Below are 113,415 nucleotides of genomic sequence, written 5' to 3' on the forward strand. Positions count from 1 at the left end.
ACCGCTTCCCGAACGGCGGCGTGCGCGCCCACGGCTCGCTCCACTGGGACGTGCTCGGCATCCACCGGGAGGTGCTCGCCGGCGTCCGCGAGGTCGCCCGCAGCGGCCCGCTCGACGGCATCGGCATCGACTCCTGGGCGATCGACTACGGCCTGCTCGACCGCGACGGACGGCTGCTGGGCAACCCCTACAGCCACCGTGACTCCCGCACCGACGGGGTCGCCGAGCGCGTGCTGGGCACGGTCGACGCCGCCGAGATGTACGCCACCACCGGCCTCCAGCAGCTGCCGTTCACCACCGTCTACCAGCTCGTCGCCTCCCTCGGGACGGCGGCGCTGGAGTCGGCGGAGACGATGCTGCTGCTGCCCGACCTGCTGTCCTACTGGCTCACCGGGCACGGCGGTGCCGAGCGCACCAACGCCTCCACGACCGGGCTCTACGACGTCCGCTCGGGGGAGTGGGCCACCGACCTGGCCCGCCAGTGCGGCCTGCCCTGGAGCATCCTGCCGCCGCTGCGCGACGCCGGCGACGTCGTCGGGCCGCTGCTGCCGGAGGTGGCCGAGCACCTCGGCGTCGGCGCCGACGTGCCGGTGGTGGGCGTGGGCTCGCACGACACGGCGTCGGCGGTGGTCGGCGTCCCGGCGGGCGAGGAGTCGTTCGCCTACATCTCCTCGGGCACCTGGTCGCTGGTCGGCCTCGAGCTCGAGAAGCCGGTGCTCACCGAGGAGGCGCGCCTGGCCGACTTCACCAACGAGGGCGGCGTCGACGGCACCGTGCGCTTCCTCAAGAACGTGATGGGGCTCTGGGTGCTCTCGGAGTCGCTGCGCACCTGGGCCGACCGCCGGATCGCCGGCGCCGACCTGACCACGCTGCTGCGGGCGGCGGCCGACGCGCCGCCGCTGCGCACCGTGGTCGACGTCAACCACCCCAGCCTGCTCCCGCCCGGCGACCAGCCGGCCCGGATCCAGCGGCTGGCCGAGGACGCCGGCGAGCCGGTGCCGCGGACCCCGCAGGCGATCACCCGCACCATCCTCGACAGCCTGGCCCTGGCCTACCGCCGTCACCTCCGCACCGCCGCGACGCTCGCCGGGCGCGACGTCTCCGTCGTCCACGTGGTCGGCGGGGGCTCGCAGAACGCGCTGCTGTGCCAGCTCACCGCCGACGCGACCGGGCTCCCGGTGCTGGCCGGCCCGGCCGAGGCGGCGGCGCTGGGCAACGTGCTCGTGCAGGCCCGCACCCTCGGGGCCGACCTGCCCGACCTGGCGGCGATGCGCTCGCTCGTGCGCCGCACCCACGAGGTGCGCCGCTTCGAGCCGCGCACCGGCACGAGCACCGACTGGGACGCCGCCGAGCGGCGCCTCGGTAGTCCGACCTGATCCACCCGCGAACCCGAACAGACGAGAGAGTGGCTCCATGAAGCGGCAGATGCCCAAGCGGCGCGACCTCGCCCCGCTGATGAAGTTCAAGAAGCCCGAGGTGTCGCCGAAGAAGCGCCGGCTCGAGAAGGCCCTGACCATCGACGACCTGCGCACCGTCGCCAAGCGGCGCACGCCCAAGCCGGCCTTCGACTACACCGACGGCGCCGCCGACGGCGAGGTCTCCCTCGCCCGTGCCCGCGAGGCCTTCGCCGACGTCGAGTTCCACCCGGCGATCCTGCGCGACGTCTCCACCGTCGACACCTCGCGCGAGGTGCTCGGCCAGCGGGTCGCGCTGCCCTTCGGCATCGCGCCGACCGGGTTCACCCGGATGATGCAGGCCGAGGGCGAGATCGCCGGTGCCACCGCGGCCGCCGCGGCCGGCATCCCGTTCTCCCTCTCCACGATGGGCACCACCTCGATCGAGGACGTCGCCGCGGCGGCGCCGGCGTCGGAGGGGGCCCGCAACTGGTTCCAGCTCTACATGTGGAAGGACCGCGACCGGTCGATGGCGCTGGTCGACCGGGCCGCCAAGGCCGGCTACGACACGCTGCTGGTCACCGTCGACGTGCCGGTGGCCGGGGCGCGGCTGCGCGACGTCCGCAACGGCATGACGATCCCGCCGACCCTGACGCCGGGCACCGTGCTGAACGCGATCCCGCGGCCGGCCTGGTGGATCAACTTCCTCACCACCGAGCCGCTGGCCTTCGCCTCGCTCGACGCCTGGTCGGGCACCGTCGCGGACCTGCTGGACACGATGTTCGACCCGACCGTCACCTACGACGACCTGGCCTGGATCCGCTCGCAGTGGCCGGGCAAGGTCGTGGTCAAGGGCGTGCAGTCGGTCTCGGACGCCGCCCGGCTGGCCGAGGCGGGCGTCGACGCCGTGCTGCTCTCCAACCACGGCGGTCGCCAGCTCGACCGCGCGCCCGTCCCGTTCCACCTGCTCCCGCAGGTCGTCAAGGAGGTCGGGCGCGCCGTCGACGGCGGCGGGGTCGAGGTGCACCTCGACACCGGGATCATGTCCGGCCAGGACATCGTCGCCGCGCTCGCCCACGGCGCCCACTTCACCCTGATCGGGCGGGCCTACCTCTACGGCCTGATGGCCGGCGGCCGCGAGGGCGTCGACCGCACGATCGAGATCCTCCAGGGCCAGGTCGAGCGCACCATGCGCCTGCTCGGCGTCCGGACCCTCGACGAGCTGGGCCCCGAGCACGTCACCGCGCTGCAGCGACTCGCGCCCCGCCCCTGAGACGACGTCGACCCGTCAGTGATCACTGACGGGTCGACGTGGGTGGGGGTGGGTCAGCGGGCCAGGTCGGGCTCCGGTGCCCTGGCGTCGGCCAGGTGCGGCCGCTCGAGCTTCTCGCCCTCGACGTCGACGTCGGGGAGGATCTTGTCGAGCCACGCCGGCAGGTACCAGGCCTTCTCGCCCAGCAGGTACATCAGCGCCGGGATGAGCGTCATGCGGACGACGAAGGCGTCGAAGAGCACCGCCACCGCGAGCGCGAAGCCCATCGACTTGATGATCGCGTCGTCCTCGAGGATGAACCCGGAGAACACGGCAGTCATGATGATCGCGGCGGCGGCCACGACGCGCGCCGAGCTGCGGAACCCGTCGACGACGGCGTCGCGCGGCGAGGCGCCGTGCACGTGGGCCTCGCGCATCCGGGTCACCAGGAAGACCTGGTAGTCCATCGCGAGCCCGAACACCACGCCGATCAGGAAGATCGGCATGAAGCTGACGATCGGCTGGCCCTCCATGATGCCGAAGGTGCCCTCCTGGAAGATCACCACCGTCGTGCCGAGCGTCGCGAGCACCGACAGCAGGAACCCGAACGTCGCGGTGAGCGGCACCAGCAGCGAGCGGAAGACGATCATCAGCAGGATGAACGCCAGGCCGACCACGACCGCGAGGTAGGGCACCAGGGCGCCGTTGAGGCGGTCGGAGACGTCGGTGGTGATGGCGGTCAGGCCGGTGATGCCGATGTCGGTGCCGGTGTCGGCCTCGATCCCGTCCTCGCCGTCACGCAGGGCGGTGAGCAGGTCCTGGGTGCGCGGGTCGTCCGGCCCGAACTCGGGGACGAGCAGCAGCGTGGTGCCGCCGGCCTCGGCCGCGGCCTCGGCCTGCTCGGGGTCCAGGGCCGTCGCGTCGAGGACGCCGGCGACGCCGTCCTGCTTCGCGGCCCAGTCGATGACCTCCTGGGTCGCCGCCGGGCGGTCGGCCTCGGCGACGTCGCGCAGGTCGGCGACGATCTGGAACGGCGCCTCGCGGCCCGGGCCGAACCCCTCGGTCAGCAGGTCGCTGGCCTTGCGCTGGGTGGTCGACGGCGACGCGGTGCTGTCGGTCGGGAAGGCCAGGAACAGGTCCTTGAGCGGGATCGCCAGCGCGCCGAGCCCGACGACGACGAGCAGCACGACGACCAGCGGCTTGCGGCCGACGAAGCGCGCCCAGCGGACGCCGTTGTTGACGATCCGGCCGTCGTCCTCGCGGGCCGGGCGGTACTTGCGCACCTGGCCGCCGAAGGCCTTCGACTTGAGCATGCCGAGGATCGCGGGGAGCAGGGTGAGCGCCACCAGGACGGCCAGGAACACCGTGGCAGCGGCCGCGAGGCCCATGGTGGTGAGGAAGGGGATGCGCACGACGGTGAGGGCGGCCAGCGCGATGAGCACCGTGAGGCCGGCGAAGACCACCGCCGAGCCGGCCGTGCCGACCGCGATGCCGACCGCCTCCCTGCGGTCCTCGGTGTGCTCGAGCTCGCTGCGGTAGCGGGCCAGGATGAACAGGGAGTAGTCGATGCCGACCGCGAGGCCGATCATCGTGGCGAGGATGGGGGCGCTCGAGCCGATGTCCATGAACGCCGTCGCGGCGGTGATGCCGGTCATGCCGAGCCCCACGCCGATGATCGCGGCGATGACCGGCAGACCGGCGGCGACGAGGGAGCCGAAGGTGAGCACCAGGACGACGAGCGCGAGCCCGATGCCGATGAGCTCGGCCGCGCCGCCGGGCGGGGCGAACTCGCCCATGCCCTGGCCGTTGGCCTCGACGGTCAGGCCGGAGGCACGCGCGTCGGCCATGACCTCCTTGACCTCCTCCTGCGTCGCCGGCTCCACGTCGGTGACGGTGTCGACGTCGAAGGCGAAGGAGATGGCGCCGATCCGGCCGTCGGCCGAGATCGGGGCCAGGGCGGCCAGCGCCCCCGCGGACGCGTCGTCCTCGGCGGGCTGCTCGGCGGGCTTCCCCCCGGACGAGCCGCCCTGCTCCTCGGCCTCCGCGGCCGCGGCGACCGGGTCGACGACCGTCTCGGGCGCCGGCATCTGGTCGACCCCGCGCAGCGCCTCGGTGAGCGCGGCCACCTCGGGGGCGTAGTCGGCGAGCTTCTCGCCCTCCGGGGCCGCGACCACGACGTTGACCGAGGCCTCGTCGAAGGCGTCGACGCTGTCGGGGAAGAGCTCGGCCTGGAGGTCGGCGGCCTCCTCCGAGGGGATGCCGGGGATGGTGAAGGCGTCGGTGGTCGGCTTCGAGAAGGCGCCGGCGACGCCACCGACGACCACGAAGACGGCGATCCAGGCGGCGATGAACACCGGCCAACGGCGGTAGGCCGTCTTGCCGAGCCGGTAGAGGTAGGTGGCCATGGGGGTCTCCTGGTGGTGGGTGGCCGAACGGGTGGGTCGGGCGTCAGTCACCGAGCAGGGTGCGCGCGGTGCGGAGGGCGTGGTCGAAGTGGTGCACGAAGTCGTGCTGCCCCTCGTCGTGCAGGTAGCCGTCGAGGGCGGCGTCGAACAGCGCGGCGAGGAGCGCGATGGCGACCTTGGCGCCCGCGGCGCCGAACGTCGCACCCTCACGGACCAGGATGTGCTCGACGACCTCGGCGCTCAGCGCCTCGTAGCGCTCGTGCGCGACCGTGAGCAGCCGGGGGCTGGCCAGCAGCACCCGCTTGGAGCAGTCGAGCCACGCCCGGTCGGCGATCTTGGCGTCGAGCAGCGGCATCACCAGGGTGCGCAGGTCGAGCACGAGGTCGTGGTGCGGACCGCCGGAACGGAACTCGGCGAGCATCTCGTCCTCGAACCCCGGCCAGTCGCCGAGGACGGCGTCCAGCTTGCCGGGGAAGTAGTTGAACAGGGTGCGGCGCGAGACCTCGGCCGCCTCGGCCAGGTCGTCCATCGTCCAGCCGTCGAGGCCGTGCTCGTCGGCCAGCCGCATGGCGCACCGGGTGATCCGCCAGGACGTGGCGGCCCGGTCCTTCGTTGCACTCCTGGTCACAAGAGTGCAGTCTTGCACTTCAGCCGGACCTAGTGCAAAGCACGGCGGTGTGACCTGCGCGACGCAGGAGCCGCGACCGCGTCAGCGGCGCGTGATGTACGGCGTCGCGTTCACGGCCAGGGTCTGGCCGGTGACCGGGAGGCTGCCCAGGGCCTCGTCGCAGGCCGCGACGACGTCGTCGTCGAGGGAGATGCCCGCGGCGGCGGCGTTGGCGTGCACCTGCTCGGGGCGGCTGGCGCCGGTGATCGCCGAGGCCAGCTCCGGTCCGCGCAGGGTCCAGGCCAGGGCGAGCTCGGGGAGCGTGTGGCCGATGCCCTCGGCGATCGGCACCAGGCGCTGGACGGCCTCGACGGCCTCCTCGCTGTAGACGATGTCCTGGGCGGCGTTCATCGAGGACTGCGCGAAGCGGGAGTCGGCCGGGAACTCCTCGCCCGGCCTGTACTTGCCGGTCAGCAGTCCCTGCGCGAGCGGCGACCAGACGACCTGGGAGATGCCGTGCTCCATGCAGAGCGGGAAGATCTGGTCCTCGGGGGCGCGCCAGAGCATCGAGTACTGCGGCTGCGAGGAGACGAACAGGTCCTCGCCGCCGATCTCGATCGCGGCCTTGACCTGCTCCGGCGTCCACTCGCTGAACCCGAGGTAGCGGGCCTTGCCGTCGGTGACCACCTTCTGCAGGGCCTCCACGGTGTCCTCGAGCGGGACGTCGGCGTCGAAGCGGTGCGCCTGGTAGAGGTCGACGTGGTCGACACGGAGCCGGCGCAGCGACGCGTCGATCTGCCGGGCGACCTGGTCGGGGGCCAGTCCCTTGTCGGCGGGGTCGTCGGACATCTGGCCGAACACCTTGGTGGCCAGCACGTAGGAGTCGCGGGGGTGGTCGGCGAGGATCTCGCCCCACGCCTCCTCGGCGGCCCCGCGGCCGTAGACGTTGGCGGTGTCGAAGAAGTTGATCCCGGCGTCGAACGCGGCCTCGGTGCAGGCCCGCGTGCGGTCGGCCTCGATCCCGCCGGAGTAGGTGAGCCAGCTGCCGAGGGAGATCACGGAGACCTCGAGGTCGGAGCTGCCGAGCTGGCGGAACTTCATGTCGGACATGGCTCGACGCTAGGCCGGGGCGGCGCCGGCCGGGACCACCCGGAGGGCTGGCTGCGCGGTCAGCAGCCGGCAGGTCTGCTCGAGGTGGGCGCGCATCGCGCCCTCGGCGGCGCCGGCGTCGCCGGCGCGCACCGCGGTGACGATCGGCGCGTGCTCGGCGTGGATCTCGCGCAGCGTCCGCCCGGTGGCGGTGGTCGGGGGGCCGAGCAGGGCGGTGGTCGAGCGCAGCTGCTCCACGATCGCGGCCGCGCGGGTGTTGCCGGCGCGGGTGAGCAGGGCGCGGTGCAGGGCGTGGTCGGCGGCCCAGAACGCCGGCGCGTCGTCGTCGGCGGCGGCCGTGGCCATCGCGGCGAGGCAGTCGGTGGCCTCCGGGCAGCCGAGGGTGGCCGCCCGCCCGGCGGCGGCCGGCTCGAGGGCGAGGCGGATCTCGAAGATCTCCTCGACGTCGCGGGCGCGGGGCAGGACGACCCGGAAGCCGCGGTTGCGGACGATCTCGACCAGCCCGGCCTCGGCCAGCCGCAGCATCGCCTCGCGCACCGGGCTGCGCGAGACGCCAAGGAGCCCGGCCAGCTGGTAGACCGAGTACGTCGCCCCCGGCACCAGCTCGCCGTCGCGGACGCCGTCGCGCACCGCGGCGATCACGGCGTCGGTCAGCGATGGCGCCGCCGCCGGCAGGGTGAGGGACGGCATGAGTAACATGTTACCCATGACCACCGGTGAGCTGCTCGACCCGGCCCTCGACCCGGCGCCCGGCGCCGACGTCGCCGCCGACGTCGCCGGGCGGCTGCGCCGCGCCGGCCTGGAGGTGCGTGACGACGCCGGCACCCGGGCGATGTACTCCTCCGACGCCTCGCTGTACCGGATCCCACCGCTGGCGGTCGTGCGCCCGCGCGACGCCGACGAGGTCGCGGCCGCGCTCGCCGTGGCCCGCGCGACCGGGACCCCGATCACCTCGCGCGGCGCCGGCACCTCGGTCGCCGGCAACGCGGTGGGGCGCGGCATCGTCCTCGACTTCTCCCGCCACCTCGGCCGCGTGCTCTCGGTCGACCCCGACGCCCGCACCGCCGTCGTCGAGCCGGGCACCGTGCACGCCGTCCTGCAGCGGGCGGTCGCGCCGCACGGCGTCCGGTTCGGTCCGGACCCGTCGACCCACCCGCGCTGCACGATCGGCGGGATGATCGGCAACAACGCGTGCGGCTCGCGGTCGCTGGCCTACGGCCGCACCTCCGACAACGTCGCCGGGCTCCGGCTGCTCACCGCCGCCGGCGACGTGGTCGAGACCGGCTACGACGCGTCCGGGACCCCGTTCGCCCGCGGCGCGGACGACGTGCTGGCCGGCGTCCGGTCCGTGATGGGGGCGCACCTCGCGACCGCCCGCACCGAGCTGGACCGCTTCGGCCGCCAGGTCTCCGGGTACGCCGCCCAGCACCTGCTGCCCGAGCGGTTCGACCTCACCCAGGCCCTCGTCGGGTCCGAGGGCACGCTGGGCGTGATCACCGAGGCCACCGTGCGGCTGGTCGTCGACGCCCCGGTCCGGGTGGTCGTCGTGCTCGGCTTCGACGACATCGTCGCCGCGGGCGAGGCGGCGCCGTCGGTCGTCGAGCACGGCCCGACGTCGTGCGAGGGCCTCGACTCGCGGCTGCTGTCGGTGCTCCGCGCCCGCCGCGGCGAGGGCGCCGTCCCGCCGCTGCCGCGGGGGACCGCCTGGCTCTTCGTCGAGCTGGCCGGCGACGAGCGGGCCGACGTCGTCGACCGGGCCGAGCGGCTGGCCGCCGCCGGTCTCGGCGTCGACAGCCTGGTCGTCACCGACCCCCTCACCCAGGCCCGGCTCTGGCGGATCCGCGAGGACGGCGCCGGCATGGCCGGCCGCTCGCCGGCCGACCGCCCGGCCTGGCCCGGCTGGGAGGACGCCGCCGTCCCGCCGCACATGCTCGGCTCCTACCTGGCCCGCTTCGACGAGCTCGTCACCTCCTACGGCATGACGTCGGCGCCGTTCGGCCACTTCGGCGACGGCTGCATGCACGTGCGCCTCGACTACCCGCTCGACCGGCCCGACGGCACCGCGGTGCTGCGCGCGTTCCTCACCGACGCCGCCCGGCTGGTGGGGGAGTACGGCGGGTCGCTCTCGGGGGAGCACGGCGACGGCCGGGCGCGCAGCGAGCTGCTGCCGCACATGTACTCCGCCGACGCGATCGCGATGTTCGGCGGGATCAAGCACGCCTTCGACCCCACCAACCTCCTCAACCCCGGGGTGCTGGTCGACCCCGACCCGGTCGACGCCGACGTGCGCGTGGCCGGCTCCTTCCCCCTCGCGCGCGGCGGCCGGACGGGGCTGGCGATGGCCTACCCCCACGACGACGGCGACCTCGCCCAGGCCGTGCACCGCTGCACCGGCGTCGGCAAGTGCCGCGCCGACAACTCCGCCGCCGGGGGCGTCATGTGCCCGTCGTACCTCGCGACGCGGGAGGAGAAGGACTCCACCCGCGGCCGCGCGCGCGTGCTCCAGGAGGTGGTCCGCGGCGAGCTGGCGTGGAGCGCGCCCGAGGTGCACGACGCGATGGACCTGTGCCTGTCGTGCAAGGGCTGCGCCTCCGACTGCCCCACCGGCATCGACATGGCCACCTACAAGTCGGAGGTGCTCCACCAGACCTACCGGCGCCGGCTGCGTCCACGCTCGCACTACACGCTCGGGCGGCTGCCGTTCTGGGCCCGCATCGCCGGGCTCACCCCGCGGCTGGCCAACCTCGCGGTGCGGCTCCCGCTGGTCGGCGCGGTCGCGCTGTGGCTGGCCGGGGTCGACCGACGACGCTCGGTGCCGGCGTTCGCCCGGCGTCCGTTCCGGCGCTCCTACGTCGGCCCGTCGGCCGCCGCACGGGGCGGGACGCCGGTCGTCCTCTGGGTCGACTCGTTCAGCGACTCCTTCGACCCCGAGGTCGCCGCCGCGACCGTGCGCGTGCTCGAGGCGGCCGGCTACGCGCCCCGGCTGCCCGACGACCGGCTCTGCTGCGGGCTGACCTGGATCACCACCGGCCAGCTCGACGCGGCCCGGAAGATCCTGGGGCGCACCGTCGCCTCGCTCGCGGACGCCGCCCGCGCCGGCGTCCCGATCGTGGGGCTGGAGCCGTCGTGCACCGGCGTCCTGCGCAGCGACGCCCTCGAGCTGGTGCCCGGCCCGGACGCCGAGGCCGTCGCCGCGTCGGTGCGGACGCTCGCCGAGCTGCTCACCGCGACGCCCGGCTGGACCGCGCCCGACCTGAGCGGCACGACCCTGGTCGCCCAGCCGCACTGCCACCACCACGCGGTGATGGGGTGGCAGGCCGACGCCGACCTGCTCGCCGCGACCGGCGCCACCGTCGACCGGCTCTCGGGGTGCTGCGGCCTCGCCGGCAACTTCGGCGTCGAGATCGGGCACTACGACGTCTCGGTCGCGGTCGCCGGGCAGCAGCTCCTCCCGGCCCTGGACGCCGCCCCCGACGCCCTCGTGCTGGCCGACGGGTTCTCCTGCCGCACCCAGGTCGCCGACCTGCGCGACCGGCCCGCCGTCCACCTGGCCCAGCTGCTCGACCCCGCGGGCCCGCACGCCGGGGACGGGGCCTGAGGTAACTCCGCCGGGAGGCCGCGCTCCTCAGTCCTGCGACGCCTCGCGGGGTCGTGGCAGGGGGTCGCCGGCCAGGGCGGACAGGGCGGCCGCGACGACCTCGTCCGGCTCGACGGCCACGTCGACCAGGGCGCCGTCCTCGTCCTCCTCGAGGGGCTCCAGGGTCTCGAACTGCGACTGCAGCAGGGCCGGGGGCATGAAGTGGCCCTCCCGCTCCCGCATCCGCTGCGCGAGCAGGTTGAAGGTGCTGTGGAGGTGCACGAAGAAGGTGTCGGCCGCCGCGGTGCGCAGGACGTCGCGGTAGGACCGCTTGAGTGCTGAGCAGGTCACCACGGTCGACCGGCCGGTGGCGCCGATCTCACGGGTCCGCTCGGCGATCGTCTCCAGCCACGGCCACCGGTCCTCGTCGTCCAGCGGCGTGCCGGCGGCCATCTTGTCGATGTTGCTCTGCGGGTGCAGCTCGTCGCCCTCCACGAACTCCGCCCCCAGGGCCTGCGCCAGGCGGCGCCCGACCAGGGTCTTGCCGGTCGAGGAGACCCCCATGACGACGACGTGCACCGGCCCGGCGTCCGGGCCGGTGGCGCTCGTCCTCACCCGATCACCCAGATCGCGGTGGCGCAGGCGAACATCATCGAACCCAGCGTCGTCTCCATCACCGTCCACGTCTTCAGCGTGGTCCGCTCGTCCATCCCGAAGAAGCGGCTGACCAGCCAGAAGCCGGAGTCGTTGACGTGCGACAGGACCGTCGAGCCGCCGGCGATCGCGAAGACGAGGGCCGCGAGCTGGAGCGAGCCCAGGTCGGCGGTCTGGGAGGCGATCAGACCTGCGGTCGTGGTCAGCGCCACGGTGGCCGAGCCCTGCGCGACCCGCAGGGCGGTGGCGATCAGGAAGGCCTGCAGCAGCAGGGGGATGCCGACGTCGCCGAGCGAGCTGGTGAGCACCTCGCCGATGCCGCTGGTGCGCAGCACGCCGCCGAACATGCCGCCGGCCCCGGTGATGAGGATGATCGAGCAGATCGGGCCGAGGGCGTCGTCGATGGTGCTCCGGAGCTCGTCGCGGGTGCCCACCCGGGAGCCGAGCAGCGCGATGGCCGCCAGCAGCGTGATGAGGAGCGCGACCGGGGTGTTGCCCACCAGCATCAGCGCGTCGACCAGCGTCGACTGCTCGATGGTCTCCGCCTCCAGCAGCGTGCTCAGCACGGTGTTGAGCGAGATGAGCAGCATCGGGAGCAGGAGCAGCCCGAGCACCGTGCCGAAGGAGGGAGCGGTCCTGGTCCTGGTGCCGGTCGCCGACCCGCTGCTGTCGCCACCGTCGCCGCCCGGCGCACGGCCCTCGGCGTCGCGGGTCTCCCCGAAGAGCAGGTCGGAGGCCGAGACGTCGATCCGGGCACCCATGAGGCGCGAGAGCAGGTAGACGCCGACGTACCAGGAGAGCAGCGCGACCGGGATGCCGAGCAGCAGCAGCAGCCCGAGGTCCGCGCCGATGTCGGTGCCCGCGGCCACGGGACCCGGGTGCGGCGGGACGATCGCGTGCATCGCGGCGAACGCTCCCGCCGCCGGGAGGGCGTAGTACAGCAGCGAGCCACCGAAGCGGCGGGCCACGGTGAGGATGATCGGCAGGAAGACCACGAGGCCGGCGTCGAAGAAGATCGGGAAGCCGAAGATCAGCGCTGCCACACCGAGCGCGAACGGGGCCCGCTTCTCGCCGAAGCGGCCGACGAGGGTGTCGGCGAGCACCTGGGCGCCGCCGGTGGTCTCCAGGATGCGCCCCAGCATCACCCCCAGCGCCACCAGCAGCGCCACGGAACCGAGGGTGCTGCCGAAGAACTGGAGCATCACCGTGGGCACGTCGGCCACCGGGATCCCCGCAGCCAGCCCGGTCAGCAGGCTGACCAGGACCAGAGCGAGGAAGGCGTGCAGCCGCACGACGATGATGAGGGTGAGCAGCACCGCGACCGCTGCCAGTGCGATCAGCAGCATCACCGTGGTGCCGTAGGCCGGTTCGAGGGGATCCATGCGCCCACAGTGCCCGATTCGCACCGGGCCCACCACCGCGGCTCAGGGGGAGGGACGCCCGCCCCCGGTCAGGCGCCGGCCTCCACCGCCACGGTCGCGCGCTCACCCGTGCCGGCCGTCGCCCGGGTGTGCAGGTGCGGGACGAGTGCGGTGATGGCCACGCCGACGAAGGCGGCGATCGCGCCGATGAGGAAGCAGAGCTCGTAGGCCCCGCGGCTGGGGACACCCGCGGCGCCGACCGAGCCGGACAGCACCGTGGCCATCACGGCGGCCGCCGTGGTGGTGCCGACCGAGCGCATCAGCCCGTTGACGCCGACCGCCGAGCCGGCCTCGTTGCGGGGGACCGAGACCATGATCAGGGTCGGCATGGCGGCGTACCCGATGCCGACGCCGGCGCAGGCCACCATCGAGGCGATCAGCAGCTGCCACGGGGCGTTCATCAGGAAGAAGGCGACCAGGTAGCCCACGCCGAGGACGGCGGCGCCGACCATGAGGGTGCGCTTGGCGCCGAAGGCGGTCATCAGCCGGCTCGAGACCGGCGCGAAGGCCATCATGACCAGGCCGCCGGGCGCCATCCACAGCCCGGCCTGCAGCATCGTCTGGCCCAGCCCGTGGCCGGTGGACTCGGGCAGCTGGAGCAGCTGCGGGACCACGATCGACTGCGCCATCATGCCGAACCCGATCGCCACGGCGGCCAGGTTGGTGAGCAGCACCGGACGCCGCGCGCTGACGCGCAGGTCGACGAGGGGCGCGGCCTGGCGCAGCTCGAAGGCACCCCACAGGAGCAGGACGACGACGCCGCCGACCAGGGCGCCGACGGTGCGGGTGTCGGTCCAGCCCCACTCGTTGCCCTTCGAGACGCCCACCAGGACGGCGACCAGGCCGACCGCGAGGCCGAGCGCGCCGCCCAGGTCGAGCCGGCCGCCGGCGGCGCCCTGGACCTTCGGGACCAGCGTCAGCACCAGGACGAGCAGGAGGGCGGCCAGGATCGCCGACATCCAGAAGAGCGCGTGCCAGTCGAAGGTCTGCGCGACCCAGGCCGACAGCGGCAGGCCGATCGCGCCGCCGACCCCGAGGGTGGCGCTGATGGCGGCGATCGCGGTGTTGGCCATCTCGGCCGGCACGACCTCGCGCACCAGCGCGATGCTCACCGGGATGAAGCCCATCGCCAGGCCCTGGAGGGCCCGGCCGGCGAGCATCGGCGCCAGCGAGTCGGACATCGCGCAGACGACGGACCCGACGACCAGGACGCCGGCGCTGGTGATGATCACCCTCGGCTTCCCGAACATGTCGCCCAGGCGCCCGCTGATCGGCATCACGACCGCGGCGGCGAGCAGGGTGATCGTCACGACCCACCCGGCGTTGGCCACGGAGGTGCCGAGCAGCGAGGGCAGCTCTCCCTGGATCGGGATGACGAGGGTCTGGGTGAGGGAGACGCTCATGCCGCCGAAGCACAGGACGACGACGGTGAGGAGCGCGCGCGAAGACTTGGTTTCCACAATGTGTACCGTACACATCAAGGGGCGTTCTGCCACCATTCGTGACCATGACCCCCGAGCCGGACGCCGGCCCACCCCTGCGGAACGCCGACCTGGCCGCCCTCGGCGACGAGCTGGTCCGCCTCCAGCACCGCCGCACGGCGGTCTACGCGGGCGTCGTCCTCGAGGCGTCGGCCTGGCGCATCCTGCGGGTGCTCGCCGACGGCGAGCCCGCGCAGCCTGCGGATGCTCGCCGCCGACCTCGACCTCGAGCAGTCCACCGTCAACCGGCAGGTCAACGCCGCGATCGGCGCCGGCTACCTCGAGCGCTTCGAGGTGCCCGGCAGCGTGAGCCGGCTGGTGCGGCCCTCGGCGCGGGGCCGGGAGGCCTACGAGCACGACGGCCGGATCCGCGCGAGCCTCATCCAGACCGCGCTCGACGAGATGGGTCCCGAGCGGTCGGCCGGGCTGATCGCCGACCTGCGCGCCTTCAACGACGCGTGGGACCGCGCGATCGCCGCGCGTGCTGAAGGGTGAGTGCGGGCGGGTCCCCGCCCCGGACGGGCCGCCCCGCGGGATAACGTCGCCGAACCGCTCCCCCCGACCGAAACCGAGACCACGTGACCACGCCGGCCGCTGCCGCGCACACCCCGGCCTACGACGTCGCCACCCTCACGACGTGCGACGCCGAGCCGATCCACGTGCCGGGGGCCATCCAGCCGCACGGCGTCCTGCTGGCCCTGGACGCGTCCCACGTCGCGGTGATGGTGTCCGCGAACACCGCCGAGCTGCTCGGGGTGCCGGCCGAGGCCGCCGTCGGCCGGTCCCTGGTCGAGCTGGTCGGCGTCGACCTGGCCGCGCACGTCGAGCTGCGGGTCGCCGACGGCTACCCGACCGAGCCCCTGGTCGTGGTCCACGACGGCCGGGAGGTCGACGTCCGGGTGCACGCCTCGGGCGAGCGGACCGTCGTCGAGCTCGAGCCGCTGGTCCGCGACGAGGGTGGCGCGGGCAGCTACCGCTCGGCGCGCAGCGCGATGACCCGGCTGGCGCAGACCTCGTCGCTCGAGCAGCTCACCGACCTGCTGGCCCGCGAGGTCCGCAACCTGTCGGGCTTCGACCGGGTGATGGTCTACCGCTTCGACGAGGAGTGGAACGGCGAGGTCATCGCCGAGACCAGGCGCGAGGACCTCAACCCCTTCCTCGGGCTGCACTACCCCGCGACCGACATCCCGGCCCAGGCCCGCCGGCTCTACACGCTCAACCCGATCCGGCTGATCGCCGACATCGGGTACGTCCCGGTGCCGCTGCACCCGGTCTTCGACCCCGCCACCGACCGGCCGCTGGACCTGTCGTTCGCGTCGCTGCGCAGCGTCTCGCCGATCCACGTGGAGTACCTGACCCACATGGGCGTCACCGCCTCGATGTCGATCTCGATCGTCGTCGACGACGAGCTCTGGGGGCTGATCGCCTGCCACCACTACTCCGGTGCCCACCGGCCGAGCCAGGACGCCCGCGCCGCCGCCGAGTTCGTCACCGAGGTGGCCTCCCACCTGGTCGCGCACCGGGAGCGGGCCGACGCCCGCGAGGCGGCGGTCGCGACCCAGACGCTGGTCGCCGGGCTGACGTCGCGGATGTCGGCCAGCGAGCAGCCGCCGCTGGACGCGATGATCTCCGACCCGTCGCTGCTGGCCCTGGTCGACGCGACCGGGCTCGCGCTCAACTTCGACGGCACGATCCGCACGGTCGGCGCGGTGCCACCGACCGAGCTGCTGGAGCGGATCGCCGACCTCACCGACGACCCGGACCACTACGTCAGCTCGACCCACCACCTCGCCGGCCTCGACCCCGAGCTGGCCGACCTCGCCGCGACCTGCTCCGGCGTCCTGCGCATCGGCAGCCAGCCCGACCGGTGGCTGATGTGGTTCCGGCCCGAGCAGCCCCAGGTCGTCGACTGGGGCGGCGACCCGTCCAACAAGCGGCTGGCGGAGCAGGAGGGGGCCCACGTGCGGCTCAGCCCGCGCCGCTCGTTCGAGAAGTGGCGCGAGGTCACCCACGGTCGCAGCGAGCCGTTCCGGCCCTGGCACCTGGACGCCGCCGACGAGCTCGGCCGGCACACCAACTCCCTGCTGCTGCTCCGGTCGCGCGAGCAGATCACGATGGCCGAGTCGATGCAGCGCTCGGTCGTGCTCGACCGGGCGCCGACCTTCGAGGGTGTCGAGCTGGTCGCGCGCTACCGGCCGGCGTCGTCGTACCAGCTGGGCGGTGACTGGTGGGACGCCTTCGAGCTGCCCGGACGCCGCCTGGTCCTCGTCGTCGGCGACGTCGCCGGCCACGGGGTGGCCGCCGCCACCGCGATGACCCAGCTCCGCACCGCCCTGCGCGCCTACCTCTACGAGGGCCACTCGCCGGCGCAGTGCCTGGACCGGCTCGACCGGCTGATGGACGGCCTGCTCGGGCTGGGCATCGCCACCGCGCTGGTCGCGGTGCTCGACCTCGGGAGCGGGGAGGTCGAGATCGCCAGCGCGGGGCACCCGGCGCCGCTCCTGGTCGGCACCGACTCCGCCCGCGAGCTCGACGTCGAGCGCCGCCCGCTCCTCGGCGTCGGCTCCGGCACGGCGCCGACGACCCGCGTGGTCCTCGAGGCCGACGTGATGCTCGCGATGTTCACCGACGGCCTCGTCGAGCGCCGCGGTGCCGACCTGGGCGAGCGGACCGAGCGGCTGCTCGAGCTGGCCGCCCGTCGTCCCCCGGGCGAGGGCATGGACGGCTGGGCCGACCGCGTCCTCGGCGCGCTCGACGGCACCGACGACGACACGACGCTGCTGGTGCTGCGGCGCTCGCCACCGACCTGATCAGTCGCACCCCTCAGCGGTGCGCCCCGGCCGCCGGCATGGTCGCGACCAGGGCGGTGACGCCGCGCTCGTCGTCGGTGACGGTCTGCGGCACCAGGCCGGCGGCGACGAGCAGCCCGGTGGCCGTGGCGACCTGCGCGGGCGCCACCTCGACCAGCAGCACCCCGGCCGGTGCCAGCCAGGCGGGCGCCCCCGCGGCCACGCGCCGGTGGACGTCGAGGCCGTCGCGTCCCCCGTCGAGGGCCAGCCGGTGCTCGTGGTCGCGCGCCTCGGGCGGCATCCGCGCGATCTCGGCGGTCGGCACGTAGGGCGCGTTCACGACGAGGACGTCGACCCGGCCGCGCAACGCCGGCGGGAGGGCGTCGTAGAGGTCGCCCTCGTGCACCCGCCCCGGGCCGGGACCCGCCAGGTTGGTCCGCGCGCAGGCGACGGCCGCCGGGTCGAGGTCGGCGGCGTGGCCGTCGAGGTCGGGACGGCGCGCGAGCACGGCCACGAGCAGCGCGCCGGTGCCGCAGCACAGGTCGACCACCGTCCCGCCCCGGGGAGCGCGCCCGGCGGCCAGGTCGACCAGGAGCAGGGTGCGCTGGCGCGGCACGAAGACGCCGTCGGCGACCGCGACGCGCCGTCCGTCGAGCTCGGCCCAGCCGAGCAGGTGCTCGAGCGGTCGGCCGGCGACGCGGTCGCGGACCATCCGCTCGAGGGCGTCCTGGTCGTCGGCGGCCTCCAGGAGGAGCGCGGCCTCCTCCTCGGCGAAGACGCAGCCGGCGGCGCGGAGCCGGGCGACGAGGGGGTCGGGGTCGGACACGCCGTCATCGTCGCGCACCGCACCGCGTAGGTTCCGGCGGGTGGCCCACGACCCCGGAACCCCCACCGCGCACGCCGTCTCCCCGGACTCTGGGGAGCACTGGACGGCGGAGGGGGCGTGGCCGGTGGCGCCGGGCATCCACCGGATCCCGCTGCCGCTGCCGATGGACGGGTTGCGGGCGATCAACGTCTACGTCATCGAGACCCCGGACGACGGCAGCCCGGGTGGCGGCGGCCTGACCCTCGTCGACGGCGGCTGGCACATCGACGTCGCGCGCGACCTCCTCGACCGGAGCCTGCGCTCGATGGGCGCCGGCTTCGGCGACATCCGGCGGTTCCTGGTCACCCACGCCCACCGCGACCACTACACGATGGCGCGGGTGCTCGCCGGGGAGCTCGGGGTCGACGTCGCCCTCGGCCGCGAGGAGCAGCCGGCGCTCGAGCTCATCACCAGCGGGACCTTCGACGAGAGCCCGTTCCGCGCGATCCTGCGCACCGCCGGCGCGCTCGAGGTCGCCGAGCACTGGACGAGCATGGGTGACGGCGAGCTCGCCGGCTGGCAGCTGCCGACGACGTGGATCGACGGCGACCAGGAGATCGCGGTCGGCGACCGCACCCTCGACGCGGTGCACACCCCCGGCCACACGCCCGGTCACTACGTCTTCGCCGACCGGGCGGCCGGCCTGCTCTTCGCCGGCGACCACGTGCTGCCGACGATCACCCCCTCGATCGGCTTCACGGTGCCCGCCGCCGCCCTCCCGCTCGGCGACTTCATGGCCTCCCTCACCAAGGTCCGCGGCCTGCCGGACCTCACCGTGCTGCCCGCCCACGGGCCGGTGGCGCCGTCGTCCCACGCCCGGGTCGGCGAGCTGCTCGCGCACCACGAGGAGCGGCTGGGCGACAGCCTGGCCGCGGTGCCGTCGTCCGCGGACGACGGCGCGGTCGCGGGCGCGACGGCCCTCGACGTCGCCCGCACCCTGGGCTGGACCCGGCACCTGCGCAGCTACGAGAGCCTCGACTGGTTCAACCGCGGGATGGCGGTGATGGAGACCAAGGCCCACCTCGACCTGCTCGTCGCCCGCGGTGACGCGACGGCGACCGACGACCCCGACGGCGTCCGCTACCTGCGCACGGTCTGAGCCCCGGCCGGTCCCGGGTCGCGACCGGTCAGGCCGGGCGGCGCGCCGGCCGCCGCATCGGCAGGTGCGGGATGCCGTCCTCGAGGAACTCCGGCCCGTCGACCTCGAACCCGAACCCGGCGTACCAGCCGGCGAGCGGCGACTGGGCGTCGAGCACGACGTCGCGCCCGGTGCAGAGCGTCAGCGCGGTGCGCACGAGGTCGTCGGCCAGGCCCCGGCCGCGCGCGTCCCGGGCCAGGACGACGCGCCCGACCCGCCAGACGTCGCCGTCGTCAAGGACCCGGGCGACGCCGAGGAGCGCGGGGGAGTCGGCCCGGTCGTCCTGCAGCAGCACGTGGTGGGTGCCGGCCTCGAGGTCGCGGCCGTCGAGGTCGGGGTAGGGGCAGGCCTGCTCGACGACGAAGACGTCCTGCCGCAGCCGGGCGACGGCGTAGAGCGTGCGCGCGTCGAGCCCCGCGAACGGGACGGCGACGCAGCGGGTGGTGGGAACCGTCACCGGAGGAACTCCTGCGTGCGGCGCCAGGCGCGGGCGGCCTCCGGCAGGCCCGGCAGGAGGGGGAAGACGTGGATGAGGTCGGGCGCCTCGAGGTAGGTCAGGGGCCAGTCGTCGTGCGCCGCCCGGTCGGCAAGCAACCGGCAGCCGGCGACGAGGAGGTCGCGGGTGCCGGCGAAGACGATCGTCGGCGGCAGCCCGCGGAGGTCGCCGAGCGCGGGGGAGACCTCGGGCCGCCCGAGGTCGGCCGGGTCGCCGGCCCACCACCCGGCGTAGGCGTCGAGCGTGCGGATCGACAGCCACGGGTCGGTCGCGTCGAGGGCGTAGGTGGTGGGCGTGCTGGAGGTGAGGTCGACCCACGGCGCGTGCAGCACCAGGTGGCTCGGCAGGTGCCCGCGCAGGTCGCGCAGCGAAGCCGTCAGCGCCAGGGCCAGGCCGCCGCCGGCCGAGTCGCCGGCCACGACCACCCGCTCCTGCCGGGCGGTGCGGACCGCGAGGTCGTCGACCAGGGCCCGGTGGCTGTCGCGCCAGGTGTGGGTCGGTGCCAGCGGGTAGTCGGGCAGCACGACCTCGGCGTCGAGGTGGCCGGCCAGCCGCAGGGCGTACCGGACGTGCGCGGCGTCGATCGGCGCGACGTACCCGCCGCCGTGCAGGTAGTAGACCGTCGTCCGCGGCCGCGATCCGCGGCGCCGGATCGTGTGGACGGGGAACGGCGTCGGGCCCGACGTCGTGCGCGTCTCGACCTCGAAGCGACGCGCGAAGCCCGGCACCGCCCGCGTCGGCAACCCGGGGACGCGCGCGGCGTCGCGCCGGGCGAGCCGGGCGCGCTCGGCGTCGAGGTCGAGCTCGTCCCCGGGGGCGGTGGCCCCCCGCAGCCGCGGGACCGTGTGGGCGAGGAGCTCGTGACGCAGGCTGGGCACGGGGGCAGCCTGCCAGGTGCGACCGGGCCGCGGCTCGGCCCGGCCCGTCGTGGGGCTACGGTGGGGGTTCAGACAGGGGAGCACGAGCGCGTGCTGAGAGTGCGGACTTCTCCGCAGACCCTTAGGAACCTGCCCCGGTTAGGACCGGCGAAGGGAGTCACGATGAGGTGTGCCATCAAGCGTGTCCGCACGACGGCGGTGCTGGCGACAGCGGTGCTGGCGACGGCGTCCTGCAGCCTGGTCGGGGGTGACGACGACGGCGGCGGCACCGACGCGGACGGCAACCCGACGGAGGTCGTGCTGCTGACCCACGGCTCGTTCAGCCTGCCCGACGACCTGGTCGCGGCGTTCGAGGAGGAGTCCGGACTCGAGCTGGTCATCCGCACCGGCGGCGACGCCGGGGAGGTGACCAACCGGCTGGTACTCACCAAGGACGACCCGGCCGGCGACGTCGTCTTCGGCATCGACAACGCGTTCGGGAGCCGCGCCCTCGACGAGGGTGTGCTCGCGCCGGCCGACGTCGCCTGGCCCGCCGGGGCCGAGCAGTTCGCGCTGCCCGGCGACGACGACCGCCTGCTCACCCCGGTCGACAACGGCAACGTGTGCGTCAACATCGACACCACCTACTTCGCCGAGAAGGGGCTCGCCGAGCCCGAGACGCTCGAGGACCTCACCGAGCCGGCCTACCGCGACCTCTTCGTGACGCCGTCGGCCGCGACCAGCAGCCCCGGCCTGGCCTTCCTGCTCGCCACGATCGCCGAGTACGGCGAGGAGTGGCCGGCCTACTGGGAGCGGCTGATGGGCAACGGTGCCGAGATCGCCAGCGGCTGGACCGACGCCTACCAGGTCGCCTTCACCCAGGGCGGCGGCGACGGCGACCGGCCGATCGTCACGTCCTACGACTCGAGCCCGGCCTTCACCGTCCCGGAGGACGGCACCGCGAGCACCACCCGCGCGCTGCTCGACACCTGCTTCCTCCAGGTCGAGTACGCCGGCGTGCTGGCCGGCGCGGCCAACCCCGACGGCGCGGCCCAGGTCGTCGAGTGGCTGGTCACCCCCGAGGTGCAGGCCGCGCTGCCCGACAACATGTACGTGTTCCCGGTCGCCGACGGCGTCGCGCTGCCCGAGGCCTGGGCGACGCTCGCCGAGCGCCCGGCCGACCCCGCCGAGGTCGACCCGGCCGAGGTGGCCGCGGAGCGCGACGCCTGGCTCGAGGAGTGGACCGAGATCACCACCCGCTGACGGGCCCCGCTGATGACCCGCACGTCGACCGGCCGCACCGCCGCCCTGCTGGGGCTGGCGGCGCTGCCGGTCGGCGTCCTGACGGTCTTCTTCGTGCTGCCGGTCGCCGGCATGCTCGAGCGCGGCTTCTGGCCCGACGGCGGCTTCGACCCCGGGGCGGTGCTCGACGTGCTGGCCCGGCCGCGGGTGCACCGGGTGCTGTGGTTCACCCTGTGGTCCTCGACGGTCGCGACGGTGCTCGCCGTCGTGCTGGGGCTGCCGGCGGCCTACGCGCTGTACCGGCCGAGGTTCCCGCTGCGGGGACTGGTGCGGGGGCTGCTGCTGGTGCCGTTCGTGCTGCCGACGGTCGTCGTCGGCGTCGCGTTCCGCCAGCTGCTGCGCGACGGCGGCCCGCTCGGCGTCCTGGGCCTCGACGGGACGCCTGCCGGCATCGTGACCGCCCTGGTCTTCTTCAACGTCGCCGTCGTGATCCGCACGGTCGGGTCGGCGTGGGAGGGCCTCGACCGACGTCCGGCCGAGGCGGCGGCCGCGCTGGGCGCGAGCCCGGTGACGGTGTTCCGCACCGTCACGCTGCCGGCGCTGCGCCCGGCGGTGGTGTCGGCGGCGAGCGTGGTGTTCCTGTTCTGCGCGACGGCGTTCGGCGTCGTCCTCACCCTGGGCGGCACCCGCTACTCCTCGGTGGAGACCGAGATCTACCTGCTCACGACCGACCTGCTCGACCTGCCGGCCGCGGCGGCGCTGTCGATCGTGCAGCTCGTCGTGGTGGTCGGCCTGCTGCTCGTCGCCGGCCGCGCGCGGCGGGTGCCCGACCCGACGGTGGCCCGCCACGCCTCCGCCGCCCGGCCGCGCGGGGTCCGTCGTGGCGACGTCCCGGCCCTCGTGGCGACGGGGCTGCTCCTGGTGGCCGTCGCGACGCCGATCGTCACCCTCGTGCTCGGCAGCCTGCGCGACGACCGCGGCTGGACGCTGCGCTTCTACCGCGCGCTCGCCGGCGACGGCGCCACGGACCCCGCGGGCGGCGGCGCGACCCTGGTCGCGCCGGTCACCGAGGCCCTGGGCAACTCCCTGCGGGTCGCGGTGGACGCGACCTGGATGTCGCTGCTGCTCGGGACGCTCGTCGCCGTGGTCGTCACCCGCCGCTCGCGGAGCCGGGCCGAGCGCCGGCTGCGCGGCGTCCTCGACGGTTTCTTCATGCTCCCGCTCGGGGTCTCGGCGGTCACCCTCGGCTTCGGGTTCCTCATCACCCTCGACGAGCCGCCGCTCGACCTGCGCGACTCGGCCCTGCTGGTGCCGATCGCCCAGGCCCTGGTCGCGCTGCCGCTCGTCGTCCGCACGCTGGTGCCGGTGCTCAACGGCATCGACGACCGGCAGCGGCAGGCCGCCGCCTCCCTCGGCGCCGGCGCGCTGCGGAGCCTGGCCACCGTCGACCTGCCGGTGGTGTGGAAGCCGCTGCTGGCGGCGGCGGGGTTCGCGTTCGCGGTCTCGCTGGGCGAGTTCGGCGCGACGTCGTTCCTCGCCCGCGAGGACCACCCCACGCTGCCGATCGTCATCTTCCGGCTGATCGGCCGGCCCGGCGAGCTCAGCTACGGCACGGCGCTGGCCGCCAGCGTCGTGCTGGCGGCCACCACGGCGCTGGTGCTGCTCGCCGTCGAGCGGCTCCGCGTCCCCGCCCTCGGATCCTGGTAGGAGAGCCCGTGCTCACCCTCGACCACCTCACCGTCGCCTACGACGGCACCGACGCCGTCCGCGACGCCAGCCTCGTCGTCCCCGACGGGAGCGTCGTGGCCGTGCTCGGTCCGTCCGGGTGCGGCAAGTCGACGCTGCTGCGCGCCGTCGCCGGGCTCGAGCCGCCGACGTCCGGCACGATCGCGTGGGACGGCGTCGACCTCGCCGGCGTCCCGACGCACAGGCGGCGCTTCGCGATGATGTTCCAGGACGGCCAGCTCTTCGGCCACCTCACCGTGGCGCGCAACGTGGGCTACGCCCTGCGGTTGCGCCGCAGCCCGGACACCGCCGCGCGGGTCGCCGAGCTCCTCGGCCTCGTCGGGCTCGAGGGGTACGCCGACCGGTTGCCCGGCACCCTCTCCGGCGGGGAGCGGCAGCGGGTCGCGCTGGCCCGCTCGCTCGCCGCCGACCCCCGGCTGCTGCTGCTCGACGAGCCGCTCTCGGCCCTCGACGCCGGGCTGCGCGAGCGGCTCGCCGGCGACCTCGACCGGATCCTGCGCGCCGCCGGCACCACGACCCTCGTGGTCACCCACGACCAGGAGGAGGCCTTCGCGCTGGCCGACCGCCTCGTGGTGATGCGCGACGGGGTGATCGTGCAGCAGGGCGACATCGCCGACGTCTGGGCCGCCCCGGCCGACGCCGGGACGGCGCTGTTCCTCGGCTACGCCCGGGTGCTCGACGGCGCCGCCGCGGCGACGGTGCTGCGGGCCGCCGGGCTGCCGGCGTCGCCGTCCGTCGCGGTGCGTCGCTCGGCGCTGACGGTGGCCGGCCCGGGCGGGGGGCTCGTGGGCGTCGTCCGCTCCACGCGGGCCACGCCCGACCAGGTGCGCCTCGTCGTCGACGTCGACGGGGTCGGCGAGGTCGACGCGGTCGCGACGCCGGGTGCCCCGACGGCGCCGGGGGACCGGGTGGCCCTGGCGGTCGAGCCGGCCCGGCTGGCGCCGATCGGCGGATGAGGACCGACTTTCCCTAGGATGCTGGGGTGTATCGCGCCTACGTCGTCCTGGTCGGCATCGCCGCGACCATGGGCACGCTGGCGCTGGTCGTCTCGCTGCGCTACGACCAGCCGCTGCTCGACCCCGAGGGGTCCTTCCTCGGGCCCTCGTGGATCCGGCTCCCGCTGCTGCTCAGCATCACCGTCGTGCTCGACCTCGTGCCGCGGATGCTGTGGCACTCCCGGCTGCGGCGCTCGGCGATGCTGCCCGTCGTCCGCGAGCGCTGGCGCACGCACTGGACGCGCGAGCGGGGACTGCTGGTCTTCCTCGGCGTCGTCTGCTTCTACGTGACCTACGTCAGCTACCGCAACCTGAAGTCGGCGCTGCCGTTCGTCCGCTCCTTCGACAACCCCGACGACATGTTCGACCGCGAGCTGAACGCCGTCGACCGGGCGCTGTTCTTCGGCCACCAGCCCGGGCCGGTGCTGCACGACCTGCTCGGCACCACCGTCACCGCCCACGTGCTGTCGACGATCTACCTGCTCTTCGTGGCCATGGTGCCGCTGGCGGTGATGGCGTGGATCGTGTGGTCGCGCAACCTGGCCTTCGGCTACTGGTTCGTGACCTCGCAGTGCCTGGCCTGGTCGATCGGCACCGCGACGTACTACGCGCTGCCCACCCTCGGCCCGGTCTTCCACTACGTGCCGGGCTACACCGACCTGGCCCACACCGGCACCACCGACCTGATCCGCTCGCTCGACCGGTCCCGCGACCTCTTCCTCTACGGCGGCTACGACGGGCAGGGCGTGGAGGGCATCGTGAACTCGGTCGCCGGGTTCGCCAGCCTGCACTGCGGCATCACCCTGCTGTGGGCGCTGATGGTCCAGTACACGGTGCGCAGCGTCGTCATCAAGCGGATCTTCTGGGTCAACTTCGGTCTCACCGTGATCGCCACCGTCTACTTCGGCTGGCACTACCTCGCCGACGACGTCGCCGGCATCACGCTCGCGATGGTCTCGTTCTACCTCGGCGGCCTCGCGACCGGCCAGCGCTTCGACCGCCACCTCCGCCGTCGCGACGACGACGCCACCCCCGCCACCCCCGCCGCCGTCGTCCCCTCCGAGGACGCCGCCCGCTGACCCGGGCCTCGGGTCCGGGGCCGAGGTTTCCCCGGTCGACCGGGGATCCCTGAACTTGTCGGCCGGGATATCGCCCGACAAGTTCAGACTTCCCCGGCCGGCCGGGGAAATCCCGGCGCCCCGGCGCGCCCGGACGAATTACAAGGGTGTAGTTTGTCAAGCCGACACGCCGTAACTCTTGTGACTTTCGGAGACTTCTGTTGAAGTTGTGACTCGTGAGACTCGAGTTGCTCCCCCGAGCCCGTTCCGTTGCTGCCTGTGCCGTCATCGGCGTCCTCGTCTGCGGGGGCCTGGCCGGGACGTCGGCCGCCGCCGACGACGTGCCGGTCCCGACCCGGCAGCAGGTGCAGGAGGCGCAGGACGCCGCCGCAGCGGGAGCACGCGACGTCGCCGCGGTGCAGGCCGACCTGGCCGCCGCGAACGCCGAGGTCGAGCGCGCGTCGGTGCGGGCCGCGCAGGCCGCCGAGGCCTTTAACGGGGCGCGCTACGAGGCCGGTCTGGCCCGCGACGCCGCGGACGCCGCCCGCACCGCCCAGGTCGCCGCGGACGCCGAGGTCGAGCGGCTGCGGGTGGTCTACGGCCGCGCCGTCGTCTCGCGCTACACGAACGGCTCCGACCTCGCCGCCCTGTCGGCCGTCACCGAGGCCGAGGGGGTCGAGAGCCTGCTCGATCGGCTCAGCACCGCCCGGCTCGGCGCGCAGGCCCTGCAGGCCCAGCAGGACGGCCTGCTGGCGGCCCAGGACGACGCCGCGCTCGCCGCCGACGACGCCGAGCAGGCCGAGCAGGACGCCGAGGCCGCGCTGACCAGGTCGCGCGAGGCCCAGGCCGAGGCGCAGGCGGCCCAGGACGACGCCGCCGCGCAGGCCCAGGCGGTCGCCGTGCGCAAGGCCGCCCTGCTCGACGAGCTCGCCCGCCTGCAGGGCGTCAGCGTCGCCATCGCCGAACGCCGCCAGGCCGGCCTCGAGCAGCGGGCCGCCGAGGCGGCTGCCGCAGAGGCCGAGCGGGAGCGTCGCGAGGAGCGTCGCGCCCAGCAGGCCGCGGCGGCTGCGGCCGCGGCGGCCGAGCCCGAGGAGGCTGCACCGCCGGCGTCCCCGGACCCCGAGCCCGCCGCCGACCCCGAGCCCGCCGCCGACCCCGAGCCCGCCCCCGCGCCCGACCCGGCGCCCGACCCGGAGCCCGCGCCCGACCCGGCGCCCGCCCCTGCACCCGCTCCCGCTCCCGCCCCGAACGGCGGCGCCCAGGCGGCCATCGCCTTCGCCCGCGCCCAGCTCGGCGAGCCCTACGTGTGGGCCGCCGCCGGGCCCGGCGCCTGGGACTGCTCCGGGCTGACCATGCAGGCCTGGGCCGCCGGTGGCGTCTCGCTGCCGCACTACTCCGTCGCGCAGTACGAGCAGGCGACCCCGGTGGCGTCGTCCGACCTGCGGCCCGGTGACCTGCTGTTCTGGGGCTCCTCCAGCAGCCCCTCCTCGATCTACCACGTCGCGCTGTACGTCGGCGACGGGATGATGATCCACGCCCCTCGCGCCGGGCGCCCGGTCGTGGAGGAGTCGATGTACTACTGGATCACCCCGAACTTCCGCGCCCGACCGTGAGTCGCCAGGCCGGCCCGTCGACCCGTTGGTGAGCAGGGCCCGACCGCCCGTCAGGAGGCTGACGGCTTCCCCTACTGGTCGGTAGCCTGGCGCCATGGCGACGACCGATGCTGCTGCTCCTCCCGCGAACGACGACCGGCCCGGCTATCGGCAGCCGCACGTCGACGTCCCCGCGCTCACCGCGCTCCTGGACGGTCGCCACGCCGGGGTCCGGGCGCTGGTGCGCTCCCAGCTCGTCGAGCACGCCCAGGTGCTCGTCGACGCCGAGGAGATGACGACCGAGGCCTTCCGTGAGCGGGTCCGCGACGTCGTCGTCGAGATGGCCGCGACCGGCCAGACCGCGATGGGCTTCCCGACCGAGTACGGCGGCGGCGGCGACATCGGCGCGTCGCTGGCGGCGTTCGAGACGCTGGCGCTCGGCGACCTGTCGGTGCTGGTCAAGGTGGGGGTGCAGTTCGGCCTCTTCGGGGGCGCGGTGCTGCAGCTCGGCACCGCCCGGCACCACGAGCGCTACCTCGCCGACATCGTCTCGGGTCGCCTGATGGGCTGCTTCGCGATGACCGAGACCGGGCACGGCTCGAACGTCCAGGCGCTCGGCACCGTGGCCACCTACGACGCCGGCACCGAGGAGTTCGTGATCACCACGACCCGCGACGACGCCAGCAAGGACTACATCGGCAACGCCGCCGTCCACGGCGAGCTGGCCGTGGTCTTCGCCCAGCTCGTGGTCGGGGGCGAGTCGCGCGGGGTGCACGCGTTCGTCGTCCCCATCCGGGTCGACGGCCGCCCGGCGCCCGGGGTGCGGATCGAGGACGACGGGCTCAAGATGGGCCTCAACGGCGTCGACAACGGCAGGCTCTGGTTCTCCGAGGTGCGGGTGCCGCGCGAGGCGCTGCTCAACCGGTTCGCCGACGTCACCGCGGACGGCGACTACGTGAGCGAGATCGAGAACCCCAACAAGCGCTTCTTCACCATGCTCGGCACCCTCGTGCAGGGGCGGGTCTGCGTCGGCGGCGCCGGGATCAACGCCTCGAAGGTGGCGATCGCGATCGCGGTCAGGTACGCCCTGCGACGTCGTCAGTTCGAGGCCGGCAGCGAGGCCGAGGAGGAGCTGCTCCTCGACTACGGCCTGCACCAGCGCCGGCTCCTCCCGCTGCTCGCGCGCACCTACGCGCTGCACTTCGCCCAGGAGGTCGTGGCCGGCCAGGTGCACGACGTCTTCTCCGGCGTCCTGGACGCCGACGCCGGTCCGGGCGAGGTCGACCTGGCGCGACGCCGCCTCGAGTCGCGCGCCGCCGGTACCAAGGCGCTCGGCACCTGGCACGCCACCCGCACCATCCAGGAGTGCCGGGAGGCGTGCGGCGGCGCCGGCTACCTGGCGGTCAACCGGTTCGCGGCCCTCAAGGCCGACACCGACGTGTTCACCACGTTCGAGGGCGACAACCACGTCCTGCTGCAGCTGGTCGCCAAGGGGCTGCTGACCGACTACGCCAGCGAGTTCGAGGAGATGGACCAGTTCGGGATGGTCCGGTTCGTCGCGGCGCTGTCGGTCGGGACCGTGATCGAGCGGACCGGGGTCCACGCCTGGCTGGAGCGCATCAGGGACGTCCTGCCCGGCGACGAGTGGGACCAGGACGCCGGCCTGCTCGACCCCGACTACCAGCTCGCCATGTACCGCTACCGCGAGGAGCACACCCTGGCCGCCGTCGCGCGCCGGCTCAAGCGCGGCATCGACCGCGGGATGAACCCGGGCGCGGTCTTCTCCCGGGTCCAGGACCACGTCATCGCCGCCGCCCGCGCCCACATGGAGCGGCTGGTGCTCGAGGCCTACGTCGAGAAGATGCGCGCCCTGCCCGAGGGGGACCTCAAGGTCGCCCTCAACCTGCTCTGCGACCTGCACGCGCTCACCGGCATCGAGGCCGACCGCGCCTGGTTCCTCGAGCACGGCCGCCTCTCCGCCCAGCGCAGCAAGGCGATCACCCGCGAGATCTCGTCGCTGTGCCGCAAGCTCCGTCCGCTCGCCGGCGACCTGGTCGACGGGCTGGGGGTGCCGCCCGAGATGCTGCGGGCGCCGGCGCTGGTCGGCGAGGCCTGATGTCGGCCGTCGTCCTGCCCGGGCGCGCGTACCCCGCGACGATGCCGCTGCTCGCGCTCGCCACCACCGTGCTCGAGCGCCACGGGCACGACGTCCGCGCCGTCTCGTGGTCGCTGCCCGACGGCGTCCCCGACGACGCCGACGCGTGGGTCGAGGCCCGGCTCGTGGAGGCGCTGGACGGCGAGGTGCCGCACGTGCCCGACGTCGTCGTCGCCAAGTCGCTCGGGACCCGCTCCGCCCCGTACGTCGCCCGGCGCGGCTGGCCCGCCGTCTGGTTCACCCCGCTCCTGCGCGACGCGGCGTGTGCCGCGGGGATCCGCGCGAACCCGGCGCCGCAGCTCGTCGTCGCGGGTCTGGCCGACGGCCTCCACGACACCGAGGTCGCCGCCGGGCTAGGTGACGCGGTGACCGTCCTCGAGGTCGAGGGTGCCGACCACGGGCTGAGCCGCGGCGACGGCGCCCCCGACGACGACGTCCTGGCCGACGTCGAGCGGGCGCTCGACGCCTTCGTCGGCGCCCTGCCGCGCACCCGGGGGAGGGCCTCGTGAGGCTGCCCGGTCTGCGTCCGTGGAGCGACGACCCGCTGTGGGCGAGCGTCTACGACTGGTCGGTCGAGCACCCGATCGCCGGGGGCGCGCTGTGGCGGGTCGGCATCCACAGCGACCTGCGCCGGCTGCACGACGCCGCCGGCGAGCTCAGCCTGCTGCCGGCCGGGACCCGCGTGCTCGACGTCCCGTGCGGGGGCGGGGTCGCGCTGCGCGGCGTCACCGTCGGCCAGGGCCTCGACTACGTCGCCGCCGACATCGCCCCGGCGATGCTCGAGCGCACCATGGACTCCGCCCGGCGCCGCGGCCTGGAGGACCAGGTGGAGCCCCGGCTCGCCGACGTCGGCAACCTGCCCTTCGACGACGCGTCCTTCGACCGGGTCGTCTCCTTCATCGGCCTGCACTGCTTCCCCGACCCGGCCCGCGCCGTCGTCGAGATGGTCCGCGTGCTGCGGCCCGGCGGCGTCCTCACCGGCAGCGCCGTGCTCAACGACACCGGGATCGTGCACGAGCCGCTGCGACGGGTCGGCCGGCTGGCCGGCCTGATCGGCCCGTCCTGCACCGGCCCCGAGCTGCTCGGCTGGCTCCGCGCCGAGGGCGTCCGCGACCCGGTGCTCGAGCTGTCCGGTGCGATCGGGTACTTCCGCGGCGTCAAGGGGTGAGGCCCGCGAGGAGTTTCACCGCTGAGGCGGTGAAACTCCCGCTCCTGTCATGAAGTTTTGTGCAGTGAGCGTGAGTTCCGTCCGTTCGTGAGGCCCGTCAGGCGGTCAGCGCCAGGGCGAAGGCCCGGCGGATGCGACGAGCAAGCTCGATCGGGCGGGAGAGGTCGGACCACGTGATGCGGATGACGGTCCACCCGGTCAGCTCGCGGACCAGGTCCTCGCGGTTCTTCTCCCGGATCACCATCTGTTCGATGCTCTCGCCCGGCCGGCGGTAGCGGTGGTACTTCTCCGCGCCGTCGAACTCCACGACGACCCTGTGCTCCGGCCAGGCGAAGTCGACCCGCGCCGCAAGGGTGCCGTTCGGCCGGAAGATCTCGTACTGGGGCGTCGGCCTCGGCAAGCCCTGCTGCCAGAAGGCGTAGTGCGCCCGGGTCTCCCCGACAGACTCGATCCGGCCGTCGGCCAGGAGCGCGACGGGGTGGTGCAGCAGCGAGCCCGGCCACCGGGTCTGCGCCTCGTACGCCGCGGCGATCTCGTCCGGGGTGGTCAGGCCCGCGTTGAGGAAGTGGTTGGCCTGCACCAGGGCCGCCTCGACCCCGTCGGTGCAGGCCGTCTCGAACACGGCGCGTGCGGGAACGGTGAGCCAGTGACCGTCCTGCCGGCGTAGGTCGCCGACGAGGCACGAGCCGGCGTGGTGCACCACACGGCTCTGACGGCGGCCACCACCGGCGAGGTGGGTCAGGTGGACGTTCGCGAGGTCGAGGCCCCACGCAGGCCCGCCTTGGACGATGCACGAGCTCGCGTGCGACAGCGCGACGTGGTCGGCGTACAGGCGCATGACGGCCCGGCACAGGAGGCGGTGCCGTTCACGGGCGTCCGCCTCGCGCCAGACATCGCGACTGCAGTAGGCGCCGTGCCTGATCCGCACGAGCACACCGCCCCGGACGAGTCGTGCCAACGCGTTGTCGTCGATCCCGGAGACCACGGCGTCGCGGCGCAGGAGGAGGCCGTCGTTGTCCCAGAGATGGGCAGCCGGGCTCGGCGGGCGGATCATGCGACCGACTGTGCGCCGAACGGGACGTCGCCGAAAGCCGTCGCGCAGCCCCTGTGGACAACCGCGCTGGCGACGTCACGAACCGGGCAGCGACGCGCTGATGAAACCCACGCTCCCGGTGTGAAGCTTCACGACAGGAGCGTGAGTTTCACCGCTGAGGCGGTGAAACTCCCGCGGGCGGGACCGCCGGAGGTCAGTGGGGGAGCGGGTTGGCCTTGAGCCGCTCGAAGGAGGCGAGGACCTCGGCCTCGGCCTCGGTGCGACCGACCCAGTCGGCGCCCTCGACGGACTTGCCGGGCTCGAGGTCCTTGTAGACCTCGAAGAAGTGCTGGATCTCGAGCCGGTCGAACTTCGGCACGTGGTTGATGTCGCGGATGTGCTCCTGGCGCGGGTCGGACGCCGGCACGCACAGCACCTTGTCGTCGCCGCCGGCCTCGTCGGTCATGCGGAACATGCCGATCGCGCGGCACTTGATCAGGCAGCCCGGGAACGTCGGCGCCTGGAGCAGCACCATCGCGTCGAGTGGGTCGCCGTCGAGGCCGAGGGTGTGCTCGATGTACCCGTAGTCGGTCGGGTACTGCGTCGAGGTGAAGAGCATCCGGTCGAGCCGCATGCGGCCGGACTCGTGGTCCACCTCGTACTTGTTGCGCTCACCCTTGGGGATCTCCACCAGTACGTCGAACTCCAGCACGTGCATCCTCCGGTCCAGTCGTGATCGGCCCGTCGATGGCCGCCGCCGGGTCAGTCTCGCGCACAATGGCCCGGTTCGCGCAGCGGAGGGGGCCTCGATGGTCGGGAGTGACGTACGACACGGTCGGCCGGCGACCCCTCTACGGGGCCGCGGAGCCGACCGGGGCGCCGTCCGCGGGACCCTCGCGCTCGTGCTGGTCCTGGCCCTGGTGGCCGGCGGTCTCGCCGCCTGGCACTACGACGTCCTCGACCGCTTCCGCGGCACCGACGACGCGGTCGCCGGTCCGGCCGACCCTGCGACCGTCGCCCCGCCGACGGGCGTCGAGGTGCCCGAGGTCGGCGCGCCCGCCCCGGTCGCCGCGAGGTCCCCGCGCGGCGGGGTCGACGCCGCCGCCGTCGAGGCAGCGCTCGCGCCCTACCTCCGCGACCGCGACCTCGGTCGCCACCTGCTGGTCGAGGTGGCACCCCTGACCGGCGCTCGCGCGGCCTTCACCTCCGGCCGCGGGACGGCGATGCCGGCGTCCACCACGAAGGTCGTCACCACGACGGCGGCGCTGCTCGCGCTGGGCCCGGACCACGTGTTCACCACCGAGGTCCGCGCCTCCGGCAACCGGGTCGCGCTGGTCGGCGGCGGCGACCCCTACCTGGAGCGCGGCCCCGCCGAGCTCGACGGCAGCCCCTGGCCCTACCCGGTGCGCGCCGACCTCGAGACCCTCGCGCAGGCGACCGCCGAGGCGCTGAGGGCCGAGGGACGCCGGCGGGTGCGGCTGGTCGTCGACGACTCGGCGTTCACCGGTCCCGCCGAGAACCCGACCTGGGAGGACGGCTACGTCTCCTCCGGCGAGGCCGCCCCGACGTCGGCGCTCTGGGTCGACCAGGGCCGCGTGCGCAGCGGCCTGGGCCGGGTCGCCGACCCGGCGCTCGAGGCCGGGACGTCGTTCGCCCAGGCCCTGGCCGCGGCCGGCGTCACCGTCGTCGGGGCACCGACGCGCGGCGTCCTCGCCGGTGCCCCCGTGGTCGCGTCGATCGACAGCCCGCCGCTGCGCCAGATCGTCGAGCGGGCCCTCGAGGTCAGCGACAACGACGCCAGCGAGGTGCTGCTGCGCCACGTCGGGGTCGCCGTCGGCGGGGAGGGGTCGATCGAGGCCGGGCGGGCCGGCGTCCGCACGGTCCTGCGCCGCGCCGGCGTCGACCTGGGCGCCTCCGAGCTGTACGACGGCAGCGGCCTGTCCCGGCAGAACCGGCTCGACCCCTCGGTGCTCGTCGACGTGCTGCGGCTTGCCGCCTCCGACGACCACCCCGGCCTGAGGCCGGTCGTCACCGGGCTCCCGGTCGCCGGCTTCACCGGGTCGCTCACCGACCGGATGACCGAGGGGCCCTCCGCCGGCCTCGGCCGGGTCCGGGCCAAGACCGGCACCCTGAGCTCGGTGAGCTCGCTGGCCGGCCTGGCGACCGACGTGGACGGCACGGTGCTCGTCTTCGCGCTGATGGCCGACCGGGTGTCGCTGGAGAAGGGGCTCGACGCCCGGGTGGTCATGGACGCCGCGGCCGCCGCCCTCGGCGCGTGCGCCTGCGCCTCCTGACCCTCCCTCTGACCCACCCTCCGACCCCGTCCCCGACCCTGCCCCACGGCGTCGGGACCGGCGTCGGGACCGGCGTCGGGACCGGTGCCCGTCGGGGCCCGAGGAGGGGCTCCGAGACCCCGGTCCAGACCACCTCGTGGCCGCCTAGCGGCAAGTCCCGGCAACTGTCCAGGCAAATCTGACTCTGTTACTGAACGTTGGAGAACTTGTGGACTCAGTGGGAACGAGTCGAGAGGTCCACTTCGTAGGGTCGTGAGCGGTGGTGGCGCCGCGCACCTGGGGGGATCGCGGCACACGCCAGGTACGTGAAGGACCCGCTCGGCTGTCTCTGGGGGGAGATCAGGCCGCCAGCGGGTCCTTCCGATTTTTCGGGCCCCGCAGGTCCGCGCCGCCGGCCGGCCGTCTCCTGGCCGCTCGGGTGCCCGGGTAGGTTCGGCGCATGACGAAGCCCGGCGGCCCGGACCCGCGCGCCATGGTCGACTGGGACCTCGCCGTCCGCGTCGCGAGCCGGATCGCCGGCGACGGCCCCGAGGTCAGCCGCACCGAGGCCGAGGACGCCGTGGTCGAGCTCCGCGACGGCGCGAACGCCTCGACGGCCTACGTCCGCGACTTCACCGGCCTCGAGACGCCGGTCCACGACGACCCCGAGCGGGGCGCCCCGGTCCTCGTGGTCGACCGGCCCGGCTGGATCCAGGCCAACGCCGACGCCTTCGGTCACCTCCTGGGCCCGCTCGTCGACCGGCTCACCGAGCGCAAGGCGCCGTCGGGGCTCGCGGTCGCCGTCGGCTCCCGCGTCACCGGCGTCGAGGTCGGCGGCCTGCTCGGCTTCCTGGCCGGCAAGGTGCTGGGCCAGTTCGACCCGTTCCACGCCCCCGACGGGCGGCTGCTGCTCGTCGCGCCCAACATCGTCCACGTCGAGCGCGAGCTCGACGTCGACCCGCACGACTTCCGGCTGTGGGTCTGCCTGCACGAGGAGACCCACCGGGTGCAGTTCACCGCCGTCCCGTGGATGCGCGAGCACCTCTTCTCCGAGGTGCAGGCGCTGGCCGCGACGGTGAGCCCCAGCGGCGTCGACGAGACGTTCAAGCGGGTCACCGAGACCATCCGGGGCGGTCCGCAGCGGCTCGGCAGCGCGAGCATCGTCGACCTGATGAGCACCCCCGAGCAGCGCGACATCCTCGACCGCGTCACCGGGATGATGTCGCTGCTCGAGGGCCACGCCGACGTCGTCATGGACGGCGTCGGCCCCACCGTCATCCCCTCGGTCGGCACCATCCGGCGCCGCTTCAACCAGCGCCGCAAGGGCGCGGGCAGCCTCGACCGGCTGCTGCGCCGGCTGCTCGGCCTGGACGCCAAGATGGCGCAGTACCGCGACGGCGCCGAGTTCGTCCGGGCGATCGTCGACAAGGTCGGCATGGCCGAGTTCAACGCCGTGTGGGACCGCGCCGAGAACCTCCCGTCCAAGGCCGAGCTCTCCGACCCGGAGGCCTGGGTGAGCCGCGTCCTGTGAGCCACCCCGAGGGCGGTGCGGTGTGAGCCTCGACCCGGCCGTCGCGGCGGTCCGCCTGGCCGTGCGACGCAGCCTCGGGCAGGCCGACGGCGACGTCGTCGTGGTCGCCTGCTCCGGCGGCGCCGACAGCCTCGCCCTGCTGGCCGCGGCCGCCTTCGAGTGCCCCCGGCTCGGACGCCGGGTGGTCGGCGCCGTCGTCGACCACGGGCTCCAGGACGGGTCCGCGGAGCACGCCGACCGGGTGGTCGCGCAGATGGCCGCGCTCGGCGCGGACGAGACGTTGAGCGCCCGCGTACGGGTCGAGGGCACCGGCCGCGGCATCGAGGCGGCCGCGCGGGAGGCGCGCTACGCCGTCCTCGAGCAGGTCGCCGAGCGCGTCGGCAGCACCACGGTGCTGCTCGGCCACACCCTGGACGACCAGGCCGAGACCGTGCTGCTCGGGCTCGCCCGTGGCAGCGGGGGACGCTCGATGGCCGGCATGCGCCCCGCCTTCGACGTCTTCCGGCGTCCGCTGCTCGGGATCACCCGCGCCCGGACCGAGCAGGCCTGCGCCGCCGAGGGCATCGAGTTCTGGCGCGACCCGCACAACGACGACCCGCGCTTCACCCGGTCCCGGGTGCGTCACACGGTGCTGCCCATGTTGGAGCGCGAGCTGGGTCCCGGCGTCGCCGAGACGCTCGCCCGCACCGCGGAGCAGCTGCGCCCCGACATGGAGGCCCTCGACGACCTCGCCGACCTCGCCTTCCTCGAGGCCCGCGTCGACGACGGCCTCGACGTGCCGACCCTCGCCGAGCAGCCGCTGGCGATCCGCTCGCGGGTGGTCCGGCTGGCCGCGCTGGCGGCCGGCAGCCCGGCGTCGGAGCTGTTCCACGTGCACGTGACCGCGCTGCTCGCGCTGGTCGCGGGCGACGTGCGCGGGCAGGTCCAGCTGCCCGGGCACGTCACGGCGTTCCGCGACCGCACCCGGCTCGGCTTCCGACCCACCTGACCCCTAGGGTCGGAGCATGGACGCAGCCCACGTCGACGACGAACTCGTCAACGTCCTCTTCACCGAGGCCCAGATCCACGAGAAGGTGGGCGAGCTGGCCGCCGCCATCGAGCGCGACTACGAGGGCGAGGAGCTCCTCATCGTCGGCATCCTCCGGGGTGCGGTGATGGTGATGGCCGACATGGCGCGGGCCTTCACCCGGCACGTCGAGATGGACTGGATGGCGGTGTCGTCCTACGGGTCGGGCACCAAGTCCAGCGGCGTCGTCCGGATCCTCAAGGACCTCGACACCGACATCTCTGGACGCCACGTCGTCATCGTCGACGAGATCATCGACACCGGCCTGACGCTGAGCTGGCTGACCTCCAACCTCACCTCGCGCAACCCCGCGAGCGTCGAGATCTGCACCCTGCTGCGCAAGCCCGAGGCGCTCCAGATGCCCGTCGACGTGAAGTACGTCGGCTGGGACATCCCCAACGAGTTCGTCGTCGGCTACGGCCTCGACTACCAGGAGCGCTACCGCAACCTGCGCGACATCGGCACCCTGGCGCCGCACGTCTACTCCTGAGCGGCCGCCCCGCTGCGCACCCACCGGCGCGGCCCGCGACCAGGTACCTGAGAGGATGAACCTGACTCGGCGGCCCCTGTACCGTCGACGGTTCGGTCGTGTGTTCGGCGTGCTAGCTGCGAAAGAGTTGTCGTGAAGCGGATTTTCAAGGGCCCGTGGGTCTGGATCGCGGTCGCCGTCCTCGGCGTCATCCTCGCCCTGCAGTTCCTGGCGCCCGGGGGCGGGTACGACGAGGTCCCGACCTCCCAGATGCAGAAGTACCTCGCCGAGGACCAGGTGAAGGAGATCTCCTTCATCGACGGTGAGCAGAAGATCCAGGCCACCCTGCAGAGCGGGGTGCGCGACTCCGGCGCCAAGGTCGAGTCCCACTACGTCCTGGGCCAGCAGCAAGGCATCATCGCGCTGGCCGACTCCAAGCTCGAGAGCGCCGGTGGCAAGCTGGAGAAGTCCTCCTCGGAGAACCCGCAGCCGAGCCTGCTCACCAGCATCTTCGCCACGCTGATCCCGTTCGTCCTCATCATCATCTTGTTCCTGTGGCTGATGAACAGCGTGCAGGGCGGCGGCGGCCGCGGCGTCATGCAGTTCGGCAAGTCCAAGGCCAAGCTCATCTCCAAGGACATGCCGAAGACGACCTTCGCCGACGTCGCGGGCTGCGACGAGGCGATCGAGGAGCTCGGCGAGATCAAGGAGTTCCTCCAGGAGCCGGCCAAGTTCCAGGCCGTCGGCGCCAAGATCCCCAAGGGCGTCCTGCTCTACGGACAGCCCGGCACCGGCAAGACGCTGCTGGCCCGCGCCGTCGCCGGTGAGGCCGGCGTGCCGTTCTACTCCATCTCCGGCTCCGACTTCGTCGAGATGTTCGTGGGTGTCGGCGCCAGCCGCGTCCGCGACCTGTTCGAGCAGGCCAAGGAGAACGCCCCGGCGATCGTCTTCATCGACGAGATCGACGCCGTCGGCCGGCACCGCGGCACCGGCATGGGCGGCGGCCACGACGAGCGCGAGCAGACCCTCAACCAGCTCCTGGTCGAGATGGACGGCTTCGACGTCCGCGGCGGCGTCATCCTGATCGCGGCCACCAACCGCCCCGACGTGCTCGACCCCGCGCTGCTGCGCCCGGGCCGCTTCGACCGGCAGATCCAGGTCGACGCCCCCGACCTCGCCGGCCGCACCAAGATCCTCCAGGTCCACTCCCGCGGCAAGCCGCTCGCGCCCGACATCGACCTCCAGAACGTCGCGCGCCGCACTCCCGGCTTCAGCGGTGCCGACCTGGCCAACGTGCTCAACGAGGCCGCGCTGCTGACGGCCCGCAACTCGGCCAAGATGATCGACGCCGCCGCGCTCGACGAGGCGATCGACCGCGTCATCGCCGGCCCGCAGCGCCGCACCCGCCTGATGAGCGAGAAGGAGAAGCTCGTCACGGCCTACCACGAGGGCGGCCACGCCCTCGTCGCCGCGGCGATGCCCGGCACCGACCCGGTGCACAAGATCACGATCCTGCCGCGCGGGCGCGCCCTCGGCTACACGATGGTGCTGCCCGACGAGGACAAGTACTCCCAGACCCGCTCCGAGCTGCTCGACAAGCTGGCCTACATGCTCGGCGGGCGCGCGGCGGAGGAGATGATCTTCCACGACCCCACCACCGGCGCCGGCAACGACATCGAGAAGGCCACCGGCCTGGCCCGCGCGATGGTCACCCAGTACGGCATGACCGAGCGGCTCGGCGCGATCAAGCTCGGTAGCGACAACAGCCAGCCGTTCCTGGGCCGCGACCTCGGCCACTCCCGCGACTACAGCGAGGACGTCGCCGCGATCGTCGACGACGAGGTCACCAAGCTGCTGACCACCGCCCACCAGGAGGCCTTCGACGCGCTCGAGGAGAACCGCGACGTGCTCGACGCCCTGGTGCTCGCGCTGCTCGACAAGGAGACCCTCGACAAGGCGCAGGTCGCGGAGATCTTCACCGCGCTGCGGCGCCGTCCCGAGCGGCCGGCCTGGACCGGCTCCCCGACGCGCAACCCGTCGGCCCTGCCCCCGGTCGAGATCCCGCAGGCCATCCGTGACCGCGTCGCGGCCAACGGGCTGCTCGCCAAGCCGGAGAGCGGCGGCGTCGTCGTGACGCCCCCGGGCCCCGGCGGTGACGTCCACGACCCGACGCTCGGCGGCGGGCAGCCGCCCACCCCGCCGGTCTGAGGCCGGACGACGCCGGGGCGGTCGCCAGCCGGCGACCGCCCCGGCGTCGCGCTCAGAGCAGGCGGGCGCTCGGCCACAGGTCGTGCAGGTCGACCTCCGGGCAGGCTCGTGCGACGGCGTCGTACGTCGCGGAGTAGTGCCGCGCCACCCGCCGCACGGTGCTCTCCGCGAGGGGGGCCGACCGGGGCGAGACATTCGCCGGGACGTCGAAGGCCCCCGCGGTCGCCTCGATGCCGCACAGCGCGCCGATCGAGGCCATCGACCGCTGCGTGAACAGCGACTCGTAGAAGCCGACGTGCCGCTCGCTGGCGGGGAACGCCGCCGCCAGCTCGGCGAGCGTGCGCTCGTAGCGGGTGCGGCCCTCGTAGGTGGGGTGGTCGAAGAGCTCGAGGAGGTGCTGCTCGCTGGAGCGCGGGTAGCTCTCGGGCGCGCGCCCCTGCACCATCCGCACGTGGGACCAGATGCGGTCGACCGGGTCCCGCATGAGGAACGCCGCCACGGCCCGCACGCCGAGCCCGGCGAACGACGAGCGCACCCAGGCGAGCCGGGTGCGGTCGAGCAGGGCGTAGGACGGGGTGATGTCGAGGGTGAGCGCGGCCCCGCCGGCGAGCAGCCCGGCGAAGTAGCCCGGGTACAGCGACACGTCGGCCACCATCGCGGCCTGGTGCAGCGCGGCCGCGTCGGCCCGGCCGGTCTCGGCCAGGGAGCGACCGGCGCGCTGGGCGCGCTGCACGATCCGGGCACGCATCCAGGCCTCGGAGGGCAGGTCGACCACGTCGAGGACGTGGAGCTCCTTGCGGTGGCCCGTCACGACCTGGTCGGAGGCGGCGAGCTGGTCGTGCAGCCAGGTGGTGCCCGCCTTCATCGCGCCGAGGCCGAGCAGGAAGGTCGGGCGTGCGGTCACGAGGCCCGACCCTAGCGGGGGCCGCTGGTAGGTTCGCGGCCGTGACCGACCCGATCGACCGCGCCGTGCGCGACCCCGCGGACATCCCCGACTTCGACCACGTCCGTGCCGAGGCCGCCGTCCGCGAGCTCCTGATCGCGATCGGCGAGGACCCCGACCGGGAGGGCCTGCACGAGACCCCGGCGCGGGTGGCCCGGGCCTACGCCGAGCTCACCGCCGGGCTGCGGCAGAGCGCCGAGGACGTCCTCAGCACGACCTTCGACCTCGGGCACGACGAGATGGTGCTGGTGCGCGACATCGAGCTCTGGTCGATGTGCGAGCACCACCTGGTGCCGTTCACCGGGGTCGCCCACGTCGGCTACATCCCGGCCGCGTCCGGCAAGATCACCGGCCTGTCGAAGCTGGCCCGCCTCGTCGACGTCTACGCGAAGCGTCCCCAGGTGCAGGAGCGGCTGACCACCCAGATCTCCGACGCGCTGATGGACATCCTCGACGCGCGCGGGGTCATCGTGGTGATCGAGGCCGAGCACCTCTGCATGACGATGCGGGGTGTCCGCAAGGCCGGTGCCCGCACGATCACCTCGGCGGTCCGCGGCGCGATGCGCACCGACCCGGCCACCCGGGCCGAGGCGATGGCCCTGATCCAGCGGGGCTGAGTCGTGCAGCAGGACTGAGGCCGACCGATGCTGGTGGTCGTGACGACGGCGAAGGACACCCTCGCCAACCTGGAGCGCTTCGTGCGCCGCAACCTGCTCGCCGGCGTCGACCACCTCGTCGTCTTCCTCGACGCCGAGCAGCCCGAGGTCGTCGAGCGGTTCGCCGCCGACCCGCACGTGACGTGCGTCGAGGCGTGGGACGACGGCTGGTGGGGTCCCGAGGAGCGGCCCGGGCTCAACGGGCGGCAGAACCGCAACGCCGGCGTCGTGAACGTCGTCCTCACCCTGTTCCCGTGGGCGACGTGGCTGTTCCACGTGGACGCCGACGAGGTCGTGCACGCCAACCGGCGCCGGCTCGAACGGCTCGACCCCTCCCACGAGGTCGTGCTGCTGCGCGTGCTCGAGTCGGTCAGCCACGAGGACGCCGAGGCCGAGGGCGGCTGGTTCAAGCGTCGGCTCGGGCCGTCCGAGCGGGCCCTGCTCGTCGAGCGCGGGCACGCACGGGCCCGGACCAACGCGCTCTACTTCCGCGGTCACCTCACCGGCAAGTCCGGCTGGCGGCCCTCCCTCGACCTCCGGGCCGCCGTCCACAAGCCGCTCGGGCCGGACGGCGTGGCCATCGACGGGCTGGAGGCCGGGTGGCTGCGGGTGCTGCACCTCGAGTCGCCCTCGCCGCAGGAGTTCGCGCGCAAGTGGGTCAACCTGGTCGAGGCCGGGCTCGACACGATGGCGATCCGGCCCGGGCGTCGCCACGTCGCCACCGAGGTGCGCGCGCTGCTCGACCGCGGCGCCCCGCCCGACGTCGTCGAGGAGACGCTCGCCCGGGTCTACGACGAGACCGTCCGCGACCCCTTCCCCGAGCTGCGCGACCTGGGCCTGCTGGTCCGGGTCGACCTCGACGCGCCGCGGTACCGGCCGCGGGAGGTTCCCGCCGCCGACCTCGACCGGTTCCGCGCCCTGGTGCGGGGCGCGGGCGGCCTCGACAAGTCCGGTCTGCTCCGTGCCGGCCGCGCCGACGTCCTGGCCCGGATCGTCGGGGCGGTCGACGGCTGACGACGGCTGACGACGGCTGACGACGGCTGACGACGGCGCGGGCGGGTGCGTCGGTATCGTCGCCGCATGCGTCCGGTGGTGATGGGAGTCGTGAACGTCACCCCCGACTCGTTCTCCGACGGCGGCCGGTACGCCGACGGGCCGGCCGCGGTCGCCCACGGGCGCCGGCTGCTGGCCGACGGCGCCGACGTCCTCGACATCGGCGGGGAGTCCACCCGCCCCGGCGCGACCCGCCCGCTGGTGTCCGAGGAGCTCGACCGGGTGGTCCCGGTGATCGAGGCCCTCGCCGGCGACGGGGCGACGGTGTCGGTCGACACGATGCGCTCCGAGGTCGCCGAGGCGGCGCTCGCGGCGGGCGCGCGGATCGTCAACGACGTCTCGGGCGGCCTCGCCGACCCGCGGATCCTCGACGTCGTGGCGGCCTCGACCGCGACGTACGTCGCGATGCACTGGCGTGCCCACAGCGACCGGATGCAGGACCTGGCGGTCTACGACGAGCCCGGCGGCGTCGTGGTCGCCGTGGCCCGCGAGCTCGCCGAGCGGGTGGCCGGGATCCGCGCCGCCGGCATCCCGGCCGACCGGATCGTGCTCGACCCCGGCCTGGGCTTCGCCAAGCGCGGCGACCACAACTGGGAGCTCGTCGACGGCCTCGACCGGCCCGACGGGCCGGCCGGCCTCGGCCTCCCGCTGCTGGTCGGCGCCAGCCGCAAGTCGTTCCTCGGCACCCTGCTCGCCGCACCCGACGGGACGCCGCGACCGGTCGACGAGCGCGACGTCGCGAGCCACGCGCTCACCCTCGTGCTGGCCCGCAAGGGGGTCTGGGGGATCCGGGTGCACGACGTCCGGGGCACCCGTGATGTGCTGAGCGTGTGGGAACGGACCGGATGAGCAACCCGACGCGACCGCTCGACGAGATCGCCGTCCTCGGGCTCGAGTGCTGGGGGCACCACGGTGTCTTCGAGTTCGAGCGACGCGACGGACAGTCCTTCGTGATCGACCTCGTGCTCGGCGTCGACACCCGGGCCGCGGCGGCCTCGGACGACTTGCGTGACACCGTCGACTACGGAAGTCTCGGGGCCTCGGTGCAAGCCGCCGTGGAGAAAGATCCGGTCGACCTGATCGAGACCCTCGCCCAGCGGATAGCGGACGTCTGCCTCTTGGACGACCGTGTTCAATGGGCGCGAGTGACCGTACACAAGCCGGATGCCCCCCTCGACGCGACGTTCCGCGACGTCACGTTGACGATCACCCGAGAGCGCGAGGTCCACCGTGACTGAGACCCCCAACCCGCACATCATCGACGCCGACACCCTCACCGGGGAGATGCGTCCGATCCGGCGGGTCGTCATCGCGCTGGGGTCCAACCTGGGTGAGTCGCTGGCCAGCCTCCAGGGCGCCGTCGACGCGATCGCCGACACCCCCGACGTCTGGGTCACCGGCGTCTCGCCGGTCTACGAGACCGAGCCGGTCGACTCCCCGCCCGAGGCCCAGAACTACCTCAACGCCGTCCTCCTGGCCGACACCACCCTGGCCGCGAACCGTCTGATGGACCGGGCGCTCGCCGTCGAGGACGCCTACGACCGCGAGCGCAGCGACGTCCACAACGCCCCGCGGACCCTCGACGTCGACCTCATCGTCGTCGGCGACCGGCGCAGCGACACCGACGCCCTGCGCCTGCCGCACCCGCGCGCCCACGAGCGGGCCTTCGTCCTCAAGCCGTGGTACGACCTCGAGCCCGACGCCGAGCTGCCCGGTCACGGGCCGATCGCCGAGCTGCTCGCCAAGACCGGGGTCGAGGGACTCACGCTGCGCGAGGACCTCACGCTCGACGTCGAGTAGCGCCGCGTTGTACGACGGCCCCGACGAGCCCGACCGCGACACCGGTCGCGCGGGCGACGACCCCGGTGCGGACCGCGGCCTGGGCCCGACCCCGCCGTACGTGCCCGCGACCTGGGCGGTCGTCGGGTTCGCCCTGGGGTGGCTGGTCCACTCCGTCACCGAGCGCTGGGGCACCCCGCCCCTCGTCTCGTGGGCCCAGCCGCTCGCACTGCTGCTGGTCGCCGCGATCCTCGCCGGGACCGCGTGGTCGACCCACCGCGCCGTGCACGTGCGCCGGGAGCGGCTCGCCCCGCACCGCGCCGTGAACCGGCTCGTGCTGGCGCGCGCCTGCGCCCTGGTCGGCGGTCTCGTCGGCGGCGGTTACCTCGGCTACGCCGCCAGCTGGGTCGGCGACCCCTCCGAGCTCGCCGACGAGCGGATCCTCCGGTCGGGCCTGGCGGGCCTGGCCGGCGTCCTGGTCGTCGTCACGTCGCTGCTGCTCGAGCGTGCGTGTCGCGTCCGATCCGGGGCCGACGACAACTAGCCTGCGAACCATGACTTCCCCGGCTGCCCGTCCCGGACCGACCCCGACGGCTGGTGCGACGGCTGGTGCGACGACCGGTCCCGCCGCGCCGTCGCGGCGCCGGCAGCGCTCCACCCGGCTCGTGGTGGCCGCCGTCCTGGTCGCCGTCGCCCTGGCCTGTGCCGTCGCGGCGATCGCGAGCGGCACGTGGGCCGTCGCCGCCATGGGCGCCGGCGTCGCCGCCGTCCTCGGTGCCGTCGCCACCCGCATCACCCACACCGAGGTCGCCGACACCCGCCGGGCGTGGGCCCGCGACCGTGCCGAGCAGGCCCGCGGCTACGCCGCGCTCACCGAGACCCGCACCGCCGAGCAGGCCCTGTACGTCGCCGACACCCGCGGCCGGATCACCCGCCACGAGGCCACCATCGCCCGCCTCGAGACCCGCCTGGCCGACGCCGCCGCCGAGGCCACCGCCACCCGCGACGAGCTCGCCGCCGAGCAGGCCAAGGTGCTGGCCGTCGAGAAGGCCTCCGCCGACCAGGTCGCCCGGCTCTCCTCGCGCCTCGCCGAGGCCGAGGAGCGCGCCGCCATGGCGATCGTCCGCGTCGCCGAGCTCGAGCAGGAGCTCGACGTCGTCCGCTCCGAGCTCGTCGCCTGGGAGACCACCGGGCACGGCGAGGACCGCAAGCACGCCTGACGCCCGACGTCTGAGGTCTGGCGCCCGCGAGCAGTGGGGCGCCGTACGCGGACGGGCAGTGCGTGGTCGTCCAGGCCGGCCACTCCGGACTGGACGGCCGATCCCTGAACTTGTCGCCCGGGATCCCGGCCCCCCAGTTCAGACTTCCCCGGCCGACCGGGGAAATCCCGCCCCGGCTCGACCTCCACCGTCGGGGCCGGCGGCGCGCTCCGGCACAATGGCTTGTCGTGATCCCCGAGGACTCCCGGTTCGAGACCGACCCCGACGCCCTGGTCGGTGAGCTCGTCGACGAGCTGCCGGCGCTGCCCGCGGGGTGGGAGGTCGGGCAGCCCGACCCGGCGGACCGCTTCGACCTCGCGCGCCTGACCCAGCTGCTGCGCGCCCACGAGCGCGACGGGCGGGGGTGGGCCGGCGCGAGCGTCGACGACGTCCTGGTCGAGGTGTCCGAGGCCGGGCTGCGCACGCGGGAGAACGTCGTGGTCCGCGACGACGCCGGCGTGATCCGGGCCTGGGGGAGCGTGCACGACCGCGCCGGGGGACGGATGCTGCTCCTGCACGTCGTCGAGCGCGGCCTCGCCGACGGCGTCGCCCGGGCCTGCTCGGACCTGCTCGTCGAGTGGGCCGTGGGCCAGGCCCGCGCGGTCGGCGCGGCCCGCGGGCTCGAGGTGCAGCAGATCGACACGGGCACCTACTCCGGCGACGAGCGGCAGACGGCGTGGCTCGCGGCGTCCGGCTTCACCAAGGTGCGCACCTGGTGGCAGATGAGCCGGCCGGTGACCCCCGACGAGCGCGACCTGGTGCCGTCGGCCGACGACTGGGAGGGCCGCGGCGTCCGGTTCCGGCTGGTGCGCCGCGCCGGCGACGGCATGCCCGACGAGGGCGACCTGCGCGAGGTCCACGACGTGCTCGAGGAGGCCTTCCGCGACCACTTCAACTCGTGGGAGGAGACCTTCGAGGAGTTCCTGCACCGCCTGCGCGAGGACCCCGGGCACCGCTGGGACCACTGGTGGCTCGCCGAGCTCGTCGACGACGGCGACCGGCCCGACGGCATGGGGGCCGAGCCGGTCGGCGCGCTGGTCGGCACCGTCTCGGAGAGCGCCTCCGGCCCGGACGGCTCCTACGTGTCCTACATCGGCGTCCGCGAGGCCGCCCGCGGCCGGGGTGTCGCCAAGGGACTGCTCCGCACGATCATCGCCGACGCCGCCGGCCGCGGCCGCGACCGCGTCGGCCTCGAGGTCGACGCCGACTCCTCCACCGGCGCCGACGGGCTCTACACCTCGATGGGTTGGACGACGTCCTACGTCACCGAGTCCTGGCACCGCGACGTCACCGTCGCCGACTGACGCAGTCGAGCGGGCCCGGACGCACACCGGGGGCCCCACGTCGTGCGACGCAGGACCCCCGGGTGGCAGCTCGGCCGGCCGTCGATCAGCCGGACCGTGGAGCCGGGCTCAGAGCAGGCCCTTCTCCTCCAGCCAGTCGGTGGCCGCGGTGGCGGCCGAGGCGGCCTCGTCGCCCTCGACCCGCTCGCGCAGCGCGATCAGGTCCTCGGTGGTGAGCTGGGCCGAGATCTCGTTGAGCGTGTCGGCGATCTCCTCGGAGAAGGCGTCGTCGGAGATCAGCGGGATGATGTTCTGCGAGGAGATCATGTTCTCCGGGTCCTCGAGCACGACGAGGTCCTCGGCGACCAAGGCCGGCGACGTGGTGTAGATGTCGGCCACCTGCACCGAGTCGTCGACCAGCGCCTTCACGGTGTCGGGGCCGCCGTAGTCCTCGATCGGGACGAACTCGGCGCCGGTGACGCCGTAGACGTCCTCGAGGCCGGGGATGCCGTAGCCCAGCTCGCCGAACTGCGGGTTGGCGCCGAGCTTGAACGGGGCGAGGGCGCCCAGGTCGCCGATGCTGGTGAGGTCGTTGGCCTCGGCGGTCTCGCGGGTGACGACGTAGGCGTCCTTGTCCTCGGCCGCGGCCGAGTCCAGGACCTGCAGCTCGTCGGCGGCGACGGCGTCGACCAGGGCGCCGTCGACCTCCTCGGTCGTCCGCTCGGTGTACTCGGGGTCGTAGGCGGCGAGCAGGTTGCCGTTGTACTCGGGGATCAGGTCGATCGAGCCGTCCTTCAGGGCCGGGAGCGTCTGCTGGCGCGGGCCGATGTTGAACTGCTTCTCCACCTCGACCCCGTCGGCGTCGAGCGCCTGGTAGTAGATCTCCGCGAGGATCTCGCTCTCGGGGAAGTTGAAGGAGCCGACGACGACCTTGCTGCTGTCGTCGTCACCTCCGCAGGCGGTCAGGCCCGTCATCAGGCACGCCGCGGCGGCGATGGCTCCGGTCAGGCGGAGGCGGGAGTTGCTGGTCATCAAGGGTGTCCCTTCGTGTGACGCGTTCTCAGGCGCGCGCGGCCGTGTCGGCCGACTTGGTGGTGCGGCGTCGTGCTGGGCGGTGCTCGGCGAGGCCGCGGGTCGCGGTGGCTCGCTGGAGGAGGGCGAAGAGGGCGTCGACGGACAGGGCCAGTGCGGTCACGAGCAGGGCGCCGCCGAGGATCCGATCGTAGTCGTAGAGACCGATGCCGCTGGTGATGATGCGGCCGAGGCCGCCGAGGCCGACGTAGGAGGCGATGGTCGCCGTGGCGATCACCTGCAGCACCGCCGAGCGGATCCCGCCGACGATCAGCGGCAGGGCCAGGGGGATCTCGACCAGGCGCAGGACCTGCCACTCGGTCATCCCGTTGGCGCGGGCGGCGTCGATCGTGGTGCGGTCGACCGCCTCGAGGCCGGCGTAGCACCCGGCCAGCATCGAGGGGATGGCCAGGATGACCAGGGCGATCACCGAGCCGATCAGGGGCGCGCGGTCGAAGCTCACGTGGTCGTCGAGCACCATCAGCAGGAAGAACAGCAGCCCGAGCGTCGGCAGGGCCCGCATCGCCCCGGTGAAGGAGATCACCAGCTGGCGACCCCGGCCGGTGTGACCGATGTAGAAGCCGAGCGGCAGCGCGATCAGCGCCGCGAGCAGCACCGCGATGCCGGTGTAGGTCAGGTGCTCGACCAGCCGGTCCTGGATGGGCAGCGGGCTGCGGCTCCCGGACTGGTAGTTCTCGGAGTCGAAGAGCCAGCGCAGGGCGCTCTCGAAGAGGTCCATCAGTCGGCCCCGCCCCTCGTGACGACGACCGGGTCCTGGCCACCGGCAGCGGGACCGTCGGGACTCGTGAGTCCTCCACGGCTGGGCACGCCCTGGTCACCCGGGCCGCCGGGCTCGACCAGCGCGACCCTGGCGGAACGACGACCGACCCGGTCGGGGCTGTTCCACGGCATCAGGACCCGCCCGAGGGCGAGGATGACGACGTCGAAGACGAGCGCGATCAGCAGGCTCATCACGATGCCGACGGCGACCTCCTCGAGGATGTCGCGCTGCTTGCCGTTGTTGAACAGGTAGCCGAGGTTGCGCGAGCCGATGATCACGCCGACCGAGGTGAGCGCGATCGTGCTCACCGAGACCACCCGGATGCCGGCCAGCAGCACCGGGCCGGACAGCGGCAGCTCGACGCGGAAGAAACGGGCCGCCGCGCCGTACCCGACCGCGCTCGAGGCGTCGAGCACGGTGCGGTCGACCGAGGCGAGCGCGTCGGCGGCGGAGCGGGCCATGATCGCGACGCCGTAGATCGACAGGGCCACGACCAGGTTGGTGGAGTCGAGGACCTGGGTACCGATCAGCGGCGGCAGGATCACGAACAGGGGCAGCGAGGGGATCGTGTAGAGCAGGCTGCCGGCGGTGATCACGACCGTGCGCAGGGCGCGGTTGCGGTTGGCCAGCCAGCCCAGCGGGATCGACAGCACGAAGCTCAGCACGATCGGCACGATCGCGAGCTGCACGTGCGCGAGCGTCAGCTCCCAGACGAGGGGCAGGTTGTCGCGGGTCCAGGTCACGACCGCGGCGCCTGCTTCTCGAGAGCCCCGTCCGGGCGCAGGACGCCGATCGGCCGCCCGTCGCCGTCGACGACGAGCGTGAGCCCCTCGTCGTCGGGACGCTGCTGGAGGTGCAGGGTCCGCTTGCCCTTGTCGGCCCCGACGAAGCTCGCCACGAAGTCGTCGGCCGGCGCGGCCAGGATCTCCGCGGGCGTGCCGGCCTGGGCGATCACCCCGCCCTTGCGGAAGATCACCACCTGGTCGGCGAGCAGGAACGCCTCGTCGATGTCGTGGGTGACGAACACGATGGTCTTGCCGAGCTCGCGCTGGAGGCGGTTGAGCTCGGCCTGGAGGTCGGCTCGCACGATCGGGTCGACGGCACCGAACGGCTCGTCCATCAGCAGCACGTTGGGGTCGCTGGCCAGGGCACGGGCCACGCCGACCCGCTGCTGCTGGCCGCCCGAGAGCTGGCGCGGGTAGCGGCGGGCCAGGCCCCGGTCGAGACCGACCTTGTCGAGCAGGTCCAGGGCCTCGGCCCGCGCCTGCGACTTCTTCACGCCGTGCAGGAGCGGCACGGTCGCGACGTTGTCGACGACCCTGCGGTGCGGCAGGAGGCCGGAGGACTGGAGCACGTAGCCGATGCTGCGGCGCAGCTCGACCTTGTTGCGCCCGGCGATGTCGACGCCGTCGATCGTGATCCGGCCGGAGGTCGGCTCGATCATCCGGTTGATCATCCGCAGCAGCGTCGTCTTGCCGCAGCCGGAGGAGCCGACGAAGACGGTCGTCTTGCGCGAGGGGAGCGTGAAGCTGAAGTCCTCCACCGCGACGGTCCCGTCCGGGAACTGCTTGGTCACCGACTCGAACTCGATCATGGAATCGCTCTATCCGCTGGAGGAGACTGTCGAGGCGGGACAACAGTGCCACAGTCGTAGTTGATCGATCGGATCCCACCACTTCGCGGCGAGGCGGGGACCACCCCTCCGGTGACTGTGCGGCCGGCTCAGGTCTCGTGGTCGTGCAGCCGCAGGGCCGCGACGTCGACGGTCGCGGCGTCCAGCCCGGGGACGTCGATCCGCCAGCCGCGGGGGTCGTCGACCCGCGGCACGCGCTCACCCGGCGCGAGCCCGGCCAGGTAGGTCATCACGTGCGCGGCGTCCGCGCGCCGGCCCTGCTCGACCAGCCACCCCGTCAGGCGGTGCACCGGCGGGAGGCCGCTGTGCACCAGCGACCGCCCGGCGAAGAGCTCCTGGACCCCGGCCTCGAGCAGGGCGTACCAGGCGTCGTCGGCGGTCGGGATCTGCACGAAGTAGCGGTGGAGGTCGCCGGGCAGGACCTTGTCGCGGAACACCTTCGACACCTTCGGCGAACCGTGGTCGGCGACGCTGCTCGCGGTGAGGCGCTTGGTGAGCCAGCGGTCCTCGAGGTCGGCGAGCGAGCCGCGCTGCTGGGTGATGGAGGTGCCGTCGGACCGGATCCGCCAGTGGTAGACGACGTCCGGCACGATCCCGAACCGCCGGGCGCGCAGGAACGCCCGGGTGGTGGTCGGCTGGTCCTCGTAGCGGTGGCCCTCGAGCCACGAGAGGCCGGCGCCGTCCCAGAACGCGCGGGTGAAGAGCTTGTTCCACGCGAACACGTCGCCGAGGATCTCGGGCTCCTGCTCGAGGACCAGCGCGGCGCGGGTCCGGTGCAGGCGCCGCATCCACGGCGGCTGCACGAGCACCTGCCGCGGGTCCTCGGCGTCGGGGCGCCACCAGGCGATCGAGCCGGTCACGAAGTCGCAGCCCGAGCCGGTCAGCTGGCGCTGCAGGACGGCGTGGGCCGTGGGCGGGACGACGTCGTCGGAGTCGGCGAAGGTCACCAGCTCGCCGGTCGTGTGCCGCAGCCCCTCGTTGCGGGCCGCGCCGAGCCCGCGGTTGGTGGTGTGGACGACGCGCACCCGGGCGTCGCGGGCGGCGCGCTCGTCGGCGATCGCGCCGGAGCCGTCGGTCGAGCCGTCGTCGACCACCACGACCTCGACGTCGGGGTAGGTGCTGGCGAGCAGGCTGTCGAGGCACTCGTCGAGGTAGGCCTCGACGTCGAAGACCGGGACGACGACGCTGATCCGCCGCGGGGGTCGGCGGCCGATCCTCATGGCGCAACGGTAGTGCCCGTTAGGCTCTCGCCTCGTGAGTGACCCCAGCAGCGTCGACCCGGCCGACTACCCGCGCAAGGTCCTCCTCGTCGCCGGAGCCGGGCGGAGCGGGACCAGCACGATGGCCGGGCTGATGAAGATCCTCGGCCTGCACGTGCCCCAGCCGGAGGTCGCCGCCGACGAGAGCAACCCGAAGGGCTTCGGGGAGCCGCAGTGGGTCGTCGACCACCACGACCGGCTGCTGAAGGAGGCGCTGGTCCAGGTCTCCGACTCCCGGCCCGAGGCGTGGTTCGAGACCGGCCGGGTGAGCACCCGCGAGCCCGAGCGGATCGCCACCGCCGAGTGGCTCGAGGGGCACTTCACCGCCGATGAGGGGCACAGCGAGCTCGTCGTCAAGGACCCCCGGCTCGCCTGGTTCCTCGGGCTGTGGCGCGTCGCGGCGATCCGCACCGGCGCCGAGCCGGTCTTCGCGACCATGCTGCGCCCGCCCGCCGAGGTGGTCGGCAGCAAGCAGACCTACTACGCCAACAAGCTCGGCTCGGCGCACCTCGCGGCGTCCTGGCTGAACATGCTGCTCCACACCGAGCGCGGCACGCGTGTCGGGACCGGCGCGGACGCCGGCGCCCGCGTCTTCGTCCGCTACGGCGACCTCCTCGACGACTGGACCCGCACCACGATGCACGTGGGGGAGACCCTCGGCCTGCAGCACGTCCTGCACGCCAACAGCGAGCAGATCCGCGACGGCCACCGCTTCGTCGACCCGTCGCTGCGCCGGATGCAGCAGACCCTCGCCGACCTCGGCCTCCCGCCCCGCCTGCACGAGCTCGTCGGCCAGACCTGGGAGGAGCTCAACCGGCTCGCCGAGCCCGGCGGCGACACCCCCGAGGTGCACGCGACCCTCGACGAGCTCCGCGAGGCCTACACCGACCTCTACGCCGAGGCCGAGGCCATCTCGCGCTCCTCGGTGGTCCACGCCGAGCAGCGCACCCGCCGGCAGGGTCCGCCGCCGCGCCCGGACACAGCCCCGGCCCGCCCGGCCCGCCCGGCCGGCACCCCGGTCGGCGCCGACCGGCTCCCGCACGGCCTGCGCGCCGCCGTCCCCGCCCCGGTGCGGCGCGGCCTGCGCAGGCTGGCCGGGCGCGAGCGCTCCTGATGGCGCTCCCCGGTGCGGCCGGACTCACGAACCTCGAGGGCCACGCCGACTTCGACATCACCTGGCCGTGGGCCCGCGCCGAGGGCCTGCGCAGCGGCAGCACCGCCGTGCTGCGCATCAAGGACGAGGCGCCGTCGCTGCCGTTCGTGCTGCCGCCGCTGCTGCGCGCGATGGACCACGTCCTGGTCGTCGACAACGGCTCAACCGACGGCAGCCCCGACGTCGTCGCCGAGACCGCCGCGCGGGCCGGCCTCGCGCACCGGCTGACCCAGGCGTCCTACCCGTTCGCGGTGGCCCGCGCCGGCGCCGAGCACCGCGCCGTCCCCGAGCGGTCGGTGCACTCGCTGGCCTACTTCTACAACTGGTGCTTCGCCCAGGTCGGGACCCGCTACTCCTTCAAGTGGGACGGCGACATGGTGCTCACCGCGGAGGGCGAGGCGTCGCTGGCCGACCTCGCCTGGCAGGTGGGTGACGTCCAGTCGATCATCCGGGTGCCGCGGCACGGGCTCTACCTCGACGGTCCCTCGCACGCCTACCTCGACCTCGGCCTGCGCAACGCCGAGGAGTGGGGCTTCCCGGTCGGGCCCGACTTCGTGTTCGCCAAGGCCTTCGAGTGGGAGGTGCGCACCACCCCGAAGCCGGTCCGGTCGATCGGGCTGCCGCACGGGCTGTGCGTGGAGCTGAAGTACCTCGACGGCGACGAGTTCGCGCACTGGACCGACCCGGCGTCCTTCGCCACCAGCCACCGCAACAAGCGCAAGCGCCGCGAGTGGGCGGTCTTCAACGCCCTCAACGCCGGTGAGGTGCCCGAGGGCGTGCACGAGATCCACGCCCCGGACGGCGTCCACGTCGTCGACCACGTGACCCGCACCTGGCTCCCGCACGCGCCGCGGCCCCTCGAGGTCGGCACCGTCGTGACCTCCGACGACGCCGAGCGAGCTCGACGGTCCGGCTGAGCGTCGCGCCGGTCGATCGGCCATCTCGACGCAATTGCCGAGGTGTGGCCAGTTCTCGGCGGCAGGATCGAGCCAGCGTGGGCAATTGCGCGCTGCTGGCAGGGTCGCGGGAGGTGGCGTGCGTCACGCCGCCGCCCGTTCCCAGCGCGGAAGCAACCCGCGTACATTCGGCGTTGCACTGCTGACAGCACACGAGCACTACGTCCGGTACCCACCCCGGCCCGCGCGAGCGGGTGGTCGGAGGGACTGGAACGAGAGGTTCCCCCATGTCACACGAGTCGTCCCTGCCCCTCCCGCGGCTGCGCATCGGTGTCGTCGGCGCCGGCCGGGTCGGCGCCGTCCTCGCCGCCGCCCTGCGGGCCGCCGGCCACGACGTCGTCGCCGCCGCCGGTGAGTCCGACGCCTCCCGCGGCCGCATCGACGCGCTGCTGCCGGGTGTCGCCGTCGACAAGCCCAGCGCCGTCGCCCGGGCGTGCGACCTGCTGCTGCTCACCGTGCCCGACGACATGCTCGGCAACGTGGTCTCCGTGCTCGCCCACAGCGGTGCCCTGCGCGAGGGCCAGGTGGTCGTGCACACGTCCGGGCGGCACGGGCTCGACGTGCTGGCGCCGGCGGTCGCGCTCGGCGCGCGGGCGATCGCGCTGCACCCGGCGATGACGTTCACCGGCACCGAGGTCGACCTCGACCGGCTCGCCGGCTGCGTCTTCGGCCTCACCGCCGCCGACGCCGAGCGGGAGCTCGCCGCGTCGCTGGTCGACGACCTCGGCGGCCGCCCGATGTGGGTGCCGGAGTCGCGGCGTGCGCTCTACCACGCCGGGCTGGCCCACGGAGCCAACCACCTCGTCACCCTCGTGACCGAGGCGATGGAGCTGCTCGCCGCCGCCGGCGCCGACGACCCGGCCGCGACGCTGCGGCCGCTGCTCACCGCCGCGCTCGACAACGCCCTCGAGCACGGGGACGCCGCCCTCACCGGCCCGATCGTGCGCGGCGACGTCAACACCGTGCGGGCCCACCTCGACAGCATCCGCGCCGAGGCCCCGACCACGATGCCGAGCTACCTCGCGCTCGCCCGGGCCACCCTGAGCCGGGCCGTGACCGACGGCCGGCTCACCGCGCTGCGGGCGCTGACGATCAACGACGTCCTCGACCACGCCGCCGCGACCGAGGACCGGTCGGTCCGCCGGACCACGTGAGGCCCGCCGTCGCCCGGACCCGCGCCGAGCTCGCCGACCTGCTCTCGGCCCGCCGGGCGGCCGGCGAGCGCGTCGCGCTGGTCCCGACGATGGGCGCCCTGCACGCCGGCCACGCGAGCCTGATGACGGTGGCGCGCGAGGCGGTGGCTGCGGGCGGGCCCGCGGGCGGGCCGCTGGTCGTCTCGATCTTCGTCAACCCGCTCCAGTTCGGGCCCGGCGAGGACCTCGACCGCTACCCGCGCACCTTCGACGCCGACCTCGAGGTGTGCGCGCGGGCCGGCGTCGACGTCGTGTTCGCCCCGAGCGTCGACGAGGTCTACCCCGGCGGCCTGCCGCAGGTGACCGTGCACCCCGGCCCGCTCGGCGACGTCCTGGAGGGCCGCACCCGCCCCGGCCACTTCGCCGGCGTGCTCACCGTCGTCGCGAAGCTCTTCGGCCTGGTCCGCCCCGACGTCGCGGTCTTCGGGCAGAAGGACTACCAGCAGCTGGTGCTGATCGCCCGGATGGCCGCCGACCTGTGCCTCGGCGTCGAGGTGCTCGGCGCCGAGACCCGCCGCGAGGACGACGGCCTCGCCCTCTCCAGCCGCAACGTCTACCTCGACCCCGCCCAGCGCCGCGACGCCGTCGCGCTCAGCCGGGCGCTGCGCGCTGCCGGGGAGGCGGGCGCCGCCCGGGGCGGCCCGGCCGCGCTGGACGCCGCCCGCGCCGTGCTCGACGCCGCCGACGGCGTCGACCTCGACTACCTCGAGCTCGCGCTGCCGGACCTGTCGCCGCTGCCGGCCGACGTCGCCGCGGACACCGAGGCGCGCCTCCTGGTCGCGGCCCGGGTGGGCGCGACGCGGCTGATCGACAACCTCCCGCTCACCCTCGCGGCGGTGGACGGCGCGCACCCGCGCGACCCCGACCACTAGCCTGGCCCGATGCCCAACGCCGTACGCCGCGTGCCCGGTCGGCTGACCGCCCCCGAGCCCGGGTGGACCACCCGGGCCGACGTCGTCATCATCGGCTCCGGCATCGCCGGCCTGACCGCCGCGCTCCGCCTCAAGGACGCCGACAACGGGATCGACAAGCTCCTCGTCGTCACCAAGGACCAGATCGCCGCGGGCTCGACCCAGTGGGCGCAGGGCGGCATCGCCGCCGCCCTCGGGCCGGGCGACACCCCCGAGGAGCACGCCGTCGACACGCTGGTCGCCGGGGCCGGCGCCTGCGACGCGGACGCCGTCCGGGTGCTCGTCGACGAGGGCCCGGAGGCCGTGCGCGAGCTGATCGCGCTCGGGGCGATGTTCGACCACGACCCGGACGGCGTCCTGTCGCTGACCCGCGAGGGCGGCCACCACCGCGACCGGATCGCCCACGCCGGCGGCGACGCCACCGGCGCGGAGATCCAGCGCGCCCTCGTCGCGGCCGTCGAGGCCGCCCCCGAGATCGAGGTGGTGCAGCACGCGCTGGCCGTCGACCTGCTCCTCACCGACCCCGACGACCCCGACGGCCCCGACGGCCGGCCCGGTGTCGCCGGCATCACCCTCCACGTGATGGGCGAGGGCCAGCGCGACGGCGTCGGCGCCGTCCACTGCCGCGCCGTGGTGCTGGCCAGCGGCGGGCTCGGCCAGGTCTTCAGCCAGACGACCAACCCCGCGGTCTCCACCGGCGACGGGATGGCGCTGGCCCTGCGGGCCGGGGCGACCCTGCGCGACCTCGAGTTCGTGCAGTTCCACCCGACGGTGATGTACCTCGGCCCCGACTCGCACGGCCAGCAGCCGCTGATCTCCGAGGCGGTGCGCGGCGAGGGCGCCTTCCTGGTCGACGGGCTCCCCGAGGAGGGCGGCCGGCGCCTCATGGAGGGCGTCCACCCGCTCGCCGACCTCGCCCCGCGCGACGTCGTCGCCAAGGCGATCATGCGCCGGATGCTCGACACCGGGCAGGCGCACATGTGGCTCGACGCCCGGCACCTGGGCGCGGAGTTCTGGGAGCGCCGCTTCCCGACCATCCTGGCCACCGCGCGCTCCCACGGCGTCGACCCGGTCACCGAGCTGATCCCGGTAGCGCCGGCCTGCCACTACGCCTCCGGCGGCGTCCGGACCGACCTCCACGGCCGCACCGACGTCCCCGGCCTCTACGCGACCGGCGAGGTCGCCTGCTCCGGCGTCCACGGCGCCAACCGGCTCGCCTCGAACTCGCTGCTCGAGGGCCTGGTCTTCTCCCGCCGGATCGCCCACGTGCTGCCCCAGGAGCTGCGGGACTGGCGCGAGCCGGCGCTCGACACCCGCACCGCCGGGCTGGTCAGCGGCGACGTCCGGGGCGAGCTGCAGGAGGTGATGACCTCGAGGGTGGGCGTGCTGCGCAACGCGCCCGGGCTGGCCGAGGCCACCGTCGTCCTCGACGAGCTGGGCGGCCGGTCCTCGCAGACCGTGGACCTCGACGCCTGGGAGACCACCAACCTGCTCACCATCTCCACGGCCCTGGCCGAGGCCGCCGCGCTGCGCCAGGAGACCCGCGGGTCGCACTGGCGCGACGACTTCCCCGACCGCGACGACGCCGCCTGGGCCGGCCACGTCGACACCGCGATGACCGACGGCGTCGCCGAGGTCGTCTTCCGCCCCGCGCCCGCCACCGACGGAGGAACCGCATGAAGCAGCACCTGCCACCGCCGAGCGAGCTCCTCGACGAGCTCCGGGCCGCCGGGATCGAGGAGGGCCTGGTCGACCACGTGCTCACCGCCCTGCGCGAGGACCTGCCCGACGGCGCCGTCGACGTGACCTCCGAGTCCACGATCGCCGCCGACGCCAGCGCCGAGGGCGTCCTGGCCGCCCGGGAGGACGGCGTCGTGGCCGGTCTCGGGGTCGCGGAGCTGGTCTTCCGGATCGTGCTGGGCGACGACGTCGAGGTCACCGACCGGCTGCCCGACGGCACCCGGGTCGCCGCCGGCGACGTCGTCATGCGGGTCGCCGGTCCCACCCGGGGCCTGCTGACCGCCGAGCGCACCGCCCTCAACTTCGCCAGCCACCTCTCCGGGGTCGCGACGGCCACCTCGCGCTGGGTCGCCGCCCTCGAGGGCACCCGGGCCCGGGTGCTCGACACCCGCAAGACGCTGCCGGGCTGGCGCGCCCTGCAGAAGTACGCCGTGCGCTGCGGCGGCGGCGTCAACCACCGGTTCGGGCTCTCGGACAAGGCGATGGTCAAGGACAACCACGTGATCGCGGCCGGCGGCGCGGTGCCGGCCTACCGGGCGGTGCGGGCGGCCCACCCCGACCTGCCGCTCGAGGTGGAGGTCACCGACCTCGACCAGCTGCGCGACCTGCTCGACGTGGGCTGCACCGAGATCCTGCTCGACAACATGAGCACCGCGACGATGGCCGAGGCCGTGCGGGTCAACGACGAGCGGGGCGCGGCCCGGGCCACGCTCGAGGCCTCCGGCGGGCTCACCCTCGCCCGCGCCGCCGAGGTGGCCGCCACCGGCGTCGACTTCATCTCCGTGGGCGCCCTGACGCACTCCGTGGTCGTCTTCGACCTCGGGCTCGACCTCCAGGACGTGTGATGCCCCTGCTCGCCATCGACGTGGGCAACGCCCACACGGTCCTGGCGCTGGTGCAGGACGGCGTGGTGTCGCGCGACTGGCGGGTCTCCACCGACCTGCACCGCACCGCCGACGAGTGGGCGGTGCTGCTGCGCGGCCTGCTCGGGCGCCACCTCGGCGAGGTCGACGGCGTCGCGGTGTGCTCGACGGTCCCGGCGGTGACGCAATCGGCGCGCGAGATGCTCGCTCGGCATTTCCCCGACGTCGCCCACGTCGTGGTCGAACCCGGTGTCCGGACCGGCCTTCCCGTGCTCACCGACAATCCGCGCGAGGTCGGCACCGACCGGATCGTGAATTCCCTCGCGGCCCTCACCTCGTACGGCTCGCCGGCCATCGTCGTCGACTTCGGCGGCACCGCCACCACCTTCGACGTGGTCAACGCCCAGGGCCAGTACGTCGGCGGCGCGATCACGCCCGGGATCGAGCTCTCGCTCGAGGCGCTGGGCCGGCGGGGCGCGCAGCTGCGCCAGGTGGAGATCGTGCGGCCGCGCTCGGTGATCGCCCGCAACACCGTCGAGGCGCTGCAGTCGGGGGTGGTGTTCGGCACCGCCGCGCAGGTCGAGGGGATCGTCGAGCGCATGCTCGCCGACCTCGGTCACGCGGTCGGGGAGGTCGCGGTCATCTCGACCGGTTACCTCGCCGACCTGGTGCGCGAGGAATGCGGCTGTTTCACCCACCACGACCCGTGGCTGACCCACATAGGCCTGGAGATGGTCTTTCGGCGAAACTCCTGACTTGTGCCACACTGCAATTCGACCGAATAGATTCTCCGTATTCTCGGGCTGCACGAAAAGGAATTCGAAATGGCACAGAAGGTCAACATCATTCTCGTCGACGACATCGACGGTTCCGAGGCGACCGAGACCGTGACGTTCGGCCTCGACGGCGCCAGCTACGAGATCGACCTCAACGACGACCACGCCCAGGAGCTGCGCGAGGCGCTCGCCGGCTACGTCGGCAACGCCCGCCGGGTCGCCGGCTCGCGCCGTGGCCCCCGCAAGTCCTCGGCGCCGGCCGACACCGGCGGCACCAGCGCCGCCGAGGTCCGCGACTGGGCCCGCTCCAACGGCTTCGACGTCCCCGAGCGCGGCCGGATCCCGGGCGCGGTGCGCGAGGCCTTCGACGCCGCCAACTGACCGCAGCCGCCCGACCGGCCTCAGGCGCCCGCCCGGCCGTGCAGCCGGGCGGCCTGGCGCACCAGGTGCCCCCGCTCGGCCAGGTCCGACGCCCTGCGCGCGGCCTCGGCGTACAACCCGGCAGCGATCGCGAGGTCCCCGGCCCGCTCGTGCAGGTACGCCGCGGCGGCGGTGTGCCGGGGCAGCGTCTCGTCGAGGGCGGCCAGGGCCGCCAGGCCGGCCCGCGGTCCGTCGGCGTGCCCGACCGCGACGGCGCGGTTGAGCCGGACGACCGGGCTCTCCGCCAGGCGCAGCAGCTCGTCGTACCACTCGACGACCTGCACCCAGTCGGTCTCCTCGGTGGAGGGGGCATCGGCGTGCAGCGCGGCGACGGCGGCCTGGGCCTGCAGCTCGCCGAGCCGGTCGCGAGCGAGCGCGGCCTGCAGGATCTCCACCCCCTCGGCGATCGCCGCGGTGTCCCACCGCCGGCGGTCCTGCTCGGCGAGCGGCACCCGGGCGCCGTCGGGCGCGGTGCGCGCCGGACGCCGCGCGTGGTGCAGCAGCATCAGCGCGAGCAGCCCGGCGACCTCCGGCCACCCCGGGTGGTCGGGCGCGACCCCGGCCGCGAGCTGCCGGGTCAGCCGGATCGCCTCGACGGCGAGGTCGACGTCGCCGGAGTGGCCCTCGTTGAAGACGAGGTAGAGCACCCGCAGGACCGTCGCGACGTCACCGGGCTGGTCGAGTCGGACGTCGGCGACGGTGCGCTTGGCCCGACTGATCCGCTGGGCCATCGTCGCCTCCGGCACCAGGTAGGCCTCGGCGATCTGCCGGGTGGTGAGCCCGCCGACGGCCCGCAGGGTGAGCGCGACCGCCGAGGACGGCGTCAGCGAGGGGTGCGCGCACAGGAAGTACAGCCGGAGCGTGTCGTCGACGGCCGGGCCCGGTCCGGGTGCCGGCTCCTCCTCGACCGCCTCCTCGCGACGCCGGCGGGCCGCCTCCGAGCGGGTCGCGTCGAGGAACCGGCGCCAGGCCACGGTGATGAGCCACGCCCTCGGCTCCCGCGGTGGGTCGTCGGGCCAGACGCGCACGGCCTCGAGCAGCGCCTCCTGGACGGCGTCCTCGGCGGCCGCGAAGTCGGCCCCGCGGCGGACGAGGACGGCGAGCACCCCCGGCGTGAGGCTCCGGAGAGCGACCTCGTCCACCCGCCGTCAGTCCTCGACGTTGGCCGGCGCCTGGAGCAGCGGGCGCAGCTCGAGCCACTCGTGGATCGGCTTGCCGCCGGCACCCGGTGCCGCCGACAGCTCGGCGGCCAGCTCGAGCGCCCGGTCGTGGGAGTCGACGTCGATGATCATCCAGCCGGCGATCAGGTCCTTGGTCTCGAGGAACGGGCCGTCGGTCACCGGCGGCCGGCCCTCGCCGTCGTAGCGGACGAAGGTGCCCTCCGCGGCGAGCGCCTGGCCGTCGACGTACTCGCCGGACTCCTCGAGCCGCGAGGCGTAGTCGGCCATGTACTGCAGGTGGGCCGAGATCTCCTCGGGCGTCCAGCGGTCCATCGGGACGTCGTTCACCGCGGCCGGCGCGCCGCGGTAGTGCTTGAGCAGCAGGTACTTCGTCATGAGGGTCTCCTGGGTGTGTGGTGCGACCCATCCTGGTCGCTTCACCACGGGGACGGAGCCGACCGCGGGTTCTCGACATCGGCCCGGCGCCTGTTCGCTGAGAGCGGACGGGCTTTCGGGGTGAGAGGGAACGCGTAGGCTGGGAGCGGGGTTAGAACACCCGTACCTCTCCCTCCACCCAGGAGCGGGCGGGACCCACGTACTTGAGGAGCGATGCGCATGTTCGAGCGGTTCACAGACCGAGCTCGCCGGGTGGTCGTGCTGGCCCAGGAAGAGGCCCGCATGCTCTCCCACAACTACATCGGCACCGAGCACATCCTGCTCGGGCTGATCCACGAGGGCGAGGGTGTCGCTGCCAAGGCCCTCGAGAGCCTCGACATCTCCCTGGAGGCCGTGCGTGCGCAGGTCGAGGAGATCATCGGCCAGGGCCAGCAGGCCCCCAGCGGTCACATCCCCTTCACCCCGCGCGCCAAGAAGGTGCTCGAGCTGTCCCTGCGCGAGGCGCTGCAGCTCGGCCACTCCTACATCGGCACCGAGCACATCCTGCTCGGCCTGATCCGCGAGGGCGAGGGCGTCGCCGCCCAGGTCCTCCAGAAGCTCGGCGCCGACCTGAACCGCGTCCGCCAGCAGGTCATCCAGCTGCTCTCCGGCTTCCAGGGCAAGGAGTCGACGGCCGCGGCGGCCGCCCAGTCCGGCGGCGGCGACGCGCCGTCGTCCTCGCTGGTGCTCGACCAGTTCGGGCGCAACCTGACCCAGGACGCCCGCGAGAGCAAGCTCGACCCGGTCATCGGTCGCGAGACCGAGATCGAGCGCGTCATGCAGATCCTGTCGCGGCGCACGAAGAACAACCCGGTCCTGATCGGTGAGCCCGGCGTCGGCAAGACGACGATCGTCGAGGGCCTCGCCCAGGACATCGTCCGCGGCAACGTGCCCGAGACGCTGAAGGACAAGCAGATCTACACCCTCGACCTCGGCGCGCTGGTGGCCGGCAGCCGCTACCGCGGTGACTTCGAGGAGCGCCTGAAGAAGGTGCTCAAGGAGATCCGCACCCGCGGCGACATCGTGCTGTTCATCGACGAGATCCACACCCTCGTCGGTGCCGGTGCGGCCGAGGGCGCCATCGACGCCGCCAGCATCCTCAAGCCGATGCTGGCCCGGGGTGAGCTCCAGACGATCGGCGCGACCACCCTCGACGAGTACCGCAAGTACCTCGAGAAGGACGCCGCGCTCGAGCGTCGCTTCCAGCCGATCCAGGTCGCCGAGCCCTCGATCGCGCACACCATCGAGATGCTCAAGGGCCTGCGCGACCGCTACGAGGCGCACCACCGGGTCACGATCACCGACGAGGCGCTCGTGAGCGCCGCGACGCTGGCCGACCGCTACATCTCCGACCGGTTCCTGCCCGACAAGGCCATCGACCTGATCGACGAGGCCGGCTCGCGGCTGCGGATCCGCCGGATGACGGCGCCCGCCGACCTGCGCGAGTACGACGACAAGATCGCCGAGGTCCGCTCCCGCAAGGAGGGCGCCATCGACGGCCAGGACTTCGAGGCCGCCGCCCGCCTGCGCGACGAGGAGAAGCAGCTCATGCTGCGCAAGTCCGAGCGCGAGAAGCAGTGGCGCGCCGGCGACATGGACGAGGTGGCCGAGGTCGACGAGGAGCTCATCGCCGAGGTCCTCGCCGTCGCCACCGGCATCCCGATCGTCAAGCTCTCCGAGGAGGAGTCGACCCGGCTGCTCAACATGGAGGACGAGCTGCACAAGCGCGTCATCGGCCAGGACGAGGCCGTCAAGGCGATCTCCCGGGCGATCCGGCGCACCCGTGCCGGGCTCAAGGACCCGAAGCGCCCCGGCGGCTCGTTCATCTTCGCCGGGCCCTCGGGCGTCGGCAAGACGTGGCTCTCCAAGACGCTGGCCGACTTCCTGTTCGGCGACGAGGACTCCCTCATCCAGCTCGACATGTCGGAGTTCTCCGAGAAGCACACCGTCTCGCGGCTCTTCGGCTCGCCTCCGGGCTACGTCGGCTACGAGGAGGGCGGGCAGCTCACCGAGAAGGTGCGGCGCAAGCCGTTCTCCGTCGTGCTCTTCGACGAGGTCGAGAAGGCCCACCCCGACATTTTCAACAGCCTGTTGCAGATCCTCGAGGAAGGTCGCCTGACCGACTCGCAGGGCCGGGTGGTCGACTTCAAGAACACCGTCATCATCATGACCACCAACCTCGGTACCCGCGACATCAACAAGTCGATCCACCTGGGCTTCAACCAGGCCGGCGACGCGGCCGGCTCCTACGAGCGGATGAAGGCGAAGGTCCAGGACGAGCTCAAGCAGCACTTCCGGCCCGAGTTCCTCAACCGGGTCGACGAGATCGTCGTCTTCCCGCCGCTCAGCCGCGAGCAGATCGTCCAGATGGTCGACAACATGATCGCCTCCGTCGAGCTGCGGATGCGCGACCGCGACATGCGGATCGAGCTCACGCAGGCCGCCAAGGACCTGCTGGCCGAGCGGGGCTTCGACCCCGTGCTCGGTGCTCGCCCGCTGCGGCGCACGGTGCAGCGCGAGATCGAGGACACGATGGCCGAGAAGATGCTTTTCGGCGAGGTCGGCCCCGGTCAGATCGTGCTGGTCGACGTCGAGGGCGAGGGCCCGACGGCGAAGTTCACCTTCGTCGGGCAGAAGATGGGCGAGATGCCCGACCTGCCGCCGTTCGAGACCGTCGAGGTCGGCGCGGGGGAGACCCCCGTCAGCGAGGACGGTCCCGTCGACATCAAGAAGGCCCCTCCGGCCGAGACCGAGGGCGGCGCAGCCGGCGCCCTCTGACCCAGCTCGACCGCCGACCCGTCACTGATCAGTGACGGGTCGGCGTCATTTCAGGGCAGGGCGTAGGTGTCCGGGCCGGTGCGGGCCACGAGGGCGTCGTCGAGCAGGGAGGCCAGGCACCGCTCGCGCTGCGGGACGTCGGACCAGGTGGCCTCGAGCACGCTGCGGTGCACCGGTCCCTCGGCGTCCCGGAGCACGGCGAGCAGGCGGCCGCGGCACTGCCGGTCGGTGCCGGCCCAGGCCTGCGCCCGGCGGGGCGGGCCGTCGTGGGCCGGTCGGCCGGCCGCGAGCCACGCGCACCGGTCGGCGAGCGGGCAGGACCCGCAGCGCGGGTTCGCCGCCGTGCAGACCAGGGCGCCCAGCTCCATCGTCGCCACCGCCCAGGTCGCCGCCGTCGCCTCGTCGTCGGGCAGCAGGGCCGTCGCCACGTCCCGCTCCGCGCGGGTGATCGAGGTGCCGGGGAACTCGGTCCCGCCGACCGCGCGGGCCAGGACCCGCCGCACGTTGGTGTCCAGGACGACGTGGCGCCGGCCGTGGGCGAAGCTCGCGATCGCCGAGGCGGTGTAGTCGCCGACGCCGGGCAGCGCCAGCAGGTCGGCGTACTCGGCCGGGACGACGCCGTCGTGGCGCTCGGTGATGGCCGTGGCCGCCGCGTGCAACCGCAGGGCGCGGCGCGGGTAGCCGAGCCGGCCCCAGGCCCGCACGGCGTCGCCGGTGCTCGCCGCCGCCAGGTCGCCCGGGGTGGGCCACCGCTCCATCCAGGCCTCGTGCACCGGCAGCACCCGGTTCACCGGCGTCTGCTGCAGCATCAGCTCCGAGACCATCACCGACCAGGCCGAGGTCCCCGGACGCCGCCACGGCAGGTCCCGGGCGTGCTCGGCGTACCACCCCAGCACCGGCAGGTGGAGGTCGGAGTCGGGCACCGCACCATTGTGGCGCCCGGCCGCCGGCGGTCCCGGTCCGGGTGCGTGGCCCTCGCGGCGGTTGGGGCGGTTGGGGCGGGGGAGGTCGGTGTGGCGTCACCGATCGGGCCGGGGAGGTGACTAGCGTTCGTGGTCATGCCCACCACGCGCGGACCGCTGCCCCCTGCGGTGTACTGGCGACGCCGCGCGCTCGTCCTCGGGACCGTGCTCGCGCTGGTGCTGGTCGTGGTCAACCTGGTGCGCGGTGACGACGACCCGCCGCCGGCCCGCGACGCCGCGGTGCAGGCCAGCGGCCAGCCGAGCGAGGCGCCCGCCGGGAGGAAGGGCAAGGGCCGCAAGAACCGGCCCGCAGCCGGGCAGCCGACGACGGTGCCCCTGCCCGACAGCGGGTACACGCCCGCGCCCCAGCCGAGCGCCGAGCCGGCGCCGCCCGACCCCGAGGGTGACTGCGTCGACGCCGACGTGCAGGTCATGCCGTCGGTGCCGGGCGCGGTCGCCCGGCGGTCCACGACGATCCGGCTCAGCCTGGAGACGCTCGTGGCCGAGGCCTGCACCTGGCGGCTGAGCAGCGACAGCCTGGCCGTCACGATCCTCGACGACGACGGCGACGAGGTGTGGTCCAGCCGCGAGTGCCCGCGGATGGTGCCGACCGCCGAGGTCGTCGTCCGTCGCGACTCCACTGCCACCTTCGACCTGACCTGGAACGGCCGGATGTCGACGCCCGAGTGTCCCGCCGGCCAGCCCTGGGCCGAGCCCGCGGCCTACGACGTCCAGGTGGCCGCCTACGGTGCCGAGCCCGCCGACCCCCTCACGTTCACGCTGACCGACCCGGCCGACGTCGCGGTCGCGGACGGGCCGGTCGGGCCCGCGGTGCCCGGCGCCGACCAGTCCGACCAGTCCGACCAGGGCGAGAAGAAGAAGACCAAGAAGAAGAAGAAGGACCGGGCCGGCACGAACCGGGCCGGGACGAACGGGGACCGGACGAACGGGGACCGGGCTCGCGGCTGAGGCTCGGTCAGACGTACCGCTCGAGGATGGTCGACTCCGCCAGGCGGGAGAGACCCTCGCGGACGCTGCGGGCGCGCAGCTCGCCGACGCCGTCGACGGTCTGGAGGTCGTCGATGCCGGCGGAGAGCAGCTTCTGCAGCGTGCCGAAGTGGTCGACCAGGCGGTCGACGACGGGCGCGGGCAGCCGCGGCACCTTGGCGAGCAGGCGGTAGCCGCGCGGGGCGACGGCGCCGTCGAGGTGCTCGGCGGTGCCGAGCCCGAGGACGCGGGCCGCGGCGGCGGGGTCGACGAGCTCGGTGGCCGAGAGCGCCTCGAGCCGGCCCAGGAGGACCTCGGGGCTCTTGCTGCGGCGTCCGGCCGGGACGTAGTCGCGGATCACCAGCTCGCGCTCGGCGTCGACGCCGGTGATCAGCTCCTCGAGCTGCAGCGAGAGCAGCCGGCCGTCGCTGCCGAGCTCGAGGACGTAGTCCTCGATCTCGCGGGCGATCCGGGTGACCATCTCGAGGCGCTGGGCCACGACGGCGACGTCGCGGACGGTGACGAGGTCCTCGATCTCCAGCGCGGACAGGGTGCTCGAGACCTCGTCGAGGCGCAGCTTGTAGCGCTCGAGGGTGGCCAGCGCCTGGTTGGCACGGGACAGGATCTGGCCGGAGTCCTCGAGGACGTGACGGGTGGCGCCGACGTAGGCGGCGATGATCTGCATCGACTGCGACACCGAGATCACCGGGAACCCGGTCTGCTTGGCCACCCGGTCGGCCGTGCGGTGCCGGGTGCCGGTCTCCTCGGAGGGGATCGTGTGGTCGGGCATCAGGTGGACCGCGGCCCGGATGATCCGGGTGATGTCCTTGTCGACGATGATCCCGCCGTCCATCTTGGCCAGCTCGCGCAAGCCGGTGGCGGTGAACGGGACGTCGAGGGCGAACCCGCCGGTGGCGATCGACTCGACCGTGCGGTCGTGACCGATGACGATGAGCGCACCGGTGCGCCCGCGCAGGATCCGCTCCAACCCGTCGCGCAGGGCCGTGCCCGGGGCGGTCTGGGCGAGGGTCGCCCGTAGCCGCAGCTGCTCGTCGCTGCGTGCGTCGGTCATCGGCACCCCTTCACCCGTGGTGGCGTCGCGAGCGACGCCTCGCGCGAATCCTAACCGTCGTCGACCACGCTCAACGACTGCTTGGACCGCGTGGTGAGGTTGAGCAGGAGCAGGGCCGAGAGGACGTCGCGGACCTCGACGACCCGCATGCCCTCGACCATCCGGTCGGTGCGGTGCGACCGGGGAGCGTCGGGCAGGTGCAGCTCGGCCGGGACGACGGCCATCTTGAAGCCCAGCCGGGAGGCCTCGGCGAGCCGCTGCGGCAGGTCGCGCACCCGGCGCAGCTCGCCCGAGAGCCCGATCTCGCCCATCGCGACCACGCCGACCGGCGGCGGGGTGAGGTGGGTGGCCGAGGCGAGCGCCACGGCCACGGCCAGGTCGCTGGCGGGCTCGGAGAGCCGCGCGCCCCCGACGGTGGAGGCGAAGACGTCGTGCCCGTGCAGCCGGATGCCGCAGTGCTGCTGGAGCACCGCGAGGACCATCGCGATCCTCGAGCCGTCGAGGCCGGAGGTGGTGCGGCGCGGTCGCTCGAGCGGGGACGGCGTCACCAGGGCCTGGACCTCGGCCAGCAGCGGGCGGCGGCCCTCCATGGTGACGGCGACGCAGGTGCCCGCGACCCGCCCGTGCAGGTGCTCGACGAAGAGCCCGGTCGGGTCGGCCACGGCGGTGATGCCGTCGGCGCCGAGGTCGAAGCAGCCGACCTCGTCGACCGGGCCGAACCGGTTCTTCACCGCCCGCACCATCCGAAACCGGCTGTTGCGGTCGCCCTCGAAGTGCAGCACCACGTCGACCAGGTGCTCCAGCACGCGCGGACCGGCGATGCCGCCGTCCTTGGTGACGTGGCCGACGAGCACGGTGGCGATGTCGCGGGTCTTGGCGACGCGCACCAGCGCGGCCGATACCTCCTTGACCTGCGTGACGCCCCCGGGGACGCCCTCGATGCCGGCGGCCCCGATCGTCTGCACCGAGTCGACGACCACCAGGTCGGGACGCACCTGCTCGATGTGGGTGAGGACGGCGCCGAGGTCGGTCTCGGCGGCGAGGTAGAGCTGGTCGTGCACGCCGCCGGTGCGGTCGGCGCGCATGCGGACCTGGCCGGCCGACTCCTCGCCGGTCACGTAGAGCACCCGGCGGCCCTCGCGGGCGGTCTGCGCGGCCACCTCGAGCAGCAGCGTGCTCTTGCCGACGCCCGGCTCGCCGGCGAGCAGGATGGCGGCCCCGGGAACCAGGCCGCCGCCGAGCACCCGGTCGAGCTCGGGGACGCCGGTGCCGCGGAAGGCCGACTCCGAGACCTGGACCTGCCCGATCGGGACGGCGGCGGTGGTGACCGGGCCGGAGGCCGCCCGCACCGTGGGGGTGCCGGCCTCGGCGACCGAGCCCCAGGCCTGGCACTCCCCGCAGCGGCCGACCCACTTGCCGGTCTCCCACCCGCACTCGGCACAGCGGTACTGCGGGCGGGGTGGCTTGGTGGTGGACCGGGGCATGGCGAGAACGCTAGACGAGCCCACCGACAGCCTCCCGGCACCGCGTCGACGCGCGGGGACCGGTCACCCGGCAGGACGACGCACACTGCGGCGCGCCGCGGCTACACTCCGGGTTGGATCGTTCAAGGGCTCGGACGGGGGCGAGGGTGAGGGGTAGCAGGATGACGACGCGGATGCCCGTGGCCGCACCCACCCTCGCCGACGTCGCCGAGAGCGCCGGGGTGTCGCGCCAGACCGTCTCGAACGCCGTCAACAACCCCGACCTGCTGCGCCCCGACACGCTGCTGCGGGTGCAGGAGGCAATCGCCGAGCTCGGCTACGTGCCGAACCGGGCCGCCCGCAACCTGCGCACCCGCGCCTCGCACCTGGTCGGGCTGCGGCTCAGCCCGGTGCTGGAGGGCAACGCCACCGCCGTCGGCGACCGGTTCGTCCACTCCCTGGTGTGGACCTCGCGCGAGGCCGGCTACCACGTGCTGCTCTTCTCGGGTGAGGGTCACGCCGCGATCGACGGCTACGAGGACCTGCTGCGCTCGACCGCCGTCGACGCCTTCGTCGTCACCGACACCTACCTGGGCAACCCGCAGGCCACCTGGCTGCGGGAGCGCCGCGCGCCCTTCGTCGCCTTCGGCCGCCCCTGGGACGACCCCGACGCGCGCCACCCCTGGGTCGACGTCGACGGCGCGGCCGGCACGGAGATGGCCACCCGGCACCTGCTCGACAAGGGCCACACGCGCGTGGCCTGGATCGGCTGGCGCAAGGACTCCTTCATCGGCGAGGACCGCCGCTCCGGCTGGAGCCGGGCCCTGCACGAGCGTGGCCTGTCGACCACCGGCATGGCCTCGCGGGTCGAGGACACCGTCAGCAGCGGCCGCGAGGCCAGCGCGGTACTCCTCGACGAGGCCCGCCCCTCGGCCTTCGTCTGCGCCTCCGACACCCTCGCGATGGGCGTCCTGCACACCCTCGCCGAGCGCGGCCTGCAGCCGGGTCGCGACATCGCCGTCGCCGGCTTCGACGACTCCCAGGTCGCCCAGGTCGTGCACCCCGGCCTCACCTCGGTGCGCCAGCCGCTCGAGGAGGTCGCCGTCGCCGTCGTCCGCTCGCTGGAGGACCTGCTGGCCACGCCGTCCTACGTCGGCGAGGGCCTGCTGTTGACGCCGTCGCTGACCGTCCGCCCGTCCACCGGCTGACCCAAACGGCGCGATCGCGTGGTTTGGGCAGGTCGGGCCCGGTGGAGGCGACCCAAACGGCGCGATTGCGCGGTTTGGGTAGCTGGGGCCCGGTGGAGGCGACCCAAACGGCGCGATTGCGCGGTTTGGGTAGGTCGGGCCCCGTGAAGGCGACCCAAACGGCGCGATCGCGCGGATTGGGTAGGTCGGGCCCCGTGAAGGCGACCCAAACGGCGCGATCGCGCGGATTGGGTAGGTGAGGCCCGGTCGGTCAGAACGACCGGGACCACACGTTGACGGCGTAGTCGACCTCGAGGCCGTCGTGGTGGCGCAGCGCCTCGGTGGCGACGGCGGGGGGCAGCTCGATGCGGACCACCGCCTCCAGGTCGGCGCGCGAGGCGAAGCGCCAGCCCATGTCGACCGGGGTGCGGGTCCAGCCGCGGGTCGACCAGAACCGCTCGACCTCCGCGGGGGCGGGCAGGTGCGGGTAGCCGCGACGGAACCAGGCCCCGAACGTCGACCGGGAGCCGTCGTTGTCGACGACGACTGCGGTGCCCCCGGGGCGGACGACGCGGTCGAGCTCGGCCAGGCCGGGCTCGCAGCCGGGACCGAAGAAGTAGGCCCAGCGGGCGTGGACGACGTCGACCGAGGACGGCGGCAGCGGCACCGCCTGGGCGGTGCCGGCCAGGACGCTCACGTGGTCGAGGCGCGCGGTGCGCCGCCGCGCCAGCGCGAGCAGGTCGGGGTGCGGCTCGACGCCGACGACGCGGCCGGCGTCCGCGGCGAACGCCGGCAGGTGGAAGCCGGTGCCGCAGCCGAGGTCGAGCACGGTGCGCCCGGTCCAGGGCGCCAGCGAGCGCAGGGTCGACCACAGGACGCCGTCCGGGTCGACGGCGCGGTTCTCGGTCTCGTAGGTCGCCGTGTGCTTCCAGATGTTGGGGCTGGGCACGGCCCCCCGGAGCGGGCGGGCGCGCCCGGGCGACCCCGTCGGGCGCGGGGTCAGATGCGGACCAGGCCGGACGGCGTCTGCACCTGCACCGCGAGGATGCCGGGCGTGCCGTGCGGGGCGACCCACTCGACCTTGACGTCCTCGAGCGGCGCCTCGACGGTCTCGCCGAGCCACTCGCTGACGCGCTGGGGGTCACCGGCGATCTCGAGGCAGGCCAGCGACCAGCCGGCGTCGGCGCCGGCCGAGGGGTGCATCGCGGCCGGGCTGTCCCACTGCACGAAGAACGGCAGCTGCGGGTCGGAGAGCAGGCCGTTGACGCCGATCTGCTTCCACAGCAGCTCGGTGCCGTCGGGGCGGTGCCGGTTGCCGGCCACCGCGGCGCGGCCGAGGCGCTCCTCGACGACCGCGATGTCGTCGACCGCGACGACCCAGCCGAGCCAGCCGCCCCCGGCGTTGGAGCGGGCCTTGACGGCCTGGCCGAACGGGGCCTTGTCGGAGGCCGGGTGGTCGAGTGCCTCGACCACCTCGAGGTAGGTGTTGCCGGCCATCGGCAGGGTCATGTTGCGGGTGCCGAAGCGGGGGTGGATCCCGCCGTCGTCGAATTCTCGCCCGAGAAGGCCACCGAGGTTTGCGGCGGTGGCAGCGAGACCATCGGGACCGGCGGCGAACGAGAGATGGTCGAGGCGCATGCCCAACAGTGTGGGTAAACCCTCGTACGGACCGGACGCCGGGGTCGGGGTGTCTTGACATCGAGATACGACGCCGTGCGTCCCGCCGCCGGTGGTGCGGGGTGGTGCGGGGTGGTCGACGGTCTCGACCGGGTTCCCGACCGGTCGAACCGAGTTCGCCGGGCAGGGGCGGTCAGCAGGTCAGCGGGGGTCGGCCGGGTGCAGGGCGAGCGCGGAGCGGGAGCGGAGGTGGGCCTCGCAGTGGCGGACCAGCTCGGCGTAGGCCGCCGCGCCCATCAGCTCGGTGAGCTCGGGCTCGTGGGTGACGTAGACGGGCTCGAGGGCCACGTGGGCCTCGGTGTTGCCCGAGCAGTACCAGTCGAGGTCGTGGCCGCCGGGTCCCCAGCCGCGGCGGTCGTACTCGCCGATCGAGACCTCGGTGTAGGACGTCTGGTCGGTGCGCTCGACCTCGCGGAAGGTGCGCCGGATCGGCAGCTGCCAGCAGACGTCCGGCTTGGTCTCGAGGGGGTTGCGCCCCTGCTGCAGCGCCAGGCCGTGCAGCGCGCAGCCCGCGCCGCCGGAGCCAGGGGCGCCGCCGGCGGGCGCGAAGTCGGTGCGGTTGTGGAACACGCAGGCCTGCTGGCCGTCGACGACGACGGCGAGCGTCTTGCGGTCGCCCTCGGCGTCGGTCTCCACCCAGTCCTCCCGCACCACCGGCCGGCCGGGGTGGAACTGCCACTGGGTCGGGTCGAGCTGCTCCACGAATCCCGCGACCCGCTCCTCGTCGTCGGCGTCGGCGAAGTGCGCGCCGAGGGTGCAGCAGCCGGTGTCGGGGGCGTCGGCGTAGATGCCCTGGCAGCCCTGGCCGAAGATGCACGTGTAGCTGCTGGTCAGCCAGGTCAGGTCGCAGCGCATCACCTCGGTGTCGTCGGCCGGGTTGGCGAACTCCACGTAGGCGCGCGGAAAGACCAGGTCGACCTCGGGCATGCGGTCGAGCCTACGGCCGGTCCCGCGGCTCGTCCTCGTCGCGGCCCCCGCCGTCTCGACCCGGGCCGTCCGCGGAGCCTGCGACCGGGCCACGCCCCTCGTCCTGGACCCGCCGGCGCCGGATCTCGCGGCGGGCCAGCACGTAGGCGAGCACGACCGGCCAGACGTACCTCGCCCGGTCGAGCAGCCACGCCAGCCACCCCGGCAGGGTCCAGTCGGGCCAGGGGACCGAGGGCAGGTCGGGCCAGGGGACTCCCGGCAGGTCGGGCGAGGGGAGCGAGGGCAGGTCGGGCCACGGGATCGAGGGCAGGTCGGGCCACGGGACCCGCACCGCGAGCCGGACGGCGAGGAGCCCGAGCAGGATCGGCAGCACGATCGCGGCGACGGCGGCGAGCGTGCGCTGCGCGGCGTACCGGTTCGGGTGCAGCCGGACCTGGTCCTCGTGGGCGGCGGCGGGGGGAGCCCGGCTCGGGCTCGAGGTCGGTGCCCCCCAGCCCGAGCGCCGCCCCGCCGCGCTCGCCCGGCGGGTGCCACGTCGCCCGACGCGGCCGGCCGAGCGAGCTGAAGCGGAGGGCGACCCGACCGAGGGTGTCGGCCCGGTCGGCGTCGTCGGGCCCCAGCTCGACCTTGTCGTCGGCGGTGCGCACGTCGGCGACGAGCACGTCGTCGACCCACCAGCGCAGGTGCTTGCGCCACCCGCCGGTGTCGGCCTCGACGCGGTGGCGCGCCTCGGGGGTCACGAGGTCCCACCGCTGCACCACCACGTCGTCGACGCTACGGCGGGGGACGGGGGCGCCGGATCGTGCCGGAGTCTCGCCCGGGCGTGACTTTGGTCGGTCGTCGTCCACCGACCCCGACGGGACCCGGGGCCGCCGGGAGTAGCGTTGGCGCCATGCGTCTGGGCGTCCTCGACATCGGCTCCAACACCGGCCACCTCCTGGTGGTCGACGCCCACGGCGGAGCGGCCCCGCTGCCGGCCTACTCCTACAAGCAACCGCTGCGGCTCGCCGAGCACCTCGACGGCGACGGCGCGGTGACCCGGACCGGGATCGACCTGCTCACGACGTTCACGGCCGAGGCCATCGGGGTGGCCGACGACAAGGGGTGCGAGGACATGCTGTCCTTCGCGACCTCCGCGGTGCGCGACAGCGTCAACAGCGACGACGTCCTGGCCCACGTGCGCGACCGGACCGGCGTCGACATCAAGGTGCTCTCCGGTGAGGACGAGGCGCGGCTGACGTTCCTCGCCGTGCGCCGGTGGTTCGGGTGGTCGGCCGGACGGCTCGCCGTCTTCGACATCGGCGGCGGCTCCCTCGAGATCGCCTCCGGCGGCGACGAGCGCCCGGACGTCGCCTGGTCGCTCCCGCTCGGCGCGGCCCGGCTGGCCCGCACCCACTTCGCCGAGCGGCCCGACGAGGACGCGCTGAAGTCGATCCGCAAGACGATCCGTGCCGAGATCGCCCGCGACGCCGGCAACCTGCTGCGCACCGGCCGGCCGCACAAGGCGGCCGCGACGTCCAAGACCTTCCGGTCCCTGGGCCGCATCTGCGGCGCCGCCCCGTCGGCCGAGGGCAGCCTCGTGCCCCGCACCCTGCCGCTGGCCGCCCTGCGCACCTGGATCCCCAAGCTCGTGGCGATGACGCCCCAGGAGCTGGCCGACCTGCCCGGCGTCTCGCCGAGCCGCACCCACCAGATCGTCGCCGGCGCGCTCGTCGCCGAGGCGTGCATGGACATCTTCGACCTCGCCGAGCTCGAGGTCTGCCCGTGGGCGCTGCGCGAGGGCGTCATCCTGGAGCGCATCGACCGCTTCAGCGTCGTCTGAGCCCGTGACCCGCATCGGACTCTCGTCGTCCTCGGTGTACCCCGAGTCGACCGCGCACGCCTTCACCTACGCCGCCTCGCTCGGGTACGACGCCGTCGAGGTGATGGTGGGCATCGACGCGCTCAGCCAGCAGACCTCGGCGGTCGCGCAGCTCGCCGAGCACCACGGGATCCCGGTCTGTGCCGTGCACGCGCCGTGCCTGCTGTTCACCCAGCGGGTCTGGGGCACCGAGCCGTGGGGCAAGCTGCAGCGCTCGGCCGAGATGGCCGCGGCGGTCGGCGCCGAGGTGGTGGTCGTGCACCCCCCGTTCCGCTGGCAGAAGGAGTACGCCCGCGACTTCGTCGACGGCATCGCTGCCCTCGAGAACTCCACCGGGATCCGGTTCGCCGTCGAGAACATGTACCCGTGGCGGGCGACGAGGAAGCGCGGCGCCGAGATGTACCTGCCCGGCTGGGACCCCTCCGAGGAGCCCTACGAGAACACCACGATCGACCTGTCGCACGCGGCGATCGCGGGCTCGGACGTCGTCGAGATGGCCGAGCGCCTCGGGGACCGGCTGCGGCACGTGCACCTCACCGACGGCAGCGGCTCGGCCAAGGACGAGCACCTGGTGCCCGGCCGCGGCGCGATGGGCGCGGCCCGCTTCCTGCGCCACGTCGCCTCCTCCGGGTTCGAGGGCGACGTCGTGGTCGAGATCAACACCCGTCGCTGCTCGACCCGGGAGGAGCGCGAGGCGGACCTGCGCGAGTCGCTGGAGTTCGCGCGCGAGCACCTCGTCGTCGCGACGCCGGACGCCGGGTCGTAGCCGGCCCGACCCATCGGGCCCGGCCCGGCCCGGCCACGCTCCACCCCAGGCGTCGGTGGACGAGATGGCCCGGTCGGTGGGGGGCGGGTGGCCGATCGGGTGGACTTCAGCGGTTCGCCGGACAGCGTGGGGTGGCGCGGCCACGATGTCGCTCGTGCTGAAAACCCCGCTCGTCTCCCTGTCCCTGCTCGCCGCGGTCGCCGCGGCGACCCTCACCGGGCTGCCCTCCACCGCTGCGGCCGAGACGGCCCCGGCCGCTGCCCCGAAGCGAGTGCAGGTCACCAACCTCACGACCTCCTACGCCCCGACGGCCCTGGGTACCGAGGTCACCGTCGGCTACACGCTGAAGAACCGCACCGCCTTCCCGCGCTCGGCGCAGTTCGTGCGCTTCTACCTGCTCCCGCAGGACGGCAGCAAGCGTGCGCTGTTCGGCCGTGCGGCGGTGCGCCGGCTGCCGGCCGGGGACTCGCTCACCGCGAAGGCGACCCGCCGGGTCGGTCAGCGGTTCGTGGAGGGCGACTACCGGGTGCGGGTGTGCTACTCGCGTCGTCCGCAGGCGGTGTGCACCTCGACCGCGGTGACCCCGCGCGCGGCCGTCACCATCACCCCCGCCCGGCTCACCCCGGCCGACGACGTCGTCCCCGTCCCGCTGCCCGACGAGTTCCTGCCGGAGGGCCGGTCGTTCCGCGACGTCGCCGGGCTGCGCGCCGAGGCCCCGGCCGAGTCCGCCCGGGTCGTGCTCACCAACACCGGCCAGGCCCGCACCGGCGCGCTGCGCCTCGCCATCGAGGCCGGCGAGTCGAACCTCCCGCCCCTGCTCGCGCGCCGGGCCGCTGACCCGTCGACCAACTTCGAGGTGGCGGCCACCACCTGCACCGGCTCCCTCGCGCCCGGTCGCAGCTGCACCGTCGACGTCGTCCGCACCGAGGGCAGCAACCCCTTCGCCTCCGACCGGCTCGTCGCCACGGGTGCCCGTGGCGCCGTCGCCGGCGTCGACCTGGTCGCGCCGGTGCGCTTCGCCCCGAGCAGCCAGGACTTCGGCGACGTCGAGGTGTCGGACGAGGCGCTGCGGACCTTCGTGCTCCACAACGACAGCGACGAGGACGTGGCGGTCGTCGACGGCCTGCTGAGCGACACCGACAGCTTCTACTTCGCCTTCGACGACGACTTCACCTGCGACGACTACAACCTCGAGACGGGCGCGCCGCGGCCGATCCCGGCCGGCGGATCCTGCACCGTGAGCGTGGTCTTCGAGCCCGGGACGGTCGGCGACCACCTGGCCTTCATGGCGCTGCTGACGTCCGGTGGACCCGCGCTGGCGTCCATGACGGGGAACGGCACCCCCGGTGACGCCCCGGTCGAGGTCCGCCCGGGTGCCCGGAGCTTCCACCTCGCGCGCTGACGCTCCTCCGCCAGAACCTCACGCAGCCCCGACCGGGCGCGCTCGCGCGCACCCGGCTCGGGGCTGCGTCGTCGCGCCGTCGTTCGGGCCCGGTCCGTCGGGTCCCGTCCGGTCCGTCCGGGCACCCGGACGTTCGGCGTCACGCGTCGAGGATCCCCGTCTCGTAGGCGGTCACCACGAGCTGGGCGCGGTCGCGCGCGCCCAGCTTGGTGAACAGCCGTGACACGTGGGTCTTCGCCGTCAGCGGCGACAGCACCAGGTGCGCGGCGATCTCGTGGTTCGAGAGGCCTCGCCCGACCAGGGCGAGGACCTCTCGCTCCCGGGGCGTGAGGTCGGCCAGGCGCGAGGTGTCCGGAGCCGGTGCGGGTACCGGTTCCGGGACGCCGGTCGCCACGTAGGCCTCGATCAGACGCCGCGTGACCTGCGGCGCGAGCAGCGCCTGACCGTCGTGCACCAGGCGAACGGCGTCGATCAGCGCCACCGGCTCGATGTCCTTGAGCAGGAACCCCGACGCGCCGGCCCGCAGCGCCCCGAACACGTACTCGTCGAGCTCGAACGTCGTCAGGACGACGACCCGGGTGCCGCGCAGGCGCGCGTCGCCGGTGATCCGGGCCGTGGCCTGGAGCCCGTCGACCCGCGGCATCCTGATGTCCATCAGCACGACGTCCGGCGTCGTGGCGAGGGCGAGCGCCACGGCCTGCTCGCCGTCGACGGCCTCCCCGACGACCTCGATGTCGGGCTCGGAGTCGAGCAGGGCACGGAACCCGGCGCGCACCAGCGTCTGGTCGTCGACGAGCAGCACCCGGACGGCGCCGGTCACGGTGCGCCCGCCGGCAGCGACGCGCGGACGCGCCACCCGCCCTCGTCCCGCGGGCCCGCCTCGAGGGTGCCGCCGACGGCGGCCGCCCGCTCGTGCATGCCGCGCAGCCCGTTGCCCGAGCCGGTGCCGTCGAGGGCGGCCGGGGCCGCGCCGCCGTCGTCCTCTACCTCGATGAGGACGACGTCGCCGGTGCGGCTGACGTGGACCCGCGCGGCCGTCGGGCCGGCGTGGCGCATCACGTTGGTCAGCGCCTCCTGCACGATCCGGTAGCCGGTCGCCCCCACGCTCGCCGGGACGTGGGTGACCTCCGGGTCGATCCGGACGTCGAGGTCGACGCCGGCCGAGTCGAGCCCGTCGCGCAGGTCGTCGATCTCCGCCAGGCCCTGCACCGGACGGACGGGGCTGTCGTGGTCGTCGTCGCGGAGCAGCCCCAGCATGGCGCGCAGGTCGCCGAGCGCCTCACCGCTGACCCGCTTGATGTCGCGCAGCGCGGCGCGGGCCCGCTCGGGGTCGCGCTCGAGGAGGTGGGCCCCCACACCGGCCTGCACGTTGATCGCCACCATCGCGTGCGCCACGACGTCGTGGACGTCGCGCGCGATCCGCAGCCGCTCCTCGCCGACCCGGCGCTGCGCCTCCTCCTCGCGGCTGCGCTCGGCCGACTCGGCGCGCTCGACCAGGACGGCGGTGTAGCACCGGCGGTCGTGGGCGGCGACGCCGAGCGCGAGCGGGAGCGCGACCAGGCCCAGGTTCTTCGCGGTGTCCCAGCCCAGGAGCGGGTGCGGGCTGTAGGTGAGCAGGATCGCGACCACCGCCGGGGCGGTGAGGACGCCGGTCCACAGGGCGGCGCGCCGCCCCAGGCGGTCGGCGACGGCGTAGCCGCAGACCATCGCCGGGGCCGGGATCGTCTGGTAGATGTCGGAGGTGCTGGTGACCGCGACGAGCGCGACCACCGCGGCGACCATCGCCGGCACCGGTCGGTCGCGGCGCAGGAGCACCGGCAGCGACGCCAGCACGATCGCCACGACGCCCGGGACGCTCGGCTCGGACTTCGTGCTGCGGGCGAGCTCGACGCTCATCGCGGCCACGCACGCCGCTGCCGCCACGACGTCCAGGACGCGTGGCGGCAGCGGCGGGAGGCGGGTCACGCCCCGACCGTAGCGGCGGTGGACCCGGTCGGTCGTCGTCCTCAGGGAGTACCTGCCAGGACCCGGACCAGTTCCACGGGCACCGGCTCGCCCTCGGAGAGGCCGATCCGGTCGTGCAGGCGGCGCAGCGGCATCGGCGACCACCAGTTCCACTTGCCGAGCAGGCCCATCAGGGCCGGCACCAGGAACGAGCGGACGACGAAGGCGTCGACCAGGACGCCGACCGCGGTCGCCATCCCGATCTGCTGGATGAAGGAGATCGAGCTGGTGCTGAACGCCCCGATCGCGACCGCGAGCAGGATGGCGGCGGCGGTGACGACGCTCCCGGTGCGGCCCAGCCCGGTCGCGACGGCCTCGCGCTCGGTGAGCCCCGACTCCCGGGCCTCCTTGATCCGGCCGAGCAGGAAGACGCCGTAGTCGGTCGACAGGGCGAAGACAACGGCCGCGGCCACCAGGAAGTTGGTGGGCTCGACGCCGCCGTTCGGCGTGTAGCCGAGCAGCCCGGTGAGCCGGCCGTCCTGGTAGACGAAGGTGAGCGCGCCGAGGGCGACCCCGGCGGTGAGGGTGTTCATCACCACGGCCTTGACCGGCAGCACGACCGAACCGGTCATCAGCCAGAGCACCAGGACGGTGAGGAGCACGAGCAGCCCCGCGGCCAGCGGCAGGGCGTCGCCGATCGCGGCCTGCTGGTCGACGAACTCCGCGGCCGGACCGCCGACCAGGACGTCGGTGCCCGTGTCGCCGGCGAGCCCCCGCACCTCGGCGACGACCCGCTGGGCGGCGTCGCCCTCGGGGTCGCCGTCGACGGTGAGGTCGACCTGCCAGGTGCCCGGCCCGACCTCGACGGCCTCGGCCGGGGTGAGGACGCCGGGCAGCTGCGACGCGGCGCCGGCGAACGACGCGGCCTCGTCGGCCCCGTCGGCCCGGACGGCGGCCAGCACGGGGGTGGTGCCGGCGCCGTCGTACTCGTTCTCGAGGGTGTCGGCGACGGTGCGCGCGCTCAGGTCGGTCGGCACGGCGCTGCTGTCGACCGGTGTCCACTCGGCCCGCAGCGCGGGCGCCGCGAGCACGACCATGACGACGGCGGTGACGGCCGCGACCGCGCCCGGCCGGGCCATCACGGCGTGCGAGAGGCGGTACCAGCGGCCCTCCGACGAGCCGGCGGCGGCGCCGCGGCGCCGGCGGGCCAGCTTCGGGCCCCACAGCCCGAAGATCGCGGGGGAGACGACCAGGGCGGCCGCGGCGGCGACCACGGCGACGACGGCACCGGCCAGGCCCATCGACTTCAGGAAGCCCATCGGGAAGACGGTGAGCGTCGCGAGGGCGACCGCCACGGTGGCGGCGGAGTAGACGACGGTGCGCCCGGCCGTGCGCATCGTCGTCAGCACCGCGCCGAGGCCCGGGCCCTGCCGGTCGAGCTCCTCGCGGTAGCGGCTGAGCAGGAACAGCGTGTAGTCGATGGCCAGGCCGAGCCCGAGGCCGATGACGAGGTTGAGGGCGAAGACGCTCAGCCCGTAGACCTGGTTGACGCCGGCCAGCGCGAGGAAGGTGCCGAGCACGGTGGTCGCCCCCACCACCAGGGGCAGCACGGCGGCCCGGCCACCGAAGAACAGCAGCGACAGCAGCACCAGGACCGGGAAGGCCAGCAGCTCGGCGCGGCCGAGGTCCTCGCCCACCCGCTCGCCGATCTGGAGTCCGGTCACGGCCGGGCCGCCCAGCGTCACCGCGTCGTCGTCCTCGAACGCCGCGAGCGCGGCCTCGGCGACGGCCTCCTCGTCGGCGGTCGCGTCGAGCACGGCGACGACCAGCGCCGACGTGCCGTCGCGCGACGCCCCGGCCGGCAGCGCCTCGGCGACGCCGTCGAGGCCGGCCAGGGTGCGGGCGGCTGCCTCGACGTCGTCCGGCGTGCCGGTGGGGGTGCCGGTGTCGACGAGGGCGACGATGCCGGCGGACGGCGACCGTCCGGAGGCCTCCTCGAGCCGCTCGACGGCGAGCGCGGAGTCGGAGTCGGCCGGGGCGAAGCCGCCGTCCGAGTCCAGCGTCCCGGCGACCGGGCCGCCGAGCACGCCGGCGACGACCAGGAAGAGGAGGACGGCCAGCAGGGACCGTCGGGGGTGGGTGTGCAGGAGCCGCGTCAGGCGGGAGCGGGTGCGGCCGGGCGACGCGTCGGGCCGGGGTGGGGTGGTGGTGTCCATGCCACGACCCTCGCGGCCGGGGCGGGGTCGGCGCGTCGTCCTGGGGGTGTGGCTGCGGCTGTGGCCCCGGACAGAGGTACTCCTCCCGGTGTACGCCCCCGGGGGGCGCCGCGGCGGGCTAGCCGGGCGCGTCCAGCATCAGCGTGATCCGGCCGATCTCGCCGTCGGGGTCGGTGGCCAGGTGCAGGTAGCGGCCGCGGACGACGAACCGGAGCCAGCCGTCCGAGCGGCGCTCGGGCTCCCCGAGCAGCGCCAGGACGTCGTCGGCCCGCGCCCCCGGCGGGAGGCCCGCGACCAGCCGTTCGACCGGGGTCTCGCCGAGGAACAGCACCGTCAGTGCGCCGCGCTCGAAGCGGACCTCCGCGTCGCGCGCCCGCAGAGCTCGCCCGGCCCGGCGCAGCCCCCCGTCGACCGGCTCGACGCCGAGGACGTCGGCCAGCGCCCGGACCTCCGGGGACCCGTCGGGGGTGCCGAGGGCGGCGAGGACGACCTCGATGTCGCCACTGACGTCGCTGCCCGAACCGCTGCCCGAGCCGCCGCCCGGGGCGGGGACCGCTGCGGGTCCCGGGTCGGGCCGGCCGAGCTGGCGGCGCACCCAGGCCGAGAAGTCGTCGTCCTCGGAAGCCGGCCACTCCGGGGGCACCTCGACGCCGAACGTCGCGCCGACCCACGCGCGGAAGTCGGCGACCGCCTCGACCGCGTCCTCGTCGTCCGGGGGGAGCCCGAGCTCGTGCCCGGTGACCTCGACGTAGCCGATCGCGAGCAGGGTGAGCAGCTCGACCGCCGACCCGGCGACCTGGTGCGCGTCGCCGTCGGAGCCCAGGACGACGGCGCGGGTGAGCCCCTCGTCGTCCGACCAGAGGGCGAGCAGCGAGCCGTCGCCGCCGGCCTCCGCGACCGGGCGCACCCGGGCGGCGGCGGCGCTGTCGGGGGCGAACCAGCCCGCGAGCGTGCCGGGGGTGAACACGGGACCGAGGACGCGGGTGCCGGCGTACGCGGTCAGGTGGGGGCGTTCGTCGGGGCCGCCCCCGTGGCCGCGGGCCTCCATCCATCTCCAGGCCGCCTCGAGCTCGTCGGGGACGGCGACGGGGTGGGCGGGCAGGGCGTCGTGCAGTCGCGACATGGGGTGCAGCGTAGGAGGGGCGCCGTGGGTCCGGTACCCCGGCGGACGGGTCCGGCATAGCCTGGGTCCATGTCCCTGCTCCGCCAGCCGATCCTGCTCCTCTCCCGCAGCAGCGGGGTCAAGAAGGTCGTCAGCACGCTCCCGGTCACGTCCGGGATCGTCACCGGCTACGTCCCGGGCGAGACGACCGACGCGGTCGTCGAGGCCGCCGCGACGCTCGTCGACGACGGGCTGGCCGTGACCCTCGACTTCCTCGGCGAGGACACCCTCGACGTCGCCCGGGCCGACGCCACCGTGGCGGCCTACGTCGAGGTGCTCCAGGCGCTCGCCCAGCGCGGGCTGGCGCGGCACGCGGAGGTCTCGGTCAAGCTCTCCGCGATCGGTCAGGCGCTGCCCGACGTCGGCGACCGGGTCGCCCTCGAGAACGCCCGCGTGATCTGCCGGGCCGCCCGCAACGCCGGCACGACGGTCACCCTCGACATGGAGGACCACACCACGACCGACCGGACCCTCGCCGTCCTGCGCGACCTGCGCAAGGACTTCCCCGAGACCGGCGCCGTCCTCCAGGCCTACCTGCACCGCACCGAGGCCGACTGCCGCTCGCTGGCGCACGAGGGGTCGCGGGTGCGGCTGTGCAAGGGCGCCTACAACGAGCCCGAGGACGTCGCCTTCACCGACCGTATCGACGTCGACAAGTCCTACGTGCGGTGCCTCAAGGTCCTGCTCGCGGGCGAGGGCTACCCGATGATCGCGACCCACGACCCACGGATGATCGCGATCGCCGGGTCGCTCGCCAGCCGCTACGGCCGGCCGCAGGGCAGCTACGAGTTCCAGATGCTCTACGGCATCCGTCCCGACGAGCAGCGCCGGCTCGCGGGCTCGGGGGAGCGGGTGCGCGTCTACGTGCCCTACGGCGGGGAGTGGTACGGCTACCTCGTGCGCCGCCTCGCCGAGCGCCCCCAGAACCTGACCTTCTTCCTCCGGTCGCTGATCTCGAAGAAGTGACGGGCCGTAGGTTCTCCCCATGAGCGAGAGCAACGCGACGGCCATCATCGGCGCCGGCGTCATGGGCGAGACCCTCCTGTCCGGCCTGGTCCGTGCCGGGCGCCGCGTCGACCGGCTGATGGTGGGGGAGAAGCGGGCCGAGCGGGCCCGCGAGCTCGAGGAGCGCTACGGCGTCGCCGTCGTCTCCAACGTCGACGCCGCCGCGCGCGCCGACACCGTCGCGCTCGTCGTCAAGCCGCAGGACATGGGCGACGTCCTCGCCGAGATCGCGCCGTCGCTGCGCGCCGGGCAGCTGCTCGTGTCGCTGGCCGCGGGCATCACCACCTCCTTCATCGAGTCGCGGGTGCCCGACGGTGTCGCCGTCGTCCGGGTGATGCCCAACACGCCGGCCCTGGTCGACGAGGGCATGTCGGCGATCTCGCCCGGCTCGCACTGCTCCGAGGCGCAGCTCGCCGAGGCCGAGGCGCTGCTCGACTCGGTCGGCCGGGTGCTGCGGATCCCCGAGCGCCAGCAGGACGCCGTCACCGCGATCTCCGGGTCGGGCCCGGCCTACATCTTCTTCGTCGTCGAGTCGATGATCGAGGCCGGCGTCCACCTCGGGCTGCCCCGCGCGACCGCCAGCGAGCTGGTGATCCAGACCCTGGTGGGCTCGGCCAAGATGCTCCGCGAGACCGGCACCCACCCGACCGTGCTGCGCGAGCAGGTCACCTCGCCCGGCGGCACGACCGCCTCGGCGCTGCGCGAGCTGGAGATCCACAGGGTGCGCGCGGCGTTCCTGGCCGCCATGGAGGCCGCCCGCAACCGCTCGCGCGAGCTGGCCGAGGGCACGCCGTGACCCGCGGCCCCGCCCGGTGAGCCGGCTCCCGCTCGTCTGGGGCGCGACCGCGGCCGAGGTGACCCGCGCCTACCCGGCCGACCGGGCCGTCGACGGGCCGGTCGTGCTGATGACGCGGGCCGCGCCCGTCGATGCGCCGGTCGCCGTGGTCTGGCGCTGGCTGTGCCAGATGGCGGTCGCGCCGTACTCCTACGACTGGGTCGACAACCTCGGACGCCGCTCGCCGCGCGAGCTCACGCCCGGGGCCGACCGGCTCGAGCCCGGGCAGACGATGGCCACGGTGCTGGCCTTGGTCGACGTGGTCGACGGGCACCACTGGACCGGGGTGACGCGGACCTCGCGACCGTTCGGCCGCATCGCGATGACCTACGCCGCCGAGCCGGGACCGGTGCCCGGCAGCAGCCGGATCGTGTGCCGGATCGCCGTCGGCGCCGGGAGCCGACCGGGCCGGGTGGCCGCGCACGCGCTCGCGTGGGGCGACCTGGTGATGATCCGCAAGCAGCTCCGCACCCTGGGTGGGCTGGCCGAGCGGGACGCCGCCGCGCGCTGACGCGGGCCCGCGCGGCGTCCGTCAGGCGGGGTCGACCGCGGCGACGGCGGTCCCGGTGACCGCGGCGGTCTCGCGGGCCGCGGCGGCCCGGCGGGCCCGCCGCTTGTCGACCTGGAGGGCGGCGAGGTTGAGCGCGCCCCACGACAGGGTGGTGGCCAGCACCTTGGTGCGCACCGCGTCGTCGTCGGCGCGGGCGGCCAGCACGACGCCGTCGCCGACGTCGCACAGGATGCGGATCCACATCGCGGTGCGGACCGTGCGCTCCGAGCGGCCCAGGATGCCGAACGTGCTGATCGCGAGGTCGCGGACGCCGAACACCTCGGCGAGCAGGTCGTAGCCGGCCTGCTCGTCCTTGTCGGCCTCCAGCGCCACGCCGAGGTGCTCGGGGCGGACGAAGCAGAACCCGGCGTAGGAGGCGGTGGCGGTGCTCATCAGGCGACTCAGCGCGTAGCTCATGGGCACGACGCTACGGGGGTGGCCGCGCTCGCGGATCCCCACCAGGGGTGGCCCGGGCTGCCAGACTCGCCGGATGGACGCCTTCCGCACGCCCGAGGACCGCTTCGCCGCCGTCGACTGGCCCGAGCCGGCCTACGCCGAGGTCGGCGACGGGCTGCGGATGGCCTACGTCGACACCGGCAGCCCCGGCGACCTCGCGGCGCCGGTGGCGCTGCTGCTGCACGGTGAGCCGACGTGGGGCTACCTCTACCGGCACGTCGTCGCCGAGCTCGACGCCGTGGGCGTGCGGTGCGTCGTGCCCGACCTGATCGGCTTCGGGCGCTCCGACAAGCCGCTGGCGGTCGCCGACCACTCCTACGCGCGCCACGTCGAGTGGGTCCGCCGCCTGGTGGTCGACCACCTGGCGCTCACCGACGTCACCCTGGTCGGCCAGGACTGGGGCGGGCTGATCGGGCTGCGGCTCGTGGCCGAGCACCCCGACCGCTTCGCCCGCGTCGTGGCCGCCAACACCGGGCTGCCGACCGGCGACGTCGACATGCCGGAGGTCTGGTGGCAGTTCCGGCGGGCCGTGGAGTCGGCGCCGACGCTCGACGTGGGCCGGCTGGTCGCCTCGGGCTGTCGGCACGGGCTCGCCGACGCCGACCGGGCGGCCTACGACGCCCCGTTCCCCGACGAGGCGAGCAAGGCCGGCCCGCGGGCGATGCCGCTCCTGGTGCCGACCCGGCCCGACGACCCGGCCACCGAGGCCAACCGCGCCGCGTGGCGCAGCCTCGGGGAGTGGGACCGGCCGTTCCTGGTGGCCTTCTCCGACTCCGACCCGATCACCGGGGCGATGGCGCCGATCCTGCGCGGGCACGTGCCCGGTGCCGCCCTGCTCGACCACCCCACGCTCCTCGACGCCGGTCACTTCCTGCAGGAGGACGCCGGCAACGAGCTCGGCCGCGTGGTCGCGGCGTTCATGGCCTGAGCCCGGCCGGGGCCGTGCCGGGCCCCGCCGGGACCCTGCGGGGATCAGTCGGTGCGCAGGTCGGCGACCAGGGCGACGACGTCGTCGACGACGCCGCGGACCACCGGCAGGCGGGAGAGTCGCAGCAGCCGGTCGACGATCGGCACCGACCGGGCGACCAGCGCCCGGGTGCGCGCCTGCTGGGGCGACCGGTCGTGCACCCAGAACAGCACGTAGCCCATCTGCAGCAGCCACAGCAGGTCGGGCAGCTCGGCCCGCACGGCCGGGGCCAGCTTGAGGTCGGAGCCCTCCACGACCCGCCGGTAGAGCTCGGTGCTGGCCTGGCGGGCCGCGGTGGACTCGGCGCTGAACGGCGACAGCGGGCTGTCGGGGTCGGCGGCGTTCTTGAAGAACTGGGCCGCGAACTCGTGGTGCGGGGCCGCGACGTCGAGCCAGGCGTCGAGGACCCCGCGCAGGCGGACGTCGAAGCCGCGGTCGCGCTGGAGGACGGCGCCGGCCGCCTCGGCGTGCTCGACCTGGATGCTGTCGTAGAACGCCTGGATCAGGTGTTCCTTCGAGCCGAAGTAGTAGTAGGCGTTGCCCACCGCGACGCCGGCCTCGCCGGCGATGGCGCGCATGGTGGTGCGGTCGTAGCCGTCGCGACGGAACAGCCGCAGCGCGGCGTCCGCGATGGTGGCGCGGGTCTGCTCAGCCTTGCTGGTGAGCGACGCGCGGGGAGCAGGATCCGGCACAGTCGTCAGGGTAGTCACCCCCCGTGCCGCCGCCCGGCGCCATCAGGTGGCGCAGCCCGGCCGCGGTACCCGCGGCACCGCGCGCGAGCGGGAGCCAGGCCGGGCGGGCCAGCCGCTCGGCGAGCCCTCGGTGCGCCCCGGTCGCCCAGAGGCACATCACCCACGCCCGCTCGTGGGTCCACATGGACCCGTCGTCGCCGACGACCGTGACCTCCGCGAGCGTGCGGGCGTGGTCGAGCGTCGGGAACAGGGCCCGGGCCTCGGGTGACCCGGCCGGCACGAGTCGCACCGGCACGAGCAGGGGCTGCGCGGCCAGCCACGCCCGGAACCGGGAGCAGAGCGGGCACGCGGCGTCGTACAGGACGGTGAGGCGCACTTGTCAGGACGCCGGGAAGGCGGGCATCGGCGGGACGTAGCTCTGGGGCGCGACGGGCGCGGCGCGGTAGGCGTCGATCCGCTGACGGCGGCGCATCGAGCTGAACACCCAGACGTTGAGGAAGTGCAGGACGCCGAGCACGAGCGTCACGACGCCGATCTTCACGCTGAGCTGCTCGACCAGGCCGCGCAGGTCGGCGACCTCGCCGCCGTTGCGCAGGTAGAGGCTGACGAAGCCGAGGTTCAGCAGGTAGAAGCCGACGACGAGGAGCCGGTTGACGGCCTCGGCGACGTCCTCGTGCTCGCCGAAGACCTCCTCGAGGAAGACCCCGCCGTGACGCGACAGCGTCGTCGCCACCCACACGGTGAGCGGGATGGCGATGAGCAGGTAGGCGAGGTAGGTCGCGACGGTCCAGTCCATGACAGGTCTCCTTGAGAGTGATTTGAACGCGTTCAGAACCTAGCACGAATTGAACGTGTTCAAACGTCGCCCCGTCGTCGGGGATCCCGGACGCCCGCGGCCCGGGTCCCCGACGTGGCGGATCCCGGTCGGCTCAGAGCCCGATGGCGGCCGCCGCCGCGGCCAGGACCGGCTCCGTCACGGCGCACGCTCGTGCGGTGCCCCGGTCGACGACGTCGCTGACGTGGGTCCGGTCCGCGACGAGCTCGGCACAGCGCCGGCGAACCGGCTCCAGCTCGGCCACGACCGCGTCCGTCACGGCGGCCTTGAGCGCTCCGTAGGTCGTGATCCCGGCGGCCGACCCCCCGCACGCGGCGAGGACGTCGAGCAGGTTGGTGATGCCCGGCTTGGCGTCGCGGTCGGGGCGGACGGCGTCCGGCCCGACGTCGCTGTCGGTGACGGCCCGGGCGACCTTGCGCCGGATGGTGTCCGGGTCGTCGAGGATCCCGATGCTGCCGGGGGTGCTCGACTTGCTCATCTTCGTGGTGGGGTCGGCCAGGTCCATGACGCGGGCACCGACCGGCGGCGTGGTCATCTCCGGCACGGTGAAGACCGGCCCGTAGGTCGCGTTGAACCGCGCGGCGAGGTCGCGCGTCAGCTCGACGTGCTGGCGCTGGTCCTCGCCGACCGGCACCTGCTCGGCCCGGTAGAGCAGGATGTCGGCGGCCATCAGCACGGGGTAGGTGAGCAGCGAGGTCCGGGTCGAGGCGACGCCGCGACCCTTCGTCCGGAACTGGATCATCCGGCCCAGCTCGCCGGTCGTCACGACGCACTCGAGCAGCTGGGCGAGCCGCGCGTGGGCCGGCACCCGGCTCTGCACGAACACCGTGCTCCGGTCGAGCCCGACGGCGACCATGACGGCCGCCTGCTCGGCGACCGTGGCCCGCAGGGTGGCGGGGTCGTGGGCGACGGTGAGGGCGTGCAGGTCCGAGATGCCGTAGAAGCAGTCGGCCCGAGCCTGCTGCTCGGCCATCGGGCGCAGCGCGCCGAGGTAGTTGCCGAGGGTCAGGCGACCGCTCGGGGTGAGCAGGGAGAGGCGACGGGATCGATCCATGGTGGGCTCCTGGTGAGGTGGGCCCACGGGTGGCGTCCCGGGCCACGACCGGTCCGCGGACAGGTCGGGACGTGCAGAACGGCCGCCCGTGGGCGGCCGTTTCTGGGTGGTGCGTCAGAACAGTGGTCCGCCGGTCAGGCGGGCCACCACTGCGACAGGTGGGTCGGCAGGTTCGTCAGCACCGGCTCATCGTGTCACGGGAGCCGGGCCGCGACCACCCGGTCGAGCACGTCGAGCGGCAGCGAGCCGGAGTCGAGCACGGCGGAGTGGAACGCCCGGACGTCGAACGAGGCCCCCTGGCGGGCCTCGGCCTCGCGCCGGATCCGCTCGACCTCGACCCGGCCGACCATGTAGGAGCAGGCCTGGCCGGGGGTGACGATGTAGCGGTCGATCTCGGGACGGACCATCGCGTCGGCCAGCGGTGAGTTGTCGACCATGTAGGCCACCGCCTGCTCGCGGGTCCAGCCGAGCGCGTGGATGCCGGTGTCGACGACGAGCCGGCAGGCGCGCATCGAGTCGGCGGCGTACATCCCCATCCGGTCCACGGCGGAGGAGTAGAGGCCCATCTCGTCGGCGAGCCGCTCGGTGTAGAGCCCCCAGCCCTCGGCGTAGGCGGAGTTGTGGATGTGCTTGCGGAACTCCGGGACCCCCTCGAGCTCGGCGGCGATCGCCAGCTGCAGGTGGTGCCCGGGGATGCCCTCGTGGAAGGCCATCGCCTCGAGCTCGAAGGTGCCCCACGACGCCGGGTCGTCGACGTTGATGAAGAACGTGCCGCCGCGGCTGCCGTCACCCGCGGGCGGGAAGTAGAAGGCCTTGGCCCCGCTCGTGGTGCCCTCGACGGCGCACGCCGCCCGGGGGAGGACCTCGAACCAGCCGGGCATCGCGTCCCAGGCCCGCGCCATCGCGACGCGGGAGGCCTCGACGAGCTGCTCGCCACGCTCGAAGTGCAGGGCGGGGTCGGTGCGCATCGCCTCGAAGATCCGGGCGAGGTCGTCGGTGCCGACCACCTCGGGGCCGAGGGCGCGGTACTCCTCGGCGAGCTTGGCGACCTGGGCGAGGCCGAGGTCGTGGATCTCCTGGGCGCTCTTCGTGGTCGTGGTGAAGTACCGCAGCAGGGCGGCGTAGGTGGCCTCGCCGTCGGGCAGGTGCACCAGGCCGCACTGCTCGTCGGGCCGGGCGTGCGGCAGCACCTCCTCGCGCAGGACGTCGCGGTAGCCGGCCATCGCCGGACGCAGCTCGTCGCCGACCACCGCGCCGACCCGGGCGCGCCAGGCGTCCGCGTCGACCCCGGCCGGGGGCGCCGGCACCTGGGTCAGGACGGCGTCCTCGGCGAGCGGTGCGGCCAGCAGCGTGTCGAGCTGCGCGACGGTGTCGGCCACGGCGAAGCGGGCCGGCGTCCGGCCGGCGGCGACGCCCTCGCGGAGCCGGTCGGCGAGCTCGCCGTAGCTGCGGGCCACGCCGCGCAGCTTGTCGACGAACGCCTCGGCGACGACGGCGTCGGGCAGGGCGAGCATCCCGGTGACGATCGGGACGCCGACCTGGACGCCGAAGATCGGGTCGGCGGCGAGCTCGGCCAGGCGCGTCCCGAGCCGGTCGGCGGTCGTGGTCGCGGTGGAGATCAGCACGTCGCGCGTGATCTGCTCCTGGGCGTCGAGCTCGCCCGGGCTGATCGCCTCGGCGTCGTCGACGAAGGTGCGCAGCGCCTCGATCCGCCGGTCCTCGGCCGCCCTGGTCTCGTCCTCGTAGAACGCGGCGTAGCGGTAGTCGCCGAGCAGGTGGGCCTCGGTCGGGTTGGTCTCCAGGTGGAAGTCCCAGAAGGCGCGGGCGAGCTCCTGGAGGTCGGCGTTCGTCATGCGCCGACCCTACGGGCGGCCGCGGCGCGCCGCCGACGCCGCCGAGGGGTCGGTCACGGCGGGTAGTCGCTGGGCGGCACGAAGATCACCAGCCACCAGATCCACCCGACCTGGCCCACGACGCCGGCCACGACCCAGAACGTCGTGCGCAGGCCGAGCAGCCGCGGCCGCTCGCGGTGCCCGCCGACGAGCAGCACGGCGAGCGGGAAGAGCGGGATCAGGTAGCGGAAGATGCTGGTGTGCCCGTCGACGACGGCGAGCAGGTAGAGCGCGTAGGCCGCCGACCAGACCCGCAGCCGCAGGTCGACGCCGCCGGCCACCCGCGGCACCAGCATGAGCAGCGCCAGCGCGACGGGGACCACGATCCCCAGCGCGGGCAGCACGAAGACCGACTGGCGGTACTCCAGGGCCCAGGAGATCGTCTGCTGCCACGGCTCGAGGACGTTGATCGACGCCTCGCCGCGCCACGCGGTCATCGTGCTCGGGTAGGCGTCGCGGCGCCCGGTCCCGAGCGCGGCGATCGTCGTCCAGAGGATCCCGGACAGGCCGGTGGCCACGAAGGTGCCGAGGATCGCGAGCCGCTCCGGGGTCTCGACCGGCCGCTCGGCCCGCACGCGCCAGCGCATCCAGATCGCGACCACGACCACCACGACCAGCGGCAGCGCGATCGGGCGGGTCAGGCCGAGGAGCAGCGCGGCCGCCGCGGCGCCCCACCACCGCTCGCGCACCAGCAGCAACAGGAACGTGACCAGCAGCAGCATCGAGAACGACTCGGTGTAGGCCATCTGCAGCACGGGCGCGACCGGGCAGGCCGCCCACACCGCGACGCCGGCCAGGGCCACGAGCTCCGAGCGGGCGGGCAGGGTCTCGACGAGCAGCCGCGCCATCACCACGGCGGCGCCCAGCCCGGCGAGCAGCGCGAGCAGCGGTGCGACGGTGGCGAAGTCGGCGCCGGTCAGCGCCGAGACGAACCGGATGGCGTAGGGGAACACGGGGTAGAACGCCCACGGGTTCTGCTGGACCCGGCCGTCCTCGCCGACCGGCAGGGTGTCGGGGTAGCCGCCGTCGACGATGCGCTGGTACCACTGCGCGTCCCACGACAGCGCCAGGTCGATCTCGCCCTCGCGCGGGCCGGTGACGCCGGGGAACCACTCCTGCTGCTCGGCGGCCTGCGCCATCAGCAGCCACGTGACGAGCCGCAGGCCGAGGTAGACCGCGACGACCTTGGCCCACAGCGGCACCTCGTCGAGCCGGCGCGGCCACCGGGCCGGCCGGTCGCCCCGCACTCGGTCGGCGACGGGTGCGGGCATGGTGACTAGTGTCGCAGGGGTGGATTCCTGTTCGGGTCCGGCCGTCGTGGTCTTCGACCCCACGCTGACCGCCTACGACTTCGGCCCGAGCCACCCGATGTCGCCGCTGCGGGTCGACCTCGCGATCAGGCTGGCCGAGGGGCTGGGCGTGCTCGGCCCGCGGCTGCGGGCCGTGCCGGCGCCGTACGCGACCGAGGCGCAGATCGAGTCGGTCCACGGCCGCGACCTGATCGAGGGCGTCCAGCGGATGGGCCGCGACCCGCACGGCCCGGACGCCGAGGACGTCGGCCTCGGCACCGACGACAACCCCGTCTTCGCCGGCATGCACGAGGCCGCCTCGCACGTGGTCGGCGCCACGGTCGAGGCCTGCCGCCAGGTGTGGTCGGGGGAGTCGCTCCATGCCGCCAACATCGCCGGCGGCCTGCACCACGCGATGGCCGACCGCGCGAGCGGCTTCTGCATCTACAACGACATCGCGGTCGGCATCCGCTGGCTGCTCGACCAGGGTGCGGAGCGGGTCGCCTACGTCGACGTCGACGTCCACCACGGCGACGGCGTCGAGCGGGTCTTCTGGGACGACCCGCGCGTGCTGACGATCTCGCTGCACGAGTCGGGACAGTTCCTCTTCCCCGGCACCGGCGGCTCCGAGGCGCTCGGCGGGCCGGACGCCCTGGGCTCGGCGGTCAACGTCCCGCTGCCCCCCGGCACCACCGACTCCGGCTGGCTGCGGGCCTTCCACGCCGTCGTCCCGCCGCTGCTGCGCGAGTTCGCCCCCGACGTCCTGGTGACCCAGCACGGCTGCGACTCGCACCGCTCCGACCCGCTCGCCGACCTCGAGCTGAGCATCGACGGGCAGCGGGAGACCTATCTCGCCCTGCACGACCTCGCGCACGAGACCGCGGGCGGGCGCTGGGTGGCCACCGGGGGTGGCGGGTACGCGGTCGTCGACGTCGTCCCGCGCGCCTGGACCCACCTGCTCGCCATCGTCGCCGGTGCCCCGCTGGACCCGGCCACGGCGACGCCGCAGGCCTGGCGCGACCACGTCGAGGCGGTCCTCGGCGCCACCGCCCCGGAGGTCATGACCGACGGCGTGTCGCCCTCCTGGCGGGCCTGGGAGGACGGCTACGACCCCGACTCGTGGCTCGACCGGATGGTCCAGGCGACGCGCACGGCGGCCTTTCCGTACCACGGGCTCGATCCCGTCCTCTGAGCGACACGCCAGGGACTCACAAGTAAATCTCCGCAACGTCTTCCCCACGCGTCACAGGAGCCCTACAGTCTGCTCACGTCGTGCTCGTGCGATCACCGGTGGGGAAGCCGGTGGCGAGCACCTAGAAAGCTGGTGCCAGGTGTCGAACTCGACCGGAGGACTCTCCGACCCGAAGTTCCTGACCATTGCCGAGGTCGCATCCCTGATGCGGGTCTCGAAGATGACCGTCTACCGACTCGTCCACGGCGGTGAGCTGCCCGCGGTCCGCGTGGGTCGCTCGTTCCGTGTGTCCGAGGAGGACGTCGACGAGTACCTCCGCAAGAGCTTCTACAACGCGGGTTGATCGAGCCGGCCGTCGCGGCGGGGGTGCGGACCGATTCCGCGCCCTCACGCGGTGCCCGTTAGGGTTGGCGCTCTCACCCGGGTTTCCTGGTGTGCTCGATCAGAAGAGGTTGTTTCGTGGGTTCTGTCATCAAGAAGCGGCGCAAGCGCATGGCGAAGAAGAAGCACCGCAAGCTTCTCAAGAAGACGCGCGTCCAGCGCCGCAAGCTCGGCAAGTAGGCCGAGCACCCGGACGGGCGCGCGTCCATGGCCGGCGGCGACAAGGTCGTCCTCGTCACCGGGGTCTCTCGTGACCTCGGCCGCCGGTGTGCGCGGGCCCTGGCCGAGCATCCCTCGGTCCGCCGGGTCATCGGCGTCGACGTCGTCCCGCCCCGCGGGGACGTCGGCGACGTGTCGTTCGTGCGCGCGGACATCCGCAACCCCGTCATCGCGAAGGTCATCGCCAAGGAGGACGTCGACACCGTCGTCCACATGAGCGTGATCGCGACCCCCGGCAGCGCCGGGGGCCGCAACACGATGAAGGAGCTCAACGTCATCGGCACGATGCAGCTGCTCGCTGCGTGCCAGAAGGCGCCGAGCGTGCGCGACCTCGTCGTGAAGTCGACGACGACGGTCTACGGCGCGAGCAACCGCGACCCGGCGATGTTCACCGAGGACATGGAGCCCCGGCGCGCCCCGCGCGCGGGCTACGCCAAGGACGTCGCCGAGATCGAGGGCTACGTGCGCGGCTTCGCGCGCCGGCGCAGCGACTGCCGCGTCACGATGCTGCGCTGCGCGAACGTCATCGGGCCGCACGTCGTCAGCCCGCTCACGTCGTACTTCCGGCTCCCGGTCATCCCGACCGTGCTCGGCTACGACGCCCGGATGCAGCTGCTGCACGAGGACGACCTGCGCGCGGTGCTCCAGCACTGTGTGAGCACGCCGGTCCCCGGCACGTTCAACGTCGCCGGCAGCGGCGTCCTGATGCTGTCGCAGGCCGTGCGCCGCCTGCAGCGCCCCGCCGTCCCCATGCCGGCCTTCGCCGTCGGGAGCCTCGGGTCGGCGCTGCGCTCGGCCCGGCTCGCCGACTTCTCGCCCGAGCAGCAGGCGTTCCTCACCTACGGTCGCGGCGTCGACACCACGCAGATGCGCGAGGTGCTCGGCTTCGAGCCGCGTCACACCACCGCCGAGGCGTTCGCCGACTTCGCCGCCGGCCTGACGCCGACCGGCGGGCACCTCGACCGCGCCCTATGCGGGCTCGCGGCCCGGCTGCCCAGCGCGCCGGACCCCGTCGACGCCGGGAGGGGTGGTCCTCGTGGGTGACGCCGAGATCATCCCGATCGGCACCCGTGGCCGACCCGGCCGCGGCACCGGCAAGCAGCCGTCGTCGGCGGCCCGCAACCTGGCCCCCAAGCCCCGTCCCGCGGCGGGCCGGCAGACCACCCCGCCGGCCGACGACGTCCACGACGCCGAGCCGCCCGCCCGCGACCCCGTCGAGCCGGTCGAGCCGGTCGAGTCGGTCGGGCCGGTCGGGCCGGTCACGGCCGCCGAGACCCCCGGGGGGACCACCGCCCGGCCGGCCGCGACGACCCGCGAGCGACACCCGCTGCGGGGCATCCCCACCTCCGCCTGGCTCTCGGCGTTCCAGCAGGCCGCGGCCGAGGTCTTCGGCGAGTCGTGGGAGCCGCGGCTCGCGCAGCTCCTGGCCTTCCTGCGCCGGCGGATCACCGGCGACTACGTCGTCGACGAGTACGGCTTTGACGCCGAGGTCACCGAGCGCTTCCTCATGGCGGTGCTGCGGCCGATCGCCGAGCAGTGGTTCCGCATCGAGGTGCGCGGCATCGACAACATCCCGGCCGAGGGCGGCGCACTGGTGGTGTCCAACCACTCCGGCACCGTCCCGGTCGACGGGCTGATGACGATGGTCTCGATCCACGACCGCACGGGCCGCCACCTGCGCCCGCTCGGGGCCGACCTGGTCTTCAAGATGCCCGTCGTCTCCAGCATGGCCCGCCGCAGCGGCGCCACCCTGGCCTGCCAGGAGGACGCCGAGCGGATGCTGCGCGGCGGCGAGCTCGTCGGCGTGTGGCCCGAGGGCTTCAAGGGCATCGGCAAGAACTACTCCGAGCGCTACAAGCTGCAGCGCTTCGGGCGCGGCGGCTTCGTCTCGGCGGCGCTGCGCACCGGCGTCCCGATCGTCCCCCTCGCCGTCGTCGGGGCGGAGGAGATCTACCCGCTCGTCGGCAACATCCCCGCGCTGGCCCGCCTGATCGGCGTGCCCTACATCCCGGTCACGCCGTTCTTCCCGCTGCTCGGACCGCTCGGGCTGATCCCGCTGCCGTCGAAGTGGCTCCTCGAGTTCGGCGAGCCCATCCGCACCGACGAGTACGACGCGGGGGCCGCCGAGGACCCGATGCTCGTCTTCGACGTCACCGACCAGGTGCGCGAGACCATCCAGCAGACGCTCTACTCGCTGCTGATGCAGCGCCAGTCCGTCTTCCGCTGACCCCGCTGACCCCGCTGACCCGGTCGGCCGGCGACGCCGGCGGCGTCAGGGCTGGCCGCCGCCGAGCAGCCCGTCGAGCGCGTCGGCGGTGCCGGTGAGCAGGTCGCCGACCAGGCCGTCGCCCGACCCGGTACCGGTGCCGCCGCCCGCGCCACCACCGCTGGTGCCACCGGACCCGGAGCCACCCGAGCCCCCGCCGGAGCTGCCGCCGGACCCGCCGACGAGACCCTCGATGAGGTCGTCGAGGGGGTCGGTGAGCGGCGTGAGCGGGCCGCGGGGGCCACCGCCGCCGCCGGACCCGGGGACCGTGGGCGTCGACGACGCGCCGGGGACGGGGACGGCGGGCTGCTGCGTCGGAGCGGGGGTGCCGGGGCCCGGGCCGGGTCCGGGCGCGGCGGGATCCACGGCCCCGCCCTGCTGGCCCGGCTGGCCCTGGCCCTGTTGCCCCTGCTGGCCGGGCTGCTGGTCGCCGTCGGGGTCGCGGGGCGGGGTGGTCAGGCCGGGGAGGATCGTCCCGACCGGGTCGGCGAGGAGCTCCTCGAAGATCGGCGAGAGGGCGCCGACCGCCTGGACGGTGTCCTCGACGAGCGGCAGGACCCCGCACGACGGGCAGACCTGCACGGCGAGCCGGTCGAGCTCGGCGATCGCCGCCGCGGCGGCCGACAGCGCTCCCTGGGCGTCGGGGGGCACGGTGCCCTGGAGCTCCTCGAGGGTTGCCATGCTGGTCGTGGTGAACCCGCGCAGCTCCTCGACGGCGGCCTCGTCGCCGGTCGCGGCGTAGTCGTCGAGCAGCACCTGGGAGGCCTGGTCGGCCTGCCGGGTGAACTCCTCGAGGGTCTCGGTGATCACGGCGGGGTCGCGCTGCTCGCGGCTGAGGGCGCCGACCTCGTCGAGCCGGTCGGTGGCGTTGTCGAGCATGGTGGCGCCCTTGGCGTCGGCGTCGCGGACCAGGCTCTCGTGGACGTTCTCGATCGCCCGCTTGAGCGGGTAGAGCGTGTCGCCGGGGAGGGCGGACTGGGCGGCCACCGCCATCGAGCCGGACGCCGCGATCATGGCGAAGCCGCCGACGGCGACGGCGAGCCGGCGCTCGGAGCGGGTCCGGCGGTCGGCGGCCGGAGCCCGGCGCAGCGCGAGCCGGTCGTGGGTGTCGGCGACCAGCGCGGTCTCGGCGGCGACCATCAGCCGGGCGCGGAGGTCCTCGACGAACTCGGGCCGGGCCACGGGCGCGGGGACCGAGCGCAGCAGCGCGACCGCCGCGAGCAGGTCGGCGTACGGAGCGTCGTCGAGCGCGCCGCTCGAGGGATCCTCGACCGAGGAGTGGAACTCCTCGGCCCGTCTCCGGGACGTGAACACGGGGTTCATCGCATCCGTCCTGCTCGTTCCAGGGGGCCGACCTGGCCCGTCGAGGAGCACAACGACGACCGGACGCGCGAGGTTACGGACGGGGTGGGAGCGCTTCGGGTCGGCCGGCGCATCAGTCCCTCATCCCCTCGGGCATCAGCTTGGCCAGGTTGCGCACCCCGCGCAGCTGGAGCTGCTTGACCGCCCCGTCGCTCTTGCCGAGCACCGTCGCGGTCTCGGCGATGCTCATGCCCTGGAGGAACCGCATCACCAGGCAGTCGCGCTGCTCGTCGGGCAGCTTCGTGAGGGCCTCGAGGAGCAGCTCGTTGGTCAGCCCCGTGAGCACCTGGTCCTCGGGGCTGTCCTCGCCGGCGTCGTCGTGGGCGCCCATGTCCTCGGTGCTCAGCTCGAGACGGGTTCGACCGGCCTTGTGGTGGTCGTGGGCGAGGTTGCGGGCGATGGTCATCAGCCACGCGCCGAAGTCCTTGCCCTGCCACCGGAAGCTCGTCATGTTGCGCAGCGCGCGCAGGAACGTCTCCGAGGTGAGGTCCTCGGCCAGCGGCACCGAGCGGGTCCGGTAGAAGAGGAAGCGGTAGACCGAGGGCTGGTAGTGGTCGAAGAGCTGGCCGAACGCGTCGGCGTCGCCGGTGCGGGCGAGCTCGACCAGGGCGATCAGGCGGGTGCGGTCGGCCTCGGAGTCCTCCGAGGACGTCGCCCGGTCGGCGTCACCGAAGCCGCCGGCGCCGGGGCCGCCGGCCGGGACGAGCGCCTCCGACAGCAGGACGCCGGCGCGGTCGGGGGGACCCAGCGGCACCAGGGCGGCGTCCGGGGCGGGCAGCAGGCGCGCGACGACCCGGCGCAGGGCCTCCAGGCCGTGCGCGACATCCCGCCCCTCCAAAGGCATCTCGTGCGCCCTCCGTACCGGACCCTCCCCGAGCCCTGCGGTGATGGTAGATCAGGTTCGGGGCGGTGAACAGGCGTTGCTACCGGCTGGTAACCGGTCAGCGCCGCTTCCGCAGGGCCACCCCGGCGGCGACCGTGCCCGTCACCGTGCCCGCCGCGACCCCGACCGCCAGGCCGGCGCGGGCGGCCTTGCGCCCGGTGCGGTAGTCGCGGACCCGCCAGCCCTGCTCCTTGGCGTGGGCGCGCAGCCGGGAGTCGGGGTTGATGGCGACCGGGTTGCCGACCAGGCCGAGCATCGGCAGGTCGTTGGCCGAGTCGGAGTAGGCCGAGCACCGGGTCAGGTCGAGGCCCTCCCGGACCGCGAGGGCCTTGATCGCCTCGGCCTTGCCCGGTCCGTGCAGCATGTCGCCGACCAGCCGCCCGGTGTAGACGCCGTCGACGTGCTCGGCGACGGTGCCCATCGCGCCGGTGAGCCCCAGGCGGCGGGCGATGATCCGGGCGATCTCGATGGGGGCCGCCGTCACCAGCCAGACCCGCTGGCCCTGGTCGAGGTGCAGCTGGGCCAGGGCGCGGGTGCCGGGCCAGATCCGGTGCGCCATCGCCTCGTCGAAGATCTCCTCGCTCAGCTCCTCGAGCTCGGTGACGGTGTGCCCGGCGATGAAGCTGAGGGCGGAGTTGCGGGTCTCCGCGATGTGGTCGGGGTCCTCGACGCCGACCACGCGGAAGTAGGCCTGCTTCCAGGCCGCGGAGAGGATGTCGCGGGTGGTGAAGAACTCGCGCCGGTGCAGCCCGCGGGCGAGGTGGAAGATGCTGGCGCCCTGCATGACGGTGTTGTCGACGTCGAAGAACGCCGCCGCCGTGGGGTCGACGGGGTGGTCGAGGGCGGTCTCCACCTCGGCGGACGCCGCTGCCGCCTCGCCGGCCATCGTGGAGCGCTGCCGCAGGTTCGGCGGCCGGCGCTGCTTGTCCGAGGGAGGCATGGGCCCACTGTAGATCCAGGGACGCCCCGCGATGCCCCGTCAAGGCACGTCGTTCATGCCTACACTGCCTCGCATGCCGATCCCCGCTCCGACCGCCAGCACGCACGCGGGCCCGGCAGCGCTGGTCTCCGTCGCGGCGGGTGAGAACCCCGAGAAGCTGGCGATCGTGGAGGCCGGCGGACGCAGCCTGACCTGGTCCGCGCTCGACGACGAGGTGGGCCGGGTCGCGACCGGCCTGGCCGCCGCCGGCGTCCTGGCCGGCTACCGGATCGTCGTGATGACCGGCAACCGGCTCGAGTTCGTCACGACCTACCTCGGCGTCCTGCGCGCGCAGGCGGTCGCGGTCCCGCTCAACCCGGGCTCGACGGCCCGCGAGGTCGCCCGGGTCGTCGCCGACTGCGGCGCGCGGGTGCTCGTCGCGGACGCCGACACCGCCGCCACGGTGCGGGCGGCCGTCGCGATGCTCGACGACGCGCTGGCCGGGCGGACCACCCCGCTCGACGGCGACGTCCCGGCGGAGGTCCGCGCGCGGCTGGTCCGACCCCGTGTGGTGGTCGTCGGCGCCGCGCCCGAGGCCGGCGAGACGGCCTACGACGACCTGCGCGCCACCGAGGCCCGCCCGGCGCTGCCGCTGCTCGACCCCGAGCGGATCGCGGCCCTGCTCTACACCAGCGGCACGACCGGCCTGCCGCGCGGTGCGATGCTCAGCCACCGCGCGCTGGGCGCCAACATCGACCAGGTCGCCGCCGTCGACCCGCCGATGATCCACGGCGACGACGTCGTGCTGGGCGTGCTGCCGCTCTTCCACGTCTACGGGCTGAACGCCGTCCTGGGCTCGGTGCTGCGCCAGCGAGCCAAGCTCGTGCTGGCCGAGCGCTTCGACCCCCAGGGCACCCTCGACCTCATCGACGACGAGGCGTGCAGCGTCGTGCCGGTCGCGCCGCCGGTCTTCGCCCACTGGAAGGACGTCGACCTGGCCGGTCGGCTCGGCCCGGTCCGGCTCGTGCTGTCGGGCTCGGCACCGGTCGCCCCCGAGGTGGTCGCGGAGTTCGTCGACCGCACCGGCATCGCGGTGCACCAGGGCTACGGCCTCACCGAGGCCGCGCCCGTCGTCACCAGCACCCTCGTCTCCGAGCACCCGCCGGCCGGGTCGGTCGGCGCCCCGCTCGGCGGCATCGAGCTGCGCCTGGTCGACGAGGACGGCCGCCCGGTCGAGGGCGAGGACCCCGGCGAGATCCGGCTCCGCGGCGCCAACCTGTTCAGCGGCTACTGGCCCGACGGCGCCGACGGGCCCGACGCCGACGGCTGGTGGTCCACCGGCGACGTCGCCTTCGTCGACCCGCACGGCGACGTGTTCCTGGTCGACCGCGTCAAGGAGCTCGTGATCGTGTCCGGGTTCAACGTCTACCCGGTCGAGGTCGAGCGGGTCGTCTCGGCCGTCGAGGGCGTCACCGAGGTCGCCGTCATCGGCGTCGCCGACGACGTCACCGGCGAGGCGGTCGTCGCCTACGTCGTGGCCCGCGGCACCGCGGCCGCCGACCGCGGCGCCGTCGAGAGCGCCGTCCGGGCGGCGTGCGAGAGCGGCCTGGCCCGGTTCAAGGTGCCCAGCCGGATCGAGGTCGTCGACGAGCTGCCGGTCGGGGTGACCGGCAAGGTCCAGAAGGGCCGCCTGCGCGGCTACGAGCGCCGGCGTGCCGCCGGCCTGATCGACTAGGCGCCGCCGTGGACCCGACGAGCCGAGCGGCCCGCGTCACCCTGTACTCCCGCACCGGCTGCCACCTGTGCGAGGTCGCCGAGGAGGTCGTGGCGCGCGTCTGCGCCGACCTGGGGGAGGGCTACGACGTCGTCCTGGTCGACGGCGACCCCGAGCTCCAGCGCCGCTTCAGCGACGAGGTCCCGGTGACCTTCGTCGACGGCCGCCAGCACGACTTCTGGCGGGTCGACGAGGCCCGGCTGCGCGCCGCGCTGCGGTGAGGCGACGGCCGCCGCGGCGGCTGTCCACCCCCTCTCGGTGTGCGCCTTCTCACCTGTGCTAGGAGTCCGCCCCGCTCGTTTTGTGCCCCCGTTCACAAACTCTTACAGTGAACGCGTCGACCCCCTCTCAGAGGTCCCTCCCCGGGTGTCGGCTGGAGAGAAGAGCAGTGACCGCACGGACACCCAGCAGAACGTTGGGCGAGAGCGTCCGGGACATCCCGGAGGCGACCGTCGCCCGCCTGCCCGTCTACCTGCGAGCCCTCAACACCCTCGCCGAGGCCGATACCCGCACCTGCTCCAGCGAGGAGCTCGCGACGGCCGCGGGCGTCAACTCCGCCAAGCTCCGCAAGGACCTCTCCTACCTCGGCAGCTACGGCACCCGCGGCGTCGGCTACGACGTCGACTACCTGCGCTACCAGATCGCGCGCGAGATCGGCGTCACCCAGGACTGGCCGGTGGTGATCGTCGGGATCGGCAACCTCGGCCACGCGCTGGCCAACTACTCGGGCTTCCGCAGCCGCGGCTTCCGGGTCGTGGCCCTGCTCGACGCCGACGACACCCGCCACGGCGAGGTCGTCGCCGGGGTCGACGTCCGAGCCTTCGACGACCTCGAGGAGATCGTCACCACCCACGGCGTCGCGATCGGCGTGATCGCCGCGCCGGCCGCCGCCGCGCAGGACGTCGCCGACCGGATGGTCGCCTGCGGCATCACCAGCATCCTGAACTTCGCCCCGTCGGTGATCTCGGTGCCCGACGGCGTCGACGTCCGCAAGGTCGACCTGTCGATCGAGCTGCAGATTCTCGCCTACCACGAGCAGCGGAAGGCCCAGCTGTCATGAGGAGTGTCCTGTGAGCATCCTGGTCGTCGGCATCTCCCACAACAGCGCGCCGGTGTCGGTCCTCGAGCGGGTCGCGCTCGACGCCGACGGCGTCCACAAGCTCGTCACCGACGTCGCCTCCTGCGCCCACGTCACCGAGGCCACGGTCGTCTCCACCTGCAACCGGGTCGAGGTCTACGCCGACGTCGACCGCTTCCACGGCAGCGTCGAGTCGCTCTCCCGGCTGCTCGTCGAGCGCGCCGGCGAGACCGCCGAGGCGATGCTCCAGCACCTCTACGTCCACTACGACGACGGCGCGGTGGCCCACCTGTTCCAGGTGGCGGCCGGCCTCGACTCGATGGCCGTCGGCGAGGGCCAGATCCTGGGCCAGACCCGGGCCGCGCTGCGGCTGGGCCAGGAGCTCGGCACCGTCGGGCCCGCCCTCAACTCGCTCTTCCAGCAGGCCCTGCGCGTCGGCAAGCGCACCCGCGCCGAGACCGGCATCGACCGCGTCGCCCCGTCGTTGGTCAGCGCCGCGCTCGACCGCGCCGAGCTCGCCGTCGGCCCCGTCGCGGGCCGCGCGGTCGTCGTCGTCGGCGCCGGCGCGATGGCCGGTCTCGCCACCGCCACCGTGAGCCGCCTCGGCGCCGCCCGCGTCAGCGTCGTCAACCGCTCCGCCGACCGGGCCCAGCGCCTGGCCCTCGAGCACGCCGCCGTCCCGGTCGCCCTGGCCGACCTGCCCGCCGCGCTGGCCGGCGCCGACGTCGTCATCACCTGCACCGGCGCCACCGGCATCCTCGTCACCCGCGACATGGTCGACCGGGTGCGCGACGCCGACTCCGCCCCGCTGGCCGTCATCGACCTGGCGCTGCCCCACGACGTCGAGCCGAGCGTCGCCGACCTCGACGGGGTGTCGCTCATCGGGCTGGCCGAGCTGGCCGAGTCGCTCGCCGACAGCGACGCCGGCCGCGAGGTCGTCGAGGTCCGCCGCGTCGTCGGCGAGGAGGTCGACGCCTTCCTCACCGCCCGGCGCCAGTCCAGCGTCACCCCGACCGTCGTCGCGCTCCGCTCGATGGCCACCGCGGTCGTCGACGCCGAGATGAGCCGGCTCGAGGCGCGCCTGCCCCGGCTCGACGACGCCTCGCGCGCCGAGATCCGCCACACGGTGCGCCGCGTCGCCGACAAGCTGCTGCACGAGCCGACCGTCCGGGTCCGCGAGCTGGCCAACGAGCAGGGTGCGGTGTCCTACGAGCGCGCCCTCGCCGAGCTGTTCGCGCTCGACCCCGAGGCCGTCGTGGCCGTCACCCGGCCCGACGTCACCGCCACGGGGCGCCCCTCCTCGGCTCCCGCGACCCGCTCCTCCGACGAGCAGCGCCGCGGGGACGCCGACGCGACGGGGGGCACGCCGTGACCGCCGCCAGCCCGGTGCGCGTGGGCACCCGCCGCAGCCTCCTGGCCACCACCCAGGCCGGCCACGTCGCCGACCTGATCCGCGAGCGGCTCGGCCACGAGGTCGAGCTGGTCGAGATCACCACCGAGGGCGACCGCAGCCAGGCCAGCGGCACCCCGCTGGTCGGCTCCTCGGTCACCGGCGTCTTCGTCGGGGCGCTGCGCGAGGCCCTGGTCGACGGCCGGGTCGACGTCGCCGTCCACTCCCTCAAGGACCTCCCCACCCAGCCGGCCCCGGGCATCGCGCTGGCCGCGATCCCGGTCCGCGAGGACCCGCGCGACGCCGTCGTGGCCCGCGACGGGCTGACCCTCGGCGAGCTCCCGGCCGGCAGCCGGGTCGGCACCGGTTCGCCGCGCCGCGCCGCGCAGCTGCACGCCCTCGGTCTCGGTTTGGACGTCGTCGGCGTCCGTGGGAACGTCGACACCAGGATCGGCAAGGTGCTCGACGGCGAGCTCGACGGCGTCGTCCTGGCCCGCGCCGGTCTGGCCCGGATCGAGCGGCTCGCCGACGTCACGGAGGTGCTGGACCCCTTGCAGATGCTTCCCGCCCCCGGCCAGGGTGCGCTCGCGGTCGAGTGCCGCGACGGCGACCCCCTGGCGCTGGAGCTGGCCCGACTCGACGACCCGGCCTCCCGGGCGGCGGTCGAGGCCGAGCGGGCGCTGCTGGCCACCCTCGAGGGCGGCTGCTCGGCGCCCATCGGGGCGCTGGCCCTGGTCGTCGAGGGCGACGACGGAGATGAGCTCTGGGTGAGGGCCGTGGCGCTCTCACCCGACGGGTCGCTCTCGGTGCGGAAGTCCGCATCGGGTGACCCGGCCGACGCCGCGGGCGTCGGAAACCGGCTGGCGAGCGAGATGCTCGCCGACGGAGCAGGACAGCTGAATCCATCAGCTGCGAGACCAGCCACAGCGGACGGCGGGGCTGCGGCGCAGCGGCCGCCGTCGTCCCAGGAAAACCCAGTTGCAGAGGTGCAGAACCCATGACGCGAGCCAAGTCCCCCTCCGTTGCCGACCTGATCGCCCGCTCGTGGGTGTCGTTCGTCGGCAGCGGCCCCGGTGATCCCGACCTGCTGACGGTCCGCGCCGTCGACCTGATCCGTCAGGCCGACGTCGTCGTCACCGAGACGCCCGAGCACGCCGGGCTCGTCCGCACGCTCCTCGGCCTGCCGACGCCGGTCGAGCCGGCCGACGTCGACGACCCCGCCGCGGTGGAGCCGGTCGGGCCCGTCGGGCCCGAGCTGGTCGACGGCGGCTTCGGCGAGGACGGCCAGCCCCTCACCCACGCCAACCGCGCCAAGGTCGTCGTCAAGCAGGCCAAGCGCGGCCTGCGGGTCGTCCGGCTGCTGTCCGGCGAGCCGTTCCTGTACGCCTCCGGACCGGAGGAGGCCCAGGCCTGTGCCAAGGCCGGCATCGGCTTCGAGGTCGTCCCCGGCGTCTCCTCGGTCTCCGCGGTCCCGGCCTACGCCGGCATCCCGCTCACCACCAAGGACCACCGCGAGCTCGCGGTCGTCACCTGTGGCGACAAGGTCGACTGGAGCCGCTACGGCGACAACCGCACCCTCGTGCTGCTCTCGGCCGTCGGCCAGATCGCCGACGTCGCCAAGGCGCTCGTCGCCGCCGGCCGGTCGCCGCAGACCCCCGTCGCGATGACCCGCGTCGGCACCACCACCGAGCAGCAGACCGTCGCCTCCACGCTGGAGCACATCGCGGCCGACGCCCGCGCCGCCCGGATGTCGCCGCCGGCGATCACCGTCGTCGGTGACGTCGTCGACCTGCGCGAGACGCTGTCGTGGTTCGAGACCAAGCCGCTCTTCGGCTGGCGCGTGCTGGTGCCCCGCACCAAGGACCAGGCCGCCTCGCTCTCCACCGGCCTGCGCGGCTACGGCGCCGTGCCCGAGGAGGTCCCGACGATCTCGGTCGAGCCGCCGCGCAACCCGCTGCAGATGGACAAGGCCGTGCGCGGCCTCGTCGAGGGCCGCTACGAGTGGATCGCCTTCACCTCGGTCAACGCCGTGCGCGCGGTCCGCGAGAAGTTCGAGGAGTACGGCCTCGACGCCCGTGCCTTCTCGGGCCTCAAGATCGCCGCCGTCGGCGACAAGACCGCCGCCGCGATCGCCGCCTGGGGCCTGCGCGCCGACCTGGTCCCCTCGGGGGAGCAGTCGGCCGCCGGCCTGCTCGCCGACTGGCCCGAGTACGACGAGGTGCTCGACCCCATCAACCGGGTCTTCCTGCCCCGTGCCGACATCGCCACCGAGACCCTCGTGGCCGGCCTGGTCGACCTCGGCTGGGAGTGCGACGACGTCACCGCCTACCGCACCGTGCGGGCCACCCCGCCGCCGGCGCCGGTGCGCGACGCGATCAAGTCCGGTCGCTTCGACGCGGTCGTCTTCACCTCGTCCTCGACCGTGCGCAACCTCGTCGGCATCGCCGGCAAGCCGCACCCCTCGACCGTCATCGCCGTCATCGGGCCCGCGACGGCCAAGACCGCCGAGGAGCACGGCCTCCGCGTCGACGTGCTGGCCCCCAAGCCGGACGTCGACGAGCTGGTCCGCGCCCTCGCCGACTTCGGTGGCGCCCGCCGCTCGGCCATGGTGGAGGCCGGCGAGCCGGTCACCAAGCCGTCCGACCGGAAGCCGTCCGCGCGACGCTCGAGCCGCGCCAAGGCGTGAGGTTGGCGGGGCGGGGTTTCCCCGGTCGACCGGGGAAGTCTGAACTTGGGGGCCGGGATCCCGGCCCCCAGGTTCAGGGACAGGCCGCCCAGTCCGCCCGGACGGCCGGTGTGACCGCGAACAGCCCGAGGGAACAGGATCCAGTCATGACCGACGCCGCACCCCACGTCCGCCGCCCCACGATCCGCCCGCGCCGCCTGCGGACCACGCCGGCGCTGCGCCGGGCGGTGGCGGAGACCTCGTTGGAGGCGCGCCAGCTGGTGCTGCCGGTGTTCGTGCGCGAGGGGCTCACCGAGCCGCGACCGATCTCCTCGATGCCGGGCGTCGTGCAGCACTCGACCGACAGCCTGCGGCGCGCGGCCGCGGAGGCCGCCGACCTCGGGCTCGCCGGGATCATGCTGTTCGGCATCCCCGAGCACAAGGACGCCGTGGGCTCCGGCGCGGTCGACCCCGACGGCGTCCTCAACCGGGCGATCGTCGACGTCGTCGCCGAGGTCGGCGACGCGCTGCCGGTGATGGCCGACCTGTGCCTCGACGAGTTCACCGACCACGGCCACTGCGGGGTGCTGACCGCCGACGGCCGCGTCGACAACGACGCCACCCTCGAGGTGTACGCCGAGATGGCGCGGGCCCAGGCCGCGGCCGGCGTCGACCTGGTCGGCCCCAGCGGGATGATGGACGGCCAGGTCGCGGTGGTGCGCGACGCCCTCGACGGCGCCGGTCACACCGACGTCGCCGTCCTGGCCTACTCGGCGAAGTACGCCTCCGCCTTCTTCGGTCCGTTCCGCGAGGCCGTCGACTCCTCGCTGCGGGGCGACCGCCGGACCTACCAGCAGGACCCCGCCAACGGGCGCGAGGGCGTCCGCGAGGCCCTGCTCGACATCGCCGAGGGCGCCGACATCGTCATGGTCAAGCCCGCCCTGGCCTACCTCGACGTGCTGCGTCGGGTCCGCGACGCCGTCGACGTGCCGGTGGCGGCGTACAACATCTCCGGCGAGTACTCGATGGTCGAGGCCGCCGCCGCGCACGGGTGGATCGACCGCGAGGCCGCGATCCTGGAGACGCTGGTCTCGATCCGGCGCGCCGGCGCCGACATCGTGCTCACCTACTGGGCGAGCGAGGCGGCCCGGCTGTTGAGGACCCGAACCCGCTAGGTCAGGTCGTGTATCTCTTCACGCACTGGTCGAAAGGATCGTCGTTCCTCAACAGGTTGTTGATGAAGCCCTCGGCGGTGCACCTGAGTGCAGCCTGCGTCAGCGTCAGGAGGTCGTCGAGCGGCTCGACGCCGGTGGTGGGCAGTTCGGTGGGGATGACCTGCGGGACGTCGGGGAGGTCGGGACCGCCACCGCCCGAACCACCACCACCGGTGCCGCCCGAACCGCCGGAGCCGCCGTCACCCGCACCGTCCCCGCCGCCGCCACCGCCGGTGGAGCCGTCGCCGTCACCGGAGCCGCCCCCGTCGCCGGAGCCGTTGTCGGACCCGCCGTCGTCGGGGTCGGTGGTGCCGGTCGGGTCGGGTCCGGGCACCTGCTCGGCGCTCGGGACCGGCTGGTCGCGGGGCCCGCCGCGGTCGCGGTCCCGGTCGCCCCGCCCGTCGTCGCCGTCGTTGCGACCGGGGAGCGGGGTGGGGTCGGCGTTGCCGGCCGCCGAGGTGCCCTCCGGGACGGAGGTGAAGTCGCCGTCGAGGTAGGCGTCCATGATGGACAGGACCAGGTCGACGTAGGCCTCGGAGTGGTTGTAGCGGAAGACGCTGGCGCGCTGGCCGGCGAGCGTGGCGAGGTCGTCCTTGCCGGAGCAGAGGTAGACCGCGGTCGCCAGGGCGGCGTCGTCGATGTCCTGCGGGTCGCGGACGCCGTCGTTGTCGGCGTCGACCCCGACCACGGCCCACGTGGAGGGGATGAACTGCATCGGTCCGACGGCGCGGTCGAAGGTGGGGTCGTCGTCGTACTGGCCGGCGTCGGTGTCGCGGATGACCGCAGTGTCGTTGCGGCCGTCGAGGGCGATGCCCCGGATGGCGGGGGAGGCGACCCCCCGGGCGTCGAGCTCGCTGCCACCGAAGCGGCCGTGGTCGGACTCGACCCGGCCGATCGCCGCGACCAGCTGCCACGACAGGTTGCAGGACTTGTCGGCGGCGTTGATGACGGTCTCGGCGCGCTGGTAGGCCGCGAGCGCCTGGGCCGGGATGCCGCTGGTCGAGGAGCCCGCGACGATCTCACGGGCGTTGCCCTCGACGCCGCCGACCGAGCCGGAGGTCTTGTCGGGTGCCGAGACCGAGGCCGGGGCCTCGATCGCCTGGGCGGGGACGCGGGACCCGTCGGGGAGCAGGCCCCCGGAGTCAGCCGCCGCGGCGCGACCCGACGCGGACCCGGTGGTGGTCAGGCTCGCCGTCCACGCGACGGACAACAGGGCCAGCGGCACGATCGCTGACGCCTTCTGCAGAGTGCCGAACCGTGAGACGGGCATTGTTCTTCTCCTGTGCCGGGCCTGAGCGCGGTGCTCCCTGTACCCCAGGTGACCGTGACGCAAACCACAACGAGCCGGACGGTGTCGGGTTACGCGCGGGTGGCGTGGAGCCGGGCCCCATGTGATCACGGACACCATGTCGCGGCAACCCCGAGGCGGGGCGGGGTCCCGATCGTGGTCTCCTACCCACCCTCGGCGACAATGGCGGGGTGACCTCCACCAGCACCCCGGACGACACCGCGCCCGGCGCCCCCGACGCCCTCGTCGACGCCGCCTCGCGCGCGATGTTCGACCGGGCGCGGGCGGTGATCCCCGGCGGCGTGTCCTCACCGGTCCGGGCGTTCAACGCGGTCGGCGGCACCCCGCGCTTCATCCGCTCCGCGGCCGGCCCCCGGCTCACCGACGTCGACGGCAACACCTACGTCGACCTCGTCTGCTCCTGGGGACCGATGCTCGTCGGGCACGCCCACCCCGAGGTGCAGGAGGCCGTGCTGGCCGCGGTCGCCCGCGGCACCTCCTACGGCGCGCCGACCGAGCCCGAGGTCGAGCTCGGCGAGGAGATCCTCGCCCGGACGCCGGTCGAGCGGGTCCGCTTCGTCTCCTCCGGCACCGAGGCGACGATGTCGGCGATCCGGCTGGCCCGCGGCTTCACCGGCCGCGAGGTCGTGGTGAAGTTCGCCGGCTGCTACCACGGCCACGTCGACGCGCTGCTGGCCTCGGCGGGCTCAGGCCTCATCACCTTCGCGGTGCCGGGCACCCCCGGCGTGCCGGTGTCCTCCACCGAGCTGACCCTCGTCCTGCCCTACAACGACCGCGCCGCGGTCACCGCCGCCTTCGCCGAGCACGGCGACCGGATCGCCTGCGTGATCACCGAGGCCGCCCCCGGCAACATGGGCGTCGTCCCGCCCGAGCCGGGGTTCAACCAGTTCCTCTCCGAGACCTGCACCCGGCACGGCGCACTGTTCGTCAGCGACGAGGTGATGACCGGCTTCCGCGCCTCCCGCCGGGGCCAGTGGGGTCTCGACGGCGCCGTCGAGGGCTGGGCGCCCGACCTGATGACCTTCGGCAAGGTGATGGGCGGCGGGTTCCCGGCGGCGGCGTTCGGCGGCCGGGCCGACGTGATGTCGATGCTCGCGCCCGAGGGGCCCGTCTACCAGGCCGGCACCCTCTCGGGGAACCCCGTCGCCACGACCGCCGGGCTGGCGACGCTCCGCCTGGCCACCGACGAGGTCTACGCCCGCCTCACCGCCGCCGGCGACACGATCAAGGCCGCGACCGCGGAGGCGCTCTCCGCGGCCGGCGTCGCGCACACCATCCAGTCGGTCGGCACGATGTTCTCGGTCTTCCTGTGCGAGGGCCCGGTGCGCGACTTCACCGAGGCCTCCCGCACCGACGTCGCGGCCTACGCCGCCTTGTTCCACGCCATGCTGGACGCCGGGGTCTACCTGCCGCCGTCGGCCTACGAGGCGTGGTTCCTGTCCTCGGCGCACGACGACGCCGCCGTCCAGACCATCCTCGACGCCCTCCCGGGCGCCGCCCGAGCCGCTGCCCGCACCCAGAAGTGAGCGCCCCAGAGATGAGGAACGCGTGAGCACCCCCGACACCATCGTCCACCTCCTGCGCCACGGGGAGGTCCACAACCCCGAGGGCGTCCTGTACGGCCGCCGGGACGGCTTCCACCTCTCCGACCTCGGCAACCGGATGGCCCAGAAGGTGGCCGACACCATCAAGGACCGCGACATCGTCCACCTGGTGTCCTCCCCGCTGGAGCGGGCCCAGGAGACGGCCGCGCCGCTGGCGCTGGCGCGCGGCCTGACCCCGGTGCTCGACGAGCGGGTGCTGGAGTCGACCAACAAGTTCGAGGGCATGACCTTCGGCAAGGGCCGCAACTCCCTGAAGAACCCGAGCACCTGGCGACACCTGTGGAACCCCTTCAAGCCGTCGTGGGGCGAGCCCTACGACCAGGTCGTGGCGCGGATGATGGCCGCGGTCCGCGACGCCCGCGAGGCGGCCGCCGGCCACGAGGCCGTCGTGGTCTCCCACCAGCTGCCGATCTGGATCACCCGGCTGGCCGCCGAGAAGCGCTCCTACCTGCACCACCCCAAGAACCGGCAGTGCACGCTGTGCTCGCTGACGTCGCTGCACTTCGTCGGCGACCGGCTCACCCAGGTCGCCTACAGCGAGCCCGCGGGCGACCTGATCCCCGTCGGCGACAAGGGCGCCCCCTTCTCGGCCGGCAACGCGCCGGAGGAGAAGCGGCCCTGATGCGTGTTCGCCGGTTCGTCGCCGCGGCCCTCCTCACGCCGACCCTCGCCCTCGTGGCCGGGTGCAGCGGCGGGCTCGACGGCACCGGCGACGCCAACTTCGTCTACGGCGACGGCGCGATCACCCTGGTCCCGCCGGAGGACCGCGGCGACACCGTCGACATCGCGGGGGAGACCCTCGGCGGTGAGCAGCTCGACCTCGCCGACCTGCGCGGCCGGGTCGTCGTCCTCAACGTGTGGGGCTCGTGGTGCAACCCGTGCCGCGAGGAGGCGCCGGTGCTGAAGACCGCCTCAGAGGAGGTCGACGCCGCCTTCGTCGGCCTCAGCTTCCGCGAGAACTCCTTCGAGAACGCCCGCTCCTTCGAGCGCGAGTTCGGCATCGGGTACCCGACGATCGCCGACACCGGGGCCGGCGTGCTGCAGCTGGGCCGGTGGGCGCCGACGTCCCCGCCGACGACCTACGTGCTCGACGAGCAGGGTCGTGTCGCCGCGCTCATCACCGGGGCGGTCACCTCGGCGACCACGCTCGAGGACCTCGTCGAGGACGTCGCGAACGCCGATGGGTGACTGGTTCCAGGACCAGGCCGCCGCCGGTTCCCTCGCCCTGGCCCTCCCGGTCGCGATGATCGCCGGGCTGGTCTCCTTCTTCAGCCCGTGCGTGATCCCGCTGCTGCCGGGCTACCTCTCCTACGCCACCGGGATCTCCGGCGCCGACCTCGCCGCCGGCGAGGCCTCGAACCGGCGCGGGCGGATGCTGCTCGGCTCGGTGCTCTTCGTGCTCGGGTTCACCGTCGTCTTCGTGCTCATCGGGACGGCGCTCGGCGGGATCGGCGTCTCGGTCCGCCAGTACGAGGACCAGATCAGGATCGGCATGGGCATCGTGCTGGTCGTGCTCGGCCTCGTGTTCGCGGGCGCCGTCCCGTGGCTGCAGCGCGAGTGGCGCATCCACCGGGTGCCGGCCGTCGGGCTCGGCGCCGCGCCCCTCCTGGGGGCGCTCTTCGCCTTCGGGTGGGCGCCGTGCATCGGCCCGACGTTCGGCGTGATCCTCACCCTGACCTACAGCACCGACGGCGCCACGGCCGCCCGCGGGGGCGTGCTCTCGGCGGCCTACGCCCTGGGGCTCGGCATCCCGTTCATCGTCGTCGGACTCTTCTACGCCCGCTCGCTGCGGGCCCTGTCGTGGGTGCGCAAGCACCAGCGCGCCGTCATGCAGATCGGGGGCGCGATGCTGGTGGTGATCGGCGTGCTGTTCCTCACCGGCTGGTGGGAGTGGGCCGTGCAGTGGGTCCAGGTGCGCCTCGTCGGCGGCTTCCAGGTGCCGGTCTGATGTCCGACCTGCGCCAGCACTCCGACCTGCCCACCCGTCGTCCCGGCGAATTGGGGGCCCGCGAGCTCGCCCGCTGGGCCTGGCGCCAGCTGACGTCGATGCGCACCGCCCTGGTGCTGCTGCTCCTCCTCGCGCTGGCCGCCGTGCCGGGCTCGGTGATCCCGCAGTCCGGGGTCGACGCGCTCGAGGTCTCGCAGTGGAAGGAGGCGCACCCGAACCTGACGCCGGTCTACGAGCGGCTCGGGCTCTTCTCGGTCTACGACTCGGCGTGGTTCTCCGCGATCTACCTGCTGCTGATGATCTCGCTGGTGGGCTGCATCATCCCGCGCACGCTCGTCTACGCCCGGGCGCTGCGCGCCCAGCCGCCCGCCGTCCCGCGCAACCTGTCGCGGCTGCCCGACCACACCGCCTACGAGACCGACGACGACGTCGAGGTCGTGCTCGAGCGGGCGCGCACGGCGCTGCGGCGCAAGCGCTACCGGCTCAGGGTCGCGGACGACGGCCCGGCCGGCGTGAGCGCCGAGAAGGGCTACCTGCGCGAGTTCGGCAACCTGGTCTTCCACATCTCGGTGATCGTCGTGCTCGTCGGCTTCGCCGTCGGCAGCCTGCGGGGCTACCAGGGCGGCGTCATCGTGCTCGCCGGCAACCCGTCCTCGGGGCTCGAGGGCGGCACGTTCTCCAACACCCCGGCCTCCTACGACGACCTCGACCCGGGCAGCCTGTTCGGCGCCGACGACTTCGACCCGTTCACCTTCACCGTCGACGACTTCGACATCACCTGGCTCACCGAGGGCTCAGCCGCCGGCACCGCGCGCGAGTTCCGGGCGCCGATCACCTACCGCGAGGGCCTCGACGGCGCGGAGCAGACCTACGACCTGCGGGTCAACCACCCGCTCTCGATCGGCGACACCGACGTGTTCCTCATCGGGCACGGCTACGCCCCGGTGATCACGGTGCGCGACGGCGACGGCGAGGTCGCCTACCAGGGCCCCACGGTGTTCCTGCCGCAGGACCCCTCGTTCCTGTCGTTCGGCGTGGTCAAGGCGCCCTCGGCCCGGCCGGGCGCGATCGGGCTCGAGGGCGTGCTCTACCCCTCGTTCGAGTTCATCGACGGCAACCCGGTCACCGTCTTCCCGGCGCTGGCGAACCCGCTGATCTCGATGAACGTCTGGACCGGCGACCTCGGCCTCGACGACGGCGTGCCCCAGTCGGTCTACGTGCTCGACACCTCCGGCGCGACGCCCGTCGACGACGCCGACGGCACGCAGCTGCGCCTCGACCTGCAGCTCGGCGAGACCGTGCAGCTGCCGGACGGTCTCGGGTCGGTCAGCTTCGACGACGTCCAGCCGTGGGTGCGGGTGCAGATCAGCCAGAGCCCCGGCAAGGAGGTCGCGCTCGGGGGCGTCGTCCTGGCGCTGCTGGGCCTGCTCGGCTCGCTGTTCATCCGCCCGCGCCGGGTGTGGGTCACGGCCCGTCGCCGGGAGGGTGAGGAGTCTGACCGTAGGGGTGCGACCATGGTCGAGGTGGGTCTGCTCGACCGCTCCGGCGGCGCGGACCTCACCGACGTGCTCGACGAGATCGTGGCCGCCCTGCAGGGTCGGGCCGAGGAGGAGAAGGCATGACCAACGCCGGGTGGGAGACCCTGAGCAACCAGGCGATCGGGGCCGCGGGGGTCGTCTACTTCCTGGCGCTCCTCGTGCACCTGGCCGAGTGGGCGTCGCTGCGCCAGCCCAGGGCTGCCCGCACCGGGGCCGCGGGCGAGCCCGAGCCCGCGGGCGACGTCCTGGTGGCGGTCGAGACCGGTGGCGAGTCGTCGCAGCGCACCGAGTTCCTCGGCCGGCTCGGCGTCCTGCTGACCGTCGTGGCGGTGGCCGGGCACTTCGTGGCCCTGCTGGGGCGCGGCATGGCCGCGGACCCCAACCGGGTGCCCTGGGGCAACATGTACGAGTTCACCGTCTCCGGCACCTTCGTCGTCGGCCTGATGTACCTCGTGCTGATGCGCAAGTACTCGCTGCAGTGGATGGCGCCGATCGTGCTGACGTTCGTGACCGCCACGCTGATGGTCGCGGTCATCTGGCTCCACGACGAGGTCGCCCCGCTCACCGAGGCGCTCAACTCCTACTGGCTGGTGATCCACGTCGTGTCCGCGGTCATCGCGACCGGCGCGTTCACCATCGGCGGCATCCTGTCGATCGTCTACCTGGTCAAGCTGCGCCGGGGCGAGGCGACGTCCGGCCCGATGGCCCGGATCCCCTCGCTCGCCGTCCTCGACCGGACGGCGTACCGGATCCACGCCTTCGCGTTCCCGGTGTGGACCTTCGCGGTCCTCATCACCGGCCCGATCTGGGCGCACGAGGCCTGGTCGCGCTACTGGAACTGGGACCCCAAGGAGGTGTGGGCCTTCATCACCTGGGTCGTCTACGCCGCCTACCTCCACGCACGCGCCACCGCCGGCTGGAAGGGCCGCAACGCCGCCATCCTGGCCTGCGTCGGTCTGGCCACCCTGTGGTTCAACTTCATCGGGATCAACTACTTCTCGACCAGCTCCCAGCACTCCTACGCCGGCGCCGAGACCGCCGTCGTCCGCCTCCCCGACGCCGACCCGTCGCTGATCACTGACGGGTCAGAGCCACACCTGAGGTGACCCGTCGCTGATCACTGACGGGTCAGCGCCACACCTGGGGTGACCCGTCGCTGATCACTGACGGGTCAGCGGTCAGGTGGTCTCGGGGTCCTCGGGCTCGCGGCGCTTGCGGTCGAGGTCGCGGAGGAAGTCCTCGTCATCGTCGGGCGCGACGATCCTGCGCGGGCCGGGACGTCGCGGGCGCGCCGGCCGGTCGGGCAGCATGCCGCGCTCCTGGAACACGCGGACCAGCAGGTAGATCGCCACCGCGAAGAGGATGAGCAGGAACACGAACCGGAGCACACCTCCAGCGTAGAGCGATGCTGGTGAGCGTGGCCCGACCGCCTACCCTGGAGGGGTGAAGGACTTCGTCGTCTACACCGCGCTGCGGATCGGACTGTTCCTGCTGACCTGGGCCGCCGTCACCGGCGCCTGGCTCCTGGTCGCGGGCGAGGCGGCCCTCGGGCTGACCTTCCTCATCGCCTTCGTGCTCAGCGGCATCGGGTCCTACTTCGTGCTCAGCGGGCCGCGCGACCGCCTCGCCCGCCACGTGGAGCAGCGGGCCGGCCGGATCAGCGAGAAGATGGAGGAGCGGGCGGCCAAGGAGGACGTGCCCGACTGAACCGACGCGCTGCGCGGGTCGGGGACGACGCGGCTCAGCGGCGCTTGCGCTGCTCCAGGCGGCGCTCGATGCGGCTCTGCG

General features: G+C 74.0%; 108 protein-coding genes and 1 riboswitch (2 of these 109 running past the window's edge). Of the genes, 64 read left to right on the plus strand and 44 right to left on the minus strand.

The features are described from left to right. A protein-coding gene (locus tag FE634_RS02950; protein ID WP_138875041.1) for a rhamnulokinase crosses the window boundary here: on the plus strand, window positions 1-1,376 show its 3' portion. Its footprint begins 103 nt before the window's first position; the window shows 1,376 of its 1,479 coding nt (coding positions 104-1,479); its start codon lies off the left edge, out of view; it ends in the stop codon at window positions 1,374-1,376. A 37-nt stretch (window positions 1,377-1,413) separates the two neighbouring features. After that, a complete protein-coding gene (locus tag FE634_RS02955) occupies window positions 1,414-2,667 on the plus strand; it encodes an alpha-hydroxy acid oxidase (protein ID WP_137294255.1) in 1,254 nt (417 codons plus the stop codon). A 53-nt stretch (window positions 2,668-2,720) separates the two neighbouring features. On the opposite strand, the gene FE634_RS02960 is transcribed toward FE634_RS02955, so the two are convergent. The 4 genes from FE634_RS02960 to FE634_RS02975 all read right to left on the minus strand — a co-directional run bounded on the left by FE634_RS02960 (window position 2,721) and on the right by FE634_RS02975 (window position 7,458). Next, complete coding sequence (locus FE634_RS02960) at window positions 2,721-5,051, minus strand: MMPL family transporter (RefSeq protein WP_148240338.1); 2,331 nt, start codon at window positions 5,049-5,051, stop codon at window positions 2,721-2,723. Window positions 5,052-5,094: 43 nt separating this feature from the next. Continuing rightward, entirely contained in the window at window positions 5,095-5,679 is a 585-nt protein-coding gene (locus FE634_RS02965) for a TetR family transcriptional regulator (protein ID WP_138875042.1), read from the minus strand. An 81-nt stretch (window positions 5,680-5,760) separates the two neighbouring features. Further along, on the minus strand, window positions 5,761-6,768 hold the full coding sequence (locus FE634_RS02970; protein WP_222847658.1) for an aldo/keto reductase family protein: 1,008 nt from the start codon (window positions 6,766-6,768) through the stop codon (window positions 5,761-5,763). Between the two features lie 9 nt (window positions 6,769-6,777). Then, on the minus strand, window positions 6,778-7,458 hold the full coding sequence (locus FE634_RS02975) for a GntR family transcriptional regulator (protein ID WP_148240339.1): 681 nt from the start codon (window positions 7,456-7,458) through the stop codon (window positions 6,778-6,780). Window positions 7,459-7,474: 16 nt separating this feature from the next. Here FE634_RS02975 and FE634_RS02980 point away from each other — a divergent pair, with 16 nt between their 5' ends. Beyond that, window positions 7,475-10,366, plus strand: coding sequence for an FAD-binding and (Fe-S)-binding domain-containing protein (locus FE634_RS02980; protein WP_148240340.1), 2,892 nt, complete (start codon window positions 7,475-7,477; stop codon window positions 10,364-10,366). 27 nt (window positions 10,367-10,393) lie between these two features. On the opposite strand, the gene FE634_RS02985 is transcribed toward FE634_RS02980, so the two are convergent. The 3 genes from FE634_RS02985 to FE634_RS02995 all read right to left on the minus strand — a co-directional run bounded on the left by FE634_RS02985 (window position 10,394) and on the right by FE634_RS02995 (window position 13,880). After that, window positions 10,394-10,960, minus strand: coding sequence for a gluconokinase (locus FE634_RS02985; RefSeq protein ID WP_262347557.1), 567 nt, complete (start codon window positions 10,958-10,960; stop codon window positions 10,394-10,396). Further along, the gene (locus tag FE634_RS02990) at window positions 10,957-12,381 is read right to left on the minus strand and encodes a GntP family permease (protein WP_148240341.1); all 1,425 of its coding nucleotides are present in this window, start codon (window positions 12,379-12,381) and stop codon (window positions 10,957-10,959) included. Before FE634_RS02990 ends, FE634_RS02985 begins: the two co-directional genes overlap by 4 nt. Before the next feature lie 68 nt (window positions 12,382-12,449). Further along, window positions 12,450-13,880 carry an MFS transporter gene (locus FE634_RS02995; RefSeq protein WP_222847660.1) on the minus strand — a complete coding sequence of 477 codons (1,431 nt, stop codon included), beginning with the start codon at window positions 13,878-13,880 and terminating at the stop codon, window positions 12,450-12,452. A gap of 225 nt (window positions 13,881-14,105) precedes the next feature. On the opposite strand from FE634_RS02995, the gene FE634_RS03000 reads away from it, so the two are divergent. Continuing rightward, the gene (locus FE634_RS03000; RefSeq protein ID WP_148240343.1) at window positions 14,106-14,396 is read left to right on the plus strand and encodes a MarR family winged helix-turn-helix transcriptional regulator; all 291 of its coding nucleotides are present in this window, start codon (window positions 14,106-14,108) and stop codon (window positions 14,394-14,396) included. 83 nt (window positions 14,397-14,479) lie between these two features. Then, window positions 14,480-16,711, plus strand: a complete 2,232-nt coding sequence (locus tag FE634_RS03005) for a SpoIIE family protein phosphatase (RefSeq protein WP_137294263.1) — start codon at window positions 14,480-14,482, stop codon at window positions 16,709-16,711. Between the two features lie 13 nt (window positions 16,712-16,724). On the opposite strand, the gene FE634_RS03010 is transcribed toward FE634_RS03005, so the two are convergent. Further along, window positions 16,725-17,516, minus strand: coding sequence for a putative protein N(5)-glutamine methyltransferase (locus FE634_RS03010; RefSeq protein ID WP_137294264.1), 792 nt, complete (start codon window positions 17,514-17,516; stop codon window positions 16,725-16,727). Window positions 17,517-17,556: 40 nt separating this feature from the next. Here FE634_RS03010 and FE634_RS03015 point away from each other — a divergent pair, with 40 nt between their 5' ends. Next, window positions 17,557-18,654 carry an MBL fold metallo-hydrolase gene (locus FE634_RS03015; RefSeq protein WP_137294265.1) on the plus strand — a complete coding sequence of 366 codons (1,098 nt, stop codon included), beginning with the start codon at window positions 17,557-17,559 and terminating at the stop codon, window positions 18,652-18,654. Window positions 18,655-18,682: 28 nt separating this feature from the next. On the opposite strand, the gene FE634_RS03020 is transcribed toward FE634_RS03015, so the two are convergent. Together FE634_RS03020 and FE634_RS03025 are read right to left on the minus strand one after the other, a co-directional pair. Then, a complete protein-coding gene (locus FE634_RS03020) occupies window positions 18,683-19,150 on the minus strand; it encodes a GNAT family N-acetyltransferase (protein WP_137294266.1) in 468 nt (155 codons plus the stop codon). Continuing rightward, on the minus strand, window positions 19,147-20,067 hold the full coding sequence (locus FE634_RS03025; protein WP_170981603.1) for an alpha/beta hydrolase: 921 nt from the start codon (window positions 20,065-20,067) through the stop codon (window positions 19,147-19,149). Before FE634_RS03025 ends, FE634_RS03020 begins: the two co-directional genes overlap by 4 nt. A 64-nt stretch (window positions 20,068-20,131) precedes the next feature. Beyond that, window positions 20,132-20,240, plus strand: a riboswitch (TPP riboswitch). Between FE634_RS03025 and FE634_RS03030 the strand changes: the two genes are divergently transcribed. The 8 genes from FE634_RS03030 (at window position 20,230) to FE634_RS03065 (ending at window position 30,002) form a co-directional block, all read left to right on the plus strand. After that, on the plus strand, window positions 20,230-21,309 hold the full coding sequence (locus tag FE634_RS03030; protein WP_137294267.1) for a thiamine ABC transporter substrate-binding protein: 1,080 nt from the start codon (window positions 20,230-20,232) through the stop codon (window positions 21,307-21,309). Its footprint overlaps the riboswitch before it by 11 nt. Window positions 21,310-21,321: 12 nt before the next feature. Further along, on the plus strand, window positions 21,322-22,995 hold the full coding sequence (locus FE634_RS03035) for an ABC transporter permease (RefSeq protein WP_138875047.1): 1,674 nt from the start codon (window positions 21,322-21,324) through the stop codon (window positions 22,993-22,995). 8 nt (window positions 22,996-23,003) lie between these two features. Next, entirely contained in the window at window positions 23,004-23,990 is a 987-nt protein-coding gene (locus tag FE634_RS03040) for an ABC transporter ATP-binding protein (protein WP_137294269.1), read from the plus strand. A gap of 26 nt (window positions 23,991-24,016) precedes the next feature. Continuing rightward, complete coding sequence (locus tag FE634_RS03045) at window positions 24,017-25,108, plus strand: phosphatase PAP2 family protein (protein WP_262347558.1); 1,092 nt, start codon at window positions 24,017-24,019, stop codon at window positions 25,106-25,108. A gap of 215 nt (window positions 25,109-25,323) precedes the next feature. Then, the gene (locus FE634_RS03050; protein ID WP_138875049.1) at window positions 25,324-26,700 is read left to right on the plus strand and encodes a C40 family peptidase; all 1,377 of its coding nucleotides are present in this window, start codon (window positions 25,324-25,326) and stop codon (window positions 26,698-26,700) included. A gap of 94 nt (window positions 26,701-26,794) precedes the next feature. Continuing rightward, window positions 26,795-28,795: an acyl-CoA dehydrogenase family protein gene (locus FE634_RS03055; RefSeq protein ID WP_138875050.1), complete on the plus strand. Its 2,001-nt coding sequence runs from the start codon at window positions 26,795-26,797 to the stop codon at window positions 28,793-28,795. Continuing rightward, entirely contained in the window at window positions 28,795-29,343 is a 549-nt protein-coding gene (locus FE634_RS03060) for an alpha/beta hydrolase (protein WP_138875051.1), read from the plus strand. The genes FE634_RS03055 and FE634_RS03060 overlap by 1 nt, the downstream gene beginning before the upstream one ends. Continuing rightward, on the plus strand, window positions 29,340-30,002 hold the full coding sequence (locus FE634_RS03065) for a class I SAM-dependent methyltransferase (protein WP_138875052.1): 663 nt from the start codon (window positions 29,340-29,342) through the stop codon (window positions 30,000-30,002). Before FE634_RS03060 ends, FE634_RS03065 begins: the two co-directional genes overlap by 4 nt. Window positions 30,003-30,099: 97 nt before the next feature. Here the strand turns inward: FE634_RS03065 and FE634_RS03070 are convergent, their stop codons facing one another. Next, entirely contained in the window at window positions 30,100-31,056 is a 957-nt protein-coding gene (locus FE634_RS03070) for a type IV toxin-antitoxin system AbiEi family antitoxin domain-containing protein (RefSeq protein WP_138875053.1), read from the minus strand. Window positions 31,057-31,249: 193 nt separating this feature from the next. Then, window positions 31,250-31,753, minus strand: coding sequence for an inorganic diphosphatase (locus FE634_RS03075; protein WP_425464719.1), 504 nt, complete (start codon window positions 31,751-31,753; stop codon window positions 31,250-31,252). 184 nt (window positions 31,754-31,937) lie between these two features. Here FE634_RS03075 and dacB point away from each other — a divergent pair, with 184 nt between their 5' ends. From dacB to ftsH, 5 genes are all read left to right on the plus strand, one after another. Further along, window positions 31,938-33,329 carry a D-alanyl-D-alanine carboxypeptidase/D-alanyl-D-alanine endopeptidase gene (dacB, locus tag FE634_RS03080; RefSeq protein ID WP_187366810.1) on the plus strand — a complete coding sequence of 464 codons (1,392 nt, stop codon included), beginning with the start codon at window positions 31,938-31,940 and terminating at the stop codon, window positions 33,327-33,329. A 439-nt stretch (window positions 33,330-33,768) separates the two neighbouring features. Next, the gene (locus tag FE634_RS03085; protein ID WP_246060760.1) at window positions 33,769-34,839 is read left to right on the plus strand and encodes a zinc-dependent metalloprotease; all 1,071 of its coding nucleotides are present in this window, start codon (window positions 33,769-33,771) and stop codon (window positions 34,837-34,839) included. A gap of 22 nt (window positions 34,840-34,861) precedes the next feature. Next, the gene (tilS, locus tag FE634_RS03090) at window positions 34,862-35,827 is read left to right on the plus strand and encodes a tRNA lysidine(34) synthetase TilS (RefSeq protein WP_137294276.1); all 966 of its coding nucleotides are present in this window, start codon (window positions 34,862-34,864) and stop codon (window positions 35,825-35,827) included. Between the two features lie 16 nt (window positions 35,828-35,843). Beyond that, a complete protein-coding gene (hpt, locus tag FE634_RS03095; protein ID WP_137294277.1) occupies window positions 35,844-36,395 on the plus strand; it encodes a hypoxanthine phosphoribosyltransferase in 552 nt (183 codons plus the stop codon). 132 nt (window positions 36,396-36,527) lie between these two features. Further along, window positions 36,528-38,582, plus strand: coding sequence for an ATP-dependent zinc metalloprotease FtsH (gene ftsH / locus FE634_RS03100; RefSeq protein ID WP_138875056.1), 2,055 nt, complete (start codon window positions 36,528-36,530; stop codon window positions 38,580-38,582). 52 nt (window positions 38,583-38,634) lie between these two features. On the opposite strand, the gene FE634_RS03105 is transcribed toward ftsH, so the two are convergent. Next, window positions 38,635-39,486 carry a hypothetical protein gene (locus tag FE634_RS03105; RefSeq protein ID WP_148240346.1) on the minus strand — a complete coding sequence of 284 codons (852 nt, stop codon included), beginning with the start codon at window positions 39,484-39,486 and terminating at the stop codon, window positions 38,635-38,637. Between the two features lie 41 nt (window positions 39,487-39,527). Here FE634_RS03105 and folE point away from each other — a divergent pair, with 41 nt between their 5' ends. The 8 genes from folE to FE634_RS03145 all read left to right on the plus strand — a co-directional run bounded on the left by folE (window position 39,528) and on the right by FE634_RS03145 (window position 45,576). Further along, window positions 39,528-40,142: a GTP cyclohydrolase I FolE gene (gene folE / locus FE634_RS03110; protein ID WP_170981606.1), complete on the plus strand. Its 615-nt coding sequence runs from the start codon at window positions 39,528-39,530 to the stop codon at window positions 40,140-40,142. A gap of 39 nt (window positions 40,143-40,181) precedes the next feature. Continuing rightward, entirely contained in the window at window positions 40,182-41,195 is a 1,014-nt protein-coding gene (locus FE634_RS03115) for a glycosyltransferase family 2 protein (protein WP_187366811.1), read from the plus strand. Window positions 41,196-41,261: 66 nt separating this feature from the next. Then, window positions 41,262-42,083, plus strand: a complete 822-nt coding sequence (folP, locus tag FE634_RS03120) for a dihydropteroate synthase (protein WP_138875060.1) — start codon at window positions 41,262-41,264, stop codon at window positions 42,081-42,083. Further along, on the plus strand, window positions 42,080-42,472 hold the full coding sequence (gene folB, locus FE634_RS03125) for a dihydroneopterin aldolase (protein WP_137294282.1): 393 nt from the start codon (window positions 42,080-42,082) through the stop codon (window positions 42,470-42,472). The genes folP and folB overlap by 4 nt, the downstream gene beginning before the upstream one ends. Then, window positions 42,465-43,034, plus strand: coding sequence for a 2-amino-4-hydroxy-6-hydroxymethyldihydropteridine diphosphokinase (gene folK / locus FE634_RS03130; RefSeq protein WP_170981608.1), 570 nt, complete (start codon window positions 42,465-42,467; stop codon window positions 43,032-43,034). Before folB ends, folK begins: the two co-directional genes overlap by 8 nt. Window positions 43,035-43,041: 7 nt before the next feature. Continuing rightward, window positions 43,042-43,557, plus strand: a complete 516-nt coding sequence (locus FE634_RS03135) for a DUF3180 domain-containing protein (RefSeq protein WP_262347560.1) — start codon at window positions 43,042-43,044, stop codon at window positions 43,555-43,557. 10 nt (window positions 43,558-43,567) lie between these two features. After that, complete coding sequence (locus tag FE634_RS03140; RefSeq protein WP_262347561.1) at window positions 43,568-44,233, plus strand: hypothetical protein; 666 nt, start codon at window positions 43,568-43,570, stop codon at window positions 44,231-44,233. Between the two features lie 227 nt (window positions 44,234-44,460). Further along, entirely contained in the window at window positions 44,461-45,576 is a 1,116-nt protein-coding gene (locus FE634_RS03145) for a GNAT family N-acetyltransferase (protein ID WP_222847661.1), read from the plus strand. Between the two features lie 108 nt (window positions 45,577-45,684). Here the strand turns inward: FE634_RS03145 and FE634_RS03150 are convergent, their stop codons facing one another. The 5 genes from FE634_RS03150 to FE634_RS03170 form a co-directional block, all read right to left on the minus strand. Then, window positions 45,685-46,587: an ABC transporter substrate-binding protein gene (locus FE634_RS03150; RefSeq protein WP_138875063.1), complete on the minus strand. Its 903-nt coding sequence runs from the start codon at window positions 46,585-46,587 to the stop codon at window positions 45,685-45,687. Between the two features lie 28 nt (window positions 46,588-46,615). Further along, the gene (locus tag FE634_RS03155; protein ID WP_138875064.1) at window positions 46,616-47,365 is read right to left on the minus strand and encodes an ABC transporter permease; all 750 of its coding nucleotides are present in this window, start codon (window positions 47,363-47,365) and stop codon (window positions 46,616-46,618) included. Then, complete coding sequence (locus tag FE634_RS03160) at window positions 47,365-48,150, minus strand: ABC transporter permease (protein WP_138875065.1); 786 nt, start codon at window positions 48,148-48,150, stop codon at window positions 47,365-47,367. Before FE634_RS03160 ends, FE634_RS03155 begins: the two co-directional genes overlap by 1 nt. Next, on the minus strand, window positions 48,147-49,001 hold the full coding sequence (locus tag FE634_RS03165; protein ID WP_137294286.1) for an ABC transporter ATP-binding protein: 855 nt from the start codon (window positions 48,999-49,001) through the stop codon (window positions 48,147-48,149). Before FE634_RS03165 ends, FE634_RS03160 begins: the two co-directional genes overlap by 4 nt. 128 nt (window positions 49,002-49,129) lie before the next feature. Further along, window positions 49,130-50,260 carry a glycosyltransferase family 2 protein gene (locus FE634_RS03170; protein WP_148240348.1) on the minus strand — a complete coding sequence of 377 codons (1,131 nt, stop codon included), beginning with the start codon at window positions 50,258-50,260 and terminating at the stop codon, window positions 49,130-49,132. Window positions 50,261-50,294: 34 nt separating this feature from the next. Here FE634_RS03170 and FE634_RS03175 point away from each other — a divergent pair, with 34 nt between their 5' ends. The 8 genes from FE634_RS03175 (at window position 50,295) to FE634_RS03210 (ending at window position 58,272) form a co-directional block, all read left to right on the plus strand. Continuing rightward, on the plus strand, window positions 50,295-51,413 hold the full coding sequence (locus FE634_RS03175; protein ID WP_148240349.1) for a sulfotransferase family protein: 1,119 nt from the start codon (window positions 50,295-50,297) through the stop codon (window positions 51,411-51,413). Beyond that, window positions 51,413-52,369, plus strand: a complete 957-nt coding sequence (locus FE634_RS03180) for a glycosyltransferase (RefSeq protein WP_262347562.1) — start codon at window positions 51,413-51,415, stop codon at window positions 52,367-52,369. The genes FE634_RS03175 and FE634_RS03180 overlap by 1 nt, the downstream gene beginning before the upstream one ends. A gap of 266 nt (window positions 52,370-52,635) precedes the next feature. Next, on the plus strand, window positions 52,636-53,562 hold the full coding sequence (locus FE634_RS03185; protein WP_138875066.1) for a Rossmann-like and DUF2520 domain-containing protein: 927 nt from the start codon (window positions 52,636-52,638) through the stop codon (window positions 53,560-53,562). Continuing rightward, on the plus strand, window positions 53,559-54,473 hold the full coding sequence (gene panC / locus FE634_RS03190) for a pantoate--beta-alanine ligase (RefSeq protein WP_138875067.1): 915 nt from the start codon (window positions 53,559-53,561) through the stop codon (window positions 54,471-54,473). The genes FE634_RS03185 and panC overlap by 4 nt, the downstream gene beginning before the upstream one ends. A gap of 9 nt (window positions 54,474-54,482) precedes the next feature. Next, a complete protein-coding gene (locus FE634_RS03195; protein WP_138875068.1) occupies window positions 54,483-56,192 on the plus strand; it encodes an L-aspartate oxidase in 1,710 nt (569 codons plus the stop codon). After that, window positions 56,189-57,097, plus strand: coding sequence for a carboxylating nicotinate-nucleotide diphosphorylase (gene nadC, locus FE634_RS03200; RefSeq protein WP_148240350.1), 909 nt, complete (start codon window positions 56,189-56,191; stop codon window positions 57,095-57,097). The genes FE634_RS03195 and nadC overlap by 4 nt, the downstream gene beginning before the upstream one ends. After that, the gene (locus FE634_RS03205) at window positions 57,097-57,870 is read left to right on the plus strand and encodes a type III pantothenate kinase (RefSeq protein WP_138875069.1); all 774 of its coding nucleotides are present in this window, start codon (window positions 57,097-57,099) and stop codon (window positions 57,868-57,870) included. The genes nadC and FE634_RS03205 overlap by 1 nt, the downstream gene beginning before the upstream one ends. Window positions 57,871-57,939: 69 nt before the next feature. Continuing rightward, entirely contained in the window at window positions 57,940-58,272 is a 333-nt protein-coding gene (locus FE634_RS03210; protein ID WP_137292279.1) for a histone-like nucleoid-structuring protein Lsr2, read from the plus strand. A 20-nt stretch (window positions 58,273-58,292) separates the two neighbouring features. Here the strand turns inward: FE634_RS03210 and FE634_RS03215 are convergent, their stop codons facing one another. Then, window positions 58,293-59,453 (minus strand): RNA polymerase sigma factor, encoded by a 1,161-nt coding sequence (locus FE634_RS03215; RefSeq protein WP_138875070.1) that lies wholly within the window; start codon window positions 59,451-59,453, stop codon window positions 58,293-58,295. A 6-nt stretch (window positions 59,454-59,459) separates the two neighbouring features. Beyond that, window positions 59,460-59,867 carry a YciI family protein gene (locus tag FE634_RS03220; RefSeq protein ID WP_137292281.1) on the minus strand — a complete coding sequence of 136 codons (408 nt, stop codon included), beginning with the start codon at window positions 59,865-59,867 and terminating at the stop codon, window positions 59,460-59,462. A 219-nt stretch (window positions 59,868-60,086) separates the two neighbouring features. On the opposite strand from FE634_RS03220, the gene FE634_RS03225 reads away from it, so the two are divergent. Continuing rightward, window positions 60,087-62,684: an ATP-dependent Clp protease ATP-binding subunit gene (locus tag FE634_RS03225; protein ID WP_137292282.1), complete on the plus strand. Its 2,598-nt coding sequence runs from the start codon at window positions 60,087-60,089 to the stop codon at window positions 62,682-62,684. A gap of 50 nt (window positions 62,685-62,734) precedes the next feature. Here the strand turns inward: FE634_RS03225 and FE634_RS03230 are convergent, their stop codons facing one another. Next, window positions 62,735-63,607, minus strand: coding sequence for an HhH-GPD family protein (locus FE634_RS03230; RefSeq protein ID WP_262347563.1), 873 nt, complete (start codon window positions 63,605-63,607; stop codon window positions 62,735-62,737). Between the two features lie 135 nt (window positions 63,608-63,742). Here FE634_RS03230 and FE634_RS03235 point away from each other — a divergent pair, with 135 nt between their 5' ends. Then, a complete protein-coding gene (locus FE634_RS03235; RefSeq protein WP_138875071.1) occupies window positions 63,743-64,615 on the plus strand; it encodes a hypothetical protein in 873 nt (290 codons plus the stop codon). Window positions 64,616-64,622: 7 nt separating this feature from the next. Here the strand turns inward: FE634_RS03235 and disA are convergent, their stop codons facing one another. Together disA and radA are read right to left on the minus strand one after the other, a co-directional pair. Continuing rightward, window positions 64,623-65,705, minus strand: a complete 1,083-nt coding sequence (gene disA / locus FE634_RS03240) for a DNA integrity scanning diadenylate cyclase DisA (RefSeq protein ID WP_134765541.1) — start codon at window positions 65,703-65,705, stop codon at window positions 64,623-64,625. A gap of 50 nt (window positions 65,706-65,755) precedes the next feature. Continuing rightward, window positions 65,756-67,189 carry a DNA repair protein RadA gene (radA, locus tag FE634_RS03245; protein WP_137292285.1) on the minus strand — a complete coding sequence of 478 codons (1,434 nt, stop codon included), beginning with the start codon at window positions 67,187-67,189 and terminating at the stop codon, window positions 65,756-65,758. A 161-nt stretch (window positions 67,190-67,350) separates the two neighbouring features. On the opposite strand from radA, the gene FE634_RS03250 reads away from it, so the two are divergent. Continuing rightward, the gene (locus tag FE634_RS03250) at window positions 67,351-68,376 is read left to right on the plus strand and encodes a LacI family DNA-binding transcriptional regulator (RefSeq protein ID WP_246060519.1); all 1,026 of its coding nucleotides are present in this window, start codon (window positions 67,351-67,353) and stop codon (window positions 68,374-68,376) included. Window positions 68,377-68,626: 250 nt separating this feature from the next. Here the strand turns inward: FE634_RS03250 and FE634_RS03255 are convergent, their stop codons facing one another. The 4 genes from FE634_RS03255 to FE634_RS03270 all read right to left on the minus strand — a co-directional run bounded on the left by FE634_RS03255 (window position 68,627) and on the right by FE634_RS03270 (window position 71,332). Beyond that, a complete protein-coding gene (locus tag FE634_RS03255; RefSeq protein ID WP_262347564.1) occupies window positions 68,627-69,304 on the minus strand; it encodes a class I SAM-dependent methyltransferase in 678 nt (225 codons plus the stop codon). A 50-nt stretch (window positions 69,305-69,354) separates the two neighbouring features. Next, window positions 69,355-69,993, minus strand: a complete 639-nt coding sequence (locus tag FE634_RS03260) for a VOC family protein (protein WP_137292286.1) — start codon at window positions 69,991-69,993, stop codon at window positions 69,355-69,357. A 180-nt stretch (window positions 69,994-70,173) separates the two neighbouring features. Next, the gene (locus FE634_RS03265) at window positions 70,174-70,959 is read right to left on the minus strand and encodes a hypothetical protein (RefSeq protein ID WP_137292287.1); all 786 of its coding nucleotides are present in this window, start codon (window positions 70,957-70,959) and stop codon (window positions 70,174-70,176) included. Window positions 70,960-70,969: 10 nt separating this feature from the next. Then, a complete protein-coding gene (locus tag FE634_RS03270; RefSeq protein ID WP_148240351.1) occupies window positions 70,970-71,332 on the minus strand; it encodes a hypothetical protein in 363 nt (120 codons plus the stop codon). A 519-nt stretch (window positions 71,333-71,851) separates the two neighbouring features. Here FE634_RS03270 and FE634_RS03275 point away from each other — a divergent pair. The 3 genes from FE634_RS03275 (at window position 71,852) to FE634_RS03285 (ending at window position 74,988) form a co-directional block, all read left to right on the plus strand. Then, complete coding sequence (locus FE634_RS03275) at window positions 71,852-72,781, plus strand: Ppx/GppA family phosphatase (RefSeq protein ID WP_137292289.1); 930 nt, start codon at window positions 71,852-71,854, stop codon at window positions 72,779-72,781. Window positions 72,782-72,785: 4 nt separating this feature from the next. After that, window positions 72,786-73,586, plus strand: coding sequence for a sugar phosphate isomerase/epimerase family protein (locus FE634_RS03280; protein ID WP_138875073.1), 801 nt, complete (start codon window positions 72,786-72,788; stop codon window positions 73,584-73,586). Window positions 73,587-73,740: 154 nt separating this feature from the next. Further along, a complete protein-coding gene (locus FE634_RS03285; RefSeq protein ID WP_138875074.1) occupies window positions 73,741-74,988 on the plus strand; it encodes a hypothetical protein in 1,248 nt (415 codons plus the stop codon). A 139-nt stretch (window positions 74,989-75,127) separates the two neighbouring features. Here the strand turns inward: FE634_RS03285 and FE634_RS03290 are convergent, their stop codons facing one another. The 4 genes from FE634_RS03290 to FE634_RS03305 all read right to left on the minus strand — a co-directional run bounded on the left by FE634_RS03290 (window position 75,128) and on the right by FE634_RS03305 (window position 80,271). Further along, window positions 75,128-75,844 carry a response regulator transcription factor gene (locus tag FE634_RS03290; RefSeq protein WP_262347565.1) on the minus strand — a complete coding sequence of 239 codons (717 nt, stop codon included), beginning with the start codon at window positions 75,842-75,844 and terminating at the stop codon, window positions 75,128-75,130. Beyond that, window positions 75,805-76,953, minus strand: coding sequence for a sensor histidine kinase (locus FE634_RS03295; RefSeq protein ID WP_148240352.1), 1,149 nt, complete (start codon window positions 76,951-76,953; stop codon window positions 75,805-75,807). Before FE634_RS03295 ends, FE634_RS03290 begins: the two co-directional genes overlap by 40 nt. 41 nt (window positions 76,954-76,994) lie before the next feature. Then, window positions 76,995-79,148: an MMPL family transporter gene (locus tag FE634_RS03300; RefSeq protein ID WP_138875075.1), complete on the minus strand. Its 2,154-nt coding sequence runs from the start codon at window positions 79,146-79,148 to the stop codon at window positions 76,995-76,997. A 118-nt stretch (window positions 79,149-79,266) separates the two neighbouring features. After that, complete coding sequence (locus tag FE634_RS03305) at window positions 79,267-80,271, minus strand: hypothetical protein (protein WP_138875076.1); 1,005 nt, start codon at window positions 80,269-80,271, stop codon at window positions 79,267-79,269. Window positions 80,272-80,340: 69 nt separating this feature from the next. Here FE634_RS03305 and FE634_RS03310 point away from each other — a divergent pair, with 69 nt between their 5' ends. From FE634_RS03310 to FE634_RS03320, 3 genes are read left to right on the plus strand one after another with little or no spacing between them, the layout of a single operon-like run. Continuing rightward, complete coding sequence (locus FE634_RS03310; protein ID WP_222847662.1) at window positions 80,341-81,276, plus strand: proline dehydrogenase family protein; 936 nt, start codon at window positions 80,341-80,343, stop codon at window positions 81,274-81,276. A 19-nt stretch (window positions 81,277-81,295) separates the two neighbouring features. Further along, window positions 81,296-82,111 (plus strand): pyrroline-5-carboxylate reductase, encoded by an 816-nt coding sequence (proC, locus tag FE634_RS03315; RefSeq protein ID WP_137292295.1) that lies wholly within the window; start codon window positions 81,296-81,298, stop codon window positions 82,109-82,111. 16 nt (window positions 82,112-82,127) lie between these two features. Further along, on the plus strand, window positions 82,128-82,661 hold the full coding sequence (locus tag FE634_RS03320) for a hypothetical protein (RefSeq protein WP_138875077.1): 534 nt from the start codon (window positions 82,128-82,130) through the stop codon (window positions 82,659-82,661). A gap of 21 nt (window positions 82,662-82,682) precedes the next feature. On the opposite strand, the gene FE634_RS03325 is transcribed toward FE634_RS03320, so the two are convergent. Next, window positions 82,683-83,117 carry a hypothetical protein gene (locus FE634_RS03325; RefSeq protein WP_138875078.1) on the minus strand — a complete coding sequence of 145 codons (435 nt, stop codon included), beginning with the start codon at window positions 83,115-83,117 and terminating at the stop codon, window positions 82,683-82,685. A 73-nt stretch (window positions 83,118-83,190) separates the two neighbouring features. On the opposite strand from FE634_RS03325, the gene FE634_RS03330 reads away from it, so the two are divergent. Then, entirely contained in the window at window positions 83,191-84,084 is an 894-nt protein-coding gene (locus FE634_RS03330) for a haloalkane dehalogenase (protein WP_138875079.1), read from the plus strand. Window positions 84,085-84,128: 44 nt separating this feature from the next. Here FE634_RS03330 and FE634_RS03335 read toward each other — a convergent pair whose 3' ends face one another. From FE634_RS03335 to FE634_RS03360, 6 genes are all read right to left on the minus strand, one after another. After that, on the minus strand, window positions 84,129-84,815 hold the full coding sequence (locus tag FE634_RS03335; RefSeq protein WP_137292299.1) for a TetR/AcrR family transcriptional regulator: 687 nt from the start codon (window positions 84,813-84,815) through the stop codon (window positions 84,129-84,131). Further along, complete coding sequence (locus FE634_RS03340; RefSeq protein WP_138875080.1) at window positions 84,772-85,191, minus strand: thiol-disulfide oxidoreductase DCC family protein; 420 nt, start codon at window positions 85,189-85,191, stop codon at window positions 84,772-84,774. The genes FE634_RS03335 and FE634_RS03340 overlap by 44 nt, the downstream gene beginning before the upstream one ends. Before the next feature lie 3 nt (window positions 85,192-85,194). After that, window positions 85,195-85,611, minus strand: a complete 417-nt coding sequence (locus tag FE634_RS03345; RefSeq protein WP_137292301.1) for a hypothetical protein — start codon at window positions 85,609-85,611, stop codon at window positions 85,195-85,197. Between the two features lie 133 nt (window positions 85,612-85,744). Continuing rightward, window positions 85,745-86,704, minus strand: coding sequence for a tryptophan--tRNA ligase (gene trpS, locus FE634_RS03350; RefSeq protein ID WP_137292302.1), 960 nt, complete (start codon window positions 86,702-86,704; stop codon window positions 85,745-85,747). A 194-nt stretch (window positions 86,705-86,898) separates the two neighbouring features. Then, window positions 86,899-88,557 carry a DUF885 domain-containing protein gene (locus tag FE634_RS03355; RefSeq protein ID WP_137292303.1) on the minus strand — a complete coding sequence of 553 codons (1,659 nt, stop codon included), beginning with the start codon at window positions 88,555-88,557 and terminating at the stop codon, window positions 86,899-86,901. Window positions 88,558-88,610: 53 nt separating this feature from the next. After that, complete coding sequence (locus tag FE634_RS03360) at window positions 88,611-89,867, minus strand: hypothetical protein (protein WP_137292304.1); 1,257 nt, start codon at window positions 89,865-89,867, stop codon at window positions 88,611-88,613. Here FE634_RS03360 and FE634_RS03365 point away from each other — a divergent pair. The 5 genes from FE634_RS03365 to FE634_RS03385 all read left to right on the plus strand — a co-directional run bounded on the left by FE634_RS03365 (window position 89,866) and on the right by FE634_RS03385 (window position 93,904). Further along, the gene (locus tag FE634_RS03365) at window positions 89,866-91,077 is read left to right on the plus strand and encodes an acetoin utilization protein AcuC (RefSeq protein ID WP_137292305.1); all 1,212 of its coding nucleotides are present in this window, start codon (window positions 89,866-89,868) and stop codon (window positions 91,075-91,077) included. The genes FE634_RS03360 and FE634_RS03365 overlap by 2 nt on opposite strands. 139 nt (window positions 91,078-91,216) lie before the next feature. After that, window positions 91,217-91,420 (plus strand): helix-turn-helix domain-containing protein, encoded by a 204-nt coding sequence (locus FE634_RS03370; protein WP_137292306.1) that lies wholly within the window; start codon window positions 91,217-91,219, stop codon window positions 91,418-91,420. Window positions 91,421-91,536: 116 nt separating this feature from the next. Continuing rightward, window positions 91,537-91,638 carry a 30S ribosomal protein bS22 gene (locus FE634_RS03375; protein WP_008356322.1) on the plus strand — a complete coding sequence of 34 codons (102 nt, stop codon included), beginning with the start codon at window positions 91,537-91,539 and terminating at the stop codon, window positions 91,636-91,638. Between the two features lie 27 nt (window positions 91,639-91,665). Further along, complete coding sequence (locus tag FE634_RS03380) at window positions 91,666-92,721, plus strand: NAD-dependent epimerase/dehydratase family protein (protein WP_137292307.1); 1,056 nt, start codon at window positions 91,666-91,668, stop codon at window positions 92,719-92,721. Beyond that, window positions 92,714-93,904 (plus strand): lysophospholipid acyltransferase family protein, encoded by a 1,191-nt coding sequence (locus FE634_RS03385; protein WP_137292308.1) that lies wholly within the window; start codon window positions 92,714-92,716, stop codon window positions 93,902-93,904. The genes FE634_RS03380 and FE634_RS03385 overlap by 8 nt, the downstream gene beginning before the upstream one ends. A 45-nt stretch (window positions 93,905-93,949) precedes the next feature. Here the strand turns inward: FE634_RS03385 and FE634_RS03390 are convergent, their stop codons facing one another. The 3 genes from FE634_RS03390 to FE634_RS03400 form a co-directional block, all read right to left on the minus strand. Then, window positions 93,950-95,266 carry a DUF5667 domain-containing protein gene (locus FE634_RS03390; protein WP_138875083.1) on the minus strand — a complete coding sequence of 439 codons (1,317 nt, stop codon included), beginning with the start codon at window positions 95,264-95,266 and terminating at the stop codon, window positions 93,950-93,952. 112 nt (window positions 95,267-95,378) lie between these two features. Next, on the minus strand, window positions 95,379-96,149 hold the full coding sequence (locus tag FE634_RS03395; RefSeq protein ID WP_138875084.1) for a sigma-70 family RNA polymerase sigma factor: 771 nt from the start codon (window positions 96,147-96,149) through the stop codon (window positions 95,379-95,381). Window positions 96,150-96,246: 97 nt separating this feature from the next. Next, the gene (locus tag FE634_RS03400) at window positions 96,247-97,128 is read right to left on the minus strand and encodes an HAD family hydrolase (RefSeq protein WP_137292311.1); all 882 of its coding nucleotides are present in this window, start codon (window positions 97,126-97,128) and stop codon (window positions 96,247-96,249) included. A gap of 73 nt (window positions 97,129-97,201) precedes the next feature. On the opposite strand from FE634_RS03400, the gene FE634_RS03405 reads away from it, so the two are divergent. From FE634_RS03405 to hemB, 7 genes are all read left to right on the plus strand, one after another. Next, a complete protein-coding gene (locus tag FE634_RS03405; RefSeq protein WP_187366812.1) occupies window positions 97,202-98,842 on the plus strand; it encodes a class I adenylate-forming enzyme family protein in 1,641 nt (546 codons plus the stop codon). A gap of 8 nt (window positions 98,843-98,850) precedes the next feature. Further along, entirely contained in the window at window positions 98,851-99,102 is a 252-nt protein-coding gene (locus FE634_RS03410; RefSeq protein WP_138875086.1) for a glutaredoxin family protein, read from the plus strand. A gap of 152 nt (window positions 99,103-99,254) precedes the next feature. Then, window positions 99,255-99,941 (plus strand): redox-sensing transcriptional repressor Rex, encoded by a 687-nt coding sequence (locus FE634_RS03415; RefSeq protein WP_170981460.1) that lies wholly within the window; start codon window positions 99,255-99,257, stop codon window positions 99,939-99,941. Between the two features lie 10 nt (window positions 99,942-99,951). Next, window positions 99,952-101,331, plus strand: coding sequence for a glutamyl-tRNA reductase (locus FE634_RS03420; RefSeq protein ID WP_137292315.1), 1,380 nt, complete (start codon window positions 99,952-99,954; stop codon window positions 101,329-101,331). Further along, the gene (gene hemC / locus FE634_RS03425; RefSeq protein WP_170981442.1) at window positions 101,328-102,350 is read left to right on the plus strand and encodes a hydroxymethylbilane synthase; all 1,023 of its coding nucleotides are present in this window, start codon (window positions 101,328-101,330) and stop codon (window positions 102,348-102,350) included. The genes FE634_RS03420 and hemC overlap by 4 nt, the downstream gene beginning before the upstream one ends. Continuing rightward, window positions 102,347-104,035: a bifunctional uroporphyrinogen-III C-methyltransferase/uroporphyrinogen-III synthase gene (locus FE634_RS03430; RefSeq protein WP_137292316.1), complete on the plus strand. Its 1,689-nt coding sequence runs from the start codon at window positions 102,347-102,349 to the stop codon at window positions 104,033-104,035. The genes hemC and FE634_RS03430 overlap by 4 nt, the downstream gene beginning before the upstream one ends. A gap of 146 nt (window positions 104,036-104,181) precedes the next feature. Further along, window positions 104,182-105,189, plus strand: coding sequence for a porphobilinogen synthase (gene hemB, locus FE634_RS03435; RefSeq protein ID WP_138875087.1), 1,008 nt, complete (start codon window positions 104,182-104,184; stop codon window positions 105,187-105,189). Between the two features lies 1 nt (window position 105,190). Here the strand turns inward: hemB and FE634_RS21540 are convergent, their stop codons facing one another. Further along, complete coding sequence (locus FE634_RS21540; RefSeq protein WP_262347566.1) at window positions 105,191-106,498, minus strand: lytic transglycosylase domain-containing protein; 1,308 nt, start codon at window positions 106,496-106,498, stop codon at window positions 105,191-105,193. Window positions 106,499-106,782: 284 nt separating this feature from the next. On the opposite strand from FE634_RS21540, the gene hemL reads away from it, so the two are divergent. Genes hemL through ccsB form a run of 6 tightly spaced genes read left to right on the plus strand, consistent with a single transcriptional unit; the run spans window position 106,783 to window position 112,733 of the window. Continuing rightward, window positions 106,783-108,063, plus strand: coding sequence for a glutamate-1-semialdehyde 2,1-aminomutase (gene hemL / locus FE634_RS03450; protein WP_138877043.1), 1,281 nt, complete (start codon window positions 106,783-106,785; stop codon window positions 108,061-108,063). Window positions 108,064-108,085: 22 nt separating this feature from the next. After that, window positions 108,086-108,763, plus strand: a complete 678-nt coding sequence (locus FE634_RS03455) for a histidine phosphatase family protein (RefSeq protein ID WP_137292318.1) — start codon at window positions 108,086-108,088, stop codon at window positions 108,761-108,763. Continuing rightward, the gene (locus FE634_RS03460; protein WP_138875089.1) at window positions 108,763-109,329 is read left to right on the plus strand and encodes a TlpA family protein disulfide reductase; all 567 of its coding nucleotides are present in this window, start codon (window positions 108,763-108,765) and stop codon (window positions 109,327-109,329) included. The genes FE634_RS03455 and FE634_RS03460 overlap by 1 nt, the downstream gene beginning before the upstream one ends. Then, window positions 109,322-110,089, plus strand: coding sequence for a cytochrome c biogenesis CcdA family protein (locus FE634_RS03465; protein WP_137292320.1), 768 nt, complete (start codon window positions 109,322-109,324; stop codon window positions 110,087-110,089). The genes FE634_RS03460 and FE634_RS03465 overlap by 8 nt, the downstream gene beginning before the upstream one ends. After that, window positions 110,089-111,711, plus strand: a complete 1,623-nt coding sequence (gene resB / locus FE634_RS03470; RefSeq protein WP_148240353.1) for a cytochrome c biogenesis protein ResB — start codon at window positions 110,089-110,091, stop codon at window positions 111,709-111,711. Before FE634_RS03465 ends, resB begins: the two co-directional genes overlap by 1 nt. Continuing rightward, a complete protein-coding gene (gene ccsB / locus FE634_RS03475) occupies window positions 111,708-112,733 on the plus strand; it encodes a c-type cytochrome biogenesis protein CcsB (protein ID WP_148240354.1) in 1,026 nt (341 codons plus the stop codon). Before resB ends, ccsB begins: the two co-directional genes overlap by 4 nt. 72 nt (window positions 112,734-112,805) lie before the next feature. Here the strand turns inward: ccsB and FE634_RS03480 are convergent, their stop codons facing one another. Continuing rightward, on the minus strand, window positions 112,806-113,015 hold the full coding sequence (locus FE634_RS03480) for a hypothetical protein (RefSeq protein WP_212721422.1): 210 nt from the start codon (window positions 113,013-113,015) through the stop codon (window positions 112,806-112,808). 55 nt (window positions 113,016-113,070) lie between these two features. Here FE634_RS03480 and FE634_RS03485 point away from each other — a divergent pair, with 55 nt between their 5' ends. Further along, complete coding sequence (locus FE634_RS03485) at window positions 113,071-113,334, plus strand: DUF4229 domain-containing protein (RefSeq protein WP_137292323.1); 264 nt, start codon at window positions 113,071-113,073, stop codon at window positions 113,332-113,334. A gap of 34 nt (window positions 113,335-113,368) precedes the next feature. On the opposite strand, the gene FE634_RS21545 is transcribed toward FE634_RS03485, so the two are convergent. After that, window positions 113,369-113,415: the end of a hypothetical protein gene (locus tag FE634_RS21545; protein WP_262347567.1), read on the minus strand. Its footprint extends 88 nt past the window's final position; the window shows 47 of its 135 coding nt (coding positions 89-135); the start codon falls outside the window, past its right edge; it ends in the stop codon at window positions 113,369-113,371.

This window comes from Nocardioides sp. S-1144 (assembly GCF_005954645.2).
Taxonomy (GTDB): domain Bacteria; phylum Actinomycetota; class Actinomycetes; order Propionibacteriales; family Nocardioidaceae; genus Nocardioides; species Nocardioides dongxiaopingii.

Bases quoted from the DNA above. Each gene is read 5' to 3' on its own strand.
- trpS (WP_137292302.1), bottom strand. From the start codon at position 86,704: ATGGATCGATCCCGTCGCCTCTCCCTGCTCACCCCGAGCGGTCGCCTG.
- FE634_RS03395 (WP_138875084.1), bottom strand. From the start codon at position 96,149: ATGCCTTTGGAGGGGCGGGATGTCGCGCACGGCCTGGAGGCCCTGCGC.
- FE634_RS03265 (WP_137292287.1), bottom strand. From the start codon at position 70,959: ATGCCCGAGGTCGACCTGGTCTTTCCGCGCGCCTACGTGGAGTTCGCC.
- proC (WP_137292295.1), top strand. From the start codon at position 81,296: ATGAGCGAGAGCAACGCGACGGCCATCATCGGCGCCGGCGTCATGGGC.
- FE634_RS02960 (WP_148240338.1), bottom strand. From the start codon at position 5,051: ATGGCCACCTACCTCTACCGGCTCGGCAAGACGGCCTACCGCCGTTGG.
- resB (WP_148240353.1), top strand. From the start codon at position 110,089: ATGTCCGACCTGCGCCAGCACTCCGACCTGCCCACCCGTCGTCCCGGC.
- hpt (WP_137294277.1), top strand. From the start codon at position 35,844: ATGGACGCAGCCCACGTCGACGACGAACTCGTCAACGTCCTCTTCACC.
- FE634_RS03155 (WP_138875064.1), bottom strand. From the start codon at position 47,365: ATGGACCTCTTCGAGAGCGCCCTGCGCTGGCTCTTCGACTCCGAGAAC.
- nadC (WP_148240350.1), top strand. From the start codon at position 56,189: ATGAAGCAGCACCTGCCACCGCCGAGCGAGCTCCTCGACGAGCTCCGG.
- FE634_RS03430 (WP_137292316.1), top strand. From the start codon at position 102,347: ATGACGCGAGCCAAGTCCCCCTCCGTTGCCGACCTGATCGCCCGCTCG.
- folB (WP_137294282.1), top strand. From the start codon at position 42,080: ATGAGCAACCCGACGCGACCGCTCGACGAGATCGCCGTCCTCGGGCTC.
- FE634_RS03035 (WP_138875047.1), top strand. From the start codon at position 21,322: ATGACCCGCACGTCGACCGGCCGCACCGCCGCCCTGCTGGGGCTGGCG.
- FE634_RS03300 (WP_138875075.1), bottom strand. From the start codon at position 79,148: ATGGACACCACCACCCCACCCCGGCCCGACGCGTCGCCCGGCCGCACC.
- FE634_RS03170 (WP_148240348.1), bottom strand. From the start codon at position 50,260: ATGAGGATCGGCCGCCGACCCCCGCGGCGGATCAGCGTCGTCGTCCCG.
- FE634_RS02980 (WP_148240340.1), top strand. From the start codon at position 7,475: ATGACCACCGGTGAGCTGCTCGACCCGGCCCTCGACCCGGCGCCCGGC.
- folP (WP_138875060.1), top strand. From the start codon at position 41,262: ATGCGTCCGGTGGTGATGGGAGTCGTGAACGTCACCCCCGACTCGTTC.
- FE634_RS03055 (WP_138875050.1), top strand. From the start codon at position 26,795: ATGGCGACGACCGATGCTGCTGCTCCTCCCGCGAACGACGACCGGCCC.
- FE634_RS03235 (WP_138875071.1), top strand. From the start codon at position 63,743: ATGCCCACCACGCGCGGACCGCTGCCCCCTGCGGTGTACTGGCGACGC.
- FE634_RS03405 (WP_187366812.1), top strand. From the start codon at position 97,202: ATGCCGATCCCCGCTCCGACCGCCAGCACGCACGCGGGCCCGGCAGCG.
- FE634_RS03360 (WP_137292304.1), bottom strand. From the start codon at position 89,867: ATGCCCGCACCCGTCGCCGACCGAGTGCGGGGCGACCGGCCGGCCCGG.
- FE634_RS02970 (WP_222847658.1), bottom strand. From the start codon at position 6,768: ATGTCCGACATGAAGTTCCGCCAGCTCGGCAGCTCCGACCTCGAGGTC.
- FE634_RS03275 (WP_137292289.1), top strand. From the start codon at position 71,852: ATGCGTCTGGGCGTCCTCGACATCGGCTCCAACACCGGCCACCTCCTG.
- FE634_RS03210 (WP_137292279.1), top strand. From the start codon at position 57,940: ATGGCACAGAAGGTCAACATCATTCTCGTCGACGACATCGACGGTTCC.
- FE634_RS03330 (WP_138875079.1), top strand. From the start codon at position 83,191: ATGGACGCCTTCCGCACGCCCGAGGACCGCTTCGCCGCCGTCGACTGG.
- FE634_RS03195 (WP_138875068.1), top strand. From the start codon at position 54,483: ATGCCCAACGCCGTACGCCGCGTGCCCGGTCGGCTGACCGCCCCCGAG.
- FE634_RS03185 (WP_138875066.1), top strand. From the start codon at position 52,636: ATGTCACACGAGTCGTCCCTGCCCCTCCCGCGGCTGCGCATCGGTGTC.
- FE634_RS02955 (WP_137294255.1), top strand. From the start codon at position 1,414: ATGAAGCGGCAGATGCCCAAGCGGCGCGACCTCGCCCCGCTGATGAAG.
- FE634_RS02975 (WP_148240339.1), bottom strand. From the start codon at position 7,458: ATGCCGTCCCTCACCCTGCCGGCGGCGGCGCCATCGCTGACCGACGCC.
- FE634_RS02990 (WP_148240341.1), bottom strand. From the start codon at position 12,381: ATGGATCCCCTCGAACCGGCCTACGGCACCACGGTGATGCTGCTGATC.
- FE634_RS03030 (WP_137294267.1), top strand. From the start codon at position 20,230: ATGAGGTGTGCCATCAAGCGTGTCCGCACGACGGCGGTGCTGGCGACA.
- FE634_RS03325 (WP_138875078.1), bottom strand. From the start codon at position 83,117: ATGAGCTACGCGCTGAGTCGCCTGATGAGCACCGCCACCGCCTCCTAC.
- FE634_RS03390 (WP_138875083.1), bottom strand. From the start codon at position 95,266: ATGAACCCCGTGTTCACGTCCCGGAGACGGGCCGAGGAGTTCCACTCC.
- FE634_RS03150 (WP_138875063.1), bottom strand. From the start codon at position 46,587: ATGACCAGCAACTCCCGCCTCCGCCTGACCGGAGCCATCGCCGCCGCG.
- FE634_RS03460 (WP_138875089.1), top strand. From the start codon at position 108,763: ATGCGTGTTCGCCGGTTCGTCGCCGCGGCCCTCCTCACGCCGACCCTC.
- disA (WP_134765541.1), bottom strand. From the start codon at position 65,705: ATGACCGACGCACGCAGCGACGAGCAGCTGCGGCTACGGGCGACCCTC.
- FE634_RS03070 (WP_138875053.1), bottom strand. From the start codon at position 31,056: ATGATCCGCCCGCCGAGCCCGGCTGCCCATCTCTGGGACAACGACGGC.
- FE634_RS03140 (WP_262347561.1), top strand. From the start codon at position 43,568: ATGACTTCCCCGGCTGCCCGTCCCGGACCGACCCCGACGGCTGGTGCG.
- FE634_RS03205 (WP_138875069.1), top strand. From the start codon at position 57,097: ATGCCCCTGCTCGCCATCGACGTGGGCAACGCCCACACGGTCCTGGCG.
- FE634_RS03380 (WP_137292307.1), top strand. From the start codon at position 91,666: ATGGCCGGCGGCGACAAGGTCGTCCTCGTCACCGGGGTCTCTCGTGAC.
- FE634_RS03165 (WP_137294286.1), bottom strand. From the start codon at position 49,001: ATGATCGAGTTCGAGTCGGTGACCAAGCAGTTCCCGGACGGGACCGTC.
- hemB (WP_138875087.1), top strand. From the start codon at position 104,182: ATGACCGACGCCGCACCCCACGTCCGCCGCCCCACGATCCGCCCGCGC.
- FE634_RS03060 (WP_138875051.1), top strand. From the start codon at position 28,795: ATGTCGGCCGTCGTCCTGCCCGGGCGCGCGTACCCCGCGACGATGCCG.
- FE634_RS03000 (WP_148240343.1), top strand. From the start codon at position 14,106: ATGCTCGCCGCCGACCTCGACCTCGAGCAGTCCACCGTCAACCGGCAG.
- FE634_RS03465 (WP_137292320.1), top strand. From the start codon at position 109,322: ATGGGTGACTGGTTCCAGGACCAGGCCGCCGCCGGTTCCCTCGCCCTG.
- FE634_RS03075 (WP_425464719.1), bottom strand. From the start codon at position 31,753: ATGCACGTGCTGGAGTTCGACGTACTGGTGGAGATCCCCAAGGGTGAG.
- hemL (WP_138877043.1), top strand. From the start codon at position 106,783: ATGTTCGACCGGGCGCGGGCGGTGATCCCCGGCGGCGTGTCCTCACCG.
- ccsB (WP_148240354.1), top strand. From the start codon at position 111,708: ATGACCAACGCCGGGTGGGAGACCCTGAGCAACCAGGCGATCGGGGCC.
- FE634_RS03250 (WP_246060519.1), top strand. From the start codon at position 67,351: ATGACGACGCGGATGCCCGTGGCCGCACCCACCCTCGCCGACGTCGCC.
- FE634_RS03345 (WP_137292301.1), bottom strand. From the start codon at position 85,611: ATGGACTGGACCGTCGCGACCTACCTCGCCTACCTGCTCATCGCCATC.
- FE634_RS03400 (WP_137292311.1), bottom strand. From the start codon at position 97,128: ATGCCTCCCTCGGACAAGCAGCGCCGGCCGCCGAACCTGCGGCAGCGC.
- FE634_RS03180 (WP_262347562.1), top strand. From the start codon at position 51,413: ATGGCGCTCCCCGGTGCGGCCGGACTCACGAACCTCGAGGGCCACGCC.
- FE634_RS03310 (WP_222847662.1), top strand. From the start codon at position 80,341: ATGTCCCTGCTCCGCCAGCCGATCCTGCTCCTCTCCCGCAGCAGCGGG.
- FE634_RS21540 (WP_262347566.1), bottom strand. From the start codon at position 106,498: ATGCCCGTCTCACGGTTCGGCACTCTGCAGAAGGCGTCAGCGATCGTG.
- radA (WP_137292285.1), bottom strand. From the start codon at position 67,189: ATGCCCCGGTCCACCACCAAGCCACCCCGCCCGCAGTACCGCTGTGCC.
- FE634_RS03085 (WP_246060760.1), top strand. From the start codon at position 33,769: ATGACGAAGCCCGGCGGCCCGGACCCGCGCGCCATGGTCGACTGGGAC.
- FE634_RS03365 (WP_137292305.1), top strand. From the start codon at position 89,866: ATGGTGACTAGTGTCGCAGGGGTGGATTCCTGTTCGGGTCCGGCCGTC.
- FE634_RS03305 (WP_138875076.1), bottom strand. From the start codon at position 80,271: ATGTCGCGACTGCACGACGCCCTGCCCGCCCACCCCGTCGCCGTCCCC.
- FE634_RS03355 (WP_137292303.1), bottom strand. From the start codon at position 88,557: ATGACGAACGCCGACCTCCAGGAGCTCGCCCGCGCCTTCTGGGACTTC.
- FE634_RS03260 (WP_137292286.1), bottom strand. From the start codon at position 69,993: ATGCGCCTCGACCATCTCTCGTTCGCCGCCGGTCCCGATGGTCTCGCT.
- FE634_RS03220 (WP_137292281.1), bottom strand. From the start codon at position 59,867: ATGACGAAGTACCTGCTGCTCAAGCACTACCGCGGCGCGCCGGCCGCG.
- FE634_RS03225 (WP_137292282.1), top strand. From the start codon at position 60,087: ATGTTCGAGCGGTTCACAGACCGAGCTCGCCGGGTGGTCGTGCTGGCC.